The sequence below is a fragment of the Roseateles sp. GW821-FHT02E12 genome (genome assembly GCF_059421665.1).
The window spans coordinates 54329-162951 of the sequence record NZ_JBWKVK010000004.1 but is presented as its reverse complement, the minus strand read 5'-3'; the positions used below and the strand labels follow the sequence as shown (position 1 = coordinate 162951).

The window sequence follows — 108623 nt, the reverse complement described above, 5'->3', positions numbered from 1 at the left end:
TCGCGGTCCTCGGCGTCGGTCTGCTGCTTGGTCCGCATGCTCATGCCGGCGAGCACCCCCTCGATCATGCTCATGCTGCCCTCCGTTCCATCTTCTTGACGCGCTTGGACAGCTCCTGCATCGACGCCATCAGCATGCCGTTCATGCTCACGATGTCGATGGCCTTGCCGCCGGGTGCGACCTTCTCGCCCATGGTCTTGCGCACCTCCTGAGCCATCGGCCCGGTGTGCTTCGCGCCGCCCGAACCAGCGGGGGCGCCCTTGGACTCGTCGTAGCTCCAGCCGTCATCCACCTGGGTGGCGTCAAGCTCGGCCAGCGCCTTCTTGGTGTCGACGGGTTTGCCGGTGTTGGCCTTGATGTTCTCGTCACTGAAGAAGCCGCCGCCCTTGAGGATCGAGGCCTGCATGCCCGCGTCGCCAGTTGCCCACCCGCCGCCTTGGCCGAGTTGCGACAGTGCTGACGTCTGCTGCTTGTCGGCGGCAGAACGGAACCTGTCCGCCATGCCGTAGATGCTGGACTGATTCATCAGGCCGGCCTGAGCGCCGTTGAAGCCCTGCCCCATCAGACCGGCACCAGACTGCGAGACGTTGGCGCCAGCTCCCACAGCGGCTACAGCCTGGCCGCCGCCGTTCTGCGCGATCTGCTGCATGGTGGCCTGGTTGCCGACGATGCCCTTGCCCAGCCCCACCGCGTCCATGTTGCGGGCATAGGCCTCGGCGCTCGCGTCGCGGCGGGCCTTGGTGGCGCCGCCTGCCGAAGCCAGCGCCTGCGCGGTGGTGATCTGCCCTTCCATCGACAGCGCGCGGCCAGAGCCAGGCGTGACGCCGAGGCGGGCTTGCGAACGCGTCGACTGGTCGCGCGCCGACCCGAAGGCCGAGTTCACATCCGTGATCGCCTGGCCTGCGAGCTGCTCGCGCTTGCCCTCGGTGTCGAAGTTCTTCGCGTCCGCGATGATCTTGTCTTCCATCGGGCGGAACACGCTCTTGTTGCGCGCGTCGAGTTCTTCCGCCTGCTTGGTGGCGAACTCCATGCCCCGGTACTGGGCCTCGCCAACGCGGGCGTCCAGGGCCGCAGCGGCATCTCGCTGCGGCGCGGTCCGGTCGTACTCGGCCTTGTACCAATCGAACTGATCGCGGCCGAGCTGGGCGGCGGCATCGCCAGACTCGGCAAGCCTGTTGGCCGTCGACGCGTTGCGGCGGGACTGCTGGTTGCTGGAGTACGCGCCGAGGGCTGCGCTCCCGACCACTGCGACGGCTACAACGCTCATGCTGCTACTCCTAGGGCCGGCTGCTGCTGCACTCGCTCAAGGTAGAGCGCGTAGCTGTCCACCGCGATGCGCTGCTCAAGCACAGCGAAATCGGTTTCGTTGTCGAGGTTCGGGTGAACCGTCGTCCACACCGTGCGCTCATGGGCGTAGCCGATCTTCTTGGTGCCGCCGGGGATGGCGCCCTGCCAGCCGGTGCCGACCCGCTGCACCTTGCCGTCGACCATGAACGTGATGTCACCCTCAAGCACGACGTTGAGGTGCGGGCTCACCTGCACCTTGCCGATCAGTCGGCAGTCGGCCGGGATGACGATCTGGCGCACGTACAGCCCAGGCAGCAAGAACTGGCGAAGCTGGATCTCGGCTTGCTCGTAGCGAGCCATGTCGGCCTGGATCACCTCCAAGATGCCCATCTGGTCGGCGGTCGCAACCGGCCACTGGGCCAGGTCGTCACCGAGGGCGAGCAGCAGCGGCGTCAGGTCGTCAACGATGAGCGCCGAGCCAGGCTGGTCTTGAACTTCTTGCACGGGCATCCTTTCGCCCGCTTGGGGCACTCGGACACCGTATCGGTCGACTTCTGGAAATCAACCGATCCGCCAACTATTTGCGCCGGGCTCCGTTCAGACCAGCGTCGCCTTCTTCCAGGCCTTGCCGTTGCAGTAGTAAAGGTCGTCGCCAACCTGCACGAACGATCCTTGATTGAGAGCCGGCAGCGCGGAGACGATGGGCACCCGCCCGCTGTCTTCCAGCGTGCTCAGCGCCTCCTGCAACGGCGCCAAGCGCTGCACCAGCTCGCGCAGGGTGACGGCCTTCTCGAAGGGGTCGCCGCGGCTGCCAAGCCGAACCTCGATCCACTCGCGGATTGCTTCGATGGCCTTCTGAGGGTCATCGCCACTGCGAAGGGCCTGCAGCGCCGGCAGCTTGGCTGGGGCCTTGGCGTTTGCGCCCTGGGCGGACAGGCGGGGCGCGCTCACAGCAGCCCCTCGGTGGTGTCGGACACCACCATGGATGTGACCCGGTCTGTGCCGATCAACTCGACCTCCCAGGCCCGCGCCATCAGGTCAGGCAGGCGCTCCGGCTCGTTGCTCATGATCGTCGGGGTGGTGTAGGCCAGCACGCCATCGGCATACAGCTTCACCACGCTGCCGGAGCCCATCGAACCGTTCAGCCGCACCCACGCGAACCCGGTCGGCACGCCCGAAGGCGCCTTGACCAACCGGCTGCGCCAGACCGAGCCGGCCAAGCTGCCGCCGTGCATCGGCTTCACGGTCGTCCCGATGCCCACAAAGAGCGTGTCGGTAGACAGGTCCGCGTACAGCGCGTCAGGCGTTGTTCCCGCGCTGCCGTCCGTGCTGATGCGCTTGCTGGCGACGTCGAACTTAAAGATAGCGGGCATCGTCGGCCTCCAATTCCTCGCGCGAGCTGGCCAGGCGCACCGACAGCACGCGCTCCGTGCCGCGAACTTCGATCTGCCACTCCCTGCCGCGGAAGTCCGGGAGGCGCACAGGCTCATCGGACGCGATGGCCTGCGGGAAGGAATCGCCACCGCCGAACACCGTCAGCGTCACCGGATAGGCCGCGGCATCCACGCGCGCCCATGCGAACGACGGCTGCTCGTCCAGCACGAACACCCGGCTCAACCACTGCCCTACGTCTGTAGAGCCGCCTGCCACCGGGCGAACGCCGCCATCCATGTCCAGCACGTACAGCGCATCGGCTGCGAGATTCGAGTGCATCGCGGGCGCCTGCGGCACGAGGACTTGCACCCGCCCGTTTGTGCCCATGCCCGCGCCGATGATGCCGGTGGCGCCTGGCGGCAGTGTTCCCAGCACACGTTCAACCCCGAACCGGTCGCGCTGCTGGCGGTAGCGCAGCTCGCCGCCCTGAAGGTAGAAGAACAGCACGTCCGTGACGCCGGCCAGCACCTGCAGCGGGCGCTTGTCGTCCAGGCACACCATCGGTGACGCGGCCCCGGCGAAGGTCGTTGTCACTTGCGCCGACGCGAGGGAGTCGAACCAGTAGAGCTTGACGACATCGTTCTGTACGAACGCCACCGTGGGGTGCATCAGCTGGTCAAATGCCAACGACAGCTCCGTCACGCCGGCCGCCGAGAAGAGCGCAGTCCTGGGCGACCCCGCCGGGTAGGGTGCGACCCACACGTCGGAGCCATCCACGAACACCCGCCACTGCTGCACCAGCAGGCCCTGAGACGCGTCGCCCAACGCCACCCCGCCCATCTCGAAGTCGACGAGGCGATCCGTGCGCGTGATGTTGTCGGGCACCAGCAGCGCCGAGACGACCGGCGTTGTCGACGCTGCGTCCTGTGGCAAGCTCATGGCGCGCGGGCAAGCGAGAAGGTGAAGTTCAGCTTCAGCGTCTTGGTGTTGTCCTTCGGGATGTTGGAAGCGAATTCCAATTGATAGGCGTGCGACGAATTTCCGCTGGTCCCACCGGTGACATACGCAAGGATGCTCTTGATGCCGCCGCCGATGTTGCCCTGGTTCAGATCCCACTTGTACTCGACATCACGCTGCATGCTGCTGCCGACGTAAGAGGCCACCGTGCAGGCACAGATGCTGAGGGCCGAGCTACCAGACGGCACGCCGCCAGGCGTCGCAGAAATGGCGCCGTCATAGACGAACGTCGCTGACGTTCCGTAGTCTGCGAAGCCGCCGGTCATCAAGTTGTAAGGGCTCCAGCTGCCCGTGCCACCGGCGGCCATATTGGCACCGCGCAAGGTGTAGCCGTATGAGGTCGACGCAAGCGTGATCGAGCCCGTCACGTCGGCTGGCGCATACACGCGCAGCGTGTAGGTCACATCGAGCGTTTCGTCCGACAGCACGGTAATGGTCGTCGGGCTGCCGCCGCCGTCAACGATGAGCGCCCGAGAAAACAGGCTGCCTGTGGCCGCCCAGCCGATCCCCACTTCGGTGAGGTTGCCTGTGGCCGCGCCTGCACTGAAGCGGAAAGTCTTGTAATCCCACTTGTAGGCGGGCGGCCCGGCCACATAGGTGCCGGCGCCGGATGACCAGTCACGCGAATAGCTGGTGTTGTGCCCGATCTTGTTCACCAGGGCCGTCTGTCCCGCCGCTGCCGCCGTTGTGCCAGTACCGACTTGGCAGTACGCCGCTGCAGCATTTCCTCCGCCAGCGAGATAGTTCAGCCCCGCGTCGAGGATCAGGTTATCGAACTCGGCCAGCACCACGCGGCCGCGCTTGCCGCCGTGGACCGTCATTTTGAAGTGACCGGCCAAGCCAATGGTGATGTTGGTGTTCATGTCAAAGATCCTGAGTTAAGCGCAGCGCCGAGCGTCACGTTTTCGGCTGGCCAATTGATGTACTGGATGAGCGCAACCTTCAGCTCGCCAGTGCCAAGGGAAGCGCTGAAGGTCATGTTCTCGGCCGCCCAGTTGGCATAGGTCAGCAAAAGCTGACGCAGTTCGCCGAAGGCCAAGGCCGCACCGAACGTGACGTTCTCCGGATCCACACCGTAGGACTGCAATGCCGGTCGCAAGGCCCCGCCGTTGAGAGATGCACCGAGCGTCGCGCTCTCCGGCGCCATCACATACAGGCCGGTAGCGAGCGCACCGCCGTTCAGCTGGGCACCTAGCGACACCGCCTCGCCGATCTCGACTGGATAGGGCCGGCTGCTGATGACAAACGACGCCTGCGGCAGCGTGAGCGTGCTGATCCGCGCCGTCACCAGATCGAAGCGAATGGCATTCGCCATGGCGATCAGGCCGTGAAGAGATAGTAGGAACCATCGTGGTAGGCGGCCACGGCTGCGGCTGTCACCGTCGCCTGCCAGTCGATCTTGCTGAACGATCCCTGCGTGAGCACGTCCACGCCACCCGCCGAGGCCAAGCACAGCCCGTCCGGGCTCGCATAGACGACACCGCCCTCCACCGTCACGATGGTGCCGGCCGCGATGCAGGCCTGAGGCACCTCGATCTTCTGCGCGCTCATGCTGGCGCTGTCGGCGCCGCTCACGAAGTACGGGAAGCCCTCGGTCAGCACCACGGCGGTCTGGCCGAACACGCCAATGCCGACGATCCGGTATTCAACCGTGAGCTGGAACTCGACCGGCCAGGCGTAGGGCGCGAACGACTCGCTGAAGCACAGCGTCTTGTCGTAGAAGCCCACCATGATCCCGTTGGGCATGCCCACCAAGCCCTTGAGGGCGGCTGGCGGCTCGGCCCAGGTGATCGTCTGGCAGGTCTCCTGCAGCTTCTCGTCGGCCTGACCATCCGAGTAGACGCGGTTGCCGATGGCGAAGCCGAAGAACGTGCCGTTCTTGATGATCGCGCCGGGTACCGTCGCGTCAGTCACCAGCGCCCAGGATGCGCCCGTGCTTGATGTGGCCGAGCGGTACAGCCGCCAACCGACGATGTTGCGGCCAGTGGGCGCGGGCGGCGCGGTGACAGTGATGGCGTCGTTCTGATCCACCGACAGCAGATCGGCCGCAGGCGATGGCGCCGACTCTTCATCCCAGTCGGTCAGGTAGGTGACGATGTAGGTCCGCGTCTGCACGTCGCGCGTGACGACGGCCGACTGGATGGAGCCGAACAACGTGCTCTCGTTGGCCGCCAGCACCGTGCGCAGCTTGGCGTTGATGTCGGCGAAGTAGGCCGTCAGGGCATCCGAGGCGGCAGTCAAGGCCGCGACCTTGGCGGCGACCGTTGCGGACACGGGGGCGACCCGTGCAAGCTCCGCGCGCAGCTCGGCCTGGGCGCTGTTGATGGCCGACACCATGGCGGCCAGGTCGCCCTTGCTCACGTCATAGACGGCGAACAGCAGCGGGGCCAGCAGCGCGACCTGAGGCGCCGACAGCAGCGGCGTGCCGGGTGAAGCCGGGTTATCCACCAGGGCGAGGGCCGACGAGATGGCCGCCTGCGTGGCCGTCAGGCCGTCAGCGCGCCAGCCCTTGAGCGCGACGCCCCAGTAGGTGTGCGACAGGTACTCCAGCTGCGAGCCGGTGAACGGGGGCAGGCGCAGGTAGGCGTCCGCTGGCGCCGTCGTCGTGTAGCTGCCGCCTGTGGCCGTCAGCTCCACCAGATAGGCCGCGTCTCGGGCCGAGTCGGTCGGTGTGCCAGCCGTCACGCCGTGGGCCAGCAGCAGGCCGGTCGGCAACTGCGCAGTCGGGAACGGCACTGTGGGCTTGGTGAAGGCCCCGGTGTAGCGCTGGCCCAGCGTCACGCGTGCCTCGTCCATCTTGCCCCGGAAGTCGCCGCTGCCGTATTGCGAGTGCATCAGGTAAGACGCCTCCAGCCCCAGCGCGTAGGGGATCGAGCCGCACAGCGCCCCGTCGATGTAGCACTCCACCGATGAGCCCGTGCATTGCAGGACGACATGAGCGGGCACGCCGGCCGTGAGCGCTGCGGTGCCGCCCGTGCGCTGGCAGCGGAAATCCTCGTTCGTGCGGCCGGTGTAGGTCGACGCGATCAGCGAGCCCCAGCCGGACGGGCCGTCACCACCCAGCTCGCGCAGGTTGTAGCCGCGGCTCTGGATGGACAAGTAGGTGTAGGTCACGGCGGCCGTGAGGTGGAACTCCACGGTCCACGTTGCGTCCACGTCGTCGCGCCAGCGGCGGATTTCATCGAACACGATGCCGCCCGCCCCGCTGCTCGACGACAGCGCGTAGCCGGCGCCACCGGACGCGCCGAGCGGCCCCAGCGCGTCCGTGACCTGGCTGACGCCGCCGCCCTTCAGCAGCGCCCTCTTCTGTGGGCTCAGGTCGACGAACTGCCCGCCGCTGAGCGCGTCGAACGACACATGCAGCGCCACCTTGGCGTAATCGGGGTCCGTGGTGCCCGGCGATGACCCTGCCGCCGGCACCGCAGCGCCGAGGTAGGCCTGCGAGTCAATCGCGAGGATCGCGTTCACGGTCGCGGTTGCGGCGGCCTCCTGCGCAACGTCTGCGGCCGTCTCGTCGAACTGCGCATTGGCGACGGCCTCGACCGTGGGCTTGGTCGTCGGCGCGGGCACGCCAAGCCGGCGGTACACGCCGCCCTGCCAGGCCTCGGCGTAGGCAGAGCGCCCGGTCAAGTAGACGCGCTCGCTGGCCGCGTCGGGGATCTGGCCGTTGACCCAGTTCGTGCTTGTCGGGCTGTTCAGCCACACACCGCTCGGCGTGCGGAAAATGCTTTTCGTCCCGGCCGGCACGGTGGCCACCGAGGCGCCAAGCCCCTTTGTCGGGCGGAAGTCGCCGAACCGCAGGTCAAGGTTGAGCGCGACCTGCGCGCCCTCTGGCAACAGGTTGCGCGGGTCGACCGAGGGTGCGAGTCCGCCGAAGTTGGTGATCTTGATGGACGCCACGGCTACTCGGCCTTCGTCGCGTCGTTGCGCTCGCGCGGCATCTTGATGCCCACCGACAGCGCGAACGCCCGGTAGTGCATCTCGGAGCGCGCTGCGTTGACGGTCAGCTCGCTGTCCTTCGAGAAGGCCCGATGCAACACGTAGTCCACCGCGGCATTGGCGAACTTGTCGGGCGCCGTGAGGTTGCCATTCACCGTTCCATACCCAACGCCCCCAGGCGTGGGCAGCGCTGGCGGGTACTTGGAGAATTCGACGTCAACCGACGTGTTGGCGATGGCCGGCGGGTACACCTCGAAAAGCAGCGGCGTCTTCGTGTCGTGCATGAAGTGCTTGATCTCGCCCGCCTGGGCAAGCGCGCGCCAGCCAGGCTCAGAAGCGTCCATCTCGGCGCGCTCGGCCTTGCTGATGGGGAGCTTCGTGCCCGCTGCGTTCGAGGGGATGTCGATGAGCCGCGCGCAGGTGGCGGGCAGTTGCTGCTTGTGCCCAGCGGCCAGCGATACCGCCTCAGTCGTGGCGTAGGCGTCGGGGCGGAACACCGCCAGCTCTCGCTCGAAGTCGGTCAGCCACTCGACCAGTTCATCGGCCGGCCAGCGAACGCCCGTCTTGTCCTTCAGGACTGTGGCCGCGCGCTTGATGATGGATTGGGCTGTGGTGGTCATCGCTCTGGTGCTGGGCCTGCCGCTGAGTGGCAAGACACCTTCGCACCGAAAGCGCGGAAATCAACCGATGCGCCCGCCCACTGCCAACGATCCACCTCGGGCACTGGCTGAGCCTGTGGCCTGGGTCGTGGCAGAAGGGGCACATGGCCCTACCCCTTGTTCACGGCCCAGGCGTTCGGTTCCGCGAGGTCGTCTGGCCGTAGTAGTAGCCCACCAGCCCGCCGACGATGGCGCTCATGAGGCTGCCAGCCAGGCCAGCGCGCACGTCATCGCTCCATGTCGCGGAACCGATCATGCCGATCAGCGACAGCACCAGCAGGTACACCAGCGGCAGCAGCAGCCCGGCCATGATGAGGCTCGGGCTCTGCCACCACGAACCACCGCTGCGAGTTTCATCGGCCTTGCGGGCGCCCGCGATGCCATCGCCGCCGGCCTCGCTTAGATCCAGCCAGCGCGCCTCGATGGCCTTGGCTGCCACCGTCACCAGCGCGGGGTCTGACTTCAGCAGCTCGACCGTCTCCTGTGCGTTGCGTGCGCCGATGGCCTCCTGTGCGATGGTCATCGCCAGCTCGGCGGCCTTGACGTTGCGCTCGGCCACTTCCGACCCTGAGCCGAACAACTTGCCCAGCTTGGGGATGGACTCGACCAGCGACGGGAGAAGGGTGGCAAGGATGAGGGGCAGTGGCATGGTGGCCTCCTGGGTGGCGGGTGTTGATGGGGCGAGCGCCGGGCTCGGCGATGCCGTGGGCGATGGGGCGGCGGCAGCCAGCGCAGCCTTTGCGCGCTCCCACCTTGCGAGGCGGTCCTCTTGGCCATTGAGCCCGCCGTTGACCCGCCGGGTGATCGTCTCGAAGTCGCCGACATCTGCCAGGTCGTTCAGCCGGCGCCAGCCCCAATAGTCGGCAGCGCTCAAGGCCGCCCAACGGGGTTGCTCCAGGGCCTCGGGCTCAGCCTCGAAGTCCGGCACGTCAGGCCCCATGCGCGCCCTCAGGCGATTGCGCAGGGCGACGTAGTTGGCGCGGCCCGTGGTCTGCACCAGGCCGCGACCACAGTAGCGCTGGCCGTCGCCGATCTGCACGTTGCCGAGATCCTTGCGGCCCTCGTAGCGAGACTGGGCGGGCGTCGGCCCCCACAACTCGCGCACGTAGCGCAGCGACCCCGACTCATGGCCGATCTGAGCCAGGAACGCAGCCAGGCGCGCGGGCGTGTTGATCGCGTAGGTCGCGCAGGCGTCAGTGAGGTGGTCGGCGTAGCGCGCGGCCACCTCCGGCTTGCAGCCAACTGCGACAGCAAGCTGACCGGGAGTCATGGGGCCTTGCGCTCAATCAAGCGGTCTAGCTTCATTTCCAGCCGCTCAAGCTGCGAGCGCACCTGGCCGAGCGCGTCGGTAGCTTGGCGGTCCTGGCGCTCGTCACGGTCGCGCTGCTGAACCTGCTGCTGCAGGGCCTGGGCCTTCAGGACTTCAACGTCCTTCTTGATGTCCGCCACCACCCATAGGCCGGCGACGCCTTGCATCAGGATCAGGAAGATGATGGAGATAGGCACCTTCTTGTCGAGGTGCCAGCGGTTGTCGTCGTCAACTTTGGTCATGGCGTCTTAGAACCAGCGAGTCGTCGGCCGGCGCCCGCTCTTTGCAAAGCCGCGCTCGACCTGGCGGGCAATCACAGCTTTGGCGTTGATGAACTGGGCGCCGTTGATGCGCGCCGTCGTTGCGTCCGTCCAGGGCTTGTCGGCCATCGACGTGAGCGTGGCCAGCGCGCCCTGGGCGATGGCCTGGCCGAACTGATTGAACAGCGCGTCGGGCAGGGTGGCGGCCATCAGCGTGGGCTTGAGCACCACGGTGGCAACGATGGACGCGCCCACAGGCTGAACGGGTTGCACCGTCAGCGCGATACGGTCGAGCGTGTAGGCCAGGGCTCGCGCTGCGCCGTTGAGCGCCTCGTCGGCTCCGTCCGCCGCGGTGAGGATTTTGGGGTTGCTCTTGTTGCCGAAGGCGTCCGTGATGACGACCGTGAGCAACTTCTCGACCTGTGAGTCGGTGGGCAGCACCATGGGGAACGACGTCAGCACGCCGTCGCCGGCCAGGGCCGCCAGGTCAGCCTGCCATGCCTTCGTGTGCTCGAAGAAGTCGATGGCGGCCATGCGCGCATGCAGCTTCATCAGCGGAAGCGAGCACGTCGTCGCGTAGGGCAGGATCAGCGGGCCGAAGCCTGACCAGTCCACTGGTCATTCCTCTTCAGCGTACTGACGGTTGGTGATGTACCGGAGCTGCATGCGCAACTTCTCGTCGCTCATGGTTTCGCCCTCGCTGCGGGACACGCCGCGGCGATAGGCCAGCTCGCGCAGAGCCTCGCCGGTCAGCTTGTCGGGGTTCTCCCGTTCGGCTGCCGACAAGACGACTGGCGCAGCCTTCGCGGCCTTGCGCGCAGCGGCGGCGGTGAGCGCAGCCTTCGCCGCCGCCACGACATCAGCCGAGGCGGCGGCATTGGTCTTGCCGCTCTGAGCGCGTGCGCCGGCCATGGCTTAGGTCGAAGCGACCATCAGCGTGGCACGGATAATCGTGCCAGCCGCGTAGCCGGCGCCCGTGACCTTCAGGCCCCAGCCCACGGCGTCGTCGGTCTGGTTGCCCACAGCGGCGACAGGCTCGGCCGTCACCGACTTGGTGAGGCGCTTCACGGTGGTGGCGTTCATGTCGCCAGCCGCGATGAAGTCGTTGCCGCAGGTGCGGGCGGTGCCGGTGGTCACGCCGTAGCTGCCGGACAGGTAGCCGAAGTCGCAGGTGGCGCTGGCGCCAGCCGCGGTGTTGTGGATGATGCCGTCCACCACGCGCATGGTCGGGTTGATGCCGCCCATCTCGATCACGTCGTTGACCGAAATGCCGCCCGTGGGGACGACGAACTCGGCCTGGATGGGGACCAGCACGTCCGCACCGCCGATGGCGATGATCGGGTTGCGGGCGGCGACTTGCTTGGATTGATACAGGGCCATGGTGTGCTCCTATGAATTTCGGTGTCGGTGCTTGCGTGCAGCGAGCAAGGAGGCCCGACCGAAGCCGGGCCGCCCTGGTCTTAGACGGCTGCGGTGAAGGCGTGATCCACGGAAATCATCCCGTAGTCCATGCCGTTGAAGTTCGTCTTGTCGGCGCCGAAGATCATTTCGAAGAACAGGATGGCGTCGTGCTTGCGGTCGGCCGTGTCTTCGTCCAGCGCGACGGTCATGCCGTCAGCCATGCCCTTGGTGCCGTGGGCGATGAAGCCGGCGTTCGAGCCCAGGAACAGCGAGCGGGCCGCCGCCACGTTGGCGCCAGCGCCGTAGTCGCTGAACTTGACGCACGTCTCCATCTCGTCGACCAGCACGCCGTTGAACATGCCGGCGCCGCCCTTGAAGATTTCGCTCTCCTTGCCGATGGCCGTGGTGAGCGCCTTCTGAGCCTCGAACCAGCCCTGGGCGCCCGCGTCGTCGCGAATGTCCTGGATGCCTTCGGGGCACACGGCCAGCACGAACACCTTCTTGCCGCCCATGGCGATGGGCGCCATCTTGACGGCCTTGTCGGGCTGGCCGCCGAGCATCTTCTTGGACTTGGTGCGCAGCTTGTTGATGGTGCTCAGGGCGAGCACGTCGCCGACCACCAGCGTGTTCTTCACCTTGTCACCGGCCTTGCCGACGAAGATGTGCGAGGCGTCCGGCGCGCGCAGGGCGTTCGGGTAGCCGGCGTAGTTCGCGTCCAGATGCTGGATCTCGGAGCCCACGCCACGCGCGCCACTCATGGCGCAGGCGATGGTTTCCTCGTACAGCTCCTTGATGTAGTCGGTCAGCTTCTCGCGGCCTTGCTTGCGCAGGTTGTAGCCGACGCGGGTCTGCTCGATGCGGGCACCGACGTTCACGCCGTGGCGGAACTCGTTGATGCGCATGGTGTGCGCAGCGTGCTGCAGCTTGAACTCGCGGCCTTCCAGCTTCTGGCCTTCGGTGACGGGCGCACCGCGCAGCTTGGCGACCAGGGCCGTGACGATTTCGTCAGTGGCGCCCTTCTCGGTGTCGGTCTTCTTGATGATGGCCGAGTAAGAGCCTTCTTCGCCGACAAGGCGGCTGAAGTATTGCTCTTTGGCGCTGTCCTGGGCCACGGTAGCGGACCAAGCCTTGCGCTTGTTCGGGTCGGTCGGGAGGATGGTGGTACGTGCCATGGTTTGCTCCTTGAGGGCACCATGACTCACATCCTGCGAGCCGATGAACGCCAGGCCCTGAGGCCCAGCACTGGGTTTCGACGGGCCTACCCCGCCTTGCGTGCGGGCCGGTGAACGATGACGTTCTTGCCGGCCTTCACGCCAAGACGGACACGCTGCCCGTCTTTCGCGTTGATGGTCACTGAGATTTCCCCGAAGTCAACCGATTCGAGGCGGATTGTTTCCCCGACCTTCACGTCAATGACTTTGAAGCCCGTCGCCTCTTGAATCGGTTGTGTGCTCATGGGCTATCTCAGTCGTTCAGCAGCTCGGCCTTTTGGGCCTGGCTCAGCTTGGCGTAGGCCGCCTCGTAGTCCTGGCCGCTCAGGGTGGCGATCTGTTCCTTCCAGCCGCCGCCACTGTTGGGCGTCTCGGCCGCCGGCACGTTGCGCAGCGTGAGCGGTCCCTTGCCGTTCTCGCGCGCCTTGGCGGCCAGGGCAGCGGCGGCAGCGGCGGTTTCCTCGGCGGTCGGCGCGGCCTTCTTGGTGATGCCGCGGATAGCCAGCACAGCCTTGTGGGCGTCGGCGGCCAGCTCGGCGTACGTCCGCGTCTCACCATCGTCGGCCAGCAATGCCATCGCTGTGTCGAACTGCTTGGCGGCCTTGGCGTCTTTGAGGTAGTCCACCTCGCCGGCCTTCTTGGCGGCCCTGATGATCGTGTCGAGGGCCGTCTCGTGGGCCTGTGCCTCGGTCTGCACGTTGGCCGCGTGCAACGTGCGCTGGACGGCCAGCTCTTCGAGCTTGTCCGCGACCTCGGCCTCGATGGCGCTGTAGGCCTCGGGCTCGATCACGCCGTCCATCAGGTCTTTCAGGGCCTTGGCCTTGATGGCGATCTGCTCGTTTCGCTTGGTCTGCAGCTCCGTCAGGTCGGCGGTCTTGTAGCGCGGGGCGGCGGGCGCTTCGGCAGGCTCGTCGATGGCCGCCACAGCCTCGAGAGCTTCGGCGCTGAGTTCATCGGCGGCCTCTTCTTCGGCCTTGGCAGCCAGGGCTGCAGCTTCCTCGGCAGCGGCGGTTTCGACGGCTTCGGCGGAGCCGGTCTCGTCGCCTTCCTCTTCGGCAACGACGGTAGCGTCCTCGGCCTCGTCGTCGCCATCGTCGCCGAATGGGTCTTTGCCGGCGGCGATCAGTGCTTGCGTGGCAGCCAGGGTCGCTGCTTCAGCGTCCGTCGTGCCGGGGAGGTTGGTCTTCATGGTGGGGTTCCTACTGATTTGGGCTGCGAGGGTGGTGTCGGACACCACTCTCCGGGTTGCTGGGCTACTTGGTCACGGCCAGGTCGGCGACGGCCTTCATCTCGGCCGTCTTCTCCTTGGCGCACCTCTTGGCCGCAGCCAGGCGCTTGGCGTCGCCCATGATTTCCTGGGCGCGCGCCAAGGTCCGCATGTCTTCCTCTGCGCGCCACTTGTCCTCGTCGTACCCGCCGATAGCGGGGTTGGATGCTTTCTTGCTGGCCATGTGGCGCTCCTGAAGTTGCGGGTGGGTCAGTCGCTGACGGCTTCGGTCGCGGCCTTCTTGGTCTGGTAGGGCATCCAGGCGGCGTAGCTCTCGCCCTCGACGTGGTCGTCGCCCTCCTGCAGCAGCCTCACGTTCTGCGGGTAGAGCTTGGCGCCACTCGGGCCGGTGACCTCGAGGTTGACGGTGCGGTCGCCCCACACGTAGGTGATGCCCGCGCCGCACGGCTGCTGAGCGTCGAACACGCTCAGCGAGGCCTGATCCGCCTCGTTGGGGAAGTAGTGGACGCGACGGCCCACGGTCGGCTTGATGATGGTCGGCGCCGCCTCGCTGGTGGCGGCCAGAGCGCCAGCGCCCTCGCCTGTGTTGGTGGTCTTGGCTGCTGCGGTTGCGGCCTTGGTGGCAGTGGCTTTTGTGGACACGTTCATGCTCCGGGTTGAATCACGCCATCCGGCGCGAGGGTTTCAATGCCTGCGGCTTCGCCCTGCCCCATCTCGGGAGCGGGCGCGAGTCCATCGGCGGGTGGTTGTGGCCCCAGGCTGGGGTCCACGGGGGGTGCTTGGTCAACGGGCTGCTGCTGCGGCGCCACGTCAGGCGGGATGACGTCGGCGCCCTGCTCGGCCGAGTCCTTGAAGCCGGCGCTCTTCAGCAGTTCATCGGCCACGGGGATCGCGTCCGGGATCTGCACCAGCGTCTGAGCTGCCTGGGCGCTGATGTAGAGCGCTTCGAGCCGCGACTTCATGGCGTCGGAAACCAGCTTCTCGCCGCGGGCGATGGCTTCCTGAACATCGGCCTGCAGCTGCGCCATGGTCGCGTCGTACTGCGCCTTGGCCTTCGCGGCGTTGTCCGCCATCGCCTGCTGCTGCTCGGGCGTGATCTTGCCGTCCGGGTCAGTCTGGCCGTTCACGGCGCGGATGCGATCGATCAGCGCCTTCTTGCGCGGCAGGTTCGGGTGCATGTCGAACACCAGATCCAGCAGGTTGATGACGACCTGCGGGGCGGCGGCGGCGAGCTGGGTCAGCACCTCCATGAGCGATTGGAATGCGCTCTCGGCATAGCTCTGCTTCCAGGCTTCCTCGCCCACACTGAAGTACGCGCGTCGGGCGGTAATGTCGTTCAGGTAGGAACCATCGGCCTGTGGTTGGTTGATGCGCGTGCGCTCGACCTTCTGGCCCTCACCCTTGTTGCGGATCGTCATGGGAGCGCGGACAAACTGCTCGGCCATGCTCAGCGTCCGCTCGCCTTCCATCTGGCGGCCCAGCAGCAGGTTGTCGAACAGTTCCGCAGTCAGCAGGCCGCCCTGCTCCTGCTTGGCTTTCACTGCGACGCCAGCGGTGACGTTTGTCTTCTCTCCGCGGTTCTCCCCAGTCACGCCGGACGCGGAGGCCATGGTGTTCTTGTCGCGGTCAGCAAGCATCAGTTGCTGCGTGGCCGCGCCGCCACTTGGACGATCACGGACGCGATTGCCTGACAGCGCGCCGGTCTTGAAGATCGCGATGCCATCCGGCGCGTTCAGCTCGGCGCGGATCTCGTCGATGTCCATGGCCTCGCCAATGGCATCTTCCTCAACCAGCATCTGATTGCTGGCCGCCTCCATGATTGCCTTGCTCATGCGGTGGTTCAGCGCCACCTGCGGGCCGAGCATGGGCAGGATGGGGCTGTACGGCAGGCCGGTGCGCCGGTTGATGTAGGCCCACAGCGGGATGAACGGGAACTGGTCGTGGTTGAACGGGCTCCACGACTCGATCAGCGTGTCGTGCTCGGTCATGATCGAGACGCGCATCTTGAACGTCACAGGGTCGCCGAGGCCGTCCTCGCCGGCCGGGCGCCGCTGCGGCTCGCGCGACCAGCACTCCAGCAGCATGACGCGCTTGCGCGGGTTGAACAGGCCGACCGGCTTCGGAGTGATGAAGTCGATTTCGTCGGAGTTGGCGCCGAAGGCATCCAGGCCGCTGATGAGGCCAGAGCCTGACATCCACGACGAGAAGACGCTGAGTTCGTCGCCCTCTTGAACGCAGCGGTCCAGCTGCTCCTTCTTGTCCGGGAAGATGGCCAGGGCCACGTCGTAGTCGACGATCTTGATGCGGAACAGGTACCGCGCGTTGCTCAGGTCGCGCCGGCGGTCGTTGCTGTCCCACAGGATGTTGCGCCAGCTCTCGGCGCCGACGAACAGCGGCACGCCAGAGCGGTCGCCGCGCAAGCCCACCTCAAGCCAGCCCACGCCGGCCTTGAACATATCTTCGGCGGCGTAGCTGCGCTCGAACCCGGCGCGGTTCACATCGTCGAGGTACTTCAGCAGCTTGGTCTTGTTGGTGGCGTCGTCTTCAGCCTCCTGGCCGTCGTCCTCGGCCGTGACATAGAAATCGACGCGGCTGCGGCGCTCGGTGCCGATCATCCAGTCGATGGCCGGCTTGACCTCGTTGTAGACCACGGGGTTCTGGCCGCGGTCCTCCGACTCCTGGGCTTCCTCGCGGGTCCACTGCTCGCTGTCGTAGAAGGCCTCGCAAAGCGCCATGCGGGCGCGGTTCGGCCCCTGCTTGGCGGCCTCGGCGACGAACCAGGCCTTGCGCTGCTCGTGACGCTCCTGGGCCGACATGACCACCTCGCGAGGCTGGGCAGCTTGGCGGGCGGCGGCTGCCGTCTTGGTCGGCGTGGCCTTGGGTTTGCGCACGCGCTCTGCAACGGCACTCATCAGAATTTCTCCTTGAACTCGCCGCGTGGCGCGTGGCTTGATGCGACGGCCTGCGTCGGAAGCGGGCCGCCAACGAGGCGGGCATAGGCGTAGCGCTCGCGCACGGTCAGCGTCCGCTCAACCGATGCGTCGTGCTCGTAGTCCAGCGGCACACCAAATGCCTTCCAACTCCCGTCCTCCTGGCACTGCATGAAGCCGCGCCACTTGTCGCTGAAGGTCGAGCGCTCTCGCAGGTTGAAGTAGTCGTCGTAGCTGATCGTTGCCTTGACGACTTCACGCCCTGGCTCGCGCCTCTGCATCTGGATGGCCTTGCGCAGAACTCCAGGTTCAAGCGCTTGCACGGCGGTATCGACGGCGCTCATACGCTGGCCTCGCTGAGCGTCTTGCCGCTGTTCTTGTTCGTGGCCACCACATCCCACATGGCTTGCCCTCGCATGGCCTTGCGCACCGCCTGGGGAGCCGGCGGCATGCTGACCAGATCGGGTGCGAAGCGGCAAACCGTGTCGATCAGCGCGTTCAGCGCGTGCTTGTCGTTGCGGTCCTTGCCCAGCAGCGGCAGGGCTTGGCGGCACTCGCGGTGGCAGTGCTCGCTGACCGAGCCGGTGCACTTGTCATCGCGGTTGAAGCCGATGAACTCAGTGATGGCCCGCTCGCTGATGACCCACATGCCATCGCTGGTGGTGCCGGCCGTGAACACGTTGGACGCAGGCCAGATCACCATGCACTTGCGCGCCTGGCGGTGGTTGCCCACCCATTCGAGGCTGACGATGTAGCCGCGGTACTCGAAGGTCTTCCAGGCGTGCTCGCCGCCGGCTGACCACATGGGCAGGCCCTCGGGGCTCTGGATGGGGCTTAGTTGCATGGTGTGATCTCCTGGCTCATCGCCATGACTTCTTTCGTTTCTTGAAACCCTTGACCGAGGCGACCACGTCGCTTGAGCCTTGGTAGTCCTGCGCGTACTGCATCCAGGCGTCGGCACCGTGGCTGGCCCAGTTAGGCAGCGGCGTGCGGCTCCACAGGCCCATCTTTTCGTTCCACTCGTACTGGTAGCCGTCCAGGCACTTGATGCCCTCGGCGCACTCCACGCGGTCGAACCAGTTGTCGGTTGGCAGGGCCGAGCGCATCAGGTCGATGCCCGTGCTCTTGAGCGCGACGCGTGGCACCACGTATTCATTGCGCATGCCGGCCGCGACCAAGATGCGGCGCTTCGTCGTGACGCTCTCGCCCAGGATCTCGGTGTCGGCGTCGTGCGGGAGGTGATGCACGCCCCACTGGAACTCGCCGTGGGTGTGGCGGTATTCCTCAAGGGTCCGCCACCACCAGCCCAAGCCCTTGCCGAAGTCGTCGAAATACTTGAACCAGCGGTTCTGCAGGCCGATGCGCTGGTGCAGCCAGATCGGGTTGCGACGGCCGAGGCCGAAGTCCCAAAACGTGTTGACCGGGTAGTTCAGGTCCAGCGGGACGGTCGTGATGCGGCCAGCCTCGCGGATGGTCGTCATCTCTTCGCCGAACACCGCGCCTTCGATGGCCTGCTCAAACGCTTCCTGCGGCGTGCTGGGGTGCTCACGCTTCATCAGGCGCCTCAGCGTCTCTTTCTTCTTCACGTACCACGCGCGCTGGGCTGCGTCGATGGTGAAGTCGTCGCCGTACACCGGCTTCAAGGTCGCCACCAGCTTGTCGAAGTAGGCGTGCTCGGCCTGGCTGACGATCACCAGATCGGGGTCCAGGCGATAGGCCGCCTTCTTGAACCACGGGTAGAAGTGCAGGCGCCAGTCGAGCGGTGTCTCGGGCGCACCCTCAGCCTGGCGCTTCAGGGCCAGGTCGCACAGGTCGAAGAACGGGCCGGCCGCGCCCTCGGCGGTGGACTCCACCACGATGCAGTTGTCAGCCGCCACGGCCTCGAAGCCGCCGGACACGATTTCAGCCGCGCGCTCCGGGTACTTGCGGGCGATCTTGCCCAGCTCGGAGACGTGCAGCAGCTGCACAGTGCCGCCCCGAGGACTGGTGCTGATGTAGATGGCGCTGCCGTGCGCCCATTCCAGGCTGGTCTTGGCGGCGCTGCTCTTGATGGGCAGGGCCTCGCGCAGCGCCTCGGGCAGCTTGGAGAGGGCGAACTCCACCTTGGCGAACAACTTGCCGGCGTTGGGCAGCGTGTCCGAGATGGTCACGCCGTTGTGATCGCTGTTGAACAGGGCCTGGTCGAGCTGCAGGATCTGCATCAGCGTCGAGAAGCCAAGCTGCCGCGCCTTCAGGATCAGGTTGCGCGTCCACAGGTTGCGGATGAAATCGAGCTGTTCGTCGTTGGGCTCGAAGCGAACCCGCTTGCCGTGCTCGTTGACGATCCAGTACAGGTTGCACAGGCGCCATTCAAGGCTCTGCCAGTGTGGGCCGAGCACTTGCTCCAGCGTCGGCACCTGGACGGCAAGCACGGCGCTCAATGCTGCACCTTCGGCTGCGTGGCAGCAGCACGAGGCGCGAACTTCAGCCGGCCGGTGCCCTGCCCGTGCAGCTCAGACACCAACTGCGCCAGTTGCTCAGTGACCTCGGGCCGCTTCTGCTCGTTGTCCTTCTCGTAGGCGCCGAGGATCTTGCCGATGTTGACCAGCGCGGCCATCTTGTCGTGCTGCAGGATCGTCGCGCCGTCCTTGGTCAGCTTCACGCCCGCGTACAGGGCCAGGGCCTCGGGCGACAGCTTGCGGGTGTCAGCGAACCACGGAACGGCCTGGCCCTCGCCCATGCAGTCGGCGCAGTCGGGCTCAGGATCAACCCAGCGGCCCTTGCGCTCATCAGGGTCTGAGGCCCAGCAACTTGAGCAGGCCACGCAGCGAATCTGCGTCAACTCGTTAGGGTCTGCACGCACGATGGCCAGGAATTCGCCGAGCAGCTGGTCCCTCGTCATCTCGTGTTGTTGTGCCAGTCGTTTGCGCTCTGAGGCGATTCGGTCGGCAACCCTGCCTTTCTTCACCAGCTTGTTGGCGTAGGACGCTGCGTGGCTGACTGACGCTCCAGGGTGCGTGAAGATCCACGCTGCTGTCCCGTTCATGCCGTTGCGCAGGTACTCGGTGATGAACGCCTCCTCCATCGGCGTGGTCGCGAGCTGAGGCTGCTCAGGGTCTGCTGCACCAGCTCGGGCAAGCAGTTGGTCGCTGACCTTGGCGGGCGGAGCTGCCTTCGCTGCGGGTGCCGTCGTGATGGGCTTGGGCTTGGCGCTTCCCTTGGGTGCAGGGGCTTCGGCGGCCTGTTCCGCCAGGCGGACTAGCTCGGCCTTCACGCCTGGGTCTTTCAGGAGGCGGCTGCCCGCTTGCTGCGCGGTCTTGGCGCTGTAGCCGGCGCGGATGGCGGCCTTCGTGGCGTTGGGCTCAGCGTGGTACGCGAGGGCGAACGCCTGCTTCTTGACGGACAGGACGCCCCCATCGCCGCTGCTCGCGGCGTTGTTGTCGGGGGTGTTGTTGCCGTCGCTCATGTTGTTGTGGCTGTTGTGGTTTGAGGTGTTGTGCTGTTGTGGTCGTCACCTTCCCATGCGTTCTCTGGAAATCAACCGATGGGCGGAGCGGGCATGAAAAAGCCCGCTCAAGGCGGGCTCAGTGGGGCGCGGGGTGCTCAGGCGGGGTCGCGTGGCGCCAGTGCTGCCGAGATGCTGACGCTGACGGCGCTGTACTGCAGGCCGTCCTGCTCGGTGTTGCCAAACCAACTGATGTAGCCGTTGCCGGACACCGAGATGTCGCGGGTCTCGTCCACGGCAAGGAACTCGATGGCGTTCTTGGCGTTGGCCATCACCAGGGGCTTGTCGGCGGCGTGCGCCGGCTGCTGGCTGACGATCTCGTCGAACTTGGCTTCTACGGCGGCCAGGGCCAGGGCAGCGGATGCGGCGCGGAGGGCGAAGGAATAGCTCATGGGGCTCTCGGTGGGTGAAGGGGCGTTCAGGCTCCCACTGCTTTCGCGGAAATCAACCGATGCGCCGAACTTGCGAAATTGCTCCAAATCGCAAACTGGTGGTTTGTGCTTGACCACAGCACCAAAGAAAAAGCCCGCTCACTGGCGGGCTTCTGGTCACTGGCCCCTGTGGGCCTGGGCGCTCAACTCACACGCTGGCGCACATTCGCCAGCCAGGCTCGACGGTCGGGCGGCGGCGGGCGTCCTGCGTGCGGGCGTAGGTGGTCGACGGGATCATGTGTTGTCGCTCCGCGGCGGTGCCGGTCGGTCGCTTGGTCGCCAGGCTGGGCAGGTGGCTGGCGACCCTCACGACGATGCGCGTGAACACATCGAAGGCCGAGCTGACGCTGGCGGTGACGATGCTGACGGCTTGGGTGATGCAGCCCGCAGCGACCGACAGGCAGACAACCACAGCGGCGGCGAGGATGGAGCTGAAACGCTTGATGCTGGAAAACATGGGTGGTTCCTTGACTGGTGCCGTGGCTGCGGCGACGCCCCTTGCCTTGACGGGGAAGCCCCAGCGTCCCACCGGTTTGGCTGAAGTCAACCGATCAGGCGGAACTCGGCGCCGGCCATGGGCTCGCCCCATTCGATCTCGACGCCCCAAGGGCCGCGCCGCTGCGCGTTGACGTACCGGACGATGTGGCCATGCTTGTCGTCGACGCCGAGCCAGTCAGCGATCTGGTCGCGCACGGCCTTCATTGCGCCGGCTAAGTTGTCATCGTCCAGGCCGTCGCTGGGTGCCACGCGTGTCAGTCGCACGGTGAGCGGAACCGGCGGCTTGGGCTTGCCGGCCAGCATCCATGCGACGGCCTCGCGCTCGGCCTTGACGCGGCGGGCTCGGGCGTGATGGTGCTCGCGAGCGTTCTGTCCCCTGCTGGTGCGGAGTGGGACGGCAATCACTTGGCGCGCCTCGCGATCAGGTCAGTCTTCATGGCAGCATGGATTCGCTTCGCGGCATCAAGGCCGTGGCGCTCTATGTAGAAAGTCTTCACGCGGTCGATGCGCTCGCGGCACATATGCAGGGGCAGCTCTTTCATCATCTTTTGCTCGAACGCGATCAGCTCGGGCAGCTGGTCGGCTGCCTTCCGTGCGGTTCTGGCGTGCGTCATCGCTGCGCTCAAAACGGAATCCCCGGCTGCGCGAACGGCGAGCAGCGCGGCATGCCGTAGTTCTCGTGCAGCTCGCGCTGGATGGCCATGTCTGTCTCGTCGGGGTACATCTCGAAGCGAGGCAGTCGCTCCACTCTCCGGGCTGGGTACCGATGGCCGTTGAGGATGTCTGCCTCACGGCGCGCGATAGCCTCGGTCGGGCAGTCCAAGACCCCGAGCGGCGCGCAGCCTGGCAGGCACCGGGCCACATGCCAGCGGAAGATCACCCGGACGGCGCGGTACTCGCTCACGCTGCCACCTCGTCAGCAGCCCACGCCGGCAGGCTGGCAGGCCACAGGCCCATGCTGCGGATCAGCGCGCGGGTGGCGTCGCCGGCCTCCTTCTCGAAGGCGCGACGGCCTTCCTTGCCGAGCTTGCCCGTGCTGCCGACGAAGTAGTGGCAGCCGGTGTTGCCCATCATGTCGGGGCCGCAGCCAGGCCAGCCCAGCCGGCAATCGGTCTTGAGCTTCTCGCCCTTCCCTTCGTCGGCGTGGCAGAACTGGGTGATGCCCGACACGCCGCAGCGGTAGCACGGCAGCTTGCGAACCGCGGCCATGTAGCCCTTGTGCTGGATCAGGTTCAGCTTGGGCATTCCCACCGCGGCCTGAGCCGGGCCAGCAACGGCCGCAGCGATCTCGCGAGGCCTTGGCGTGTAGCCCTCGATCTGCTTCGCCGGGCGCCGGGGCGGCAGCTTCGACTTGAATCCGCTGCGCTTCATGCGTCACCCGACATAGAAAGGCAGCACCAGAAGACGAACAGGCCGGCGACCAGCCAGCCGTTGGCGAGCAGCCCCATGGCCACAAAGAACAAGCCGACGTTTCTCATTCGTCCCACCAGTTCGCGTTCTTCATCCGACCCGTCAGCCCGCGCTCGATCAACTTGGTGACGCCGTAGTCGTGGCAAACAAGCCTCTTGGCTGGCAGGCCGCTGTTGGGGTCGGGCAGCATCGACAGCCCGAAGTTCGTGCGCTTGAAGTCGTCCAGGAACGCCGGCATGAGGGCTGGGTAGCCGTCTGGGTCCGGGCGCTGCGTGCGTTCCATCACCAGCACGCGACCGTTCGGGCTGATCCAGTGGCATGCCGCGAACCAGCGCGAGGCGTTGGTGTGCTGAACCCGCTGCCAGGTTTCCCACTCCATGATGTTCTGGAAGCGGTGGGCGTCCTTCTCGATCTTGATGACGCAATCCGGCAGCAGGCGGCTGCTGAACACGTCGCGGCTCATGCCGTAGCCGATCCGCTCGTCGCAGAACAGGTTGAAGGCGTCCTCGTGGATGTGGCTGTAGTCGCTCATCGGTCGAAGCTCAGAACGCGCTCGACGTGGGCGCGCAAGTCGGCCTCGTTGAGCTTGGTGTGGTTGAGGATCTTGGACAGGACGGCGTTGATCGTGGCGCTGTAGAACGCCTCGAACTGCTCGTCGTTCATGCGTGCCCAGCTGATGCTGTCGGCCTCGACGCGCAGCTCACCCTTGAGGGTCCAGACCGGGTGAAGCCGGCCGGCCAGGATGGTCAAGTCCTTGCGGAAGCGCTCGAAGTTGGTTTGCACCACCTGGCCGTGGTACTCCACGTCAGGCATGGTTTCGGACCACAGGTCAAAGGCGTACTTGGCCAATGCCCACCACTTGCGGCGGAACTTGGCGTTCGTCTCCTGGGTGACGGTCACGCGAACCGAGGCGCCGGCCTTCAGCTTGGTCAGCTTGGCGGCTTCCTCGTCGCTCTCCGGGGCGAATCCCCCCGGCACTCGGCGGCACAGGACTTCCATCAGTGCACCGCTGCGGCTGCGTCGACTTCGGCCCAGGTCTCGGTGCGCTGCTGCTTGATCTTGGCCATGATCGAGGCGTCCAGCGACTCGGCCATGTGGCGCGGTGCTGCTGCCAGCATCACGCCCAGGGCCGCAGCCAGCGCCTCTGTCAGCGAAGCGGGCTCGATGCCCTCATCCATCAGCTCCCGCACCACCTTCGAAAGCCGCAGCGTTGCCGACAGCGCTTCGGCGTCCAGCTCGTTGTTCGTCTTGATATCCATCTCTGTATTCCTTCACTGAAGAACAGCACTCCGAAACCTTCTTGCTTTGACCCTGAGCGGGGTAGACCCAGCCATTCCTGCGGGGCCTTCACATGACCCCTCACGGTGTGCATGACCCGGTAGCCTTTCGACGCTGGGGCGCTGCCTTCGCCACCCACTTGCCCGTTCCTCCGCGTCTGCTCCCCCGGTCGGGTGTCGTGTCCTGGGCGCCGGGGCAAGTAGCCTCCACCGCAGGGCATCGAGGCCGCGCTACGGCGGCACTGCTTCGGTCGTCACCACCGCCTCGGCGGCCCTGGCGCGCATGACCAGCGCGCACACAGCCATCAAGCCCTCGGCGACATGCAAGTCGTTGGCGTCCTGCCCCACGGTGTCGGGCATGGCCCAGCCCAGGCCGGTAGCGATGGCCGCGCGCTTGCCCTGCTCGCCGGGGTTCTGCAAGGCCTTGATCGGGTCGGTTTGGCTCGGGTCGTGGTCGGCGATCACGTAGCGCCGGCCCGTCGTTTTGGCTGCCACCGCGCGCAGGTTGTGGTCGCTGAAGCACACCAGCACGTTGGCCTTCAGCTTCATCTGGTGGACGGCTGCCTCGATGGACAGGCCGGTCGCGTAGCCCTCGCACAAGATGGACTCCTGCGCCCGCGCGGGCCCAAGCCGCAGGCAGGCCCCACCTGATCGCATGCCGTAGAGGTACTTCTTCTCCCAGCGCAGTTCTTCAGGCAGCCACTTCACGATCTGCGCGCCGATCAGCTCGTTGGTGCGAACGTCCCGCATCGGGATGAACAGCTCGCCATCGGGCAGCACGAGGCCCTGGGCCGTCTTGAAGCCCTTGCGGAACAGGTAGCCGTGCTCGCCCGGCTTGGCGAGTGTCAGCAGCCGCGCAGCCCACTCGGCGGCCTTGCGGTGCAGGATGGCCTGCTCATCGCGCACCGCCTGCCGCTTGCCGTCGCGCTGTGCCTGCTCGGCCTCGGTCAGCGGCCTGGCATTGGGGTCGTTGAACGCGACCGCCCTGCCCTCGCCGTCCCAGGCCCACACCCACCCGCCACGGCCGTCCCACAGGTAGGCGCCGTTCTTCGAACGCGGGTGCTCCGTGGTGCCGCAACGGCGAATCTTCCCGGAGTCGTCCAGCTTGCTGGCGTCGATCTCGACACCATGCGCGCGGGCGAAGGCGATGAAAGCCTGGCTCATCAGATCGTCCCGAGCACCCAGGCCAGAGTGCGCCGCTCGATGCTTTCGAGTTCCGCCTCGTCGTGCTTGGCCTGCACCTCCACGCGGCTGCGCATCTTGGGCGGCGCGTTCGGTGCGATCACCTCGCGCTGTGCCTTCGCCCTTGCGTGGCCGGTGGTGTCCGCGCCTGCGGCCTTCAGCTCGGCGACCTTCTTGCGCTGCACCTCGGGCGGCAGCTTGGCCAGCGCCTTCGCGTGCGTCACGTTGATCTCGCCCGCCTCGACGGCCTCGCGCACGACGGCCGGCGAGTCCAGCAGCGCCAGCGAGTTCTTCACCGTCGCCGCGCCGCACCCGAACAAGATGCCGATGGCCTCATGGCTGCGGCCTCGGTCGACGAAGCGCTGCATCTTGCGAGCCCGGCCCAGCGGCGTGTCGTCCTCGCGCAGCGCGTTCTCGGAGACCATGACGCCAGCCAGGCCGTCAGTGTCCGCGCGCCTCACGACGGCCGGCACCTGCACCGGCTCTTCGCCGCGCTCGCGCAACCGGCGGTTGGCCTCGCGGCTGTTGATGATCCGGCCACGGCCGGCGGCCACCAGCACCTTGCCAGTCTCGGCGTCCTTGGTGATGACGATGGGCTGAATGACGCCCAGCGCCATGATGTTCAGCACCATGGGTTCGCTGAAGGGCCGAAGCGCGCGCTCGTCATAGAGCGGGTGCGTGGGGTCAGTAACCAGCGTCAGCTTGTCCGGGTCGAAGAACAGCACATTGCTCTTGCCCTCGGCGCCATAGGCCTCAATCGAATTCTTTGCCATCTGTGGCTCTCTCGGTCAGTGGTGGATGGGCGGCTTGCGCAAGCGCAGCCGGGACAGAACTTCCTTGCCGTCGCGGCAGATCACCCTGAAGGCCGAGGCGTGAATGCCCGCTTCTTTCAGGCGTCGGGCGCACTCCAGCGCCGCCTGCTTCAGCTCGAAGTTGTCGGTGGCGTAGCTCGTCACCACGCGGAAGCCGATCAGTTGGTCGCGGCTCATGCGGGCACCGGCTCTCTGAGGGTCATGCATGTCTTGCAGACCATTCCCTTGATGCCGCGCAGGGGGCCGCGCTTCACCTTGGTGGGATGGCGCACGGCTACCGTGAGCTGGCACTCGTCGCAGCGGCCGGTGAGCGCCACGCCATCGCCGCGTTGGCTGGCGGTGGACAGGCGGGCCTCAGTCCGGCCCCCGCGGGTGTCGTCGCGCTCGCTCATGCTGCTTGCGCCGTGGCGCGCCAGGCGATCTGCTTCTCTCGGATCTTGTTGAGCACGGGCTTCGAGATGGGCACGTTGTGCGTGCGCTCGTAGCTCAGGCCGTCCGGGAAGTGGCCGACCATGTGCTTGAACAGGTGCGCCGCCCGGCCCTTGGCTGTCTCGGGATTCCCGCAGCCGCGCGTGTAGCTCACCACCTGGGCATACAGGTGCTGGTGGTTGTCGGCCAGCCGGGTCTTGCCGATCATGACCTCGCGCATGTGGCCGGGGATCGCCTCGACGGCCGCCGCCTGCACCACCTCGAACCCGCACGACACGCAGCGCTTGCCCATCGGCTTGAAGCTGCACACCGGGCAAGCCTTCGGCTCGTGGTCCTTGTCGTCCTTGCGAACGGCCTTGTCCAGCTTCTCGCCGGAGTCCAACGACGCCAGGCCGTTGAAGAAGATTTCGGCGTAGTCGTCGGCGAACCGAATGATGTTGCCGCTGTGGTCAAGCAGCAGGCAATCCGTCTTGCCGGTGCCGGGGCTGGAGCGCAGGCCACGGCCCCACATCTGGATGGCCGTGCTCAGGCTCTTGCGCAGCGGCCGGCAGTCCACCACGCAGGACACATCGGGCACGTCGAAGCCCTTGGCCAGCGCCTCCACGCTGATGAGCACGCGCAGCAGCGTGTCAGGCTTCTTGTACTCGGCCAGGATGCCCTTGCGTTCGTCCTCGGTCGTCTCCGAGGTGAACAGCTGAGCCATCACGCCGGCCTCGTTGAACGACTTGCACAGCTCGGCGCAGTGCGCGATGGTGGAGCCGAAGACGATGGTCTTGCGGTTCTCGCCGTGCCGCTTCCACTCGGCCACGACGTCGCCCACGATCTCCATGCCGCGCTCACCGGCTGCGGCGTCCGTCCACTCGCCGCCGGAGGTTGCCGCGCCCTCCATGTTGGCCGCCGTGCAGGACATGACCCGCATCGGCACCAGCACGCCGGAGCGCGTCAACTCGTCCATCGTGGCCGCGTTGACGAGGTTCGTGAACAGCTTGCCCAGGCCGGTGCTGAAGGGCGTAGCGCTCAGGCCAAAGACATAGGCCTCGCACTGCTCGCTCTGGATGTAGTCCACCCAAACCGCGAGCTGGGTGTGCGCCTCGTCGATGATGATGACCTCGGCCTTGGGCCACTCGCGCCGGGCCAGCGTCTGCGCCGAGGCGATCTGGAACGGCATGCTGGGATCAAAGCGCCAGTGGTTCGCCATCAGCACCGCGTGCGCGCTCAGGCCATAGCTGTCGGCCGTCTGGCTCGTCTGGTCGATCAGCGTGCGTCGGTCTGCGATGAACAGCGCACGCTTGCCGCGCACCAAGGCCTCGTGCGCAATGCGCAGTCCGAGATACGTTTTGCCCGAGCCCGTGGGGCTCATCAGCATCTGGCGGCGGTGCCCGGCCTTCGCGCCGTCACGCAGCGCCTGGTGCGCCACGTCCTGAAAGGGCCGAGGCGGCGGGAACGTGGTCGCCGAGTAGTTCGGAGCATCCCGCTCGAACAGTTGGCCGTTCATTACTCGGCCCTCGCCTTGGCTGCCTTCTCGGCCTTCTCTGCCTTCAGGCGCCACGATTTCGCAAGCCGGATCGCCTCGTTCTTCTCGTTCATCAGGCCGTTGACCCTCTCGCGCAAGACGCCCACCTCGGCGCGAAGCTGCTTGCTCTCGGCCAGGGCCGCCGTCAGCTTGTCGTCGGCTTCAAACACGGCCGTCATCGACCTGTTGTCGGCCAGCAGCTCCGTCGCCATCTGCTCAAGCTCGGCGATGCGGTAGACGCTCGGGTGAACGTTGGGGGTGGTGTCGGACACCACTTTCGAGGCCCCAGCCGGGGCGGGCGAACCGGCCTGCGTGGTGTCGGACACCACGTCGCCGCCTTCAGCCTGGGCGCCCTCGTCCGTCTTGGGGGTGGTGTCCGACACCACTTTCTTGGCGGCGCTCGCTACACGGCTGGCGTCATGCTTGGCGGCGGCGTCAGGGCTGCGAATAGCCGCGACCATCGTGTGAGCCACGCCCACATGCTTGGCAATCGCCCGGTCGCTCCAGTCGGAGAAGTCGGCCAGCATGCCCTGCACCGCCTTGCGCTTGTCCTCGTTGGTGCGGCGCAGGCCGTGGCTCTTGTTCGCGCCATAGGCATACAGCCGGGCGTCCAACAGCGTGCCGGTGCGGATGTCGCACTCCATCGTGACGGCGCCAATGGCGCGGTTCGCGTGCAGGCGGTGGAAGCCATCGGCCAGGTGGTAGGCCGCGCCATCGAAGAACACCACGGCCGGCGGCAGCGTCTCGCCCTCGGTCATCGTCTCGGCGTACTCGGTAACCGCCGCCGCATTGATCGCAGCGCGGGCCTGTGTGCCGCCGTCGATGCTGATCTCAGCGATGGGCAGGTGCTTGGTCGTCATGCGGGTTCCTTGATTGCTTCGCTTGCTTTGGCGCTCGCTGCGTCGGCGTCGGCCTGGGCTGCGAAAAACGTAATGAGGTACTTCGGCCGGCACTTGCCCTGACGGCCCATCTGCGCGGCGTGCCGGTCGTCGCAGTCGTTGCAGATATCGAAGGCCGGGTTGAACCGAACCGTCTTGCCGGCCTCAATCAACAGCGGCCCGGGGGTGTGCCCCTCGCGCTGGTCGACAGCGCAGGCCACCACGTACTCCACCCACTGATCCCGCGACGAGAAGCACGGCGGGGCGATGGGCGCCACGGCTGCGGCCAGCGCGGCTCGGTCGTGGTACTTCTTCGACGTCATGCAGTCGGGGTCCATTCAGGGCCAATACCTGCCGCCGCTCGAAGCTGGGTTGAGTGCATCCTTTCGGCTCCCTCCACCCCGTAGAGCCGCACCATGACGATCGAACGCAGCAACTCAGACTCGTTGAGCCCCAAGCCGTGTGCGAGCGCCGTGAACTCGTCCTTGACGCACTCGGGGATCTTGGTTTTGAGCTCGGCCGTGGCCTTCCCCATGCGCGCCGGCAATCCGGTCGAACGCGAGAACGTGATGACCTGGGGCGACGCAGCCGTGGCTTCGCTCTGGATTCGCTGCTCTGCCGCAGTTGCGTCTGAACTGCACGCAATGGCCGACGCGTTGGTCGTGACCATCGTTCAGCCCTCCAGCGCAACCGACTCGGACGGTGCCGGCAAATCCGGCCAGATCAGCCAGTAGTCATCGGGGCGCAGTTCCGCCCGCGTCACCTTAGTGGCCTTCTCGATTGCTAGGCAGTGCTCCAAGGGCACCTGCCGTCCATCCAACTTCCATTGACCAACTGCCGCCTTCGTGACGCCAAGCAACGCAGCGAGCGCCACTTGGGAACCGAGGACTGCGGCGGCCCGGTCAACGGGATGGCTGTTCGTTTCCAGGGAGGTGTCCATGGGTATGCAGTCTAGTTTTCCTAGACATGCAAGTCAAGACTTTCGAGACCCGTATAGTAAAGAGAATCTATACAGTCTCGGCATGGATCTAAAGCAATGGCTTCAAGCTGCCAAAGCTAAGTCTGGAATGACCCTGGAAGAGCTGGGCCTCGCCGTGGGCCGCTCCAAGGCCAATGTTGGGCATTGGATGGCCGGCAAGCACGAGCCGAGCTACCAGCAAGTGCTCACCATTAGCCGGGTCACTGGTCACGCTTTGCCGTCTGATTTGTCCCGTGCACCCTCCGCTGGGGGTGTAGCTCACGATGTGAGCTACCCCAAGATTGACACTCCTCCCATAACGCCCTGGGAGGTTGTAGTGAGCTTGGAAAAGATGCCGGTGATACCGGCCGATTTGATGGTGGAGGTGCCGGACGACGCCCTCGCAGCTCGGGGCATTGCGAAGGGAGAGCACATCTGGTTTAAGGCGGCCAGCTCTGCCGAGCCGCGCAACGTCGTGCTGATCGAGGCCAACGGCCGGCGATACATCCGCCGCTATGCCGAGGACGGTCAAGGCCCATTCGCCCAAGCGCTGGACGACGCCTACCCGAGCTTCCGTGAATTCAAGATCGTGGCCGTCATGCACATGCGGCCCGCCAACAGCATCTGAGCGATCAGCGGGCAGGCGCTATGACCAAAGCAATCGCCCCATTTGCAGCTTTGGCGACCGGCACCGCTCGCGCCGGGTCCGATCAATACTGGAAGACGGCCGCCGACGATGCTGCCGTTTCGTCGGTTTCACTGGGCTCGCTAGCCGTTGGTAGCTGCGCACTCTTTGTGCTGCTCTACGGCCTACTCGCCGCCATCGAATTCTGGCGGGCTCGTGACTCCAAGTACGGCTGGCAGGCGGCCGGCTGCGCAATCGCGCTGATTGCTCTGTTTGACCTCATGAAGTTCGCAGGCTGAAACTTTGACCGCCCAGGGAGGGCCGATGAACCTGAAAATTCTGCTGGTTTGCGCAGCGATGGCTGGCTGCTCCACCTTGAATACAAACAGTCTTGAGCCTGGCATGTCCAAAGCCGAGGTCACTAAGACCCTCGGCCCACCCGAGACGCGATCCTTCAATGGCGACAACGAGGCGTGGCAGTACCACGGCCTCGTCAGCCCAGGGCAATGCAGGTACTCGACCGTCTGGATGACCAAGGGTGTTGTGGTGGCGGTGACAAGCCGCACCGGGTTCAGCCCCGGTCCAGGCTGCGGGCCGGGTGGCCGAGAGGTCGACTGGGGGCAATTGCCCAAGCCCAGCATCGACATCAACGTGAACCAGAAGACGCCACCCAAATAGTTTTCGACACCCCGCCAAGACTGAGCCCGCTATGCGCGGGCTTTTTTGCGTCTTCGCCATCCATCTAGGAATTCAAGACTTTTTCGTCTAGTTTTGCTTGACATCACAGTCTAGGTTTTCTAGACTACTTCCCAAGCCCTAAGACAACGCCGACTCCGGCGGGGGCAAGGAGCAAGGGATGGACGCACTGACACCCGGTGGCCGCGCTGTGCTGGAACTCGATCTGCAGGAAGCCAAGCGCGCCCTGCAAATCGCGCTCGACGAGAAGAACGGCTACACGCACCAGGCTGACGTCTTCAGCGCGCTGGCCGCCGAGGGCAGCAGCTTGCGCCGCACCGCCGAGGCGATCCGGAACCGGCTGCGGGCTGCGGGCATGGGCGCCGAGATCGCCGACCTTCGCGCCAACGTGGCCAGGCTGGAAGGCCTGCTCAATGGCTCCTCTGCCCAAGTTGCGCCCGTCGTGCTGTCGGCCGAGCAGTGCGCTGCCGTTGACGAAACCATCGGGGCGCTCGCTTGAGCCCCGCCCGCATCACCCTGGGCCTGCTGGTGCTGCTGCTGGCCGCCTCCCCTGTCGTCGCCTACTTCGCGTGGCTTGGCCCGCTGCTGGTGGGCGCGGGCTTCCGCCGTCAGGCCGTCCTGTGCCTCGTCGGCTCGGTGGCTTCCTGCGGGCTGGTGCTGCGCTGGCTTCCGGTGCGCGGGAGTGCGTCATGAGCGCCCGCCGCCCCGGCTGCGCTCACCGCGCCCTGCCCCTCGCCCAGCTCCAGCACACGGCCCCACAAGGCCGCCCCGAGCAAGGCTGGCCCGTCCGCCGCTGGTCGCCTGAGCGCTTCCATGACGGGTATCCCGGCTGGCAGCCTGGGATGGCTTGCTACGACCCGGAAGACGACGACCGCCATCGCCAGCCCATGGACGGCTGGAGCGTCGCCGTGTTTCTGGTCCTCTTCATCGTCTCCTGCGCCTTTGCTGCATGGGCGTACTGCGTGTTCGGCGCGCAGATCAAGCCGGTGCTGGTTGCGCTGTTGGGGGTGTCGTGAGCGCCTTCAAGCCCACCCCTGCTCAGGTCCGCCTGCTCTCCAACCTCCGCGACGGTCGACCTGCAGAACACGGCTTCGCGCCGGGCAAGGCCGCCGAGGTCGAGTCCAACTGCATGCGCAACGGGCTGCTTCGCCTGTGGCCCTTCCCTGGGCGCGGGCGGCTGTCCGATGCGGGGCGAAAGGCTCTGGAGGCCGTGCCGCTCGACGACACCGCTAACGAGGCCCTGAGCCTCATCACCGCTGGCGGCGCGCTGCTGGCCTGCTTCTTCTTGGTCGGCTCGCTGGCCGTCCCCTTCGTCCTTCTCTGAGGTATCCACCATGTCCGAAGTCATCGACAACCCTGTGGAGGTGCAGTTCAAGCGGATTGAGCCGCAAGCGCCTCCCGCGGGTTCCGCCCTCGCCCTCATCAACCCCGACGCGCTGTTGCAGATCGCTGTCGAACGCGGCGACAGCATTGAGGTGCTGACGAAGCTCATGGACTTGAAGGACCGCCACGACGCCACCGTGGCGCGCAAAGCCTTCGACACCGCGTTCGCTGCGTTCAAGGCAGAGAACGTGCAGGTGTTCCGCAACAAGCTCATCACGGACGGCCCGCTCAAGGGCAAGAAGCACGCCGAGTTGGCGGACGTTTGCGACGCCGCGACTGAGGCCCTTGCCAGGCACGGCCTGAGCGTGTCGTTTCGCCCGGTGCTGGACGAGCGCGACTGGATCAAGCTGGCTTGCAAGGTGCGGCACTCCGCTGGCTACAGCGAAGAAACCGAGTTCGGCGGCCCCATCGACATGGGCCCAGGGCGGAATGCGATTCAAGCGCGCAAGTCCTCCGTCACGTACCTTGAGCGCATCACCATGCTGCTGGCCCTGGGCATCGCTGAGCGCGACGCGGATGACGACGGCGCGGGCGGTGCGAGCGTTGCCGGCCCTGAGACGGCGCTGATGCATCGCCTGATCGCCGAGGCACAGACCACTACGACCGACGCCGACGCCCTCGCCTTCTGGAAGAAGCACATGGCCGAGCTGCAAGCCTGGCCCTACGCCTTCGAGAAGTTCAAGGCAGCCGTGGCCGAGCACCGCAAGCAGTGGAAGAAGGTGCCGGCATGAACGACCCCACCATCGCCCAAATGCTGGGCCTGCCCGCTGACTGGATCGTCAGCATGGCGCCGCAGGGCACCGAGGAATGGCTCAACGCCCGCCGTGGCGTCATCACCGGCAGCCGCGCCAAGGATGCGTGCGACTTCACCGATGGGCTGACCGACCAGCAGCGCACGTTCGTCAACGCACGCGGGGCGGGCCACACCGAAGAACGGGCACAGGAGTTGGCCGGCTACAAGGCGCCTCCGCGCGCTGAGCTGGTCGCCCAGGCTGTTGCCAAAGTGCTCGCCAAAGAAGAGACCCCGTCAACGCCTTCCTCGGTCGCGCTGACCTACGCCCGCGACACCGCGCTGGGCCGCGAGTGCCCGGACTGGGATCGTGACGTGTTCATCACGTCCGTCATGCGCCAAGGCTCTGAGCAGGAGGCTTTCGCGCGCCGAGCCTACGAGATGCGAACCGGCTACATGGTCGAGGCCGCCGGCTTCGTCTGCACGCCTGACCGCAAGTTCGGCGTGAGCATCGACGGGCTGGTCTATGACGAGCCCGAGCAACGTGGCGGCATCGAGGTGAAGACGCTGCTCGGCAGCAACGTCATCTTTGAAGTGCTGATCCTCGGCGTCATCGTCGAGTACCTGCACCAGTGCCAGCTGAACATTTGGGCATGGAACCTTGACTGGATCGACCTGTGCCTGTGGGCGCCCGATCTGCCCGTCAAGGACGCACGCCTGAAGGTCATCCGCGTCGCCCGCGATCAGGACTTCATCGACGACATGCTGCTGAAGCTGGTCCGCTTCGACAAGCTGGTCGAGTCCTGCGCCCAGTCGCTGCGTGACTACCTCGCCGGCACCACCCCTGACGTGCCCACGCCCGACAGCCCGCCCTGGGTCGAAGTCGCCACCACCGCCGCCCCCGTCAGCCAGCCCGCCGCCGAGCGCGTCGAGCTGTCCGAAGCCTCTTTCTGAAAGTCCAACCATGTCCGAAGTTCTTGACTTCCCCCCCATCGAAGCGCCCCCGCTGGTCGAGGCGCCGAAGCCGCCCGCCGTCGTCGCTGTGGTCGATACCAAGACCGCGCTGGTGCCCGTCAGCATCAAGGCCGCCGTGCTGGCGCAGTTCAAGGAGGCGGAAACCACCGTCCTCGCGCTGGTCGAGAAGTACCGCGAAGTCGCGTTCAACGTGTCCACCACCAAGGGCATGGCCGAGGCCAAGGCTGCACGACTGGAGTTGCGCGAAAAGGGCCGCTTCGCCCTGGCCCGCGCCGAGAAGTCCGTCAAGGCCGACGTCAACGACTTGAAGCGCGTCATGGCCGATGAGGTCGAGCGCATCACCGCCCTCGTCATGCCGGTGGAGGAATCCATCGACGCGCAGATCAAGGCCGAGGAAGAACGCAAGGCCGCCGCGAGGGCTGCGGAAGCCGCTCGCGTGGCTGCCCACGAGGCCGGCATCGCCAAGATTCGTGCCTACCTCACCCGCTGCCAAGCCCCCGGCATGACGGCCGAGCGCATCAACAACGGCATCACCCTGCTGGCCGCTGTGACCTTCGGCCCTGAGTGGCAAGAGTTCGACAAGCAGGCCGTCATCGCGCAGACCGAGACGCTGGCCGCCATGCGCGCGCTGCACGCCAAGACCGTGGAGAGCGAAGCCGCCGCCGCCCAGGCTGAAGCCGAGCGCGTCGAACGTGAGGCCGAGCAGCAGCGCCTGGCCGCCGAGAACGCCCGCAAAGCGGAAGAACTGGCCACCCGCGAGCGTGAGCTGGCAGCGCAGGCCGCCGAGCTGGCCGAACGTGAGCGTGTCGCCAACGTCGAGAAGGATCGCCTGGCCAACTTGCAGGCCCGGGTCGCCGCCATCCATGCGTTGCCGCCCGCTACCAGCGAGACGAGTTCCTGGGCCATCTTCGAGGCCATCGTCACGATGGAGAAGATGGACGTCAGCGAGGCTGCATTCCAGGAGTTCGCACCGATGGCCGCCGACGCCAAGCGCATCGTCCTGGCCGCGCTGCTGCAGGCCAAGGATGCGGCGGTGAAGCGCGAAGCCGCTGCCCCCAAAGCTGCCGAGCCGGCGCGCGTGACCGGCGGCTACTCGCGTCGACCCGCCGCCGCCCCGGTTCCTGTCGCTGCTCCCGCTGATCCGCCGGCTGTCGCGCTGGACGACGCTGACGACGGCGCCCGCATCGTGGCTGACGAGCCCGCCGAAGTGGTGTCCGACACCACCCCGGCCGTCGACCTGTTCGGCGAAGCCCCCGTGGCTGTGATGGCGGCTGTCGATGCCGGTGTCGCGCTGGCCGACTGCCAGGCCGCACTGCGCGAGGCCCTGCTGCTGGTGCAAGACCTCGTGAACAACGTGCCCCAGTCCTCGCCCCTGGCCGACGCTACCCGCGGAATCTTGATCCGCGTCGCCGAGCTGCGCGCCCTGGGCGGCATCTAACCGCCCCTCCCACCTTCCCCACTCCGAAAGCCTTTCTATGCCCATGACCGAACTCTTCACCATTGGCCGTGACGCCGTGGTCCGCTACGCAGGCCAGAACAACACAGCCGTGGTCAATCTCTCCCTTGCCTACACCTACGGCCAGAAGGACCAAGCCACCGGCAAGAAGCCCACGCAATGGGTCGATGCTGCCCTGTGGGGCAAGCGTGCCGAGGCGCTGGCCCAGTACCTCACGCGCGGCACAAAAGTCGTCGTCACGCTCGAAGAGCTGCACATCGAGACGTACACGAAGGACGGCGAAACCGGGTCGAAGCTCGCCGGCAACATCATCGCGATCACCCTGGCCGGGTCTCCGCAGGCTGCCGCACCCCAGGCCGCTCCGCCGCCGGCCCAGCGCCCCGCACCGCGTCCTGCGCCGGCCCCTGCCGCCAAGACCGGATTCGACGACATGGACGACGACATCCCGTTCTGAGTCGGCCATGAGCAACCGCACCGACCAACAGTACCGCGCCATCGCACGGCGCGCGTTCAAGCTCAAGCAGGACGGCATGACCACGCGCCAGATTGCCGCCGCCATCAACCGCCGGCCTGAACAGGTCAAGGGCCTGGTGCTGCTGGGCGAGCGGTTGCTGTCCGAGATCGAGCCGTGTGTCCCCCGGGAGGCCGCATGAAAGAGCGCCCCATCCTCTTCAGCGCGCCGATGGTGCGCGCGGTGCTGACCGGCACGAAGACGCAGACGCGGCGGGTGTTCCACCCTCGCGGCTGGGATCTGCTGAAGCTGCAGGCTTGGCGCTTCCTGCATGTGCTGTCGAACGCAGCTCTGTCCGCGCTCACCTGCAAGCAGCCTGGCGACACGGCCTATGCGGGGTTCATGACCTCGCCTGACTCCGGGTCTGCCACCTACTTCAAGTGCCCCTATGGCCAGCCTGGCGACCGGCTGTGGGTGCGCGAGACGGCTCGCTGCGACTACCGCGGCGAGCACACGCCCCCCGATAGGCCTGCAACCTGCGCCATCGGCGTCACCTATGCGGCCGGCGGCGGAAAGATGCAGCCCTACGCGCAGGCCGAGCGCGACAACTTCCCGTGGTTCCCCAGCCGCAGCACCAATGTGGACATGACGCCCCGCTGGGCGCCGGCCATCCACATGCCCCGCTGGGCCAGCCGCATCCTGCTGGAGATCGTCAGCGTGCGCGTGGAGAAGCTGCAGACGATCAGCGAGGCCGACGCGCTGGCCGAGGGCATCGCGCAGTTGCACGACGGCGGCTTCGGCCTGCCGGCCGGTGAGCACTACCACTTCAGCGACCCGCGGCAGAGCTACTTCAGCCTGTGGGAAGCGATCAACGGCCCGGGCAGCGTCGAGGCTAACTCCTGGGTTTGGGTCGTCGAGTTCAAGCGCGTGGAGGCCACCCATGCGTGACCACAAGAAGCGGCGTGTCACCACGCCGACCGCGACCCTCGATCTGATCGCCGCCGCCAACGGGCAGAAGACTGGCGACCAGCTGCGTCAGGAGGCCTGCGATGCCAGGCGCGCAGAGATTCTCGAAGCCATCGCTGCCGAGCCCGTCGCGCTGAACGCCAGCCAGCGGAGGAACCTGCGCAAAGTCATGGCGAAGGCCGGCAAGGACATCCTCGGTCGGCCGTTGGATGGCGAAGGCGGTGCCGCATGAGCAACTGCGCCTACGTTCGCGACACCTACGGGGTGCCCGCCTGCATCGGCCGTCGCATCACGCTTGACGGTCGGCCCGGCGTCATCGCCGAGGACCGCGGCCACCACATCGGCATCAACTTCGACGACTGCAAGCCTGGCGACGTGCGCCCGGCCCACCCGACGTGGAAGGTCGAGTACCTGGGCATGGGCACCGTCCGGCCGCTGACGCGCAGCCAGGCCCGTTACGAGGCCTTCCTGAACGCCGACAGCGGCCTGCGCTTCGGCGAGTGGCTGAAGTCCCGCAACTACCAAGGAGCACGGCCATGAGCCAAGCCACCATCGAGAAACCCGTCCGCCTGGCCGCCAAGCTCTACGAGATGCGCGACACCGCCAAGCGCCTGATGCGCGACAAGTACGCCGAGCGCATTGCCGAGTTCGGCAAGGTCGTCACCGCGGTTGCCAATAAGGAAGGCATCGACCTGTTGGCGGCTGCCACCGCCATCTGCAAGCACGAAGGCGTGTCGCCGATGGAGGTTCTGATGGTCATGGCCGCGACGGTCGAACTGCTGGAGCCGTCAGCATGAGCGACGACAAACCCACCCGATCTCCCGCCGAGTTGCTGCTGATGGCCGCCATCGCCTGCCCCCACGTCATCGAAGAGAAGCGCATCGTGCTGGACTTCGACGGAGCTAAGCCGGGCAACAACACGCTGAACCAGCTTTCGCTGCGGCTCAAGGCTGTGCTCACCGCCATCCATGCCCAGCCCCGGGCCTGCGCGTGCGGTGAGCCTGGGGCCGCTGGCGTCGTGCATCGGACGGACGGGCCTTGCCATTTGGCCGATCAATCCACAGCAGAGGGGGATGTGGAGAACGGCTCGGTCTTCGCGGAGGCAGCCGCGCTGTTCCTGAAGATCGATGCGCTGCTGAAGCCCCACGGCTGGCCGGCTCAGAAGATGCTGCGCGACTACGTGGAGCTTGTGAAACGAGCCATAGCCGCCGCCAATGTGCAGCCCAAGGGGACGCCAAGCGATGCGCAAATCCTCGCGGCGGCCCGAGCGCTGAACAAGCAGTGCTGCGACGAGTGCGGCACCGACGAGGAGGACTCCTGGAAGCTGTACGGCAACAGCTACATCATCGACGCGGGCCTGGCTCTGCGAGCCGCTATCGGTGTGACCGCACCCCCCTCGCCTGAGCCCGTGGCTGAGGTCAGCGATTGGTGTGCGCCGAACTCCCACAGCAACGAACCTGAGAACGAGGTCTTTTGGCTGAAGCGCGAGCGCCTGCCCGTCGGGACCAAGCTCTATGCCAAAGCCCCCGCGCCTGCACCTGAGCCTACCCGCGTCTTATTGGTTGACGGCGTACCGCGAGACGCCACAGAAGCTCACTCTCAGTTTGGGGTTTGCTGGGGGCGGACGACGCGGGGTGAGATTTTCATCGAGAAGCGGCTGGACGCCCCAGTGGCGACCCTGCATGACGACGGCTGTTTCACCTGGAAGCGTGACGAATTCCGGCTGCGATACGACCGTCAGCACGCCGGCTGGCGGATGGATGTCTATGCACGCCCCGGCCCATCACCCGCAGTAGAGGCTGAAGACGACATGCTGGAGCCACTGATCTACGCGGCGATCATGCACAACGGCACGCCGAAAACGGCGGCCGAGTTTGAGCGAGCTGCGCGCACCGTGGCCGAAATGCTGGAGCGACGGACGCCGGCAAGCGGTGAATGGCGCGGCCTGACAGGCGAAGAGCGAGCCGCCTTCGTCAACGAAATCTGCGATCACGGGACGGGCTTCGTGGCGCCTCTGTTCTCGTTGGCCGAGTCTTTGGAGGATGTCCTCAGGGCCAGAAACAGCGCCTCCCCTGCCGCTCCGGCGCAGGCCGAGGCCGATGCGAAGGACGCGACGCGATACCAAGCGCTTCGCGGAACGCTCGGCGTCAACAGTTTCACGTACGCACCGCGCATCACCGATCCGAGCAACGAGTGGCTCACCTACACGCCGGATGGCCTGGACAAGGTGTGCGACGAGATGGCCGCCGCCCTGGCAGCCAAGAAGCCCGCTTCCCGTCCCCCGGTACAGGACAAGGAAGGCGCGCGATGACGCCCACCAAGCCGACTTTGAACTGCCCCCACTGCGGCGGCCGCAGTGGGTTTCTGACCCGCATCGTGTTCACCGCCAAGCGGCTCTACGCCTGGGACGGGCAGGACGTGGACACCGACAGCTACGAGGTGGCATCAGAGACCGACCCACGTTGCTCTGACTGCGGCAAAGCCGTCCGCGCTCTGTTCAAGCCGGCCGCCGATCCCGTCCCCTCACAGCCCACGGGAGAGCAACCGTGAACGCGCCGATGACTTTGCCTTCCTGCGAGCAGCACGGCCAGATGGCTCTTCAGCCGCCCGGCACGCCCGAGCAGTCCTTCTGCGGCACCTGGTACCGCTGCACGCGGTGCACCAACACCACCCTGCTGGAGAGCCCTGGGCTTCGCGCCCAGCTCAACGCGCAGCGTCCCATCCCCTCACAGGGCACCCAACCATGACGATCAACGCCTACCCCCTGGCCTGGCCCATCGGCTGGAAGCGCTCCGCTGCCCGGCGTGACGCCAACTTCACGAAGTACAAGAAGCGCCTGTCGGTATTCGACGGCGTGGAGCGCGTGCTGCGTGAACTGGAGATGATGGGCCGCAGCCGCAATGACGCCGTCATCTCCACGAACGTGGAGACCCGCCTCGACGGCCTGCCGCGCTCCGACCGCAGCGAGCCCAAAGACCCTGGGGTCGCCGTCTACTGGCAGGACCGCAAGGGCGGCCGGAAGGTGATGGCGATCGACCACTACACCCGCGTCGCCGACAACCTGGCCGCAGTGGCTGCGACCCTCGAAGCTATGCGGGCCATCGAGCGCCACGGCGGCGCCATGGTGCTGGAGCGGGCCTTCACGGGCTTCACGGCCCTGCCAGCGCCTGAGGCTGCGAAGCACTGGCGCGACGTGCTTGGAGTGCCCAACACCGTCCAGACCGAGCAGACGCTGAAGGACGCCTATCGCCGCGCGGCCAGCGCGGCCCACCCCGACAAGGGCGGCAGCGACAAGGCCATGGCCGAGGTCAACGCCGCCTACGAACAGGCCCGGCGCGAGCTGGGCTACGCCTGATTCCATAACCGCCGGTCGCACAAAGGAATGAGCATGCAATACCTGCTGACCCAGCAAGAGTACGAGGCGCTGCACCGCGAGAAGAAGCTGCGCACCGACGACCAGACCGCCGAGCTGCAGAAGCTGTGCACCCTGGCAGCGCAGAACATCCCCATCGTGGTGGAGTGGGCCACCGACAAGACGCCGCGCCCGTGGGGCTGCATCCTGGGACCGCGCGAGAAGAACCCCGGCTACTGCGACCGATGCCCGGCCCGTGAGGTGTGCCCGCACGACGGCAAGGAGTGGTCGAAGTGAGCCGCCTGCAACAGATGAAGTGCACCAGGCACAACCTGGACTTCGCCTTTGACTCCGACCGCGTGCGTGAACTGGGGCAAGAGCCGGCCCTGATGTCCTGCCCGATGTGCACGCGGGCCACCGTCGAGCGCCTTACCGACGAAGCCGACAAGCTGCGCGGCCACCGCGACCTGCTGCTGAAGGCCATCGACCTGAAGGCGCTGCTTGAGCCTGTGGCGCCGGCCTAAATCCCATCCCCCATTGCCACACACACGAGGAGCCCATCATGGGTCGAGAAGTTCGCCGCGTTCCCGCCGACTGGCAGCACCCCAAGCACGCGGTGCCAGACTACCGCACCGGCCTAATGGTCGAGCGATACAAGCCGCTGCTCGGCGGGGACTGGTCGCAGGCTGCTCGCGAGTGGGACACCGAGCGCGAGAAGTGGGAGCGCGGCGAGTTCCCCGATTACGCGAGCGAGGAAGGCCGCAATCTGCCCTACGACCAATGGAACGGACGCCGGCCCTACAGCGAGGACTACATGCCCAACTGGCCCGCCGAGCAGCGCACCCACTTCATGATGTACGAGGACACCAGTGAAGGCACGCCGATCAGCCCGGCCTTTGCCACGCCCGAGGAACTGGCCCGCTGGCTGGTGGACAACAACGCCAGCGCATTTGGCAGCGACACCGCCAGCTACGACGCATGGCTGCGCGTGGCGCGCGGCGGCTGGGCGCCGTCAATGATTGCCAGCGCTGCTGGCGTCGTGAATGGCGTGGAAGCTGCCGCCCAGCTTGCCGACTGAATCTAAGCCCCTGCCGACCACCATGCAAAACACCCTACTTCAAGGCGCCCCGGTCATCGTTGACGGTTGGCAGCGTGATGCTGCCAATGATCCGATGTTTGACGCCGCACAGGAACCGAAGCCGTGACCGACCCGAACAGCATCACGCCCGAATCCGGCTGCGCAGGCATGAACTGCAAGGCGCCTACAGAAGAGCACAGCCCCGAGTGCCATGCGCAGCACGCGGCAGCGGCTGCTGGCGGCGTGTTCGTCAAGCTGGGCATCGACTGGGCTGCGCTGGCGTCGTCGGCCCCGGTTGCCCATCGCACGCGGTATCGAAGCGAGCCCGGCATGATCGGGCACTACCCGTGGGCCTACAGGGACGGGTTCCCGTGGCCGCCGACGATCCGCCCCCAGTTCGAGACCGAGACCCTCTACAACTTCGAGCAGTTCCGCAGCCACGCGGCTTCCGCCGCCGGCTACCTTCTCGCCGCCTCTGGCCAATGGCTGACCAACGACGCCACGCACAAGGCCTTCGGTGAGGCTGAGCGCGCTGCTGGGCGGCTGGAAGCTGAAGCGCCGATCCGGGCAGCCGTGACCGCCTACTACACCGCGCTTGACGCGCGCCAGCATGGCGGGGTCGCTCAAAGCTTTACCTTCAGCGCCATCGAGCGCGCGCTCGGCATGTCGTGGAGCGCGCACCAGGCCGCCAGCAAGGAGGGCGCCAATGGCTGAAGTCACCATCACGATGCCGCTGGGGCTGACGCCCGAGATGATCCGCGCCGTGCGCGACCACGAAACCACCCGCTGCGGCAGCCACGAAGAGTGGCACACCAAGCTGGGTTGGCTGATCTGCGCTTATGACGTGCTGGTGCAGGCGCGCAATCCTGGGGTGATCGTCTGGCAGGAGGGTCGCGCTCCATGACCGGCTTTCCTCCCACTGTCGACGTGGACGGCGCCGCCGACCTGATGAAAGTCCACCCGCAGACCGTGCTGGACAAGATCGCCAGCGGCGAGCTGCGCGCCGGCAAGCTGGGCCGCAGCTACGTCCTGATGACCGCCGACGTGCTGCGCCACATCGAGGAAGCCATCGTGCGCGAGACGGCCGCGCGCATGCGGACCCCGCTCAAGCCCAAGGCCCCCAAACAGCGCCGCCTGACAAGCCCGGCCTGATGGTCACCACAGCCGCGTGGCCAAATCTGACCCGCGCAGGTTGGCGTAGCGCATCAGCATCCGCTGGGACTTGTGGCCAGTGATCTTCATGATCTGCGTCTCGCTCAGCGTCGTGCGCTCAAAAAGCCTGCTGGTGGCCTCGTGCCGCAAGTCGTGGAACGTCAGGTCGCCGAACCCTTCCGTCTCGAAGATGCTGCCGTACAGCTTGCTCAGGAAGTGCGTGGTTCGCTTCAGCGCCCGCTCTGAAGAGTCCCCGCCCCACCACGGGTAGAGCAAGTTGGCGGGCGCCCCAGCGGGCAGCGTCCGCACCTTGAGGTAGGCCTGCAACTCGGCCTTGGCCACGCTGCTCAATGGCACCTGGCGCTTGGTGCCGTTCTTGGTCTTGTCGAGAAAGATCGTCGAGCGGGCAAGGTCAACCTGCGACAGCTCCAGCGTGTACTGCTCGCGCATACGCATGGCCGACTCGACAGCGACGATGTAGTAGCAGCGCAGTGCCGCCTGGAACTCCAGCGGCCTCGGGCGTTGCTTGCGCGGCAGGACGCCCAGCTCGATGCGGGCCAGGGCCTTCTCGAACTCGCCTTCTTCCAGCCGCCTTTCGCGCTCCACGTCAACGCGCTTCACGCCGGCCAGCGCCTCGTCGCTCTTGCTGTACTGCGCATAGCCCTCGGCCAGCGTGCGCAGGGGGTGGTCAGGCATCGTCAGCAGGCCCTTGCGCATGCCCCAGTCCGTGCAGCGGGCCAGCGCCCCGACCTTGGCCCTAATCGATGTCGGCGCGAGTTTGTCGATGCGCTTCAGGTCCGCGATCCAGTCGTCCACCCATTTGGTGGTGATGGCGGCCAGGGGTGTCGTGCCGCTACGCTTGGAGATGACATCCAGTTCCGCGCGATCCTTGTTGCTTGGGTGGGCCTCTGCCTGGAACAGTCTGGCCAGCTGCTCGATGTTCGACACCTTGGCGTCTGCACGGTGCTCAGTCGGCACGATGCCGCGATCCAGCAACGCATCCAGCCGAGCGGCGTAGGCATCGCCTTCCACCTCGCTCGCAAAGGTCAGATAGAGGGGTTTTTCAAGCACGCCCGCGCGCTTGAAAACATACTCGAACTTGCCTGTTCTGGTTTTGCGTTTGCCGGCCATGTCGTGCGCGCCCTATCTCGTGGAGCGACGCACTTTACGGCGGTTTGCCGGCTGGTTGGCGCCTGATTTTGGCTGGTCGAGGCGGCCTGTGGCTGCCTGCCAGGCTGGTTTATACCTGGCGATATACCCAGGAAAATCACAGTAAGTAGTTGATTTTCAATGGGTTTAAGTGGTGGGCGCTGACGGGCTCGAACCGCCGACAATCTCCGTGTAAGGGAGGTGCTCTACCAACTGAGCTAAGCGCCCGGGAATTCCGGGACTGACCTGGGTTTCAGTTCACGGCGTCTTTAAGCGCCTTGCCTGGTTTGAACTTGGGCACCTTGGCCGATTTGATCTTGATCGCCTCATTCGTGCGCGGGTTGCGGCCGGCGCGCGCGGCGCGTTTGGTGACACTGAACGTGCCGAAGCCTACCAGCGAGACCGTGCCGCTCTTCTTCAGCGTCGTCTTGACGCCACCGATCACCGCTTCGAGCGCACGGCCAGCAGCAGCCTTGGAGATGTCGGCCTGCTTGGCGATGTGCTCGATCAATTCGGACTTGTTCACTCGTGCCCCCTCATGACAATTCAGCGGGTTGTTGAGCCCTGCATCCATCAAAGGCTGCAGGACTGCGATGCAGATGTCGATCCCGCGCACTACGCAGCCATGAGAGGCCGCTGAGGCGGCCGTGGCGCGCGCGGGGAAGCGGATTCTAGACGCGCGTCCGGCGGTCGGCGGGGCGGGAAAAGTCCCGATACAACTCGGTGTCCGGGTCGGGTCGCGGCGGCGCGCGGTGGGGTTCAGCGCGCCTTGGCGCGGATCTCCGGCAGGGCCTTCTGCAGGTAATAGACCATGGACCAGATCGTCAGCACGACCGCTGCGTAGATCAGCACGGTACCCCAGAGCCGCGTCGGGATCAGGCCGAAGAGCTGGCCGTCATACAGAAGGAAGGGGATGGCGACCATCTGCACCGTCGTCTTCAGCTTGCCGACCATGTGGACGGCCACGCTGCGCGAGGCACCGATCTGCGCCATCCATTCACGCAGCGCGGAGATCGCGATCTCGCGGCCGACGATGACGAGCGCCACAAAGGCATTCACCCGGCCGAGTTCCAGCAGGATGAGCAGCGCCGAGCAGACGAGGAACTTGTCGGCAACCGGGTCCAGGAACGCACCGAAGGACGAGGTCTGGTTGAGCTTGCGGGCCAGGTAGCCGTCCAGCCAGTCGGTCAGCGCGACGACGATGAAGAGCACCGTCGCGAACAGGTTCTGGTGGGCCGACTTGATGTCCAGGTAATACACGCCGACGATCAGCGGGATGGCCACGATGCGGGCCCACGTCAGCAAAGTTGGCAGTGTCAGGAACATTGCAGGGTCCGCACGGCCGCCCGAAAGGCACTGACGCCCCCTCGGGGGGCAGCGAACAAAGTGAGCGTGGGGGCCAACATGCGTTGCATTGTGCCCAAGCCGGAGTGCTGCCCCAGAACGGGGCTGAGGGACTGTGGCAAGAAGGTATCAGTTGAGGCTGAGCGGCTTGAAGCGCCGGTCCTCCTCAAAGAGGAAGGTCTCGGTGAACTTCCAAGGCTCGGGCATGCGGCGCACATCGCCGAAGGGCGCGGCGCGGTGGATGGCGTCGATGGCCAACTGCAGTGTCTCGGGCGCGAACCTGGGCTTGCGGATCACGTTGACGTGGCGCACGCTGCCGTCGGCCTTCACCTCGACTTCGAGCACGATGACGGTCAGCAGATGCGTCGGCGCCTGCGTCATGAAAGTGCCCTGCGGGTTGGCCATGACGAGGCGCTCTGCCGCCTGACGGCGCAATTCCTCGTGCGTGCGTACCGCGCGCGGCGCGGGCAGGCCGAGTGGCTTGGGTGCGGCCACGACGGCGGGCGACGGCAGCGGCGCAGGCACCGCAACGGGTGGCGGCGGTGGCGCCGGGGCCGGCGCGCGGGGTGCAGCCGTGCAACCGGCCAGCACCGGGCCGATCAGCCAGCGAACGGCGCGCTTGAAGTAGTCGACTGTGGGCACGGTAGGCTTCCTTGGTTTCGCGCTCGATGCAGCGCGCGGTAGATCTTTTCGGTCAGCTCGCGCGTTCTGCACGTCAGTGCAGCGCGCGGTAGATTTCCTCGGCGAGTTCGCGCGAGACGCCCTTCACACTGGCCAGCTCGTCGACGCTGGCGCCCGCCACGCCGCGCACGCCACCAAAGCGCTGCAGCAGTTGCGCACGTTTCTTCGGCCCGACGCCGGGCACATCTTCCAGCCGCGAGCCGCCGGTGCGCGTGGCTGCGCGCTTGGCCCGCATGCCGGTGATGGCGAAGCGGTGGGCCTCGTCGCGGATCTGCGCGATCAACATCAGCGCGGCGGAGTCGCGGCCCAGGTAGACCTTCTCGCGGCCATCGGCAAACACGAGCTCCTCCAACCCGACCTTGCGGCCCTCGCCCTTTTCCACGCCAGCGATCAGCCCCAGGTCCAGCCCCAGCTCCTCGAAGACCTCGCGCGCCATGCTGACCTGGCCGCGGCCGCCGTCCACCAGCACGAGGTCGGGCAGGCGGCCGGTGCCGAGCTGCGCGGCCTCGGCCATCTTGCTGTAGCGCCGTGTCAGCACCTGGCGCATGGCCGCGTAGTCGTCGCCGCCGGTGATGCCCTCGATCGTGTAGCGCCTGTATTGGCTGCTTTGCATCTGATGCCCCTCGAACACGACGCAGCTTGCCATCGTTGCCTCACCTGCGGTGTGGCTGATGTCGAAACATTCGACACGGAACTTGTCGATCTCCGGCGGCGACAGGTCCAGCGCGTCGACGAGGGCGCGGGTGCGCGCCTGCTGCGAGCCTTCCTCGGCCAGCAGCCGGGCCAGTGCCAGCTCGGCGCCCTTGACGCACATCTCCTGCCAGATGCGCCGCTGGCCGCGCGGCTGAGCCTGCACGGTGACACGGCTGCCGGTCTGGACGCCCAGGGCGTCGGCCAGGCCGGGGTCGACGCCCTCGCTGACGACGACAAGGCCGGGCGCCGGCGACGCCAGGTAGTGCTGGGCCATGAAGGCCTCCAGCACCTGGCGTTCGGGCGACAGCGCCTCCTCATCGTCCAGCACGATCGCGGTCGCGTCGTCAACATGCTTGGGGAAGAAGGCGCGGTCACCCAGATGCCGGCCGCCACGCACCATCGCCAGGTTCACGCAGGCGCGGCCGCCCTGCACCTTGACGGCAATGATGTCCACGTCGCGCTCACCGCCGGTTGCGCTGCTCTCCTCGATGACCTGCTGCTGCAGCACTTTGGACAGCGCCTGGATCTGGTTGCGCACCTCGGCCGCCAGTTCGTAGTGCTGGCCTTGCGCGAAATCCATCATCTGTTCCTGCAGCGCGGCCATGACCTCATCGGTTTCGCCGCGCAGAAAGCGCTCGGCACTGGCCACGTTGCGCGCGTAGTCGCCGCCCTGCCCGGCCGGCACGCAGGGGCCGGAGCAGCGCTTGATCTGGTGCAGCAGGCAGGGCCGGCTGCGGTTGTTGAAGACGCTGTCCTCGCAGGTGCGTAGCTTGAACACCTTCTGCATCAGCTGGATGGACTCCTTCACCGCCCAGGCGCTGGGGAAGGGGCCGAAGTACTGGTGCCGCTTGTCCACCGCGCCTCGGTAGTACGCCATGCGCGGGTAGGCGTGCGAGGTGATCTTCAGGTACGGGTAGCTCTTGTCGTCCCGGAACAGGATGTTGAAGCGCGGGTTCAACGTCTTGATCAGGTTGTTTTCCAGCAGCAAGGCCTCGGCCTCGGTGCGCACGACCGTCGTCTCCATCCGCGCGATGCGCGAAACCATCATGCCGATGCGCGTGCCACCGTGGTTCTTCTGGAAATAGCTGCTGACGCGCTTCTTCAGGTCCTTGGCCTTGCCGACGTAGAGCACGTCGCCCTTGGCATCGAAATAACGGTAGACGCCCGGCAGCGCCGGCAACGCATTGACTTCGGCCACCAGCTTCTCGCGCACCTCGCGCGCGGCGGCCGCCATCTCGGCGGCGTGTTTCTTCTCGGCCGCCTCGACGGCTGCGCGCTCGGCGGACCCGTCGGCCTGCTGCGGCTCTTCGGGTTCGGTGTTGGAGGGGGTCGGGGTCGACATGGCGCCGGATTTTGGCCTGGGACAATCGAGGCATGAGCAAGCCGATGCTTTGGGACATCTTTTGCCGCGTCATCGACAACCATGGCGACCTGGGCGTGTGCTGGCGGCTGGCGCGTGATCTTGCTGCGCGCGGGCAGGTAGTGCGGCTCTGGGTCGACGATGCATCCGCGCTGGGCTGGATGGCGCCACAGCGCCCTGTTGGCGTCGACGTGCTCGCCTGGCCTGAGGGTGATGTGGGTGATGTGGGTGATGTGGGTGATGTGGGTGATGTGGGCGATGTGGGCGATGTGGGCGATGTGGGCGATGTGGGCGATGTGGGCGATGTGGGCGATGTGGGCGATGTGGGCGCGCAGCCCGGCGATGTCGTCATCGAGGCCTTCGGCTGCGAACTGCCGCCGGCCTTCGTCGCCCGCATGGCCGCGCGAACGCCAGCGCCGCATTGGATCAACCTCGAATATCTCAGCGCTGAAGACTACGTCGAACGCAGCCACGGCCTCGCGTCGCCGCAGTTCCATGGCCCGGGTGCCGGCCTGACCAAGCATTTCTTCTACCCCGGCTTCACGCCGCGCACCGGCGGCCTGCTGCGCGAGCCAGGGTTGCTGGAGCGCGTCGCCGCCTTCGACAGCGCGGCTTGGCTGGCCGATCACGGCTGGGCGCCGAAGCCGGGGGAGCGGGTCGTCAGCCTGTTCGCTTACGCCAACCCGGCCCTGCCCGCGCTGTTGGACGCATTGGCTGCACAGCCCACGCTGCTGCTCGCCTGCCCGGGGCCGCTGCAGGCCCAGGTCGCCAGCAGGCCAGGCCTTCGCACCATCGCCCTGCCCTATCTGCCGCAAGACGACTATGACCAGTTGCTGTGGGCCTGCGACCTGAATTTCGTGCGCGGCGAGGATTCCTTCGCCCGCGCGCAATGGGCCGGCAAGCCTTTCGTCTGGCAGATCTACCCGCAGCACGACGACGCCCACCACGCCAAGCTGGAGGCCTTCATGACCCGCGCCGCGCTGCCCCAGGGCTGGCGTTCGGTCTGGCGCGGCTGGAACGGCATGGGTGCCTTGCCTGCGTCGCTGAGTGGCCTGAAAGATGCCGCCGCCCACGCACCAGCTTGGCGTGCGCAATTGGCAACCCAGCCCGATCTGCTGACGCAGCTGCGGGGATTCTTAGGGGTTTCCAGCTAGAATATTGGGCTTTGCCGCGCCAAGCCGGAGTTCTGGAGTCTGGTGCGCTATCTGCCCGAGCCTTGACGCCTAAAGGCTCAGGCCATCAATTCGAGATACTCACCATGAAACTCGCTCAAGAAATCCGCGCCGGCAACGTGATCATGCAGGGCAAGGACCCGATGGTCGTCCTGAAGACCGAATACAGCCGTGGTGGCCGTGGTGCCGCCACCGTGCGCATCAAGATGAAGAACCTGCTGAACGGCGCTGGCGCCGAGCTGGTCTTCAAGGCCGACGACAAGATGGAGCAGATCATCCTCGACAAGAAGGAGTGCACCTACACCTACTTCGCCGACCCGATGTATGTCTTCATGGACACCGAGTACAACCAGTACGAAGTCGAGTCCGAGAACATGGGCGATGCCCTGTCCTACCTCGAAGACAGCATGGCCGCGGAAGTGACCTTCTACGACGGCAAGGCCATCTCCATCGAACTGCCCACCAGCGTCGTGCGCGAGATCGAGACCGAGCCGGCCGCCAAGGGCGACACCTCGGGCAAGGTCATGAAGCCCGCTCGCCTGAAGGGCACCGGTTTCGAAATCTCCGTGCCGGCGTTCGTCGAGAACGGCGACAAGATCGAAATCGACACCCGCACTCACGAGTACCGCAAGCGCGTCTAAGCCTCGCAGCGGCTCTCGCAACAAAACGCCCGCTTCAAGCGGGCGTTTTGCTTTATTCGGCGTCCGACAGGTCAGGAATTTCAGGCTCGGCGTCGATCTCGCTGTCGAAATCGGCCGTGCCCTTCACCGGGATCCAGGGCCGGTCCAGCGGGCGATAGACGCGGCGCTGCAGGCGGGACAGCCTGTCAGAGTGCTCGATGGCGTTCATCACCAGCTCGGGCGAGATCAGCATCGCAAACGGGTCGGCCAGATTCGGGGTGGTGGTCAGCATGGTGAGCCTCGGGGTGAGTCGATGGCTTCACTGTAGGCAAGCGTTGCAGGCCGCAACAGTCGGCACAGCGCCCTAGACCTTGTAAGACTTTTCCCTACACGCCCATCCGGGCGAGAACTATTTGGCAGTGCCGGCAGCTTTCGCAGCATCGGCCGCACGCTGGCGCTCCTGGATGACGCGCTTCAGCTCCTTGGCCATCACGTCGCGGCCGCCACGCTCGGCGAAGTCGGCCGCCGTCAGCTCCTGCTCGTTGGCGGCCCGCGGCTCGGCGCCGGCCTTGAGCAGCAGGGGCACCAGGTCGCTGTTGCCGTAGCGCGCGGCCATCATCAGCGGCGTGGTGCCGTTCTCGGAGCGCGCGTTGATCTCGGCGCCCTGCGCGATCAGGAAGGCTGCAACGCCGTTGTCCGGCCCGCTGCAGGCGTAGTGCAGCGGCGTCCAGCCCGCACGGTTGATGGCGGCGCCACGCTTCACCAGGGCCTGCGCGGCCGGCAGCGAGCCTCGGATGGCGGCAATCATCAGCGGCGTCTCGCCTTGGGCGTTGGCGTCGTCGATCTTCGTCAACGGCGACGCGAGCAGGCTGTCCAGCGCGCGCAGGGAATCCTCCTTCGCGGCCACGAAGAGGGCCTTGCGGCCGCGCCCATCCGCCTGGTTGGGATCCACACCCTTGAGCAGCAGGCCGAGCACGGCACGGCCATCGTTCAGTTCAGCGGCAATGACGAGTTCGTCGACGGGCGCGGCCTGCGCGAGAGCAGCGCCACACAACGCAAGGGCAGCAAGCCAGGCCTTCACGCCACCACCTCCGGGAGCTTGAACAGGCGCTTCGTGTTCGCCGTCGCGATGGCCGCCAGTTCGGGCACGGGCAGGCCCACCGCGTCGGCCACGGCCTTGGCCACATGGGCAACATAGGCCGGCGAATTGGTCTTGCCCCGGAACGGCACGGGCGCGAGGTAGGGGCTGTCGGTCTCGATCAGCACGCGGTCCAGCGGTAGCAGCTTGAGCAGGTCACGCAGGTCTTGTGCGTTCTTGAAGCTGACGATGCCGGAGAAGGAGATGTAGTAGCCGCGCTCCACCGCCGCCAGCGCAACCTCCGCCGTCTCGGTGAAGCAGTGGAAGACGCCGCCAGCCGCCTCGCCGCCCTCTTCGTCCAGCACGCGCAGCGTGTCCGCCGCGCTGGAGCGGGTGTGGATGACGAGGGGCTTGCCCGCCTGCCTGGCGGCACGGATGTGGGTGCGGAAGCGCTCGCGCTGCCACTCCATGTCGTCGATGCTGCGGCCGTTCAGGCGGTAGTAGTCCAGCCCCGTCTCGCCAATGGCGACGACACGCGGCAGCGCGGCCAGCCGCACCAGCTCGGCCACGCCAGGCTCACGCATGTCCTCGGTGTCGGGATGCACACCGACGGTTGCCCAGAGCTGGCCGTTTTCGAGAGCCAGCGCATGTACGGCCTCGAACTCTTCCATCTGCGTGCAGATGCAGATGGCCTGATCCACCCGGGCGGCGGCCATGTCGGACAGGATGGCGGGCAGGTTCTGCTTCAGCTCCGGGAAGCTGAGGTGGCAGTGGGAATCAATGAACATAGGGCCTGTTGGCGCTGCGGGAATCGGTGCGAGAGGGTCTGCGCGGGTGCAGGGCTAGGCGTGCGGCGCAGCCTGGGCTCATGCCCAGGCAAGACGCGCAACGACGCCATGTGCCCGCGCAGACCCTCTCCCAAAGGGTTGTCACTCAAAAGCCCGCGCTCGGCCTCGCTGGGGGCCTACCCCAGCTTCGCCTCACGCCTTGCTCGCGGGCTTTTGAGTGGCAACGCATCCGACTCCCGCAGCGCCAACAGGCCCTAGAGCGTTTGCGTGGGCTTGCTCGACGACACCGCCGTGCCCAGGATTTCCTCGATGCGCACGCGGATCAGCCTTGTCTTTTCATCACCGGGGAAGCGCACGCCCACGCCCTGGGTGCGGCCGCCCGAGGCATTCGGTGGCGTCAGCCAGGCGACCTTGCCGGCCACCGGGTAGCGCTGGTTGTCCTCAGGCAAGGCCAGCAGCAGATAGACGTCCTCGCCGAGCTTGTAGTCGCGCGTGGTCGGCACGAAAAGGCCGCCCTCGGAGAAGGCGGGGATGTAGGCGGCGTAAAGCGCCGACTTTTCGCGGAACACGAGCTGGATGACGCTCGGCCGCGCACCGGACGACGCCCCCTGGCCGCCCACCGTGGGCAGCGGCAGGGCACCGCCCATCTGGCTGGGCTGGAATTGCGGGGTCTGGCCGGGCTTGGAGTTGGCGTCGCTCATAAGGCCCGAGTGTATTCAGCGCGCCGCCGCCGACATCGCGGCCTGGGCTTGCGCGACCAGGGCTTCGATCCACAGCCCGGCGTTCAGCGGGTGATCCGCATGGCGGGCTGCACGGCGCAGTTCGGCGTCCCAGGCCAGCAACGGCGCGGCACGCTTGGGAGAAGGCAGGGCCGTGGGCGCAAAGAACTGGCCGGGCTGGCCGTGGGAGCGGCGCACGAGGTCGTGGCACAGGCGCTGCAGCGCGTCGATGACGCGGGGCGGCGCCAAATCCGACAGCGCCGCGACCTCGCCACGGGCAACTCGCTTCGGGATGGCCTGCCAGGCAGCGTCGCTCAAGCCGGCGTTGAACCATTCCAGCGCCTGCTGCGGCCGGCCACCCGTCGCATCCAGCAGGCCACCGGCGTCATTGACGCCCTTGCTCGCCAGCCAGCCCAGCGCGGCCTGGCGCTCGGGTAGCGGCAAGGGCAACGGCTGGCAGCGGCTGCGGATGGTGGGCAGCAGGCCTGCGCTGTCATGGCTGGCCAGCACGAAACGCAGCAGGCCGGCCGGCTCCTCCAGCGTCTTCAGCAGTGCATTGGCCGCAATGCCGTTCAGCGCCTCCGCCGGGAAGATGACAACCACCTTGGCCCGGCCGCGCGCAGACGTGGCCTGCGCAAAGGCAAGCAGGTTGCGCACCGCCTCCACCTTGATCTCGCGGCTGGGCTTGGCCTTGCCGGCCTTGGGTGCGTCGGGCTCTTCGAAGGGCAAACCGAGAGATTCACGCGCCGCGGCGTCCAGCGCTTCGGGCAGCAGCAGTTGGAAGTCGGGATGCGTGCCGCTGGCGAAGAGCTTGCAGCTGGCGCAATGGCCGCAGGCCGGTTCGCCTTCGGCGCGGGCCTCGCACAACCAGCTCTGCGCCAGCTTGACGGCGAGTTCGAGCTGACCGACGCCGGCCGGCCCCTGCACCAGCAGCGCATGCGAGCGCGCCCGCGCCAGCGCGTCGGTGAGCGGCGCCTGCAGCCAGGGGAGATCGGCGATCAGCATGTCGGGTATCGGGCAGCAAGAACCGCCAGCACCTGGGCGCCGACCTGCTCGACCGTGCCGCTGGCGTCGACGCGCACGATGCGCTCCGGTGCCTTCGCCGCACGGGCCGCGTAGCCGGCGCGCACACGCTCGAAGAAGTCCAGGTCCTGCTGCTCGATGCGGTCGGCCTCCCGGGCGCTGGCGCGGCGAGCCGCAGCCTGCGCCGAGGGCAGGTCGAACCACAGCGTCAGCTCCGGCTCGGTGCCTTCCTGCACCCACTCGGCCAGCGGGTCCAGCACGCTCAGCGGCAGGCCCCGGCCGCCACCCTGGTAGGCAAAGCTCGCGTCCGTGAAGCGGTCGCAAAGCAGGGTCTTGCCAGCGGCCAGCGCGGGCTTGATGACCGTCTCGACATGGTCACGCCGGCCGGCAAACATCAGCAGCAGCTCGGTCAGCGAGCCCATGGGCTGGCTCAAAACGATGTCGCGCAGCGTCTCGGCCAGCGGCGTGCCGCCGGGCTCGCGGCTCAGCTGCACATCGGCGCCGCGGGCACGAAACCAATCGGCCACCGCCTGGATGTGGGTGGACTTGCCGGCACCGTCGATGCCTTCGAAAGAGATGAATCGACCGGTCACTTGCCGCCGCGTTGGTATTTGTTGACCGCGCGATTGTGCGCGGCGAGGTCGTCGCTGAATTCGCTGCTGCCGTCGCCCCGAGCGACGAAGTACACCGCCTTGATGGCCGCCGGGTTCAGCGCAGCCTGCAGCGAGGCCGCGCCGGGCATGGCGATGGGCGTCGGCGGCAGGCCGCCACGGGTGTAGGTGTTGAACGGCGTGTCGGCCAGCAGGTCGCGCTTGCGCAGGTTGCCGTCAAAGGCCTCGCCCAGGCCGTAGATGACGGTGGGGTCGGTCTGCAGCGGCATGCCTACGCGCAACCGGTTCACGAAAACGGCCGCGACCTTGCTGCGATCGGCCGCGGTGCCCGTTTCCTTTTCGACGATGGACGCGAGGATCAGCGCTTCGTCAGCGCTCTTCAGCGGCAGGTTGGACGCCCGCTTGCTCCAGGCTGCGGCCAGCCGGCCCTGCATGGCCGCCCGGGCACGCTTGAGCACGGTCAGGTCGCTGACGCCGCGGCTGTAGGCGTAGGTGTCAGGGAAGAAGCGGCCCTCGGGCGCGACGCCGGGCTCACCGAGCGCGGCCATGATGTCGGCGTCGCTCATCTGCGCCGTCTTGGCCTTCAGCGCCGGTGCGGCAGCCAGGGCCGCCCTCACCTGGCGCCAGCTCCAGCCCTCGATGAGGCGCAGCTGCTCCATGACCTGGTCGCCCCGCACCATCTTGTCCAGCAACTCGCGCGGCGTGATGCCGGCGTGGATCTCGTAGCTGCCGGCGCGGATCTGCTTGGCCTGGCCCGACCACTTGAACCACTGGTAGAGGAAGCGCGCATCCGACTGCACACCCGCCGCCACCCAGGCGCGCGCCACCTCGGCCGGGTTGGTGCCCGGCTCGATGGACAGCTCCACCGACGGCGCGGCCAGGCTCAATGGGCTGCGCAGCCACTGCCAGGCAGCATCCACGGCAAGACCCGCGATCAACAACAACGCGAGCAGCGCTCGCAACAACCACTTCATGCCCTGTGAAAAGCCCGGTGAAAAGGGCGCCGATGATAATTCCCGTCATGTCGCAACCCACCGAACTCCCAGCCCAACTTCGCCTCACCGACTGGGGCGTGATCCGCGCCCAGGGCGCCGACGCCGCCAACTTCTTGCATGGCCAGCTGACCCAGGATTTCGCGCTGCTCGACCGCGAGCACGCCCGCCTTGCCGGTTTCTGCACGGCCAAGGGCCGGCTGCTGGCGACGATGGCGGGCTGGCGTGGTGGCGACGAAGAGATCCTGCTGGCCCTGCCGGCCGAGACGCTGGCGGCCACGCTGAAACGCCTGTCCATGTTCGTGATGCGCGCCAAGTGCAAGCTCAGCGATGCGAGCGCCGAGTTCGCGATCTACGGCCTGCTGGGTACACCGGCAGCTGATGCATGGACGCTGCTGCGCGAGGGCGACGCGGTGCAGATCGCCCTGCCCGCTGCATCCGGGCCCGGCCGCGCGCTGCGCATTCAGCCTGCTGAAGCGCCAGCCCCGGCCGGCACCGCGATGACCGCTGACGACTGGGCCTGGGCCGAGGCCGAGGCCGGCATGGCCTGGGTGCGCGGGGCCACCGTCGAGGCCTTCGTGCCGCAGATGATCAATTTCGAGGTACTCGGTGGCGTGAACTTCAAGAAGGGCTGCTACCCCGGCCAGGAGATCGTCGCGCGCAGCCAGTACCGCGGCACGCTCAAGCGGCGGCTGCAGGTGTTCGAGACGGATGCGGCGGCCGCGGTGGGCCAGGAGATCTTCCACAGTGCCGACCCACAGCAGCCGGCCGGCGTCGTTGCCGGCAGCGGCACGCGTGATGGCCGCTCCGTGATCGCCGCCGAGATCAAGCTCGCGGCGCTGGAAGCTGGCAGCCTGCATCTGGGCAGCGCCGGTGGCGCCACATTGCAGCCCCGCGCCCTGCCCTACGAGATTCCGGCGCAGGAATGAGCGTGCAGCTCTACGTCTATTACCGCGTCACGTCGGAGAACGCCGAGGCCGCACTCACCGCCTTCCGCAAGGCGCGCTTCGAAGCGCCCATCGAGCTGCTGCAGCGGCCCGAGCCCGATGCCGAGGGGCGGTGGACGTGGATGGAGATCTATCCCGAGGGCTGGACACACCGCGAGCCGCAGATCGCGGCCGCGATGGCGCAATGGCTCGCGGGAGAGCGCAAGGTCGAGCGGTTCGAGATGCTGGGCTAAAGCGCCCTCACCATCTCGACGTGGCCAATGCCGGCCTCCTCAAAAGGCTGGCCGCGCCGCTGAAACCCGGCGCGCAGATAGAAGTTCTCCGCCGACAGCTGCGCATGCAGCAACACCTCGCGGTATCCCTGCTTCTTCGCCTCGGCCATCAGCGCGTCCAGCACCTGGCGGCCGATCTGCGTGCCGCGCATCTGGCGCAGCACGGCCATGCGGCCGATCTTGGCAACGCCGGGCACATGCTCCAGCAGGCGGCCGGTGGCCAGCGGAATGCCGAAGCGGTTGCGCGCCAGCGCGTGCAGGCAGCTCGTGTCGGCGCTGTCCCACTCCATGTCGGCCGGGATGTGCTGCTCCTCGATGAAGACCTGGCGGCGGATCGCCGTGGCCGCTTCGCCGAGTTCACTCCATTTGCCGAGCGCGACGTCCACGACGGACTGGCCGGCCTCGAAATCGAGGATGACGCGCCGCAACGCATCGGGCAGCCGTGCCGGCGTCTGGGTGCCGGGGTCGGCGAAGACGTAGATCATCTCGGCCTGCACCAGCATCTGGTCGCCGTGGAAGATGGCGCCGTCCACCATCATCGAGCTGTTGCCGAACTCGCGGCAGCGGATGCCGATGTCCAGGCGGTCGTCGTAGCGGGCCGAGCTTCGGTAGTCCAGCGCGGCGCGGCGCACGTAGAGGTCGCCGCCCAGGCTCTTCATCGTGTCGGCGTAGGGAATGGCCAAGGCCCGCCAGTAGCCGCTGATGGCGGTGTCCAGGTAGGTCAGGTAATGCCCGTTGAAGACGATGCCCTGGGCGTCGATCTCGGCCCAGCGCACGCGCAGGGGTTCGAGGTGGCGGAAGTCGGTGCGTTTCATGGTGTCAGATGTTTCTTGAGGGCCTCGGCGCAGGCATTGAGCGCGGTCAATGCCTCGGGAATCTGGCGGCCCATCTTGATGAAGTCGTGCGTCACGCCACGGTAGAGCTCCAGCTGCACGTCGATGCCAGCAGCCCTCAGAGTGTCGGCATAGGCAATGCCCTCGTCGACGAGGGGGTCGCATTCGGCCAGCACGATGCAGGCCGGCGCAAGGCCCGAGTGGTCATCCGCCTCCAGCGGCGCGAAGCGCCAGTCGTGCCGCTGCTCGCGGTCGATGTACTGATCGAAGAACCAGGCGATGCTGGTGGCGTCGAGCAGGAAGCCGTTGGCGAAGAAGCGGTGCGAGGCCGTGCCGGGCTGGCTGGCGGTGCCCGGCGTGATGAGCAGTTGCAGCGCGAGCGGCAGGCCGCGATCGCGCGCGAAGAAAGCGGCGCCAGCCGCCAACGTGCCGCCCGCGCTGTCGCCACCCACGGCGAGGCGGCTGCCGTCCAGCCCGAGGGTGTCGGCCTGGCGATGCAGCCACTCCAGCGCGGCCCAGGCATCGTCCACGGCTGCGGGGAAGCGATGCTCGGGCGCGAGGCGGTAGTCCAGCGCCAGCACGGCCATGCCGCTGCGCAGGCTGAGCTGGCGGCACAGGCTGTCGTGGGTTTCCAGGTCGCCGATGGTGAAGCCGCCGCCGTGCAGATAGAGCATCACGGGCAGACGCTCGGCGCTGGGCGCGTACAGCCGCGCGGGGCGGCCGGCGGCTGCCAGGTCTTCAACGCGGGCAAGCGGCGCGCGAGGCAGGTCGAGGATCTCGGCGCCCATGCGGTAGGCAATGCGCGCCTCGCGTGGCGTGAGGCTGTGGAAGGGTGGGCGGTTGGCGCGGTGGATGCGTTCGAGGAGGCCCGCCATGCGCGGGGTCAGGAGCTGGGTTGGTGGCGTCATCGGGCGCGCATTGTCTGGGACGTCGGCGGCACCCAGGGATCACGCAGCGGCGCCTGGATGGCGGGCTCGTTCGTCGGCGCGACGCTGCCAGGCGCCTGCGGCGTGCCGGCGCGGTCGATGGCGATAACGGGCCTGGCCTGCTGCGCGCGGCGCTCGGGGCCGAGGTCGGCCGTGGCGCGCAGGGCCAGCGTGCTGGCGTAGAAAGCCTTGAGGTCGGCGAGCTGGGCGATGCGGGTGGCGTCGTCGAGATAGCTCATGTGGCCACCGGCGTAGTTGCGGATCTTCACGCGGCTGGCATCGACACGGGCCAGGTCGCTCTCGGTCAGGTGGAAGGGCGTGGCCAAGTCGTGATAACCGCTGACGGCCAGCACGCGCAGGCGGGCGTTCTGCGCCAACGCGGCCGACAGGTCGGGCAGCGTGTCGGGCAACTGGCGGCCAGCGTGACTGAAGTCCCAGAAGTTGATGGCATTGCTCAGCACGACGTAGGTGGAGTTGTTGCGGTAGGTGAGCTGGTCGCGCAGGTGGGTGGCGATGCCGGTGGCGAAGCTGCTGCCGATCCAGGTGCTGGACACATCGCCCTCGGAAGCGAGCTGGCTGCCGATTTCCGCCTTCATGCGGCCGTCGTAGCGGCCGAGCTGCTGACCGGCGATCAACCAGATGCGGAAGTTGTCGGCCGACACATTGAGGCTGGTCTGCCACTGCGCCGCCGGCAGGCCGGTCAGGTCGGCCAGCGGCTGCCAGATGGCGGGCGTAGGCTGGCGGGTGGCGAGCCAGGCCTGCAGGGCCGGTGCATAGACCTGGTCGGCGTAGTTGCGTGCCTGGGTCGTCCAGGCGCCGAGGTCGGTGGGCACGGGCTGGGTCAGGCGATGGAAGGCGCCGACGGCGGCGAAGGTGGGCAGATAGCCGCCGCAGCCCTGGCCGTTCGTGATGCCGCAGTTGCTGTTGTAGTCCATGGCGGGCGACTGCAGCACCAGGCCGTCGAGCATGACGCCGGCCTCCTGCAGCCGGCGCGCGAGCACGGCCGTGCGTGGGCCGCCATAGCTTTCGCCGTAGAGGTATTTGGGCGAGGCGGCGCGGTTGTTGACGGCCAGGTAGCGCTGGATGAAGTCGCGGAACAGCGCCGCGTCGGCATCCACACCCCAGAAGCTGCGGTTGGTGAACGGCGCGATGGCCTGGGAGTAGCCGCTACCCACCGCGTTGATGAAGACGAGGTCGGTCTGGCCCAGCAGGTGCTCGGCGTTGTCCACCATCGGGAAGGGCCGCGCTGCCGTCGTATCGGGTGCGTTGCTGACGAGGCGTTTGGGGCCGAAGCTGCCGAGCTGCAGCCAGACCGAGGCCGAGCCCGGGCCGCCGTTGTAGAAGAAGGTGACGGGGCGGGTCGCCGCGTTGGCACCGGGCAGCGTGTAGGCAACGTAGAAGACCGAGGCCTCGGCGGTGCCCACGGCGTCGCGCGCGATCAGGTGGCCGGCGGTGGCCGTGTAGCTCAGTGTCTGGCCGTTGGCCGTGAGCGTCTGCGTGCTGACGGCGGCGGCCTCGACGGCGCCAGGCAACGAGGCGTCAGCCGCCGAGGAGTAGACGGTCGCATCGGTCAGCCCGGGCTGCGTGTCGACGGGCGGCGTGGGGGTGGGTGATGAGCCCCCTCCCCCGCCACCACCGCCACAGGCTGCGAGGACAAGGGAAAGAACCAGGGTCAGGCTAGTCGCGCGCATGACGGCAAGTCTAGACATGCCGCACTACCATGAGGAAAGACATTGTGGAGAAAGTGCCGTGGCCCAGATCCTCTACCTGACCCGCATCGAGCTCGAGTTCGGCGCCAGCCGCCTGCTGCCGGCCGAGTGCGAGCGCATCGGCATCCGCAAGCCGCTGGTGGTGACCGATGCCGGCGTGCGCGCGGCTGGTGTGCTGGACGAGGCGCTGGCCGCCTTTGACGTGAAGCCGCCCGTCTTCGACCAGACCCCCGCCAACCCGACCGAGGCCGCCGTGCGGCTGGCCGTGCAGATGTGCCAGGAAGCCGGCTGCGACGGTCTCATCGCCATCGGCGGCGGCTCCAGCATGGACCTGGCCAAGGGCGTGGCCATCGCCGCCACGCATGAGGGGCCGCTGAAGCGCTGGGCCACCATCGAGGGCGGCGCCGTCAACATCAGTTCGCGCGTGCTGCCCCTCATCGCCGTGCCGACGACGGCCGGCACCGGCAGCGAGGTGGCGCGCGGCGCCATCATCATCGTGGACGACGGGCGCAAGCTGGGCTTTCACAACTGGGAGCTGCTGCCCAAGGCCGCCATCTGCGACCCGGCGCTGACGCTGAAGCTGCCCCCCGCACTGACGGCCGCGACGGGCATGGACGCCATCGCTCACTGCATCGAGACCTTTCTCGCGCCGGCCTTCAACCCACCGGCCGACGGCATCGCGCTGGAAGGCCTGCGCCGCGGCTGGGGTGCCATCGAACGCGCCACCCGCGACGGCCAGGACCGCGATGCGCGCATGGACATGATGTGCGCCAGCGTGCATGGCGCGATGGCCTTCCAGAAGGGCCTGGGCGCGGTGCATTCGCTGAGCCATGCGCTGGGTGGCCTGAACCCGCGGCTGCACCACGGCACGCTGAACGCGGTCTTCCTGCCGGCCGTCATCCGCTTCAATGCCGAGGCGGACAGCGTCAGGCGTGACCGGCGCGTCGAGCGCCTGGCCCAGGCGATGAACCTGGCCGGCAGCGACGCCGATGCGGTGGCCGACGCGATCAGCGCGATGAACGCGCGGCTGGGCCTGCCGTCAGGTCTTGCCGCCATGGGCGTCGAGCCGGAGCTGGACGAGCGCATCATCGAGCGCGCGCTGGTGGATCACTGCCACAAGACCAATCCGCGCATCGCCAGTCCCGAGGATTACCGTGCGATCCTCGCGGCCTCGAGATGACGACGTTTGCAAGCGCCGCGGCCGGAAGTTGGGCGCGCGTTTAGGCTCAGAGCGTGATCGAAGTCCCTGTTTTGCCGTGATGGGGCCGGTGCCGCGGCACTAGGATTCTTGGCCGCTCGAGGCCCATGAGGCACTTGGGCCATAGCGAGGAGACAACGATGAAGCTTTCAATTGGGAACCGGCTGGCGCTGGGATTTGCGTTGGTCCTCGTGCTGGCGGCCTTCGTCATCGCGCTGGCCTCCTGGCGGCTGTCCTCGACCGCTGCCTCGACGCGACAGATGATGGCCGAGCCGCTGACCAAGGAACGCCTGATCGCGGACTGGAACCGCAACATCAACGCCGGCGTGCGCCGCACGATCGCGATCGCGAAGAGCTCGGACGCCTCGCTCGTACCGCTGTTCGCGGAAGACCAGGCGCAGTCGACCAAGTCCTCCGGCGAGATGCAGGAAAAGCTCAAGGCCCTGGTCCGCTCGCCCGAGGAGCAGGCGCTGTTCGATGCCGTCGGCAAGGCGCGCCAGGTCTACATCGCCTCGCGTGATGAGATCGTCAAGCTGAAGAAGGACGGCCAGGCCGAAGCCGCCGACAAGCTGCTGACCGAAGTCTTCGTGCCTGGCTCCAAGGTGTACCTGGCCAAGATGCAGGACTTCCTGGAGCACCAGCGCAACGCGATCGACAAGACCGCCGCCGACATCGACGCCGCCAACGGCAACGGCCGGCTGCTGCTGCTGGCGCTCGGCGTGGCCATGCTGGCGCTGGGTATCGCCGCGGCCTGGCACATCACGAAGAGCATCACCGCGCCGCTGCTCGCGGCCGTGGACCTGGCCGAGCGCGTGGCCGATGGCAACCTGGTGCCGTCCGGCCAGGGCATGGCCGCGCGCTCCGACGAGATCGGCCGGCTGCAGATGACGCTGCGCCGCATGCGCGAGACGCTGTCGCAGACGATCGGCAGCATCCGTGATTCGGCCGAGTCCATCAGCACGGCATCTGCCGAAATCGCCAGCGGCAATCAGGACTTGAGCGCGCGTACCGAGAAGGCCGCGTCCAGCCTCGAAGAGACCGCCAGCGCGATGGAAGAGCTGACCGGGACGGTGCAGCAATCGGCCGCTTCGGCCAGCCAGGCCAACACGCTCGCGGTGTCCGCCGCCAGCGTGGCTCTGCGCGGCGGCGAGGTCGTGGGCCAGGTGGTGCACACCATGGACGAGATCAATGCCAGCTCACGCAAGATCGCCGACATCATCAGCGTCATCGACGGCATCGCCTTCCAGACCAACATCCTGGCACTGAACGCCGCCGTGGAAGCCGCGCGGGCCGGTGAGCAGGGTCGCGGCTTTGCGGTTGTTGCCAGCGAGGTGCGCTCGCTGGCCGGCCGCTCGGCTGACGCAGCCAAGGAGATCAAGACCCTGATCGGCAGCAGCGTGGAACGCGTGGAAGCCGGTTCGCGGCTGGTGGCTGAAGCCGGCAAGACGATGGACGAGCTCGTCGGCGCCGTGCAGCGCGTCAAGGACATCATGGGCGAGATCACGACGGCGACGGCCGAGCAGTCCGACGGCATCGCGCAAGTCAACATCGCCATCGCCCAGCTGGACCAGGTCACCCAGCAAAACGCTGCGCTGGTGGAAGAGTCCACCGCCGCGGCCGAGAGCTTGCGCGAGCAGGCCACGACGCTGACCGGCGCGGTCGGGACCTTCCAGGTCGCACGCCGCTAGTCGCCCCCTCCGCCGCCGCAGCTCGATCCGCAGCTGCTGCCGCCACCATCCGAGCCACCGTCACAGCTGCCGGCATCCGACCAGCTGCCGCCGCAGCTGCTGCCGCTGTCACTGCTTTGGCGCCGGCGCATTTCCGCCAGCTCCGCCTCGCTGATGAGGCCCAGCGCCAGCAGGCCGCCGCCTGCAATGGCCGCATGCGTGACCACATCCCCGCTGGGCGTGCCGAAACCGTCGATCCGACGGTGCGCGAGCGCTCCTTGCTGATGCCGGTAAGCCCAGCCCGTGGGCAGGCGCAGCAGGCCGTCGAGCGCGAACAGCAGCGGCAGGCGCGGCCCGAGCAGGCTCTGGCCTTCGCTGCGGCAGGCGCCGGCCCAGGTGCGGGCCAGACAGTCGTCCAGCGGTGCGCCGAGTGCGTCGGACTCGCGGTGCTCGACCTCGCGGCCGAAATAGCGCTGCTGCCAGCTTGAAAGGCCGGCCGGGTCGGCCTTGAGCCACACATGCCAGACCGAGTCCGCCGCCTTGCTCGGCAGTGCGCAAGGCCCCTGGTCGCGCTGCAGCCGGCAGGCTTCGAAGAACTGCGCGAGGCCCAGCGAGCAGCGCAGCCAGGCACCGTCGTCAACGGCCAGGCCGGGGAATTCATCGGGCGCGTGATGCGCCCAGGCGGCGCGCACCGCGGGTGGGATCTGCTCAGCCGCCACCGTGGCCGGCGGGCAGCGCTTGCGCAGCGCCACGCGTTGGGTGTTTTCTCGCTTTCGCCCCCACCAGGCACCCAGGCGGGAGGAGAGGCTGAACTTTGTTGTTGTTGTGTTGTTCATGGCGTCAGTCTGTGACCTCAGTATGACGCGCGCATGACAAAAAAAGGCCCGCCGAAGCGGGCCTTGAAAGTCAGGAGTTGACGCTGACTGTGATTAACCGTTCTTGCAGATTTCAGCCGTGCTTGGCGTCGAAGAACTGCTCGTCTTCCGTCGAGCCCTTCAGCGCGGCCGTGGAGGCATTGGCCTCGATGGTCGTGGTGACGGCGTCGAAGTAGCCGGTGCCGACCTCGCGCTGGTGCTTGACCGCGGTGAAGCCCTTCTCGGCAGCGGCGAATTCCTTCTCCTGCAGCTCGACGAAGGCGCTCATCTGGTGGCGGGCGTAGCCGTGGGCCAGTTCGAACATCGAGTAGTTCAGGCTGTGGAAGCCGGCCAGCGTGATGAACTGGAACTTGTAGCCCAGCGCACCCAGCTCGCGCTGGAACTTGGCGATGGTGGCGTCGTCGAGGTTCTTCTTCCAGTTGAACGACGGCGAGCAGTTGTAGGCCAGCAGCTTGCCGGGGAACTTGGCGTGGATGGCATCGGCGAAGGCCTTGGCGAAGGCCAGGTCGGGCTTGCCGGTTTCGCACCAGATCAGGTCGGCATAAGGCGCGTAGGCCAGGCCGCGGCTGATGGCTTGGTCAAGGCCGTTCTTCGTGCGGTAGAAGCCTTCGACCGTGCGCTCGCCGGTGCAGAAGGGCTTGTCGTTCTCGTCGATGTCGGCGGTGACGAGGTCACCGGCTTCGGCGTCGGTGCGGGCGACCAGCAGCGTGGGCGTGCCCATCACGTCGGCAGCCAGACGGGCGGCGACGAGCTTGGCAACGGCTTCACGGGTGGGCACGAGCACCTTGCCGCCCATGTGGCCGCACTTCTTGGCGCTGGCCAGTTGGTCTTCGAAGTGCACGCCTGCGGCGCCGGCTTCGATCATGGCCTTCATCAGCTCGAAGGCGTTCAGCACACCGCCGAAGCCGGCTTCGGCGTCGGCCACGATGGGGGCGAAGAAGTCGATGTCGTCCTTGCCTTCGCTCCACTGGATCTGGTCGGCGCGCTGGAAGGTGGCGTTGATCTTCTTGACGACCTTGGGCACCGAGTCCACCGAGTACAGCGACTGGTCGGGGTACATCTCGCCATTGCTGTTGGCGTCACCGGCGACTTGCCAGCCCGACAGATAGATGGCCTTCAGGCCGGCCTTGACCTGCTGCATGGCCTGGTTGCCCGTCAGCGCGCCCAGCGCGTTGACGAAAGGCTCGGTGTTCACCAGGCCCCAGAGCTTCTCTGCGCCGCGCTTGGCCAGCGTGTGTTCGATCTCGATGGAGCCGCGCAGGCGCACGACGTCGGCGGCGGTGTAACCGCGGGTGATGCCCTTCCAACGGGGGTTCTCGGCCCAGTCTTTTTCCAGGGCGGCGATCTGTTGGTCACGGGTGAGGCGGGTCATGAAAAGCTCCTTGCTGAACATCGAAAACCGATGACGCAAGACTAGGCCTTGAGCCGAGCCCTGTGGTCACCCATGTCTTATATAAGACAAAAAACTTTGTCCAATAAAAACAATGATTTGCATTGTCAATTTCAAATCAAGAAACGCAATTCATCATAATGAGAAATCTTGCGGCGGTGCAGCATGGATGCTTTTCATGATTTGAAAAGTGACTTTCGAATCGTGAGAACGCCCGGCTTCAGAATGCCTCGCCATGACAGTGCTCATCACACCCCGCCTGCGTCTCGAACCGCTGGCCGACCACCACTTCGACGGCCTGTACCGCCTGAACAGCGACCCCGTCGTCATGCAATACATCACCGGCCGGCCCGACACGGCCGAGGACACCCAGTCGATGATCGATCGCGTGAAGGCACGCTGGGCCGAATTTGGCTACTCGTGGTGGGCCTTCATCCGTCAGGACGACGGCGAGCTGATCGGCACCGGCTGCATCCAGCACCTGAACCGCGACCCCACCGGGCCGCTGGAAACCGGCTGGCGGTTGCGCCAGGACGTCTGGGGCCAGGGCTATGCCAGCGAGGCGGCCCGCCACATGGTGGGCTGGGCGTTCCGCACGCTGCAGCCTGAACTGGTGTGCGCTGTTTGCCAGCCGGAGAACGTGGCCTCGTCCGCCGTCATGGAGAAAATCGGCATGCGCTTCGTCGGCCTGGGCCGCTGGTACGACATGGACTGCAAGCGCTACGACGTCACGGCCAGCGAATGGGCGGTCAGTGCCGCGCGTGCGAAGGTCGAGGCTGAGGCATAGTTCAATTTTTCACCAACGCACGGAGGATCCGATGGCGAACACAGAACAGCGCGGCAACAAGATGGCAAAGAAGCCGAAGAAGGACACAGGCCCCGGCAAGGCTGCAGGCTCGGACCGCCCGGTTCCGCCGATGACGGCCGTCTTGCCCAAGGGCAAGGAAGCCAAGCTGAAGGGCAAGTAAACCGCCTGTGCTGGCGGCAAAGCTCAGAGGCCGCCGACGAAGTAGCGCTTCAGCCCCGCCAGCACCATCTCCACCGCGATCGCGGTGAGCACCAGGCCCATCAGCTTCTCGATGGCCGACACCACCGAATCGCCCAGCAGCTTGCGGATGCGGTCGGCCAGCACGAGCACGAGGCCGGACACCAGCATGGCGGCGCTGAGCGCGCCTATCCATTCATAGATGCGGTCTGGCTGGCGGGATGCCAGCAGCAGCACCGTGGCCATGGCCGACGGGCCGGCCAGCAGCGGCACGGCCAGCGGAAAGATCAGCGGTTCCTTGCCGGGCTCCAGGCCATAGGTCGATTCGCCCGAGCTGCCGAAGATCATGCGGATGGCGATGATCACCAGGATGACGCCGCCCGCCACCTCGAGCGAGCGCTCCGACAGGTGCATGACTCGCAGGAACCCTTCGCCCAGGAACATGAAGGCGAACAGCACGCAGAACGCGATGCCCACCTCGCGCATGGCCACGCGCGTGCGGCGCTCTTTCGGCACCGCGCGCATGATGGGAATGAAGATGGGCAGGCTGCCGAGCGGGTCGAGCACCAGCAGCAGCAGGATCAGGGCGGAGAGAAAGCTGTGGTCCATGCGCCCGATTGTCCCCGGCCGCCCCGTCGATCAGACGTGCCCGCGCTCACCGAGCCGGGCACGATGCACGCTTAGAACCGGTAGTAGGCCCGCGCGAAGTAGGACGCGCCGTTCAGGCCGAACTGCACGCTGTCGTAGATGAAGCCGTTGTCGGTCTCGAAGTCGTTCTGCTTGGTCGGCTTCACGTTGAAGACGTTGTTGCCGCCAATGCTGAGCTTGAGCGCCGGCGTGGCCTGCCAGGTCAGGCCCAGGTCCATCGAGGTCTTGGGCTTGTAGTACGCATTGGGCTCGCCACCGGCCGTGCCGGTGAAGGTACCCAGCGTCTGGCTGCCGAAGTGGATGATCTTGGCCTCACCGGTCCAGGCGCCCTGCGCGTACTCGAAGCCCAGCGTGGCCTTGGCGCGCGGGCCGCCCTGCTCGATGAACAGGCGCTCGCGCTCGGACAGCAGCACGTCCTCGAAGCCCTTGAGCGACGCCGGTGCGTTGACGCCGGTGACGGTGGTGCGGCTGACGTTGAGGGCCAGGAAGGTGTTGAGCGTGCCGCCGCCGAGCTTGGCGCGGGTCGACGCGGTCAGGTCCAGGCCGTCAGTCTTGGTGTTGACCGAGTTGACGAAGAACTGCGCCTGACCGACACCCAGGCCTTGCAGGATGGCGCCCAGCGCCGGGTAGTTGTCCTCGTCGAAGCGGCCGGACAGCACGATGCGGTCCTTGATCTTGATCTGGTAGAGGTCGACCGTGAAAGCCGTGTCGGTGCTGGGCTTGACCGTGACGCCCAGCGTGAAGTTCTTGGACTTTTCCTGCCGCAGGTTCGGCACGCCGGCGGCGGTGGTGATCTTGCTGCCGTTGGGTGCCAGCACCACGTCCAGCGGCTTGCCGCTGATGAAGTCGGTGAAGGTGGACGAGAAATAGAGCTGCTGCAGGCTGGGGGCGCGGAAGCCCGTGCTGGCCGCGCCGCGCAGCAGCACCGCGCTGCCGAGCTTGTAGCTGCCGGCCAGCTTGGCGGTCGTGCTGGAGCCGAAGTCGCTGTAGTGCTCGGAGCGGATGGCCGCATCGGCGGTCAGGTTGGGCGTGAGGTTGGCCTCCCAGTCGGCGTAGATGGCCTGGCTGTTGCGGCTCTTGTTGGTGGCATCGGCCGGCTGGAAGCCCGGGAAGCCCTGGCTGCCGGCGTTGCCGCCGAAGCCCACGCCGTCGGCGTCGTTGTAGGAGCCCAGCTCGCCGGCAACGATGTCGTACTTCTCGCGGCGGTATTCGGCGCCGAAGGCGATGTTGCTGCCGCCGAGCAGGTCGGGGAAGAAGCGGCTGACGTCGAAGTTGGTCGTCGCCTGGCTGAAGCCGAAGCCGCCGGCATCGAAGCGCGTTGCGCTGACGCCCTTGCCGCCCGCCAGCAAGTCCTTGTTGGCGATGGACGCGTTGATGGTGTTGCTGATGTTGTAGCGCAGCTTGTTGGAGCCGTAGGTCTGCGACAGGTCGGTGTCCCAACCGGCAAACGTGGACTTCCAGCCAACGATGACATAGCGGTCGGTGATGTCGCCGTTGATGAAGGGCACGAAGCCGTTCGGGTACATCGCGGCCGAGTTGCGCGAGGGGATGTCGTCCGAGCCGATGCCGCCGCGGGCGAAGGCGGCGGAGGACGCGTCACGGTCCTGGGCGCCGGCCGTCACATAGAGCTTGTCGTCGGACGTCAGCGGGAACTCGCCGTTCAGGTAGACCGTCTTGTTGGTGACCTTGGTGTCGCCAATGATGCGGGGGTTGTCGGCCTCGGCGCGGTTGGAGCGGCCGCGGTCCTGCCATTCGCCGGTGATGCCCAGCGTGCCGCCGGCCAGCTTCACGCCGCAGTAGGCGCTGGCGAGGTAGTTCTTGCCGTCACCGGCCGAGTACTGGCCGAAACCGGCCACGGCCTCGCAGCCGGCCTTCTTCTTCATCTGGATGTTGATGACGCCGGCGATGGCGTCCGAGCCGTACTGGGCGGCCGCGCCATCGCGCAGCACCTGCACGTTGTCGATGGCCAGCAGCGGGATGGAGTTCATGTCGGTGCCCGTCGCGCCGCGGTTGCGCGCGCCGAACAGGTTCACCAGCGCCACGGTATGGCGGCGCTTGCCGTTGACCAGCACCAGGGTCTGGTCCGAACCCAGGCCGCGCAGCGCGGCGGAGTCGATCAGGTCGGCGCCGTCCGCGCCGGTCTGGCGGGTGGAGTTGAAGGACGGCGACAGGTACTGCAGCGTCTGCGCCAGGTCGAATTGACCACCGCCCTCTGTGGCCTTGCTCATCGAGTAGATGTCCACGGGCACCAGCGTGTCGGTGCTGGACGCAGCGGGCAGGCTCTTGCGCGAACCGACGACGGTCACGCGTTCAAGGCTGCTGGCCTCCTGAGCGAGGGCCGCAGCGGTGGAAAACAGGCTCAGGGCGGCAAGAGCGGTCGGCAGCAGGCGGGTGGCGTGCATGGGAACTCCGTGATTGATATGTGATGGCGGCGGAGTTTGCCCCTGGCTGAACCCCTCGCGAGGGCCGGTGTTGTGGCCTGCCGACAGGTTTGAAACCAACGAAACGAACGAAGCTTCGGTGCAACCCGAGGCCGGGAAAACGAGAGTCCGCCGCGCTCAGCCCCGCGGATGGTGCTGCGCGTGCAAGGCCTTGAGGCGCTCACGCGCCACATGGGTGTAGATCTGCGTCGTCGACAGGTCGGCGTGCCCCAGAAGCAGCTGCACCGCGCGCAAGTCCGCACCATGATTGAGCAGATGCGTGGCGAAAGCATGCCGCAGGGTGTGCGGCGACAGCGGCACCGTGATGCCAGCCGCCAGCGCGTGTCGCTTGATCAGGGTCCAGAACATCTGCCGCGTCATGCCCGCGCCGCGGGCGGTGACGAAGAGGTCGTCGCTGCGTTGGCCGGCCAGGATCGCGGCGCGGGCTTCGCGCAGATAGCGCGCCATCCAGTCGGCTGCGTGCTCACCGAAGGGCACGAGGCGGGCCTTGGATCCCTTGCCGGTGACGTGCAGCACGGCGTCCTTGAAGGCGACATGCGCGCCCTTGAGCGTGACCAGCTCGGACACGCGCAGGCCGCTGGCATACATCAGCTCCAGCATCGCGCGGTCGCGCAGGCCGAGCGGCGTGTCCACGTCCGGCGCAGCGAGCAGCGCCGAAACCTGCGCCTCGCTGAGCAGCTTGATGTTGCGGTGATCGGCCTTGCCGGCGGACAGCTTGAGCGTCGGATCGGCCGCCAGCCGGCCTTCGCGCAGCGCCCAGCGGAAGTAGCGTTTGATGGCCGACAACCGCCGGTTGGCACTGCTCGTCTTGCCCTTCGCCTTGGCAACGGCCAGCTCCAGCAGATCCTGTTCGGTGCAACTGTCGAGCGGCCGCGGAGCAATCAGCGCCGCCAGCGCGGACAGATCGCGCCGGTAGGCCGCCTGGGTGTTGGTGCTCAGGCCGTCTTCCAGCCAGAGCGCCTCGATGAACGATTCGATGCCTGGGTCAATCAAGCTTGAGTTTCTGCTGGGCGACGACTTTCTTGTAGACCTCGAACTCGGCCGCGATCTGGGCGGCGAACTGCTCGGGCGTGTTGGCCACGATCAGCGAGCCGGTGTCCTCGATGCGCTTCTTCACATCGGGGATCTCCACCGCCTTGCGCACGGCCGCGTTGATCTTGTCGACGATGTCGCGCGGCAGGCCCTTGGGGCCATGGATGCCGTAGTAAGCCATGCGGTTGACCGGCTCCAGGCCAACCTCCTTGAAGGTCGGCACGTTCGGCAGGGCCGCCACCCGCTGCGGCGCGGCAACGACGATGGGAATCAGCCGGCCGTCCTTGATGAAGGGCAAGGCGGAAGGCAGGTTGTCGAAAATCATCGGCACCTGGCCGGCCACCGTGTCGTTCAGCGCCGGGCCGGCGCCGCGGTAGGGGATGTGCAGCACGAAGACGCCGGCGAGTGTCTTGTACAGCTCCATCTGCAGATGGCCGATGCCGCCGGTGCCCGAGGTGGCGTAGCTGTGCTTGGCGGGGTTTTTCTTGAGCTCGGCGACGAAACCCTTGTAGTCGCGCGCCGGGAAGCTCGGGTGCACGGCAATGATGTTGGGCGTCGCCGCGATGTTGATGATGGGCGTGAAGTCGGTCAGCGGGTTGTAGGCGATCTTGGGATTGATCGCCGGGTTGGCCGCCGTGGTCGACACGGTGGCTACGCCCAGCGTGTAGCCGTCCGGCACCATGCGAGCGATCTCGGTTGCGCCGACGACGCCGCCGCCGCCGGCCTTGTTGTCGACCACCATGGTCTGGCCCAGGATGCTGTTCATGCGCTCGGACACGATGCGCGCAATGATGTCGGTGGTGCCGCCGGGCGCGAACGGCACGATCAGGCGCACCGGCTTGCTCGGGTAGGTGTCGGCCCAGGCGAGCTGACCCAGGGGGCTCAGGCCGGTCAGGGCGGCGGCTTGGAGGACGGAACGGCGTTGCATGGGGTCGGTCTCCTTGTTTGGTGGGCCGATGCTAGCCCGGCTGGCCCAGCAGGCCGGTGCGCAGTCGGGAGTCGCTGTTGTTGTCGCCCAGGAAGACCTTCAGGAAGGCGGTGTAGAAGTCCTGCCCCTCGATCGGCTTGCCCCAGACCTTGCCGTTCACGGAAAGGATCGTGCCGCCCTGGGCGGGCAGGTAGTCGACGTACAGCAGGTCGCCTTTCTTCACACGGCCCACCTCGGCTATTGCCGCGTTGAATTCCTTCACTCGCTCGGCCACCGCCGCCTTCTCGGCCTCCGTGGAGTTGCGATTGACGCCCTTGCTGATGGCCTTGACGAACTCCTGGGTCGACACATCCTTCACGAGCGGGATGACGATGCGCATCTCCAGGCGCTTGGGGCCCGCCTGTGCATAGATGGCATCGGGCGCAGTCGCCTTGTGCGGCACGTACAGCGCGGCCAGGTAGAGCGGGTAGATGGCCACCTGGCGCTTGCCGGTGCCGTTCAGCGCCAGCGCGCTGCCGCCGAGCTGCAGCGTGTCGGGGAACTCCTGGCCCTCGTAACGCACGGCCTGGACGGGCATGGACGCCGCAGCGGCCAGTGCGAGCACGGCCAAAGAAGCGAATGGGCGGCGGATGGACGGGGTCATTCAAGGGGCTCCAACGAGGGCGGGCCGGACGATAACGCGCCAGAGGCCTGCGGCGCGGACAAGGCCCAGGCAATGTGCTCCGCCACCAGCGCGTCGGCCCCCTGCCCTGCCTGCAGCAGCGCGGCGCGCAGGCCGGGGTCGTCCCGGTTGCGCAGTGCATTGCCGGCAGCCACCGCCAGGTTGCGCCGCCAGCGCGCAAAACCAATGCGGCGGATGGCCGAGCCCTCGGTGCGGCGCAGGAATTCGGTCTCGTCCCATGCCAGCAGCCCGGCAATCGGCGCGCCCGCCATGCCGGGGCGCACGTCGAAGTCGGCCAGCACCGCGGGTTGGGCGAACTTGTTCCACGGGCAGGCCAGTTGGCAGTCATCGCAACCGTAGATGCGGTTGCCCATCAAGGGGCGCAGCTCCAGGGGAATGGCGCCGTCGTGCTCGATGGTCAGGTAGGAGATGCATCGCCTGGCGTCGACACGGTAGGGCGCGGTGATGGCGGCCGTGGGGCAAACGTCGATGCAGGCACGGCATTCGCCGCAGTGCGCGCTGACGGCTTCGCTGACGGGCAGCGCGAGGTCGATGAAGAGCTCGCCGAGAAAGAACATCGAGCCGGCGTCGCGGTGCAGCGTCAACGTGTGCTTGCCGCGCCAGCCCAGGCCCGAGCGCGCAGCCAGCTCCACCTCCAGCACCGGCGCCGAGTCTGTAAACACGCGGTAGCCCAGCGGGCCGACGTCGGCCTCCAGCCTCTCAGCCAGCTTCTGCAGCCGCTGGCGCAGCACCTTGTGATAGTCCCGGCCGCGGGCATAGATCGAGATCTGCGCCTGCTCGGGCTTGGCCAGACCGGCCCACTCGACGGCCTGCCAGCCCGGCTCGGCGCTGCTAGGCAAGTAGTCCATGCGCGCCGTGATGACGCGCAGAGTGCCCGGCACCAGCTCGGCCGGCCGCGCGCGCTTCATGCCGTGGCTGGCCATGTAGTGCATGCGGCCGTGGTGGCCAGCATCCAGCCAGGCCTGCAGGCCCGGCTCGGCGCTGCTGAGGTCCACGTCGGCCACGGCGATCTGTGAGAATCCCAACTCATGCGCCCAGCCGCGCAAACGGATCAACAGCGCGGCGGTATCGACAGTGGACGGGACCTCTTGCATTTGGCTGCGATTCTAGAAACCGAGTTGCTGTGGACCGACGAGTCTGCGGCCCAAGCCACCGCCGAGCATCTCGCGGCAGCCTTGCTACCGGCCCCCAATGCCCTCATCGAACTGCATGGCCCGCTGGGTGCCGGCAAGACGACCTTCGTGCGCCTGCTGCTGCGCGCCCTTGGTGTTGAAGGTCGCATCAAGAGCCCGAGCTATGCCGTCATGGAGAGCTATGAGCTGCCTGAATCCGCCGGAGGGGCAACCGCCAGCCATTTCGACTTCTACCGCTTCGGCGACCCGCGAGAGTGGGAAGACGCCGGCTTTCGCGATGTCTTCGCCGCACCGGGACTGAAGCTCTGCGAATGGCCGGAGAAGGCCGCCGGCCATCTGCCGCCGGCCGACCTGCAGCTCTTCATCGAGCTGATGCCCGACGACGGCCGCCGCGTACGCGCCGTGGGCACGGCCAGACTCGTCGAGGCCTTGGCATGAAGCGCCGGGAGACCCTCGGTTTTCTCGCCCTGCTGCTGAAGGCGCCCGACACACTCGCTGCCGGCAGCCAGGCCAGCATCGTCGCCGTGCGCGTCTGGCCCGCGGCCGATTACACGCGGGTGACCATCGAGTCGGACCAGGCGCTGGTGGCCAAGCACTTCCTCGTCGACTCGCCGCACCGCCTCGTCATCGACGTCGATGGCCTGACGCTGAGCCCGGGCCTGCGCGAGCTGATCGGCAAGGTCAAGGCCGACGACCCCTACATCGCCGGCGTGCGCGTGGGCCAGAACACGCCCACCGTCGTGCGCATCGTGCTGGACCTGAAGCAGCCCGCCGCGCCGCAGGTCTTCACGCTCGCGCCCGTGGCGGCGTACAAGCACCGCCTGGTGCTCGACCTGCGCCCCAAGGTGGAAGCCGACCCGCTGGTAGCCCTGGTGCAGGAGCACGACAAGCCGTCCGCCGCTGCCCACCGCGCCGAAGCCGCGGCCAGTGCCGTCAACGACGCACTGGAAGAGCTGATCCAGAAAATCGAGCGCCCGGTCGTGCCGCCGCCAAAGGCGGCGCCGCCACCTGTCGTGGCCGCTACGCCCAAGCCCGCGCCGGCTCCGGCGCCGGAAGCCAAGTCGCCCGCCGCGGCTGCGGTGGACAGCCTCATCGTCATTGCGCTGGACCCTGGCCATGGCGGAGAAGACCCCGGCGCCGTCGGCCCCTCGGGCCTGCGCGAGAAGGACGTTGTGCTGGCCGTGGGCAAGAAGCTGCGCGACCGCCTGCAAACCAACCCGAACATCCGCGTGCTGATGACGCGCGACGCCGACTTCTTCGTGCCGCTGCAGGACCGCGTGCACAAGGCGCGGCGCGTGCAGGCTGACCTCTTCGTCTCCATCCACGCCGACGCCTTCTTCACACCCCAGGCCCGCGGCGCCTCGGTCTTCGTCCTCTCAGACGGCGCCGCCACCAGCGCCGCCGCCCGCTGGATGGCCAACCGCGAGAACGCGGCCGACATGGTGGGCGGCGTGAACGTCGGCGCGGCCACCAAGGACGCCAACGTGCTGCGAGCGCTGCTCGACATGAGCACCACGGCCCAGATCAAGGACAGCCTCAGGCTCGGCGGCGAGGTGCTGGGCCAGATCGGCAAGATCGGCAAGCTGCACAAGGCCAAGGTCGAACAGGCCGGCTTTGCCGTGCTGAAGGCGCCGGACATCCCGAGCATCCTGGTCGAGACGGCCTTCATCTCCAACCCGGAAGAAGAAAAGAAGCTGCGCGACCCGGACTACCAGGATCAACTGGTGGACGCGCTGGCCTCGGGCATCGCCAGGTATTTTGCGAAGAACCCGCCGATGGCGAGGAAGCGCAGCACGACGCTATGAGTCTCGCGCTTCAGCGGCAGGGACCGAACCTCAACACGCTCATGAAGTCCTGTGCGTATTCATGCCAGGTCGCCGGCGCCGCAGGGTAAAACGGCGCAACGGCCGATTCGATGACCGCGTAAACCGCCCACAGCAGTACCGGAAACAGCATTCGCCGCGGCAGAGCCTTCAACCAGCGGCCCGGCAACACCACGGCAACCAAGGTGAGCGTCCCTGCCCCGTAGTGAAAAGCATCTGTCTTCCAGACGTAGTTGCCGCAAGACGAGAGGCCGAAGTAACAGGCGCCTATGACGACCCAGCTACAGGCCAGGCCTGCAATCAGATCGCCGTAGCGGGACCGCCACCCCTGAAGCGCATGCATGGGTGGCATGCTAGATGGCCCAATGCCAGCGCAGGCCGTGCAGCAACGCCGGCGGGCCGAACAGGAAGTGCAGCACCCGCCTGTGACCATGAGCCGACGCCTTTGACGACGCGTGCAACACCAGTGGTCGCATCAGCAACCCATCCCCTGCCAGGGCATCCACCGAGACCTCGCCGACGCGCTCGCGCCATTGCAGCACACCGGCATCATCGAGCACTCCGCCTCTGTGCGAGCCCGGCACAAAACGCAGCCCGCCATCGGCTTCAGTCGCGTCGTCCAGATGCACCCTTAGCGCCACCATCTGCGCCAGCACCTCAACAGGCGCAAGCACGAAATGGCGGCCACCCTTGACCGACCAGCCGCTCAGTGCCGGGTGCTCGACACGTTCCGCAACGGGAATCGCAAGGTCCTGATGCGGCGTGACCAGCCAGTTGCGCTCGGGCGACTTCTCGAACAGCGTGCACTGCACCGCGACGGCATCGCCCGGCAGCACGGCGCGCAACTGCGGCAAGTCCAGCAGCCACCGCGCCAGCGCCTGGCACCAGCCCTGCTCCAGCAGCTCGCGCTGCCCCGCCGCGCCGGTTCGCAGCGTGGCGAGTTGGGCAATGACAGCCTGCCGCCGCTCGGGCGCCAGCAGGCCAGGGAGAAGGCGAAAGCCTTCAGGCAAGGCGTTGTCGTTCAGAACCGGCATGGCCGGCCTTATACCGCTCAGTCAGCAGCACTTCCCGACACGCGCGCTGTAGCGCGCCGCCTGCCTCTCCCTGAAGAACTCCTCGTAGCTCATGGCTGGCCGCTCCGGATGCGTTGCCTGGTGGTGGGCCAGGTAGGTGCCGTAATCCGGCACACCCACCATCAGGCGCAGGCCCTGGGTGAGGTAGCGCCCCGCGCGAGCGAGGTCGCCACGCTCAAGCACGTTGGCTCGCCGGCAGCAGCACGAAGGCGGTTTCGGTCGTCGTGACCTTGGCCGTGTTGCGCGCGGCCAGGATGGTCTTGACGCTGTAGATCAGCACGCTGATGACGACGCCCATGAAGAGCACGCAAAGCGCCGCGTCCAGCCGGTCATTGAAGACGACGCGCTCCATCGCCGCCAGCGTCTTGGCCGGTGCCAGCACCTTGCCCTCGGCAATCGCCGTGGCGTACTTGTCGGCGTGGGCCAGGAAGCCGAGCTTGGGATCGGCCGAGAAGATCTTCAGCCAGCCGGCCGTCATCGTGCACACCAGCAGCCAGGCGGCCGGCACGATGGTGACCCAGGCGTAGCGATCCTTCTTCATCTTGAAGATGACGACGGTGCCGAGCATCAGCGCGACGGCGGCCAGCATCTGGTTGCCGATGCCGAACAGCGGCCACAGCGTGTTGATGCCGCCCAGCGGGTCGACGACGCCCTGGTAGAGGAAGTAGCCCCAGGTGGCCACGCACAGGCCCGTGGCGATGAAGTTGGCAACCCAGCTCTCGGTGCGCTTCATGGACGGCACGAAGCTGCCCAGCAAGTCCTGCAGCATGAAGCGGCCGGCGCGCGTGCCGGCGTCCACGGCGGTGAGGATGAAGAGCGCCTCGAACAGGATGGCGAAGTGGTACCAGAAGGCCATCAGCGCCTTGCCGCCCACCACCTGGTGCAGGATCTCGGCCATGCCCACGGCCAGCGTCGGTGCGCCGCCGGCACGGGCCAGGATGGTTTTCTCGCCGACGTCGGCCGCGGCCTGCGTCAGCATCTCGGGGGTGACGACGAAGCCCCAGGTCGACAGCGTCTGCGCCACCGTGGCGGCGTCCTTCCCGACGACGGCAGCCGGGCTGTTCATCGCGAAGTAGACGCCCGGCTCGATGCACGAGGCCGCCACCAGCGCCATCACCGCGACGAAGCTCTCGGCCAGCATGCCGCCGTAGCCGATGTAGCGGGCGTGGGTCTCGTTCTCCAGCAGCTTGGGCGTGGTGCCCGACGAGATCAGCGCATGGAAGCCCGACACCGCGCCGCAGGCGATGGTGATGAACAGGAAGGGGAACAGGTTGCCCGCCCAGACCGGCCCGCCACCGGCGGCGAACTGCGTCAGCGCCGGCATCTTCAGCGGCGGCGCCACGACGACGATGCCGATGGCCAACGCGATGATGGTGCCGATCTTCAGGAAGGTGCTGAGGTAGTCGCGCGGCGCCAGCAGCAGCCAGACCGGGATGCAGGCGGCGACGAAGCCGTAGCCGATCAGCAGCCAGACCAGCGTGGTGGGCGCGAGCGTGAACAGGGGCGCCAGCGTGGCGCTCTCGCTGACCGCCTGGCCGCCGAAGATGGCCGCCATCAGCAGCACGAAGCCGATGACCGACACCTCGCCGATGCGACCCGGGCGGATGAAGCGCAGGTAGACGCCCATGAACAGCGCGACGGGAATCGTCGCCGCGACCGTGAACAGGCCCCAGGGCGAATCGGCCAGCGCCTTCACGACGATCAGCGCCAGCACCGCGAGGATGATGATCATGATCATGAACGCGCCGAACAGCGCGATCAGCCCCGGCACCGTGCCCATCTCCTGCTTGACGAGGTCGCCCAGCGACCGGCCATCGCGGCGCGTGGAGATGAACAGCACGATGAAGTCCTGCACCGCACCGGCGAAGACGACGCCGGCCAGGATCCACAGCAGGCCTGGCAGATAGCCCATCTGCGCCGCCAGCACGGGGCCCACCAGCGGGCCGGCGCCGGCAATCGCGGCGAAGTGGTGGCCGTAGAGCACGTGCTTGTTGGTGGGCACGTAGTCCAGCCCGTCGTTGTACTTCCACGCCGGCGTTTGCCGCTTGGCGTCCAGCCCCAGCACCTTGTCGGCGATGAACAGGCTGTAGTAGCGGTAGGCGATGAGGTAGGTGCACAGCGCGGCAGCCACGACCCATAGCGCGCTGATCGTCTCGCCACGGCTCAAGGCCACAGTGGCAAGCGATACAGCACCCAGGATCGCGACACCCGCCCAGGCGAGGTGACGACGCAGATTCGACATGGTTTGTCTCCGTTGCGGTGCACACCTCGACGCGCGGCGCGACCGTGGTGCAAGTCTCGGAAAACATGCACCACATGGCATCGGTCAAGCCACGCGGCCCGGCCGCGCGGCAACACCTAAGGGTCAACCCGGAATGAGCACGCGCACTACGGTAGCCATACCGTAGTCGCCGCCCGCCCGTACCGTAGTACGCCGACTGCGGCATTTCCGGCTGGGCAACCAGACTGGCTCCATCCCCAAGGAGCCGTCCATGACCCTCGCCGCCGCCCTTCCCCGCTTCATCCTCCAGTTCGGCCTCCCGCGGTCCACGCGCCCGCAACCTGCCGGCCTCGTGATGCAGCCGGACCAGCGCACCCTGCCGCACAACGCCATGCTGACGCTGGAGAACCGGCGGCTGTGGCTTCACGTGCTGCGCGGCTGCGTCTGGATCACCCGCGATGGCTGCACGGCCGACCTGGTGTTGAACCCGGGCGACGTCTTCGAGCAAAGCCCCGGCGCCCCCGTGCTGGTGCAGGCGCTGGAAGAAAGCGAACTTCTGATTGCCGACCCGGTGGCGAGCGCGCAAGATGCATGAATCGTCGCCGTCTCAGGGTCAGCCAGTGGAACCTAGCCAGGATCTGCGCTTCTGCGTGACCCCAGACCGTGTGACCCTCGCCTGCGCCCTCACGGGCAGCGGCCCCAAGCTCGTGCGGGCCGGCACCTGGGTCAGCCACCTCGAGTGCGAGCTGCGGGAGCCGGACACCTGGTCCACGCTGGAAGCCCTGGGGCGCCACCACACCCTCGTTCGTTACGACCCGCGCGGCTGCGGGCTCTCCACACGCGAGGTGCCGCCGTTCGACTTCAACACCCTGCTTGCCGACTTCGAGACGGTCATGGACGCCATGGCGCCTGAACCCGTGGCGCTGCTGGGCATCTCCTGCGGTGCGCCGCTGGCCATTGCCTACGCCGCCAGGCACCCGGAGCGCGTGACGGCGCTGGTGCTCGTCAACGGCTTTGCGCGGGCCTATTTCAGCGCGCCCAGCACGCCGCCGCACCTGATGGAAGAGGCCAAGCTGCTGCTGGCCACCGCGCGCCAGGGCTGGGCGCAGGAGCGATCGCCTTTCCGGCAGATCTTCCTGACGCAACTGATGGGCGGGGCCGCGGCCGACGCGGCCGCGCGGCATCTCGTCAGCGAGCGCATGCGCCTTTCCATGACGCCCGACCTCGCCGAGCGCCACCTGCGCTCCAACTACGGCATCGACGTGAAGGCGGAGTGCGCGCTGGTGCAATGCCCCACACTGGTGTTCCATGCGCGCGACGACCAGATGGTCACACTGGAGCAGGGCCGCAAGCTGGTGGCCTGGATACCGGGTGCGCGCTTTGTGGTGCTGGACAGCGACAGCCACATCCTCCCGGCCGGCCAGAACGCCGGCCGCACCTTCATTGCCGAGACCGTGGAGTTCCTGGGCGGCGGCCGCCCCGACAAGCCGCGCCTGAGCCGGCGCCAGACCCAGATCCTGGGTCTCGTGGCCCACGGCATGACGGACAAGCAGGTCGCCCGCGAACTCGGCCTGAGCCCACGCACCGTCGAAATGCACGTGGCGCTGGCACTCCGCGCGCTGAACTGTGCCAACCGCGCCGAAGCAGTCCACCGGGCCGGGCAGGAAGGCTTGCTGGACGAGGCGATGTAGGCCGCCGCTGAGGCGCCGCGCATCAACACCCGCTTACGAATAGCCGGCTCTGATCGTCAACGGCGGCGTCTGCCGGGCGTTGTTCAGTCATCGCAGGCCGGCTATTCCGGTCTCGTAGGAGGTCCAAATGCTTCGTCCCATCCTTGCCGCCGTCGTCACCACCGCCACGCTGCTCGGCGCCAGCGCCGCCCAGGCCGGCACGCACTGGTCCATCGGCATCAACCTGCCGCTGCCAGTCGTCGTTGACGCACCCCGCTATTACGTGCAGGAGCCGGCACCGGTTTACTACGCCCCGCCGCCCGTGGTTTACGCGCCGGCACCCCGTTACGTGCAGCGCGACGTCTACTACGCCCCGCCGCCGCGGGTGGTGTACGAAGCGTCCTACCGCGACCGCCGCTGGGACGGCCGCGACGACCGCTGGGATTCGCGCCGCGGGCATGAACGCCATGAGCGCCACGACCGCTGGGATGGCGATCGCGGTGATCGCGGCGACTACGGCCCCCACCGCGGTCGTTGAGAACCTTCTGGCGCCTTCGGGCGCCAGTTACTTTTTCAGCTGCGCCCTCACCTCGCCCACCAGGATCTGCAGGTCCTGCAGCTGGAAGGGCTTGAGCAGCGCGCGCACGTTCGGCCCAAAGTCCGACAGATCCGAGCCCATCGGATAGCCCGAGGAAAAGAACACCCAAGCCTCGGGCGTGCTGCGCAGGATGGCGCGGGCCAGGTCCACGCCCGACATGCGCGGCAGGCTGACGTCGGTCACGACGAGGTCGAACTTACCCGGCGCGTAAACCTGCAGCGCCTCTTCGGCGGTGGCGCAAGCGACGAGTTCCAGCCGCTCCTCTTCGAGCAAGTAGCCGATCTGCTCGCGCAGTTCCGCGTTGTCCTCGACAAATAGCGTGCGCAGCAACGGCGCCGCCTCGACCGGTGGCGCAGCGGCAGGCTGGCGGGCCAGTGCGAGCTCGGCGACGGTGCGGGCCAGCAGGCGCGGCGACACCGCCTTGGGCAGGCAACGCTGAAAGCCGGCGTCGAGCGCCGCGTCGCGGTCAGCGGCGCGCACGTAGGCCGTGACGGCGGCGGCGGGCAGCACGTCCGGACCGAGCTGAAGCTCCTGGCGCAGGTGGCGGATCAGGTCATAGCCGTCCATGCCCGGCATACCGAGATCGCTCAACAGCACATCGAAGCGCTGCTCACGCAGCAGGCCGATGGCGGCTTCGGCCGATTCGGCCGTGACGACTTCGGCGCCGCGTTCCGAGAGCAGGCGCGCGTGCGCTTCCAGCACATCGGCGTGATCGTCCACGAGCAGCACCCGCAGGCCCTCGATGGCCGGCTCGGCGCCTTCGGCGTCGCCAGGGGCCAGGCCGTGCTCCGCGTGGCCGGCAAGCGGCAGGCGCACGCTGAACACCGAGCCGCGCCCCGGCCCGGCGCTGTGGGCCGACACCTCTCCACCATGCATCTCGACCAGGTTCTTCACGATGGACAAGCCCAGCCCCAGGCCTCCATGCATGCTGGAGGCGCCATCGTCGGCCTGCGTGAAGCGGTCGAAGAGGCGCGGCAGGAACTGGGGCTCGATACCCTGGCCGGTGTCGCTCACATCCAGCTCCACAACCTCGCCACGCACCGCGGTTGCCAGCGTGACGCTGCCGCCCGCGGACGTGAACTTCATCGCGTTGGTGACGAGGTTCATGACCACCTGCGTGAGCCGGCGCGCATCGCCGAACACCTCGGCCGCTTCGGGCGTGAGGTGCAGCACGATCTCCAGCTGCCGGGATTGAGCCGTCGGGCGGGCGTTGTCCGCGGCACCGGTGACGATGCCGTTCAGGTCCACGCGCTCGACGTTCATCAGCTGCTTGCCGGCAATGATGCGGCTCATCTCCAGCAGGTCGTCGACGAGAACGGCCTGGGCCTGGGCATTGCGCGCGATGGCCTGGATGCCGCGTTGCTGCATGCCCGGCTGCACACCCGGATGCGTCAGCACATTGACCCAGCCGAGGATGGCGGCCAGCGGCGTGCGCAGCTCGTGGCTGATGGCGGCGACGAATTCCTCCTTGGCGCGGGCCGCATGGTCGGCGGCACCGCGCGCGGCCTGCTCGGCGGCCAGCAGTTGCTCGCGGCGCAGCTGCAGCTCACGGCGGTCGGTGATGTCGTGGAAGTACACGGACAGGCCGTCGTGGGAGGGATAGCAATGCCACTGCAGCCAGCGCTCGGGCATGCCGGGCGCCATGGCCTCGAAGGACACGGCCTGGCCTTTGGCGACGGCACTCTCGAAGCCGGTCTCGAATTCGGCGCCGAACACCTCGGCGCGTTGCCGGCCGGTCAGCTCGTCGGCGCGGCGGCCCAGCAAGCGCGCGCCCTGCTCGTTGACATAGCCGATGCGCCCGTCGCGCTCGACGAGGAGCAGCCCGTCGGTGATGCTGCTCATCACGGCCCGCAGGCGGCGGTCGGCGTTCTGGAAGGCCTCGGTCCGCTCGGTAACGCGGCGCTCCAGCGTCTCGTTGAGCTCGCGCAGCAGCTCCTCGGCGCGGCGGCGCTCCTCCACCTCGGCGCGCAGCGCCAGGTTGGCGCGCTTGATCTCGCGGGTCTTGCGGTCCAGCTCGGCGAACACGGCCACTTTGGATCGCAGCACGGACGGATTCACCGGCTTGTGCAGATAGTCGACGGCGCCCGAGCCATAGCCCTGCAGGCGGTGCTGGTCCTGATCGAAATACGCGGTCAGGAAGATGATGGGCAGGTGGGCGTTGCGCTTGCGCTCCTTGATCATCTGCGCCAGCTCGATGCCGTTCATGTCGGGCAGCTGGATGTCCAGCACCATGACGGCGAACTCATGGTTCATCAGCGCCAGCAGCGCCTGGTCGGCGGACAGCGCACGCACGATGCGATAGCCCGGGTCGGCGAGCACGCTCTCCAGCACCAGCAGGTTGGCAGGCTCGTCGTCGACGATCAGGATGTTGGTGAGCTCATCCGCGCCCGTTGCCTGCTGCAGAACCTCGGTCGTGGGCATCGCCATCACCGGTAGAGCCACACGCGCATCAGCGACAGCAGCTGCGCTGTGTTGACAGGCTTGGAGATGTAGTCGCTGGCGCCGGCCTCCAGGCATTTCTCGCGGTCACCCTTCATGGCCTTGGCCGTCAGCGCCAGGATGGGCAGGTTGCGGAACTCGGCGTGGGAGCGGATCTCGCGCATGGTCTCGTAGCCGTCCATGTCCGGCATCATGATGTCCATCAGCACGAGGTCGAGATCGGGCGTGTGCCGGATGATCTCGATGGCGGTGCGGCCGCTGGTGGCCGTCAGCACCTGCATCTCCTGGTTCTCCAGCAGCGTGGTCAGCGCAAAGATGTTGCGGGCGTCGTCGTCCACCACCAGCACGCGGCGCCCGTGCAGCATCTCGGCGGCGCCGTGCAGGCGCTGCAGGATCTCCTGCTTGTCCTGCGGCAGCTCGGTCACCACGCGGTGCAGGAAGAGCGCCGTCTCGTCCAGCAGCCGCTCGGGGCTTTGCACATCCTTCAGCACCACGCTCTTGGCCAGTGCGCGCAGCTGCTTCTGCTCGGCACCGGAAAGGTCCTTGCCGGTGAAGACGACGACCGGTACGGCAGCCAGCGCCGGGTCGGCGTGCAGCTTCTCCAGCAGCCCGAAGCCACTGACGTCGGGCAGGCGCAAGTCCAGCACGATGCAGTCGACGGCCTGCTCGCGCAGCACCTGCAGCGCCTCGCCGCCGGTGCCCACGGCCTGCATCTCGATGTCGTCGTGGCCCAGCAGCTCGACGATGGCCTGGCGCTCGATCTCGTTGTCCTCGATGACGAGCAGCCGCTTGGTGCGCGGCACGGTGAAGTCGCGGATGCGGTCCAGCGCCGCCTCCATCTCCTCGCTGGTGGACGACTTCACGACGTAGCTGAACGCGCCGTGCGCCAGGCCGTGGTTGCGGTCCTCCTCGGCGACGCTGAAGATCTGCACGGGGATGTGGCGGGTCAGCGGGTCGAGCTTGAGCTGGTTCAGCACCGTCCAGCCCAGCATGTCGGGCAGGAAGATGTCCAGCGACACGGCCGTGGGCCTGAAGCGCCTTGCCAGCTCCAGCCCCTGGGCGCCCTTGAGCGCCACCAGGCCCTTGAAGCCGCGGTCGCGCGCCAGGCCCAGCACGATGCGGGCGAAGTGGGGGTCGTCCTCGATGATGAGCAACACCGACTCGCCGTCGACGATGTTCTCGCGGTCATCGGGCACCTGGGTCTCGCGCACCAGCGGCAGCGTGCCGCGCGGCGGGGCGGCAGGCAGGCGGGCGTGTTCGGGCAGCTGCGGCGCCATGCGGGCGCTGTCCGCACCGGCGAACTGCAGCGGCAGGAAGAGCGTGAAGGTGCTGCCATGGCCGTGCACGCTGGACAGCCGGATCTCGCCGCCCAGCAGCGCCGCCAGCTCGCGGCTGATGGCCAGGCCCAGGCCCGTGCCGCCGTACTTGCGCGAGGTGCCGGCGTCTGCCTGCTGGAAGGCCTCGAAGATCAGGCGCTGCTTCTCGGGTGCCACGCCGATGCCGGTGTCCTCCACCGCAAAGGCCAGCACCTGCTGGGCCTTGGTCAGCACCGGGTGCTCCGTGCTCCAGCCCTCGTTGGCGAGGCTGACGCGCAGCTCCACATGGCCATGCGCCGTGAACTTGACGGCGTTGGACAGCAGGTTCTTCAGGATCTGCTGCAGGCGCTTGGCGTCGCTCTCCATGCTGCGCGGTAGGTCGTCGGCAAACATCAGCCGCAGCGGCAGGTTCTTGGCCTCGGCCACCTGGCGGAAGTTGCGCTCGATGTTGTCGCGCAGCGAGGCAAACGAGATGTCCTCGATCTCCACCGTGACCGTGCCCGACTCGATCTTCGACAAGTCCAGGATGTCGTTGATCAGGTGCAGCAGGTCGGAGCCCGACGAGTTGATGTTGCGCGAGAACTCGACCTGCTTGGTCGACAGGTTGCCGTCGTTGTTGCCGGCCAGCTGCTGGCTCAGGATCAGGATGGAGTTCAGCGGCGTGCGCAGCTCGTGCGACATGTTGGCCAGGAACTCGGACTTGTACTTGGACGTCAGCGCCAGCTCGGCCGCCTTGTCTTCCAGCGCATGGCGGGCCTGCTCGACCTCGGCGTTCTTGCGCTCCACTTCCTCGTTCTGCTCGGCCAGCAGGCGGGCCTTGGTGCCGAGCTGCTCGTTGGTTTCCTGCAATTCGCTCTGGCGCGACTGCAGCTCCACCGTCAGCTGCTGCGACTGCGACAGCAGCGACTCGGTGCGCATCGTCGCCTCGATGGTGTTGAACACCGCACCGATGCTCTGCGTCAACAGCTCCAGGAAGGCCAGCGAAGCGCTGCTGAAGGGCTGCAGCGTGGCCAGCTCGATGACCGCCTTGGTCTGGCCCTCGAACAGCACCGGCAGCACGATGACGCTGACGCGCGGCGCGTAGCCGAGGCTGGAGGAGATGGCCACGAAGTCGGACGCGATGTCGGCCAGCAGGGTGCTGCGCTTCTCCAGTGCGCACTGGCCCACCAGGCCTTCGCCCAGTTCGATGCTTTGCGCCAGCCGCACGGCGCCAGACTGGGCGTAGCTCGCCAGCAGGTGCAGCTGCTGGCGGTTGCCACCCTGCGCACCAGCCACGTGATAGATCGTGCCCTGGTGGGCCTGCACCAGCGGCGCCAGCTCGGTCAGCAGCATCTGGCTGACGGTCTGCAGCTCGCGTTGGCCCTGCAGCATGCCGGTGAACTTGGCGAGGTTGGTCTTCAACCAGTCCTGCTCGCGATTGCGCTCGGTCGTCTCGCGCAGGTTGGAAATCATCGTGTTGATGTTGTCCTTGAGCTCGGATACCTCGCCCTTGGCCTCCACCTGGATGGCGCGTGTCAGGTCGCCCTTGGTCACGGCCGTGGCCACCTCGGCGATGGCGCGCACCTGCGTCGTCAGGTTGGCGGCCAGCAGGTTCACGTTACCGGTCAGGTCCTTCCAGGTACCGGAGGCGCCCGGCACGTGGGCCTGGCCGCCCAGGCGCCCGTCCACGCCCACTTCGCGGGCCACATTGGTCACCTGCTCGGCGAAGGTGGCCAGCGTGTCGGTCATGTTGTTGATGGTGTCGGCCAGCGCCGCCACCTCGCCCTTGGCCTGCACGGTCAGGCGCTGCGTCAGGTTGCCGTTGGCCACCGCCGTCACGACCTTCACGATGCCGCGCACCTGCTCGGTCAGGTTGGAGGCCATGAAGTTGACGTTGTCGGTCAGGTCCTTCCACGTGCCGCCCACGCCGGCCACGGTGGCCTGGCCGCCGAGCTTGCCCTCGGTACCCACCTCGCGGGCCACGCGGGTCACTTCCCCGGCGAAGGCGTTGAGCTGGTCCACCATCGTGTTGATGGTGTTCTTCAGCTCCAGGATTTCGCCGCTGACGTCCACCGTGATCTTGCGGTTCAGGTCGCCGCGCGCCACGGCCGTCGTCACCTCGGCGATGTTGCGCACCTGGGCGGTCAGGTTGGCGCCCATGGTGTTGACCGAGTCGGTCAGGTCCTTCCAGGTGCCGGCCACGCCCGGCACGACGGCCTGCACACCCAGCCGCCCTTCGGTGCCCACCTCGCGGGCCACGCGCGTCACTTCCGAAGCGAAGGAGCGCAACTGCTCCACCATCGTGTTGATGGTTTCCTTGAGCTGCAGGATCTCGCCGCGCACGTCCACGGTGATCTTCTTGGACAGGTCGCCGTTGGCCACCGCGATGGTCACCTCGGCGATGTTGCGCACCTGGTTGGTCAGGTTGCTCGCCATCGAGTTGACGTTGTCGGTCAGGTCCTTCCAGGTACCGGCCACGCCCGGCACCTGGGCCTGGCCACCGAGCTTGCCTTCGGTACCCACCTCGCGGGCCACGCGGCTCACTTCGGACGCGAAGGCACCGAGCTGCTCGACCATGGTGTTCATGGTTTCTTTCAGCTGCAGGATCTCGCCGCGCACGTCCACGGTGATCTTGCGGCTGAGGTCGCCACGCGCGATGGCGGTCGCGACGTCGGCGATGTTGCGCACCTGGCCCGTCAGGTTGGAGGCCATGGAGTTGACGTTGTCCGTCAGGTCCTTCCAGGTGCCGGCCACGCCGGGCACGACGGCCTGGCCGCCGAGCTTGCCGTCCGTGCCCACCTCGCGCGCCACCCGCGTCACCTCGGAGGCGAAACCGTTGAGCTGGTCCACCATCGTGTTGATGGTGTTCTTCAACTCGAGGATTTCGCCGCGCACGTCCACCGTGATCTTGCGCGACAGGTCGCCGCGCGCGACGGCCGTCGTCACCTCGGCGATGTTGCGCACCTGGCCCGTCAGGTTGGAGGCCATGAAGTTGACGTTGTCGGTCAGGTCCTTCCAGGTGCCGGCCACGCCGGGCACCGCGGCCTGGCCGCCGAGCTTGCCGTCCGTGCCCACCTCGCGCGCCACGCGGCTCACCTCGGAGGCGAAGCCGTTGAGCTGGTCCACCATCGTGTTCAAGGTGTTCTTCAGCTCCAGGATCTCGCCCTTCACGTCCACCGTGATCTTCTTGGACAGGTCGCCGCCGGCCACCGCCGTCGCCACGTCCGCGATGTTTCGCACCTGGCCGGTCAGGTTGGACGCCATCGAGTTGACGTTGTCGGTCAGGTCCTTCCACGTGCCGGCCACGCCGGGCACGGCGGCCTGGCCGCCGAGCTTGCCTTCCGTGCCCACCTCGCGCGCCACACGGCTCACCTCGCCGGCAAAGCCGTTGAGCTGGTCCACCATCGTGTTGATGGTGTTCTTCAGCTCCAGGATCTCGCCGCGCACGTCCACGGTGATCTTCTTGGACAGGTCGCCGTTGGCCACGGCCGTCGTCACGTCGGCGATGTTGCGCACCTGGGCCGTCAGGTTGGTCGCCATCGCGTTGACGGAGTCGGTCAGGTCCTTCCAGATGCCGGCCACGCCGCGGCCCTGGGCCTGGCCGCCGAGCTTGCCGTCCGTGCCCACCTCGCGGGCCACGCGCGTCACTTCGGACGCGAAGCCACTCAGCTGGTCCACCATCGTGTTGATGGTGTTCTTCAACTCCGAGATCTCGCCGCGCACGTCCACGGTGATCTTCTTGGACAGGTCGCCGTTGGCCACGGCGGTGGTCACCTCGGCGATGTTGCGCACCTGGCCGGTCAGGTTGGACGCCATGAAGTTGACGTTGTCGGTCAGGTCCTTCCAGGTGCCGGCCACACCGGGCACCTGGGCTTGGCCGCCCAGCTTGCCGTCCGTGCCCACCTCGCGCGCCACGCGGCTCACCTCGCCGGCAAAGCCGTTGAGCTGGTCCACCATCGTGTTCATCGTGTTCTTCAGCGCCAGGATCTCGCCCTTGACCTCCACGGTGATCTTTTTGGAGAGGTCGCCGCTGGCCACGGCCGTCGCCACGTCGGCGATGTTGCGCACCTGGTTGGTCAGATTGCTTGCCATCGAGTTGACGTTGTCGGTCAGGTCCTTCCAGGTGCCGGCCACGCCGGGCACCGCGGCCTGGCCGCCGAGCTTGCCTTCGGTGCCCACCTCACGCGCCACGCGGGTCACTTCGGACGAGAAGCCGTTGAGCTGGTCCACCATCGTGTTGATGGTTTCCTTCAGCTCCAGGATCTCGCCCTTCACGTCCACCGTGATCTTGCGGCTCAAGTCGCCACGCGCGACGGCCGTCGTCACGGTGGCGATGTTGCGCACCTGGGCCGTCAGGTTGGTGGCCATCGCGTTGACCGAGTCGGTCAGGTCCTTCCAGGTGCCCGCCACACCGGGCACGACGGCCTGGCCACCCAGTCGCCCGTCGGTGCCCACCTCGCGGGCCACGCGAGTCACTTCGGAGGCAAACGAGCGCAGCTGATCCACCATCGTGTTGGTGGCTTCCTTCAGCTGGAGGATCTCACCGCGTACGTCCACGGTGATCTTCTTGGACAGGTCGCCGTTGGCCACGGCGATGGTCACGTCCGCGATGTTGCGAACCTGGGCCGTCAGGTTGCCGGCCATCTGGTTGACCGAGTCCGTCAGATCCTTCCAGACGCCCGACACACCCTTCACCTGCGCCTGGCCGCCCAGCTTGCCCTCGGTGCCCACTTCACGCGCGACGCGAGTCACTTCACTCGTGAAAACCGACAGCTGCTCGATCATGGTGTTGACGAGGCGGGCCGAGCGCAGGAACTCGCCCTTCAACTCGCGGCCGTCCACCTCCAGCTCCATCGCCTGGCCGAGGTCCCCCTTGGCCACGGCGCCGATCGTGCGCGCGATCTCGGCGGTAGGCCGCACGAGGTCATCCATCAGCGCGTTGATCGACTCCACCTTCGTAGCCCAACCGCCCAGCGAGCCCGGCAGCGACATGCGGTGCTTGAGCCGCCCTTCCTTGCCGACGGTTGCGGAGAGCCGCGCCACCTCGGTGGCGATGCGTGCCTCTTGCGCGGTGATCTGGTTGAAGGCGGACGCGATCTGGCCGTCGACACCGTCCCAGCTGTTGGGCAGGCGCACGGAGAAATCGCCATCGCGCAGCGCGGACAGTGCCGCCAGAACCTGGCGCGAACGCAGCGCACTCAGCTCAGGCCCGGCCTCCGTCGCATCGGCCTGCGCCGCCTTGGGGCTCACGCGCTTTTTCCGAGGTTGCTGCGCAATGTCGACACTCATGAGCCCGCCCGATCCAGAAACTAGGAGTGAGTTTCGCCCCCTGCGCACGGGTCATTTCAAACCATTGATCCGGCGGGCGAAAAAGTGCCCGCTTCTAGCATGCCAACCTAGGGGGATCAAGCCCATTTTTCGGGCCGCTCGCGTTCGACTGCGCGAGTCATTTCAATCAGGTTTCGCGAGCGTGCTCCACCGCATAACGGATCAACTCCGCCTGCCCGTCCAGCTCCAGCTTGCGCTTGATGCTCTGGCGGTGAGCCTCGACGGTGCGCACCGACAAGTCCAGTTCGCGGGCGATCTGCTTGCTTGACGCACCCTGCCCCAGCTTGCCGAGGATCTCGCTCTCGCGCGGCGTCAGCACGGGCTTAGGCGCCTGGCCGCGGAACAGCCGGCCCGACACATCCGCGCTCAGGAAGGTGCCACCCGCCGCCACCGCGTCGATGGCCGACACGATCTCGGTCGCCGGCGCGTCCTTCAGCACATAACCGCGCGCACCGGCGGTCAGCGCGCGCTGCACGTACTCGGGGTTGTCGTACATGCTGAACATCAGCAGCTTGATGGACGGCCTCGCAGCCAGCATCTCCGCACCCAGCGTGATGCCGTTGCCGTCCTTCAAGCCGACGTCCATCAGCACCACGTCCGGTGCCGTGCGCACCAGCTGCTCCAGCGCCTCGGCCCGGCTGCCGGCTTCACCGACGACTGCGAAGCGCGGCACCGCCGCCAGGCGTGCGACGAGGCCCTCGCGCACCATCGGGTGGTCGTCGACGAGCAGGATGCGGATGGGGGCTGTGGTCATGCGGCGGCACGGGCAAGGTCGGCAGCCGCTAGTGTGACCTTGAGCCGGCTGCCCAGGCCTGGCGAGGTGATCAGGCTCAGCCGCGCACCCAGTGCCACCGCCCGCTCGCGCATGCTGCGCAGGCCCAGGCCCTGGTCCGCCACGGCCTGCGCCGCCTCGGCATCGAAGCCCTGGCCGTCGTCGTTGATTTCCAGTGCCAGGCCGCCGTTGCGCTCGAAGCGCAGCACGACGGCCACGGTCGTCGCGTGGGCATGGCGGGCGGCGTTGTTCAACGCCTCCTGCGCGATGCGGAACAGCGCCGTGTTCACAGCCTCTGGCAAGCCGACCTCCTCGCCCTCCACGCTCGCGTGGAAATGCGTGCCACCGCCCACGTCGAACTCGCCCGCCAGATGCTGCAGCGCTGCCGGCAGGCCCAGGGTGTCCAGCAGCGCGGGCCGCAGCGCGTGGGACAGGTGGCGCACCTCGGACAGCGTGCTGTTCAGGCGCTTGAGCGCCAGCTCCTGCAGCCGCGTGGCCGCGGCGGGTTCGGACTGCGCCGACTCGATCAGCAGCTTGGTGGCCACCAACGCCTGGCTGACGCCGTCGTGCAGTTCGCGGGCCAGCCGCGCGCGCTCGTCCTCCTGGCTCTGCACCACCTCGCGCGCCAATGCGCGCAGCTTGGCCTCGGCGCTGCGGTGCTCGCTGAGGTTGAGTGCCAGGGCGCCGGCGCTGATGAGGGCCACACCGAAGACGGCGACGGCACCGACCCACAGCATGGTGGCCGTGATGTTCTGGCGCGCGCCGCGCTCCAGCTCGGCCATCGTTGCCTCGATGCCGTCCAGGTACAGCCCCGTGCCCAGCATCCAGTCCCACTCCGGCACCGCAACCACGTAGCCGAGCTTGGGCGCCAGCAGGCTGCTGGACGGCTTGCGCCAGAGGTACTCGACGTAGCCGCCACCGGCCTTGGCCTGGGCAATGAGCTGCTGGATGGTTGGCCGGCCCTTCGGATCTCGCAGACCCCACAGGTTCTGGCCGACGAGCTCGGCTTGGCGCGAGTGCATCAGCACGCGGCCATCCAGCGAGTAGACGAAGAAATAGCCGTCGGGGCCGTAGTCCAGCGAGGACAGGATGGCCAGCGCCCTCTCCCGCCCGCCCGGCTGGCCCAGCAGGGGCTTGATGGTGCTGACGGCGAGGTCAACGTAATGCCTGAGCTCGGTGCGCCGCGCGTCCATGTAGCTGGCGCGCACCAGGGCATGCTCGCGCGCCGCCAGTTCGCTTTCCTGCTGGCGCACGGCCAGCGCGATCAGCGCGAGCGATGCCAGCAGTGGCAGCAGGGCCAAAAGAAAAAGGCGCCCCCGCAGAGACAGGGACGCCCAGGCCTTCACGATCAGCGCCCCAGAGCTGCCGCTGCTGGTGCCGCCTTGCGCTGGATGGGCTTCCAGCCTTCCAGGCGCTTCAGCACATCGGCAATCGCCGCGTCGAGCTGGGTGTCGTCACCGCGGTTGACGGCGGCCGGGTCGAGTTCGACGTCGATGTCCGGCGACACGCCCTCGTTCTCGATGCGCCATTCGCCTTCCGGCGTGTAGAAGCGGAAGAACGGCACGGTCAGGAAGCCACCATCGGTCAGCGGCGGGTTGGCCGAGATGCCGATCAGGCCACCCCAAGTGCGCTTGCCGATCAGCGGCCCCAGGCCCACGCGCTTGAAGGCGTAGGGCATGAAGTCGCCACCCGAGCCGGCGTCCTGGTCGATCAGCATGGCCTTCGGGCCGTAGATGGCGCCGCCCGGCGTGTCGAAGACCAGGCCGTCACGGTCCTTCCAGCTGCCCAGGTAGGGCCGCGACAGCAGCTCCGTCACGTAGTTGGCCGCCTGGCCGCCGCCATTCTTGCGGTCGTCGACGATCAACGCCTGCTTGTCGATCTGCGCGAAGAACATGCGGTTGAAGTGCTCGAAGCCCTGGCCCGCGGTGTCAGGCATGTAGACGTAGGCGATCTTGCCGCCACTCTTCTGCTCCACCTTCTTGCGGTTGCCGTCGATCCAGGCCCAGCGGCGCAGCAGGCTCTCGTTGGCGATGGGCTCGACCGTGATGTCGCGGCGGCCCTTGCCGGCTGCGTCGTGGGCGACGCTCAGCACCACCTGCTTGCCGACGGTGTTCTCCAGCAACGCATAGAGGTTGGCTTTGTCGTCCAGCTCATGGCCGCCGATGGCGAGGATGAAGTCGCCTTCCTTCACGCCCAGGCCGGCCACGGTCAGCGGCGAGCGCAGGCTGGGGCTGAGGCGGTCGCCGGCGTAGAGCTTGGCGATCTTGTAGCGGCCCTGCTCCACGGCGAAGTCCGCGCCCAGCAGGCCCACGGCAACGGGCGCCTCCTGGTGCACGTCGCCACCGCCGGTGCGGTTGTGGCCTACCTGCAGCTCGCCAATCATCTGCACCAGCAGGTCGTTCAGGTCTTCGCGGCGCTGCACATGGGCCAGCTGCGGCAGGTAGCGGTCGTAGACGGCCTGCCAGTTCAGCCCGTGCATGGCGGGGTCGTAGAAGAACTCCTTCTCCATCCACCAGGCCTCGTCGAAGATCTGCTTCCACTCGGCCTTGGGGTCGACGCGGGCGCGCAGGCCCGACAGGTCCACGGGCTTGCCTTCGTACTTGTCGGTCGCGTCGCCGATTTCCAGCTTGCCGCCGGCCACGGTCAGCAGCAGCTTCTTGTGGTCTTCGCTGGCCGAGAACTCGGCCACGCCGGACTTCAGCAGCTTGGGCTTGCGCTCCTCGAAGTCGAAACGGTACAGCTCGGCCGTCGCCCGGCGCTCGGCCTGAGGCAGCTCGTTGCTGGCACCCGGTTGCGGGCGCTGCAGGTAGAACAGTGCGCCATCGCTGCCCACCACGAGGTTGTCGTAGTTGCGCTCCGCCACCGGCAGGGCGACGACGCGGTCGGCCAGGCCGTCCAGGTCGACCTTGATCGGCTTGACGGGCTCGGGCTTCTTTTCATCCTTCTTCGCGTCAGCTTTCTTGTCGTCCTTCTTGTCGTCGGCCTTCTTGTCGTCTTTCTTCTCGTCCTTTTTGGGCTCGTCCTTCTTGTCGTCCTTCTTGCCCTCCTCATCACCCGCCTTCGGCGCGAGCGGCGACTTGCCGTCAGCGGCCAGCACCACGGCGTAGAGGCCTGCGCGGCGCGGGCGCTCCTGGGTGGACAGATCCAGCCCAACCTGGCTCGGCCCGGAGTTGATGGAGGCCGTGAAGTAGAGGTAGTCGCCCTTGGCGGAGAACGTCGGGTTGCCGGCGTGGGCCAGGCCGTCGGTCACGGCATGGTTGCGGCCGGTCGCCAGCTCGTGCAGCACGATGCGGCCGAAGTAGTTGTCGCCCGAGGTCGTGTAGGCCAGCCAGCGGCTGTCCGGCGAGAAGGACACGGCATAGCCGTCTGCGCCGAAGCGGCGCACGTCGGTGGCGATCTTGACGAGCTGGCCGCGTTGAGCGCCCGCCGCCAGGCTCAGCCGGTACAAGTTGAGGTGGTTGTCCTGCAGCACGAGCTGGTTGCCGTCCGGCGCCCAGTCCATCAGCGCGAAATAGCCGTCCTTGGGCAGCAGGAAGCGTTCCTTGGCGCCCAGGCCGGTCTGGGCCTGCAGCACGAGTTCATGGCGCATGCCCGGTGCGTCGGACAGGTAGGCCACGCGCTGGCCGTCGGGGCTCCACAGCGCATCCTTCTCGCGCACGCCGGGGGTCTCGGTCAGGTTGCGCACGCTGCCGTCCTTGACCGGCACGGTGAACACCTCGCCACGCGCGCTCACCACCACGCGCTTGCCGGTGCTGGAGAGCTGCGCATGCGTGAGCGTCCTGCCGGCGTCCTTCCACTGCGGGCGGGCCTGGGGCGCGATGCTGGCGAGCTGGATGTCGAGCACGCGTGGCTCGCCACCGGCCAGCTCGATCTGCTTGATGCGCCCACCCGCCTCGTAGACCAGCGTCGTGCCCACGGCGTCGACGCCGCGCACGTCCCACTGCGTTTCGCGCGTCAGCTGGCGCAGCTGCTTGGTGGCCGGGTTGAAGGCAAACAGGTTGGCCGCGCCGTCCGCGCGGTCGGAGATGAACACCACCTCATTGCCGGCCCAGACGGGTGCCGAGTCGCTCGCGTTGACGTGAGGGATCTCCTGCCAGCGCTGGGAGGCCATGTCCATGACCCAGACCGGCGGCGTCGAGCCACCGCGGCTCTGGCGCCAGCCGCTCACGCCGGCATAGGCGGCGTTGTAGGGGCGGTAGGCCAGCTGCTTGCCGTCGGCCGACCAGGCTCCCTCCCAGGCCACAGCCTTCATGACCTGGCGCTCGTAGCCGCCATCCACGCTGACCTCGTAGAGCTGGTTGCTGCGGTTGTTCAGCACCTCGCGCGGCGAGGCGAACAACACGCGCTTTCCGTCGGGGCTCCAGCCGCTGACGACGTCTGCGCTCGGATGCCAGGTCAGGCGCTTAGGGGCGCTGCCGTCCAGTCCGATGACGTAGACGTCGGTATTGCCGTCGTAGCTGGCCGAGAAGGCGATGCTCTTGCCGTCGGGCGAAAAGCGCGGCGCGAACTCACTGGCCGCGTGGCTGGTCAGGCGGCGGGCGTTGGCACCGGAGCGGTCGGCCAGCCACAGGTCACCGGCGTAGACGAAGGCCAGGTGGTCCTTGGAAGCAGCAGGTTGACGCAGCATGAGCGTCGGTTCGGCCGCCAAAGCCAGGCCGGAGGTCATCCAGGCGCAGGCCAATGCAAGGGCAGTACGGGGCAGGAACATCGGGATCTCCGACAGAGTCGCAAAACCCGCGACTCTAGGCGCTCCCGAGTGCCCGCCCGAAAGTCAGCCCGGCTGGCGCTTGAAGCGGCTCTTGATGCCGCCGCCGATGACCACCAGGCCGGGGATGAGGATCATGGCCCAGATGATCTTGTCCAGATTGGCCTTCACCCAGGGCACGTTGCCGAACAGATAGCCGATGACGGTGATGCCGCAGACCCACAGCGCGCCGCCGGTCACGTCGTAGAAGGTGAACTTGCGCCGCGTCATCTGCGCCACGCCGGCCACGAACGGCGCAAAGGTGCGCAAAAAGGGCATGAAGCGCGCCGCGATCAGCGTGAGGCCGCCGTATTTCTCGTAGAAGGCATGCGCCTTGTCGAACGCCGCCTTGTTGAAGAACCGCGAGCTTTCCCACTGGAACACGCGTGGCCCGAAGTGCCGGCCGATGGTGTAGTTGCACTGGTTGCCCAGGATGGCCGCGGCCGTCAGCAGCGCCATGGACAGGCCCAGGTCCATCAGCCCCACGCCGCACATCGCGCCGACGACGAAGAGCAGCGAGTCGCCCGGCAGGAAGGGCATCACGACGACGCCGGTCTCCACGAAGATGATCACGAAGAGCAGCGCGTAGACCCAGGCACCGTAGGCCATGACGAAGTCGGCCAGATGCCGGTCGACGTGCAGGATGAAGTCGATGAGGAAGTGAAGCAGGTCCATGGCGGTGCATTATCCCGACGCCTCGATGACATCCAGGGGACGCCGATAATCCGGCTGATGGATTCGCCTCTCCCTTCCTCACCCGAGGTCCCCGCCCCCCGCGCCATCCGCGAACTGCCCGACGAGCTGATCAGCCAGATCGCTGCCGGCGAGGTCGTCGAGCGCCCGGCTTCGGTGGTGCGCGAGCTGGTGGACAACGCGATGGACGCCGGCGCCCGCAACGTGCTCGTCAAGCTGATGGCCGGCGGCGTGCGCGGCATCGTCGTCGAGGACGATGGCTGCGGCATCCCCGTCGCCCAGCTGCCGCTGGCGCTCAAGCGCCACGCCACCAGCAAGATCGCCTCGCTGAACGAACTGGAATCGGTCGCGACCATGGGCTTCCGTGGCGAGGCCTTGGCGGCGATAGCTTCCGTCTCGGAGATGTCCATCGCCAGCCGCACGGCCGATGCCGCCCACGCCCACCGGCTGGACGCCCGCAGCGGCGAGCTGTCGGCCGCCGCCCGTTCGCGCGGCACCAGCGTCGAGGTGCGCGAGCTGTTCTTCGCCACGCCCGCCCGCCGCAAGTTCCTGAAGACCGACGCCACCGAGCTGGCCCACTGCGTGGAAGCGGTGCGCCGCCATGCGCTGGCGCGGCCCGACGTGGGCTTTGCGATCTGGCACGAGGGCAAGCTCGTCGACCAATGGCGAGCGGCCTCCGCCGAGCAGCGCATCAGCGACGCGCTGGGCGCGGACTTCGTCGCCGAGAGCCGCCCCTTCGAGCACAGCTTCGGCCCGATGGCCCTCACCGGCCGCGCCGGCCTGCCCGAAGCCGCACGCTCGCGGGCCGACCAGCAATACGTGTGGGTCAACGGCCGCCATGTGCGCGACAAGCTCATCAGCCACGCCATCCGCTCGGCGTACGAAGACGTGCTGCACGGCCAGCGCCAGCCCAGCTACGTGCTCTTCATCGAGATCGCGCCCGAGCTCGTCGACGTGAACGTGCACCCGACCAAGATCGAGGTGCGCTTCCGCGACGGCCGCGCCATCCACCAAAGCGTGCGCCGCACCTTCATCGACGCGCTGGCCCAGTCCCGCGCGGACGCCGCCGGCGTCGAGTCAGCCATGGCGCCGCTGGCCTTCGAGCCGACGATGCCGGCCACGCTCTACGTCGCCGAGCCGCGCCCGGCCTATCAGCCCTTTGTGGCACCGGTGCCGCCGACGGCCGAGCAGGTCCGGCTGTCCCTGGTGCAGCACGAGGCGTTGTGGGAGCCCAGCGAGGCACCCGCGCCTTCGGCAGCCGCGCCGGTGATGCCCATCCTCAAGCTGCCCGACGAAGACTGGCCGCTGGGCCGCGCCATCGCGCAGATCCAGGGCGTCTACATCCTGGCCGAGAACCGCCAGGGCCTGGTGATCGTCGACATGCACGCGGCCCACGAGCGCGTCGTCTACGAGCGCCTGAAGGCCAGGCTCGGTGCGACGCAGATCGAGAGCCAGCCGCTGCTGATCCCGATCAGCTTTGCCGCCACGGCCGAGGAAGTCGCTGCCGCCGAGCAGCATGCGGAAACGCTGGCCAAGCTCGGGCTGGACGTCGCGCCGCTGTCCGCCCGCACGCTGGCCGTGCGCTCCCGCCCCGCCCTGCTCGCCGCCAGCGACCTCGTCGCGCTGACCCGCGAGCTGCTGGCCGAGATGGCGCAGTTCGACGCCAGCTCGGTGCTCGAGCGTGCCCAACACGAAATCCTGGCCACCATGGCCTGCCACGGCGCCGTGCGCGCCAACCGCCAGCTCAATATCGACGAGATGAACGCCCTGCTGCGCGACATGGAAGCCACCGAGCGGGCCGACCAGTGCAACCACGGCCGCCCCACCTGGCGCCAGCTCGACATGCGCGAGCTGGACGCCCTTTTCCTGCGCGGACGCTGAAAGAACCCGATGGCCACCATCACCCTCAAGGGCAAACCCAAGCCCGCCGCCAAGACCCGCAACGCCGAGGGCGAGAAGCGCGCGCCGGTGCGAGGCAAAGGCGTCTCCAAACCCCGCCCCTCGCTGGCCAAGGCGCAAGCCGAACGGGCCGAGCGCGAGGCCGCTTTCCAGCAGGCCCAGCAACAACGCAACGAGCGGCCCGCGCCCCAACGCGACGGCCAGCGTGATGAGCGCCCGGCCCGCCCGAAGCCGACCGGCTTCAAGCCCGACCGCCCGCAGCCGCCGCGCGGTGATGCGCCGCAACGCCCTGAGCGTGGCCCACGCGCACGGCCGGACGAGCGCCCACCGCAGTACCGTGGCGACGCGCCACAGCGCCCGGAACGTGGCCCGCGTGCCCGACCCGATGAGCGTGGGCCACAGCAGCGCGGCGATGCACCGCAACGCCCGGAGCGCGGTCCGCGCGCCAGGCCGGACGAACGCCCCCCCACGGACCGACCGCCCCGCGTCGACCAACGCCGCGTTGCCAACCGCGGCCCCAATTTCGAGCCGCCGAGCCGGCCGCAGCAGCGCCACAACCCGGCCCGCGAGGTGGCACCGGAGGACGGCGAGCGCCTGTCCAAGCGCATGGGCGAGCTCAAGCTCGCGTCGCGCCGCGAAGCCGATGAATGGATCGCCGCCGGCTGGGTGCGCGTCAATGGCAAGGTCGCCGTGCTGGGCCAGCGCGTCGGCCCCGACGTGCAGATCGACATCGACCCCGCCGCCCGCAACCAGCAGGCCCAGCTCGTCACCGTGCTGCTGCACAAGCCCATCGGCTACGTGTCGGGCCAGGCCGAGGACGGCTACGAGCCGGCGGTCGTGCTCTTCCAGCCTGAGAACCGCTGGACGGACGACGCCTCCGGCATCAAGCCCAACGCCGGCCACCACCGCAACCTGGCACCCGCTGGCCGGCTGGACATCGACTCGACGGGCCTGCTCGTGCTGACGCAGGACGGCCGCATCGCCCGCGTGTTGATCGGCGATGACTCCGACGTGGAGAAGGAATACCTGGTGCGCGTCGAGTTCATCGGGCTGCCCGGCGCCGACCCGGTGCCCGAAGGCACGCTGCCCAACGAGGCGCTGTCCAACAACAAGCTGGCGCTGCTCAACCACGGCCTGGAGCTGGATGGCGAGGAGCTGAAGCCCGCCAAGGTCAGCTGGCAGAACGAGCATCAGCTGCGCTTTGTGCTGCGCGAGGGCAAGAAGCGCCAAATCCGCCGCATGTGCGAGCTGGTCGGCCTCAAGGTCGTTGGCCTGAAGCGCGTGCGCATCGGCCGCATTCCTCTCGGCCATCTGCCGGTGGGGCAATGGCGCTACCTGGCGCCGTGGGAAAAATTCTGAACACTCCGGTCTGCTTGGCCGGCCCGACTGGTTGCGGCAAGACGGCAGCGGCTCTCGCCATCGCCGAGGTGCTGCCGGTCGAGATCATCAGCGTCGACTCGGCGCTGGTCTACCGCGGCATGGACATCGGCACCGCCAAACCCACGGCGGCCGAGCTGGCAGCGGCGCCGCACCACCTGATCGACATCCTCGACCCGCTGGACAGCTACTCGGCCGCCGAGTTCGTGCGCGACGCCAAGCGGCTGGCCGCGGAGATCACCGCGCGCGGCCGGCTGCCGCTGCTGGTGGGCGGCACGATGCTGTACTTCAGGGCCCTGTTCGACGGCCTCTCGACGCTGCCGCAGGCCGATGCCGAGCTGCGCGCGGCCATAGACGCCGAGGCCGCCGAGCGCGGCTGGCCGGCCATGCATGCCGAACTCACGCGGCTGGACCCCGAGACCGGTGCCCGCCTTGCGCCCAACGACAGCCAGCGCATCCAGCGCGCGCTGGAGGTCATCCGGCTGACAGGCCAACGCTTGAGCGCACTGCACGCCGCGTCGCGCGACGAAGGCGTGGACTGGCCCCTGTTCTCGCTGGAACCCACCGACCGCGCCTGGCTGCACGAGCGGCTGGCGCAGCGCTTCGACGCGATGCTGGCCCACGGCCTCGTCGACGAGGTCAAGACACTGCGCGCCCGCGGCGACCTGAGCCTCGCGCTGCCCTCGATGCGCTGCGTTGGGTACCGCCAGGCCTGGGAGGCGCTGGACGCCGACAACTTCTCCGACCTGCGAGAGCGCGGCATCGCCGCCACCCGCCAGCTGGCCAAGCGCCAGATCACCTGGCTGCGCGCCATGCCCCAGCGCCGCGTCATCACCTGCGATGGGCCGCAACCCATTGCCGAGCTGCTGGCCGGCCTGCAGCGCCTTTTGGCCTGAGCCTGCAATCTCCGCTTGCATTGCCTCGGTTGCCTCGCTAAAGTGATATCACTTTGATTCACTTTTGAAACAGGTCTCACCATGCTCAACCACTCCCCGTCGCGCACCATCGTGACCGAGCGACCGGCCCGCGCAAGCAATGGCTATCTGATGGCCGCCGTGGGCCTGGCGCTGGGTGGCCTGGGCGTGTTCGCGCTGACCCGAGGCCTGCCGGCTTACGGCATTCCCATGGCCCTGGCGGGCCTGTTCACGATGGCCGGGCTCTACATGCTCAATCCCAACCAGGCCGCCGCGCTGACGCTGTTCGGCGCCTACATCGGCAGCGACCGCGGCGCCGGCCTGCGCTGGGCCAACCCGCTGTCGCTGAAGAAGCGCATCTCCCTGCGCGACCGCAACCTCAACGCACCGGTGCTCAAGGTCAACGACCAGCGCGGCAACCCCATCGAGATCGCCGCCGTCGTCGTCTGGCGGGTGCGCGACACCGCGCAGGCCCTGTTCCAGGTGGACGACTACGAGGCCTATGTGCGCGTGCAGGCCGAGGCCGCCATCCGCCACCTGGCCGCCTGCTACGCCTATGACGAGTCCGACGACGTCGGCACCGGCCGCGTGACGCTGCGCGGCGGCCAGGACGCCGTGGCGCAGGCCCTGCGCACCGAGCTGCAGGCCCGCTTCGACGATGCCGGCGTCGATGTGCTGGACGCCAAGATCAGCCACCTCGCCTATGCCCCCGAGATCGCCCAGGTGATGCTGCGCCGCCAGCAGGCCGAGGCCATCATCGGCGCACGCAGCAAGATCGTGCAGGGCGCCGTCACGATGGTGGAGACGGCACTGCAAGGCCTGAGCGAGCGCCAGATCGTCGTGCTGGACGACGAGCGCAAGGCGGCCATGGTGAGCAACCTGCTCGTCGTGCTGTGCTCGGACCGTGAAACGCAACCGGTGGTCAACACCGGCACGCTCTATACCTGACGGCGGCGCCGACCTGCCAGCATGGCCAGCCCCGACAAGAAGTCCTTTCCGCTGCGCGTCGACCCCGCGCTGTGGGCCGAGGTCGAGCGGCTCGCGGCGATGGAGCTGCGCAGTGCCAACGCGCAGGCCGAGTTGCTGCTGCGCGAGGCGCTGGGCCGGCGCGGCGTCAAACTCGCCCCACCCAAGGGGCGCGCCACGGCGCCCCGCAACGACCCGGAGCCTTCCCCATGAGCGTGCTCAGCGCGCGCAAGCTGTCCAAGTCCTTCGGCGATGTGGCCGTCTTCGCGGGGGTCGACATCGACCTCGCACCGGGTGAAATCGTCGCGCTGCTGGGCGAATCCGGCAGCGGCAAATCCACGCTGCTGAATTGCCTGGCCGGCCTGGACGAGGCCGACGCCGGCGGCATCACGCTCGACGGCCAGGACCTGCGCGCCATGGACGACGACGCCCGCTCGGCCTTGCGCCGCCAGGCGCTGGGCTTTGTCTTCCAGGCTTTTCACCTGCTGCCGCACCTGAGCGTGGCGGACAACGTCGCGCTGCCGTTGCGGCTGCTGGGCCAGCCGGACGACGCACGAGTGCAGCAGATGCTGGCCGCGGTGGACCTGGCACCGCTTGCGGCCCGCATGCCGCGGCAGCTCTCCGGCGGCCAGTTGCAACGTGTCGCCATCGCACGAGCGCTGGTGCATCGGCCAAGGCTGGTGCTCGCCGACGAGCCCACGGGCAACCTCGACCCCCGGCATGCGGGCGAAGTGCTGGAGCTGCTGCAACGCTGCACGCACGAGGCCGGAGCCGCGTGCTTGCTGGTGACGCACTCGGAGGTCGCTGCGCGCGCGGCTGACCGACGGCTGCGCCTGGATGCGAACGGGCTGCATGCTGAGTAGCACTGGGGTCACGGCCAGTCCCACCGACCTGCGCCTGTGGCGCCACCTCTGCTGGCCCGCCTGGCGCGACCAACCCGGCCGCATCCTGCTGGCCATCGTGGCCGTCATGCTGGGCGTGGCACTGGCCTTCGGCGTGCACCTGCTCAACGGCGCGGCGCTCACCGAGTTCGCCCGCGCCGCACGCGGCGTCAACGGGCAACCCGACCTGATCCTGCGCGCCCGCTCCGGCCCGCTGGCCGACGCCGACCTCGCCGAGGTGCTGAACCGCCCCGAGGTCGCCGCCGCCAGCCCCGTCGTCGAGGCGCAGGCGCTGTGGCCGGGCCACACCGGCCCGGATGGCCGCGGCCTGTCCGTCCACCTCATCGGGCTGGACCCGCTCGCCCTGCTGGCCTCCGCCGCCAACGGCCACCCGCTGGCGCCGGAGCTGACGCCCCAGATCGAAGGCGGCCCGGCCCAGGCGCTGGCCGCCAACACCGTGCACCTGAACGCCGCCGCCCGCGCCCGCTTGGCCGAAGGGGCGACGAGCCTGACGCTGCGCCTGCCCCAGCCCGGTGGCGGCGCGCCGCGCGACATCGAGCTGGCCATCGGCGGCCGCGTTGCCGCCGGCACCACCCCGCTGGGCGTGCTGGACATTGCCGACGCGCAAGCGCTGTTCGGCCGCCTGGGCGCGCTGGACCGCATCGACGTACAGCTCGCGCCCGGCGTGGACGCCGCCGCCTGGTCCGCCCGCCTGCCCACACGCTGGAAGGCCACGCCGCCCGACGACGAAGGCGCCCGGCTGTCCGACCTGACGCGCGCCTACCGCGTGAACCTCGGCCTGCTGTCGCTGATGGCGTTGTTCACCGGCAGCTTCCTCGTCTACGCGGTGCTGTCCCTCGCCACCGCCCAGCGGCTGCCGCAATGGGCGCTGGTGGGCGTGCTCGGCGTGTCGGCGCGCATGCGCTGGCGGCTGATCCTGATGGAGGGGCTGGTCGTCGGCGCCGCTGGCACGCTGCTGGGCCTGGCCCTGGGCGCCGGCCTGGCCGCCGGGGCGCTGAAACTGCTTGGCAGCGACCTCGGCCTGCATGGCGCCAGCGACTCGTCGGCCGAGCTGCTGTGGCGCCAGCCGCTGCTGCTGCCAGCGCTGGTCTACGCGGCCCTGGGCCTGGCTGCGGCCCTGGTCGCAGCGCTCGCGCCGGCGCTGACGGTGCGGCGCATCGCGCCCGCCCTCGTGCTGAAGGGCCTCGGCCTGCCGGCGAGCCGCACGCTGCCGGCCTGGGTCGGCGGCGGGCTGCTGGCGCTGGGCGGCGCACTGGCCTGGCTGCCGCCGGTGTGGGGCGACACGCCCGTGGCGGCCTACCTGTCCATGCTCTGCCTGCTGATGGGTGGCCTGGCCCTGGTGCCGGCCCTGGTGCGTGGCATGACGGCAGCGCTCGCCACTCTGCCGGCCAGCGCGCTGCTGTTGCTGGCCCGCGAACGCAGCCGCGATCAAGCCACCGAGGCGCGCCGGTCACTGGCTGGCGTGCTCGTCGCCCTGGCACTGGCCGTGGCGATGACGGTGATGATCGGCAGCTTCCGCGAGTCGCTGATGCGCTGGCTGGACCATGCGCTGCCAGCCGACCTCTACGTTCGCAGCGCGCTGCGTGGCGGCAACGGCATGCCCGTACCGCTGCCGCAGGCCCTGCTGGATGCCCTGCCCCGCCAGCCCGAGATTGCCCGCACCGCGCCGCAGCGCTCGGCCCGGCTGCGCCTGGCGCCAGGCACCGACGCAGTGGCGCTGACGGCGCGAGATGTGGACACCGGCAGCCTGCCCCTCGTCGAGCGCTGGAGCGGCCACGTGGCGGCCGATGCCCTGCCCGTTTGGGCCAATGAGGCCGCACGCGACCGCGACGGGCTGGTGCCGGGCCACGTCTTCTCGGCCGAGTTCGTGGACGGCGGACGCGCCGTCAAGCTGCAGGTGCACGGCATCTGGCGCGACTACTCGCGCCAGAGCACGGCGCTGTGGATGGCCCTGCCCGACTACCGCCGCGCCAGTGGCGACGCTACATCCACCGAAGTGGCGCTGTGGCTGCCGCCCGGCCAGACACTGGACGCCACGCGCGCCGCCATTCGCAAGCTGGCCGGCGAGGACGTCGAGATGGCCGCCGCCGGCGAGCTGCGCACGTTGTCGCTCAAGCTCTTCGACCGCAGCTTTGCCATCACCGTCTGGCTGCAGGCCGTGGCGCTGGCCGTGGGCCTGTTCGGCGTCATCGCCAGCCAGTCGGCCCAGGCGCTGGCGCGCCGGCGCGAGTTCGGGCTGCTGCGGCATCTGGGCCTGTCGCGGCGCCAGCTGATGCGGCTGCTGCTCATCGAGGCCAGCCTCACGGGCGGTGCCGGCGCGCTGGCCGGGCTGGCGCTGGGCCTGGGGCTGAGCGTTGTGCTGGTCTATGTCGTCAACCCGCAGAGTTTTCACTGGAGCATGGAGATGCATCTGCCGCTCGCACGCCTCGCGGCGCTGGTGGGCCTGGCCTTTGCGGCGGCCGTCGGCGCGTCCGTCATCGCCGGGCGTCGAGCACTGGGCGCCGACGCCGTGCGCGCCGTGAGGGAAGACGCATGAAGCGCCGCGCTTTGTTGCTTGCCGCCCTGCCCCTGCAGGCCCGTGCCGCGCTGAACTTTCCCAGCGACTTCGGCGCCCACCCCGACCAGGCCATCGAGTGGTGGTACCTCACCGGCCTGCTCGGCGACCGCGACGGCGCGCCACCCCGATACGGCTACCAGCTGACCTTCTTCCGCCTGCCTGGCCCCGCCGCGGCCGACCACCCCAGCGGCTTGGCGGCCAAGCAGTTGCTGCTTGGCCACGTGGCCTTGTCCGACCTGGGCGCCAAGAAGCAGCGCCACGGCCAGCGCCTGCTGCGCGCCCTGCCCGGCGCCGTGCACGCCATGGTGGACGACTGCGACGTCAAGCTGCGCGACTGGACGCTCAAGCGCGAGGGCGACGGCCACCGCGCCATCTTCGGCGGGCCTGGTTTTGCGCTGGAGCTGGAGCTGTCATCGCCCGACGCGCCGCTGCTGCAGGGCGACGGCGGCCTTTCCCGCAAAGGCCCCAATCCCGCGCAGTTCAGCCACTACTACTCGCGCCCCCAACTCGCCACCCAGGCCGCGCTGATGCTGGACGGCCAGCGCCACAGCCTCGCCGGCCGCGCCTGGCTGGACCATGAATGGAGCAACAGCGTGCTGGGCGACTCGGTGGGTTGGGACTGGCTGGGCATCAACCTGCACGACGGCCGCGCGCTGACGCTCTTCCAACTGCGCCGCAAGGACGGCAAGCGGGACTGGGCCGGCGGCAGCTTGCGCACGCCCGGCCAGCCCGACCGCAGCTTCAGCCCTGAGGAAGTCCAGATGACCCCGACCCGCCACTGGGCCAGCCCGGCCACGGGCGCACGCTGGCCAGTTGAATGGCGGCTGAAGAGCCCCGCCGGCGAGATGCTGCTGAGCGCCGCCTTCGACGCCCAGGAGATCGACGCGCGGCACAGCAGCGGCCTCGTCTATTGGGAAGGTGCCGCCCAGCTGTTCGACAGCCAAAAGCGGCCACTGGGCGCCGGCTACCTGGAATTGACCGGCTACGCGGGCAGGCCGCCACTCCTGTAGCCCACAATGCGCGCCGAATGCCAAGCCAGCCACGCCAACCCACCCGCCCGACCTTCGGCTGGGACAACCTCTCGGGAGAGCGCGCCGCCGGCCTGCCCGCCGTCGACGACCTGCCCCACACCCGGCTGCTGACCAGCGGCCGTGCGGCGCTGTTCGCCGCGATGAAGGCCCTGGGCGTGAAAGCCGGCGACAGCGTGCTGGCCCCGAGCTACCACTGCCCGACGCTGGTTGCGCCGCTGCGCGCGGCCGGTGCGGCGGTGCAGTTCTATCCGCTCGGGCCTGACGGCCTGCCGGCGCTGGATGCAATCACGCCGGCTTCGGGCACACGCGCCCTCGTCGTGGCCCAGCTCTTCGGCCTGCCACGCTCGCTCGCGGCCGTGCGCGCCTGGTGCGACGCCCGCAGCATCGCGCTGGTGGAAGACTGCGCTCACAGCTTCTTCGGCCAGGCCGGCGAGCGGCCCATCGGGCAATGGGGCGACCTGGCAACGGCCAGCGTGTCCAAGTTCTTCCCGGTGTCCGAGGGTGGCCTGCTCGCCTCCGCGCGGCCGCTGCCCGCGCAGGCCCTGCAACCGGCCGGCGCCAAACAACAGCTCAAGGCCTGGATCGACCTGCTGGAGCGCGCCAGCGAGCAGCGCCGCCTGACCGGGCTGAACCTGCCGCTGCGCGCGCTCTTCCGCCTGAAGAACGGCCCGCCACGCACGCCGTCCACGGGCGGCACGCCCCGTGAGATGAACGAGGCCGAGATGCTGGCCGACTGCGACCTGGCTCGCAGCGAGCAGGCGCCACCGGCGCTGACGCACCGGCTGTTCGACTTGCCGCGCGCCCGCATCGTTGCGCGCCGCCGCGCCCATTTCGACACCCTGTACCGGTTGACGCAGAACCTGCCCGGCGCCCGCCCGCTGCTTGGCCCGCTGCCCGCCCAGGCCGCGCCCTATGTCATGCCGCTGTGGGTGGACGAACCCGAGCCCGTCTATGCCGCACTGCGCGCCGCTGGCTGCGCGGTGTTCCGCTGGGACCGCGTCTGGCCCGGCGTGCCGGTCTTCCACGACGACCACGGCGCGCGCTGGCGCACCCATGTGTTGCAGCTGCTCTGCCACCAGGACCTTGACGACGCGATGCTGGCCCGCACCTGCGCCGTATTGACGGACACACTGACCCGATGAGTTCCACCACCGACCGCCCCGCCTCCAAACAGGCCCGCTCGCTGAGCGGCCTGGCGCCCTTCCTGCGCCCCTACCGCGGCCGCATCGCGCTGGCCTTCGCGGCCCTGCTGCTCTCGGCGCTGGCCACGCTGGCCTTCCCGCTGGCGCTGCGCGGCCTCATCGACGCCGGCTTCGAGGCCGGCAACCCCGGCGAGCGGCTGATGGCGCTGCGCGAGCATTTCCTGGCCATGTTCGCCGTGGGCGCCGCCCTGGGCGTGTTCTCGGCGTCGCGCTTCTACATGGTCACCTGGCTGGGCGAACGCGTGACGGCCGACCTGCGCAACGCCGTCTACACCCACGTGCTGCGCCAGAGCCCCGAATTCTTCGAGACGACGCAGACCGGCGAGGTGCTGAGCCGCATCACGACCGACACCACCGTCGTGCAGACCGTCGTCGGCTCCAGCCTCTCCATGGGCCTGCGCAACATGGTCATGGGCGCCGGCGCGCTGGTCATGCTCATCGTCACCAACCCCTATGTGATGGGCCAGGTGCTGGGCATCCTCTTGCTGATCGTGGCGCCGGCCCTGTACTTCGGCCGCCGCGTGCGCAAGCTGTCGCGCGCCAGCCAGGACCGCGTGGCCGACACCTCGGCCATCGCCGCCGAGGTGCTGAACGCCGTCACCGTCGTGCAGAGCTACACCCAGGAGGGGGCGGAGGCCAAGCGCTTCGCGACCGCCAGCGAGGCCGCCTTCGACACCGCACGCAAGCGCACGCGCATCCGCAGCTTCATGGTCGCCTTCATCATCACGGCCGTCTTCGGCGCGATGCTGTGGGGCCTGTACCAGGGCACCCAGGCCGTCATCGCCGGCAAGATCTCGGCCGGCCACCTAGGGCAGACGGTGGTGTACGTGACGTTGCTGGTCAGCAGTGTGGCCGTGCTGGCCGAGGTCTGGGGCGATGTGCTGCGCGCGGCCGGCGCCACGGAGCGACTCATCGAGCTGATGGAAGCGCGCTCCCCGGTGGCCGACCCGGCCGTGCCCAAACCGCTGACGATGGCTCAGGGCGGCAGCCGCGTCGACTTCGACGCCATCACTTTCAACTACCCGTCCCGGCCGCAGACGGCGGCGCTGGATGCACTGTCGCTGACCGTGCAGCCGGGCGAAACGGTGGCCCTTGTTGGCCCGAGCGGCGCCGGCAAGACGACGGTGTTCCAGCTGCTGCTGCGCTTTTATGACCCGCAGCACGGCCAGATCCGCCTGAACGGCGTGCCGACGCAGCAGCTGAGCCTGGCCGACCTGCGCGCCAACGTCGGCCTAGTGCCGCAGGACAGCGTCATCTTCTCGACGACGGCGATGGAAAACATCCGCTACGGCCGGCCCAGCGCAACGGACGAGGAGGTCATCGCCGCGGCCAAGGCCGCCTTTGCCGACGACTTCATCCGCGCTCTGCCCGAGGGCTATGCCAGCTTCCTGGGCGAGCGCGGCGTGCGTCTGTCTGGCGGCCAGCGCCAGCGCATCAGCATCGCCCGCGCCATGCTGAAGAACCCGCCGCTGCTGCTGCTGGACGAAGCCACCAGCGCGCTGGATGCCGAGAGCGAGCGCGTCGTGCAGGCCGCGCTGGAAGCCGCGATGCAGCATCGCACGACGCTGGTCATCGCGCACCGGTTGGCCACCATCCAGAAGGCCGACCGGATCGTCGTGCTGGACGCAGGGCGCATCGTGGACATCGGGCGGCATGACGAGCTGGTCGCTCGCGGCGGGCTCTACGCCAAGCTGGCTGCCATGCAGTTCGGCCTCGTACACGCATGAGGGTGCGCGCCCTGCTCGGCGCGCTGGCTTGGCTGGCTTCAAGCGTCTGGGCGCAGGCCGAGACGCCAGCGCCGTTGTCCGTCCAGGATGCGACGCGGGCGCCGCTGGTGGTGCAGGCGGCGATCTCGCCCGACGGCCGCCATGTCATCGCGCTGATGAACAGGCGCTTCGGCACCGGCGTGATGCTGGTGAACACCGACGACGCCTCGCACAAGGACATCATCTTCGGCCAGTGGGAGCGCGACGCCGGCTACCTGTTCGCGCGCTATCCGCGCCGGCTGAGCTGGATCACGTCGAGCATCTTCGCCGTCGACTACGGCGCCGTCGCTTCAACGCATGACCTCACCGGCAAGCGGCTGGCGGACATCGGTGTGCGCATGCTGGCCAAGGCCGTGCCGGGCGACCCGCAGTCCACAGCGGTGCTGAGCTATGACGATTTCAAGCTCCGCAAGCTGGCGATGTTTGACGCCCGCAACGGACGCAGCCGGTCGCTGTCGTACCCGATGTCCGGCGATCCGATGGACTGGGCGCTGGACGCAGAGGGCCGGCTGCGCATGCTGACGCTGGCCAACTCCGAGTTCTGGAACGACCGCACGCTGTTGTCGCAGTGGTACCGCGGCCCGAAATCGGATGAATGGCTCAAGCTCGATGAGTTCAAGGTCACCGAGGAGCGCTGGCAGCCCCTCGTCGCATCGGCGTCATCGGACGAATTGACCGTGCTGTCGCGCGAAGGCCGCGACACCTGGGCGATCTTCCGCTACGACCCGATGACCAAGCAGCGCGGCGACATGCTGGCTGGTGACGACCAGGTCGACATCACCTATGCCGACGGCGACGAAGGTGATGGCAGCTACCGGCGCTTCTACAAGGGCGGCCTGAAGCCGGCGGCGCAGTGGCTGGAGCCGCGCTGGGCCGCGCTGCAGAAGGCGGTCGACGCGGCGCTGCCGGGCAAGGTCAACCGGCTGTCCGGCACCGATCCCAAGGGCCGCGTGCTGGTGCAGTCCTACAGCGACGTGGACCCCGGCGTCTGGTATCTGCTGGACGCATCGACGATGAAGATGCGCCTGCTGCTGGAGGCCCGGCCCGATATCGACCCGGCGCAGATGCGGCCCATGGAAACCATCTCCTACGCCGCGCCCGATGGC

General features: G+C 67.7%; 126 protein-coding genes and 1 tRNA gene (2 of these 127 running past the window's edge). 50 read left to right on the top strand and 77 right to left on the bottom strand.

Annotated elements, in window-relative coordinates; translation table 11 throughout:
* The 43 genes from AC07V5_RS23790 to AC07V5_RS23580 form a co-directional block, all read right to left on the bottom strand.
* Positions 1-74 carry the 5' portion of a hypothetical protein gene (locus AC07V5_RS23790; RefSeq protein ID WP_495118202.1) on the bottom strand. The gene continues 1489 nt to the left of window position 1, outside the view, so the window shows 74 of its 1563 coding nt (coding positions 1-74); the start codon lies at positions 72-74; the stop codon falls past the left edge of the window.
* Positions 71-1267, bottom strand: coding sequence for a tail fiber domain-containing protein (locus tag AC07V5_RS23785; RefSeq protein ID WP_495118201.1), 1197 nt, complete (start codon positions 1265-1267; stop codon positions 71-73). Before AC07V5_RS23785 ends, AC07V5_RS23790 begins: the two co-directional genes overlap by 4 nt.
* Positions 1264-1791 (bottom strand): hypothetical protein, encoded by a 528-nt coding sequence (locus tag AC07V5_RS23780; protein WP_495118200.1) that lies wholly within the window; start codon positions 1789-1791, stop codon positions 1264-1266. Before AC07V5_RS23780 ends, AC07V5_RS23785 begins: the two co-directional genes overlap by 4 nt.
* 93 nt (positions 1792-1884) lie before the next feature.
* A complete protein-coding gene (locus tag AC07V5_RS23775) occupies positions 1885-2238 on the bottom strand; it encodes a hypothetical protein (RefSeq protein WP_495118199.1) in 354 nt (117 codons plus the stop codon).
* On the bottom strand, positions 2235-2660 hold the full coding sequence (locus tag AC07V5_RS23770) for a hypothetical protein (RefSeq protein WP_495118198.1): 426 nt from the start codon (positions 2658-2660) through the stop codon (positions 2235-2237). The genes AC07V5_RS23775 and AC07V5_RS23770 overlap by 4 nt, the downstream gene beginning before the upstream one ends.
* Entirely contained in the window at positions 2644-3600 is a 957-nt protein-coding gene (locus tag AC07V5_RS23765; RefSeq protein WP_495118197.1) for a hypothetical protein, read from the bottom strand. The genes AC07V5_RS23770 and AC07V5_RS23765 overlap by 17 nt, the downstream gene beginning before the upstream one ends.
* Complete coding sequence (locus AC07V5_RS23760) at positions 3597-4541, bottom strand: hypothetical protein (RefSeq protein WP_495118196.1); 945 nt, start codon at positions 4539-4541, stop codon at positions 3597-3599. Before AC07V5_RS23760 ends, AC07V5_RS23765 begins: the two co-directional genes overlap by 4 nt.
* Positions 4538-4993 (bottom strand): hypothetical protein, encoded by a 456-nt coding sequence (locus AC07V5_RS23755; RefSeq protein ID WP_495118195.1) that lies wholly within the window; start codon positions 4991-4993, stop codon positions 4538-4540. The genes AC07V5_RS23760 and AC07V5_RS23755 overlap by 4 nt, the downstream gene beginning before the upstream one ends.
* 5 nt (positions 4994-4998) lie before the next feature.
* A complete protein-coding gene (locus AC07V5_RS23750; protein WP_495118194.1) occupies positions 4999-7578 on the bottom strand; it encodes a hypothetical protein in 2580 nt (859 codons plus the stop codon).
* 2 nt (positions 7579-7580) lie between these two features.
* Complete coding sequence (locus AC07V5_RS23745; RefSeq protein WP_495118193.1) at positions 7581-8237, bottom strand: phage adaptor protein; 657 nt, start codon at positions 8235-8237, stop codon at positions 7581-7583.
* A gap of 160 nt (positions 8238-8397) precedes the next feature.
* Positions 8398-9546 carry a glycoside hydrolase family 19 protein gene (locus AC07V5_RS23740; protein ID WP_495118192.1) on the bottom strand — a complete coding sequence of 383 codons (1149 nt, stop codon included), beginning with the start codon at positions 9544-9546 and terminating at the stop codon, positions 8398-8400.
* Entirely contained in the window at positions 9543-9827 is a 285-nt protein-coding gene (locus AC07V5_RS23735) for a hypothetical protein (RefSeq protein ID WP_495118191.1), read from the bottom strand. The genes AC07V5_RS23740 and AC07V5_RS23735 overlap by 4 nt, the downstream gene beginning before the upstream one ends.
* Before the next feature lie 6 nt (positions 9828-9833).
* Positions 9834-10460 (bottom strand): hypothetical protein, encoded by a 627-nt coding sequence (locus tag AC07V5_RS23730; protein ID WP_495118190.1) that lies wholly within the window; start codon positions 10458-10460, stop codon positions 9834-9836.
* Positions 10461-10463: 3 nt separating this feature from the next.
* Positions 10464-10757 (bottom strand): hypothetical protein, encoded by a 294-nt coding sequence (locus AC07V5_RS23725; RefSeq protein WP_495118189.1) that lies wholly within the window; start codon positions 10755-10757, stop codon positions 10464-10466.
* A gap of 3 nt (positions 10758-10760) precedes the next feature.
* Positions 10761-11225: a hypothetical protein gene (locus AC07V5_RS23720; protein WP_495118188.1), complete on the bottom strand. Its 465-nt coding sequence runs from the start codon at positions 11223-11225 to the stop codon at positions 10761-10763.
* Positions 11226-11305: 80 nt separating this feature from the next.
* Positions 11306-12418: a N4-gp56 family major capsid protein gene (locus tag AC07V5_RS23715; protein WP_495118187.1), complete on the bottom strand. Its 1113-nt coding sequence runs from the start codon at positions 12416-12418 to the stop codon at positions 11306-11308.
* Positions 12419-12504: 86 nt separating this feature from the next.
* Positions 12505-12702 (bottom strand): hypothetical protein, encoded by a 198-nt coding sequence (locus AC07V5_RS23710; RefSeq protein ID WP_495118186.1) that lies wholly within the window; start codon positions 12700-12702, stop codon positions 12505-12507.
* 8 nt (positions 12703-12710) lie between these two features.
* Positions 12711-13646, bottom strand: a complete 936-nt coding sequence (locus AC07V5_RS23705; protein WP_495118185.1) for a hypothetical protein — start codon at positions 13644-13646, stop codon at positions 12711-12713.
* Between the two features lie 64 nt (positions 13647-13710).
* Entirely contained in the window at positions 13711-13908 is a 198-nt protein-coding gene (locus AC07V5_RS23700) for a hypothetical protein (RefSeq protein ID WP_495118184.1), read from the bottom strand.
* Positions 13909-13934: 26 nt separating this feature from the next.
* Entirely contained in the window at positions 13935-14327 is a 393-nt protein-coding gene (locus tag AC07V5_RS23695; RefSeq protein ID WP_495118183.1) for a hypothetical protein, read from the bottom strand.
* Positions 14328-14329: 2 nt separating this feature from the next.
* Positions 14330-16597: a portal protein gene (locus AC07V5_RS23690; RefSeq protein ID WP_495118182.1), complete on the bottom strand. Its 2268-nt coding sequence runs from the start codon at positions 16595-16597 to the stop codon at positions 14330-14332.
* Positions 16597-16959: a hypothetical protein gene (locus tag AC07V5_RS23685; RefSeq protein ID WP_495118181.1), complete on the bottom strand. Its 363-nt coding sequence runs from the start codon at positions 16957-16959 to the stop codon at positions 16597-16599. The genes AC07V5_RS23690 and AC07V5_RS23685 overlap by 1 nt, the downstream gene beginning before the upstream one ends.
* Positions 16956-17459: a hypothetical protein gene (locus AC07V5_RS23680; RefSeq protein ID WP_495118180.1), complete on the bottom strand. Its 504-nt coding sequence runs from the start codon at positions 17457-17459 to the stop codon at positions 16956-16958. Before AC07V5_RS23680 ends, AC07V5_RS23685 begins: the two co-directional genes overlap by 4 nt.
* Positions 17460-17475: 16 nt before the next feature.
* Positions 17476-19035: a hypothetical protein gene (locus tag AC07V5_RS23675; RefSeq protein ID WP_495118179.1), complete on the bottom strand. Its 1560-nt coding sequence runs from the start codon at positions 19033-19035 to the stop codon at positions 17476-17478.
* Positions 19032-20060, bottom strand: coding sequence for a terminase small subunit (locus AC07V5_RS23670; protein WP_495118178.1), 1029 nt, complete (start codon positions 20058-20060; stop codon positions 19032-19034). Before AC07V5_RS23670 ends, AC07V5_RS23675 begins: the two co-directional genes overlap by 4 nt.
* Before the next feature lie 137 nt (positions 20061-20197).
* Entirely contained in the window at positions 20198-20491 is a 294-nt protein-coding gene (locus tag AC07V5_RS23665; RefSeq protein WP_495118177.1) for a hypothetical protein, read from the bottom strand.
* 187 nt (positions 20492-20678) lie between these two features.
* Entirely contained in the window at positions 20679-20987 is a 309-nt protein-coding gene (locus AC07V5_RS23660; RefSeq protein WP_495118176.1) for a hypothetical protein, read from the bottom strand.
* A gap of 86 nt (positions 20988-21073) precedes the next feature.
* A complete protein-coding gene (locus tag AC07V5_RS23655; RefSeq protein ID WP_495118175.1) occupies positions 21074-21433 on the bottom strand; it encodes a hypothetical protein in 360 nt (119 codons plus the stop codon).
* On the bottom strand, positions 21430-21642 hold the full coding sequence (locus tag AC07V5_RS23650; protein WP_495118174.1) for a hypothetical protein: 213 nt from the start codon (positions 21640-21642) through the stop codon (positions 21430-21432). Before AC07V5_RS23650 ends, AC07V5_RS23655 begins: the two co-directional genes overlap by 4 nt.
* Positions 21643-21650: 8 nt before the next feature.
* Positions 21651-21776, bottom strand: coding sequence for a hypothetical protein (locus AC07V5_RS23645; RefSeq protein WP_495118173.1), 126 nt, complete (start codon positions 21774-21776; stop codon positions 21651-21653).
* A gap of 152 nt (positions 21777-21928) precedes the next feature.
* Positions 21929-22399, bottom strand: coding sequence for a hypothetical protein (locus AC07V5_RS23640; RefSeq protein ID WP_495118172.1), 471 nt, complete (start codon positions 22397-22399; stop codon positions 21929-21931).
* A 103-nt stretch (positions 22400-22502) separates the two neighbouring features.
* A complete protein-coding gene (locus tag AC07V5_RS23635; RefSeq protein ID WP_495118171.1) occupies positions 22503-22970 on the bottom strand; it encodes a hypothetical protein in 468 nt (155 codons plus the stop codon).
* Positions 22967-23437 (bottom strand): DUF1367 family protein, encoded by a 471-nt coding sequence (locus AC07V5_RS23630; RefSeq protein ID WP_495118170.1) that lies wholly within the window; start codon positions 23435-23437, stop codon positions 22967-22969. Before AC07V5_RS23630 ends, AC07V5_RS23635 begins: the two co-directional genes overlap by 4 nt.
* Positions 23437-23697: a hypothetical protein gene (locus tag AC07V5_RS23625; RefSeq protein WP_495118169.1), complete on the bottom strand. Its 261-nt coding sequence runs from the start codon at positions 23695-23697 to the stop codon at positions 23437-23439. The genes AC07V5_RS23630 and AC07V5_RS23625 overlap by 1 nt, the downstream gene beginning before the upstream one ends.
* 249 nt (positions 23698-23946) lie before the next feature.
* On the bottom strand, positions 23947-24879 hold the full coding sequence (locus tag AC07V5_RS23620) for a toprim domain-containing protein (protein ID WP_495118168.1): 933 nt from the start codon (positions 24877-24879) through the stop codon (positions 23947-23949).
* Positions 24879-25670, bottom strand: a complete 792-nt coding sequence (locus AC07V5_RS23615) for a ParB/RepB/Spo0J family partition protein (RefSeq protein WP_495118167.1) — start codon at positions 25668-25670, stop codon at positions 24879-24881. The genes AC07V5_RS23620 and AC07V5_RS23615 overlap by 1 nt, the downstream gene beginning before the upstream one ends.
* Before the next feature lie 15 nt (positions 25671-25685).
* Positions 25686-25886, bottom strand: coding sequence for a hypothetical protein (locus AC07V5_RS23610; protein WP_495118166.1), 201 nt, complete (start codon positions 25884-25886; stop codon positions 25686-25688).
* On the bottom strand, positions 25883-26101 hold the full coding sequence (locus tag AC07V5_RS23605) for a hypothetical protein (RefSeq protein WP_495118165.1): 219 nt from the start codon (positions 26099-26101) through the stop codon (positions 25883-25885). Before AC07V5_RS23605 ends, AC07V5_RS23610 begins: the two co-directional genes overlap by 4 nt.
* Positions 26098-27633: a DEAD/DEAH box helicase gene (locus tag AC07V5_RS23600; protein ID WP_495118164.1), complete on the bottom strand. Its 1536-nt coding sequence runs from the start codon at positions 27631-27633 to the stop codon at positions 26098-26100. The genes AC07V5_RS23605 and AC07V5_RS23600 overlap by 4 nt, the downstream gene beginning before the upstream one ends.
* Positions 27633-28511 (bottom strand): ParB N-terminal domain-containing protein, encoded by an 879-nt coding sequence (locus tag AC07V5_RS23595; protein ID WP_495118163.1) that lies wholly within the window; start codon positions 28509-28511, stop codon positions 27633-27635. Before AC07V5_RS23595 ends, AC07V5_RS23600 begins: the two co-directional genes overlap by 1 nt.
* Complete coding sequence (locus tag AC07V5_RS23590; RefSeq protein ID WP_495118162.1) at positions 28508-28852, bottom strand: hypothetical protein; 345 nt, start codon at positions 28850-28852, stop codon at positions 28508-28510. Before AC07V5_RS23590 ends, AC07V5_RS23595 begins: the two co-directional genes overlap by 4 nt.
* Complete coding sequence (locus AC07V5_RS23585; RefSeq protein WP_495118161.1) at positions 28849-29199, bottom strand: hypothetical protein; 351 nt, start codon at positions 29197-29199, stop codon at positions 28849-28851. The genes AC07V5_RS23590 and AC07V5_RS23585 overlap by 4 nt, the downstream gene beginning before the upstream one ends.
* 3 nt (positions 29200-29202) lie before the next feature.
* Positions 29203-29469, bottom strand: a complete 267-nt coding sequence (locus AC07V5_RS23580; protein ID WP_495118160.1) for a transcriptional regulator — start codon at positions 29467-29469, stop codon at positions 29203-29205.
* 82 nt (positions 29470-29551) lie between these two features.
* Here AC07V5_RS23580 and AC07V5_RS23575 point away from each other — a divergent pair, with 82 nt between their 5' ends.
* From AC07V5_RS23575 to AC07V5_RS23450, 26 genes are all read left to right on the top strand, one after another.
* Complete coding sequence (locus AC07V5_RS23575) at positions 29552-30115, top strand: helix-turn-helix transcriptional regulator (protein WP_495118159.1); 564 nt, start codon at positions 29552-29554, stop codon at positions 30113-30115.
* A gap of 20 nt (positions 30116-30135) precedes the next feature.
* Entirely contained in the window at positions 30136-30411 is a 276-nt protein-coding gene (locus AC07V5_RS23570) for a hypothetical protein (protein ID WP_495118158.1), read from the top strand.
* 25 nt (positions 30412-30436) lie between these two features.
* Positions 30437-30790 carry an outer membrane protein assembly factor BamE domain-containing protein gene (gene bamE / locus AC07V5_RS23565; protein ID WP_495118157.1) on the top strand — a complete coding sequence of 118 codons (354 nt, stop codon included), beginning with the start codon at positions 30437-30439 and terminating at the stop codon, positions 30788-30790.
* Positions 30791-30968: 178 nt separating this feature from the next.
* On the top strand, positions 30969-31307 hold the full coding sequence (locus AC07V5_RS23560; protein ID WP_495118156.1) for a hypothetical protein: 339 nt from the start codon (positions 30969-30971) through the stop codon (positions 31305-31307).
* Positions 31304-31501, top strand: coding sequence for a hypothetical protein (locus AC07V5_RS23555; protein WP_495118155.1), 198 nt, complete (start codon positions 31304-31306; stop codon positions 31499-31501). Before AC07V5_RS23560 ends, AC07V5_RS23555 begins: the two co-directional genes overlap by 4 nt.
* Positions 31498-31824 (top strand): hypothetical protein, encoded by a 327-nt coding sequence (locus AC07V5_RS23550; RefSeq protein WP_495118154.1) that lies wholly within the window; start codon positions 31498-31500, stop codon positions 31822-31824. The genes AC07V5_RS23555 and AC07V5_RS23550 overlap by 4 nt, the downstream gene beginning before the upstream one ends.
* Complete coding sequence (locus tag AC07V5_RS23545; RefSeq protein ID WP_495118153.1) at positions 31821-32132, top strand: hypothetical protein; 312 nt, start codon at positions 31821-31823, stop codon at positions 32130-32132. The genes AC07V5_RS23550 and AC07V5_RS23545 overlap by 4 nt, the downstream gene beginning before the upstream one ends.
* Before the next feature lie 10 nt (positions 32133-32142).
* A complete protein-coding gene (locus AC07V5_RS23540) occupies positions 32143-32922 on the top strand; it encodes an ERF family protein (RefSeq protein ID WP_495118152.1) in 780 nt (259 codons plus the stop codon).
* Positions 32919-33875, top strand: coding sequence for a YqaJ viral recombinase family protein (locus AC07V5_RS23535; protein WP_495118151.1), 957 nt, complete (start codon positions 32919-32921; stop codon positions 33873-33875). The genes AC07V5_RS23540 and AC07V5_RS23535 overlap by 4 nt, the downstream gene beginning before the upstream one ends.
* Before the next feature lie 10 nt (positions 33876-33885).
* Positions 33886-35334 (top strand): hypothetical protein, encoded by a 1449-nt coding sequence (locus AC07V5_RS23530; RefSeq protein WP_495118150.1) that lies wholly within the window; start codon positions 33886-33888, stop codon positions 35332-35334.
* A 43-nt stretch (positions 35335-35377) separates the two neighbouring features.
* Positions 35378-35806, top strand: coding sequence for a single-stranded DNA-binding protein (locus AC07V5_RS23525; protein WP_495118149.1), 429 nt, complete (start codon positions 35378-35380; stop codon positions 35804-35806).
* A 7-nt stretch (positions 35807-35813) separates the two neighbouring features.
* Complete coding sequence (locus tag AC07V5_RS23520; RefSeq protein ID WP_495118148.1) at positions 35814-36005, top strand: hypothetical protein; 192 nt, start codon at positions 35814-35816, stop codon at positions 36003-36005.
* Complete coding sequence (locus tag AC07V5_RS23515; RefSeq protein ID WP_495118147.1) at positions 36002-36751, top strand: hypothetical protein; 750 nt, start codon at positions 36002-36004, stop codon at positions 36749-36751. The genes AC07V5_RS23520 and AC07V5_RS23515 overlap by 4 nt, the downstream gene beginning before the upstream one ends.
* Positions 36744-37001, top strand: a complete 258-nt coding sequence (locus AC07V5_RS23510) for a hypothetical protein (protein WP_495118146.1) — start codon at positions 36744-36746, stop codon at positions 36999-37001. Before AC07V5_RS23515 ends, AC07V5_RS23510 begins: the two co-directional genes overlap by 8 nt.
* Positions 36998-37309, top strand: coding sequence for a hypothetical protein (locus AC07V5_RS23505; RefSeq protein ID WP_495118145.1), 312 nt, complete (start codon positions 36998-37000; stop codon positions 37307-37309). The genes AC07V5_RS23510 and AC07V5_RS23505 overlap by 4 nt, the downstream gene beginning before the upstream one ends.
* Positions 37306-37566: a hypothetical protein gene (locus tag AC07V5_RS23500; RefSeq protein WP_495118144.1), complete on the top strand. Its 261-nt coding sequence runs from the start codon at positions 37306-37308 to the stop codon at positions 37564-37566. The genes AC07V5_RS23505 and AC07V5_RS23500 overlap by 4 nt, the downstream gene beginning before the upstream one ends.
* On the top strand, positions 37563-39080 hold the full coding sequence (locus AC07V5_RS23495; protein ID WP_495118143.1) for a hypothetical protein: 1518 nt from the start codon (positions 37563-37565) through the stop codon (positions 39078-39080). Before AC07V5_RS23500 ends, AC07V5_RS23495 begins: the two co-directional genes overlap by 4 nt.
* Positions 39077-39319 (top strand): hypothetical protein, encoded by a 243-nt coding sequence (locus tag AC07V5_RS23490; protein WP_495118142.1) that lies wholly within the window; start codon positions 39077-39079, stop codon positions 39317-39319. Before AC07V5_RS23495 ends, AC07V5_RS23490 begins: the two co-directional genes overlap by 4 nt.
* 8 nt (positions 39320-39327) lie before the next feature.
* A complete protein-coding gene (locus tag AC07V5_RS23485; RefSeq protein ID WP_495118141.1) occupies positions 39328-39516 on the top strand; it encodes a hypothetical protein in 189 nt (62 codons plus the stop codon).
* Complete coding sequence (locus AC07V5_RS23480; RefSeq protein ID WP_495118140.1) at positions 39513-40124, top strand: J domain-containing protein; 612 nt, start codon at positions 39513-39515, stop codon at positions 40122-40124. The genes AC07V5_RS23485 and AC07V5_RS23480 overlap by 4 nt, the downstream gene beginning before the upstream one ends.
* A 33-nt stretch (positions 40125-40157) precedes the next feature.
* Positions 40158-40418, top strand: coding sequence for a hypothetical protein (locus AC07V5_RS23475; protein WP_495118139.1), 261 nt, complete (start codon positions 40158-40160; stop codon positions 40416-40418).
* Complete coding sequence (locus AC07V5_RS23470) at positions 40415-40645, top strand: hypothetical protein (RefSeq protein ID WP_495118138.1); 231 nt, start codon at positions 40415-40417, stop codon at positions 40643-40645. Before AC07V5_RS23475 ends, AC07V5_RS23470 begins: the two co-directional genes overlap by 4 nt.
* A 38-nt stretch (positions 40646-40683) precedes the next feature.
* Complete coding sequence (locus AC07V5_RS23465) at positions 40684-41199, top strand: hypothetical protein (protein ID WP_495118137.1); 516 nt, start codon at positions 40684-40686, stop codon at positions 41197-41199.
* 123 nt (positions 41200-41322) lie between these two features.
* Positions 41323-41913, top strand: a complete 591-nt coding sequence (locus AC07V5_RS23460) for a hypothetical protein (protein ID WP_495118136.1) — start codon at positions 41323-41325, stop codon at positions 41911-41913.
* Positions 41906-42103, top strand: coding sequence for a hypothetical protein (locus AC07V5_RS23455; protein ID WP_495118135.1), 198 nt, complete (start codon positions 41906-41908; stop codon positions 42101-42103). The genes AC07V5_RS23460 and AC07V5_RS23455 overlap by 8 nt, the downstream gene beginning before the upstream one ends.
* Positions 42100-42351, top strand: coding sequence for a helix-turn-helix domain-containing protein (locus tag AC07V5_RS23450; protein ID WP_495118134.1), 252 nt, complete (start codon positions 42100-42102; stop codon positions 42349-42351). The genes AC07V5_RS23455 and AC07V5_RS23450 overlap by 4 nt, the downstream gene beginning before the upstream one ends.
* Positions 42352-42354: 3 nt before the next feature.
* Here AC07V5_RS23450 and AC07V5_RS23445 read toward each other — a convergent pair whose 3' ends face one another.
* The 6 genes from AC07V5_RS23445 to uvrC all read right to left on the bottom strand — a co-directional run bounded on the left by AC07V5_RS23445 (position 42355) and on the right by uvrC (position 47560).
* Positions 42355-43422: a tyrosine-type recombinase/integrase gene (locus tag AC07V5_RS23445; RefSeq protein ID WP_495118133.1), complete on the bottom strand. Its 1068-nt coding sequence runs from the start codon at positions 43420-43422 to the stop codon at positions 42355-42357.
* Between the two features lie 230 nt (positions 43423-43652).
* Positions 43653-43728: transfer RNA gene (locus tag AC07V5_RS23440), tRNA-Val, on the bottom strand.
* Between the two features lie 25 nt (positions 43729-43753).
* Positions 43754-44026 carry an HU family DNA-binding protein gene (locus tag AC07V5_RS23435; protein ID WP_495118789.1) on the bottom strand — a complete coding sequence of 91 codons (273 nt, stop codon included), beginning with the start codon at positions 44024-44026 and terminating at the stop codon, positions 43754-43756.
* Between the two features lie 233 nt (positions 44027-44259).
* The gene (gene pgsA / locus AC07V5_RS23430) at positions 44260-44826 is read right to left on the bottom strand and encodes a CDP-diacylglycerol--glycerol-3-phosphate 3-phosphatidyltransferase (RefSeq protein WP_495118132.1); all 567 of its coding nucleotides are present in this window, start codon (positions 44824-44826) and stop codon (positions 44260-44262) included.
* Positions 44827-44973: 147 nt separating this feature from the next.
* Positions 44974-45486 carry a hypothetical protein gene (locus AC07V5_RS23425; RefSeq protein ID WP_495118131.1) on the bottom strand — a complete coding sequence of 171 codons (513 nt, stop codon included), beginning with the start codon at positions 45484-45486 and terminating at the stop codon, positions 44974-44976.
* A gap of 73 nt (positions 45487-45559) precedes the next feature.
* Complete coding sequence (uvrC, locus tag AC07V5_RS23420; RefSeq protein ID WP_495118130.1) at positions 45560-47560, bottom strand: excinuclease ABC subunit UvrC; 2001 nt, start codon at positions 47558-47560, stop codon at positions 45560-45562.
* A gap of 32 nt (positions 47561-47592) precedes the next feature.
* On the opposite strand from uvrC, the gene AC07V5_RS23415 reads away from it, so the two are divergent.
* Together AC07V5_RS23415 and efp are read left to right on the top strand one after the other, a co-directional pair.
* The gene (locus AC07V5_RS23415; RefSeq protein ID WP_495118129.1) at positions 47593-48732 is read left to right on the top strand and encodes an elongation factor P maturation arginine rhamnosyltransferase EarP; all 1140 of its coding nucleotides are present in this window, start codon (positions 47593-47595) and stop codon (positions 48730-48732) included.
* Positions 48733-48836: 104 nt separating this feature from the next.
* Positions 48837-49391 carry an elongation factor P gene (gene efp / locus AC07V5_RS23410; RefSeq protein ID WP_056201666.1) on the top strand — a complete coding sequence of 185 codons (555 nt, stop codon included), beginning with the start codon at positions 48837-48839 and terminating at the stop codon, positions 49389-49391.
* Positions 49392-49443: 52 nt separating this feature from the next.
* Here efp and AC07V5_RS23405 read toward each other — a convergent pair whose 3' ends face one another.
* The 7 genes from AC07V5_RS23405 to mltG all read right to left on the bottom strand — a co-directional run bounded on the left by AC07V5_RS23405 (position 49444) and on the right by mltG (position 54563).
* Positions 49444-49662, bottom strand: a complete 219-nt coding sequence (locus tag AC07V5_RS23405; protein ID WP_495118128.1) for a hypothetical protein — start codon at positions 49660-49662, stop codon at positions 49444-49446.
* 117 nt (positions 49663-49779) lie between these two features.
* Positions 49780-50451: an ankyrin repeat domain-containing protein gene (locus AC07V5_RS23400; protein ID WP_495118127.1), complete on the bottom strand. Its 672-nt coding sequence runs from the start codon at positions 50449-50451 to the stop codon at positions 49780-49782.
* Positions 50448-51236, bottom strand: a complete 789-nt coding sequence (locus AC07V5_RS23395) for a TatD family hydrolase (protein WP_495118126.1) — start codon at positions 51234-51236, stop codon at positions 50448-50450. The genes AC07V5_RS23400 and AC07V5_RS23395 overlap by 4 nt, the downstream gene beginning before the upstream one ends.
* 254 nt (positions 51237-51490) lie before the next feature.
* Positions 51491-51883: a PilZ domain-containing protein gene (locus AC07V5_RS23390; RefSeq protein WP_495118788.1), complete on the bottom strand. Its 393-nt coding sequence runs from the start codon at positions 51881-51883 to the stop codon at positions 51491-51493.
* A 69-nt stretch (positions 51884-51952) separates the two neighbouring features.
* Positions 51953-52960 carry a DNA polymerase III delta subunit-related protein gene (locus AC07V5_RS23385; RefSeq protein WP_495118125.1) on the bottom strand — a complete coding sequence of 336 codons (1008 nt, stop codon included), beginning with the start codon at positions 52958-52960 and terminating at the stop codon, positions 51953-51955.
* Positions 52954-53589, bottom strand: a complete 636-nt coding sequence (gene tmk / locus AC07V5_RS23380; protein WP_495118787.1) for a dTMP kinase — start codon at positions 53587-53589, stop codon at positions 52954-52956. Before tmk ends, AC07V5_RS23385 begins: the two co-directional genes overlap by 7 nt.
* Positions 53568-54563: an endolytic transglycosylase MltG gene (gene mltG, locus AC07V5_RS23375; RefSeq protein ID WP_495118124.1), complete on the bottom strand. Its 996-nt coding sequence runs from the start codon at positions 54561-54563 to the stop codon at positions 53568-53570. The genes tmk and mltG overlap by 22 nt, the downstream gene beginning before the upstream one ends.
* A gap of 47 nt (positions 54564-54610) precedes the next feature.
* On the opposite strand from mltG, the gene ygfZ reads away from it, so the two are divergent.
* Positions 54611-55510: a CAF17-like 4Fe-4S cluster assembly/insertion protein YgfZ gene (ygfZ, locus tag AC07V5_RS23370; RefSeq protein ID WP_495118123.1), complete on the top strand. Its 900-nt coding sequence runs from the start codon at positions 54611-54613 to the stop codon at positions 55508-55510.
* On the top strand, positions 55507-55761 hold the full coding sequence (locus AC07V5_RS23365; RefSeq protein ID WP_495118122.1) for a DUF4936 family protein: 255 nt from the start codon (positions 55507-55509) through the stop codon (positions 55759-55761). The genes ygfZ and AC07V5_RS23365 overlap by 4 nt, the downstream gene beginning before the upstream one ends.
* Here the strand turns inward: AC07V5_RS23365 and AC07V5_RS23360 are convergent.
* Genes AC07V5_RS23360 through AC07V5_RS23350 form a run of 3 tightly spaced genes read right to left on the bottom strand, consistent with a single transcriptional unit; the run spans position 55758 to position 59250 of the window.
* Positions 55758-56615, bottom strand: coding sequence for a YbgC/FadM family acyl-CoA thioesterase (locus AC07V5_RS23360; RefSeq protein WP_495118121.1), 858 nt, complete (start codon positions 56613-56615; stop codon positions 55758-55760). The two genes, AC07V5_RS23365 and AC07V5_RS23360, sit on opposite strands and share 4 nt — an antisense overlap.
* Positions 56612-57541: an alpha/beta hydrolase gene (locus tag AC07V5_RS23355; protein WP_495118120.1), complete on the bottom strand. Its 930-nt coding sequence runs from the start codon at positions 57539-57541 to the stop codon at positions 56612-56614. Before AC07V5_RS23355 ends, AC07V5_RS23360 begins: the two co-directional genes overlap by 4 nt.
* Positions 57538-59250 (bottom strand): S10 family peptidase, encoded by a 1713-nt coding sequence (locus tag AC07V5_RS23350; protein ID WP_495118119.1) that lies wholly within the window; start codon positions 59248-59250, stop codon positions 57538-57540. Before AC07V5_RS23350 ends, AC07V5_RS23355 begins: the two co-directional genes overlap by 4 nt.
* Before the next feature lie 58 nt (positions 59251-59308).
* Between AC07V5_RS23350 and gbd the strand changes: the two genes are divergently transcribed.
* The gene (gene gbd / locus AC07V5_RS23345; protein ID WP_495118118.1) at positions 59309-60448 is read left to right on the top strand and encodes a 4-hydroxybutyrate dehydrogenase; all 1140 of its coding nucleotides are present in this window, start codon (positions 59309-59311) and stop codon (positions 60446-60448) included.
* Positions 60449-60606: 158 nt separating this feature from the next.
* Positions 60607-62154, top strand: coding sequence for a methyl-accepting chemotaxis protein (locus AC07V5_RS23340; protein ID WP_495118117.1), 1548 nt, complete (start codon positions 60607-60609; stop codon positions 62152-62154).
* On the opposite strand, the gene AC07V5_RS23335 is transcribed toward AC07V5_RS23340, so the two are convergent.
* Both AC07V5_RS23335 and aceA read right to left on the bottom strand, forming a co-directional pair.
* A complete protein-coding gene (locus AC07V5_RS23335) occupies positions 62151-62969 on the bottom strand; it encodes a UCP032817 domain-containing protein (protein WP_495118116.1) in 819 nt (272 codons plus the stop codon). The genes AC07V5_RS23340 and AC07V5_RS23335 overlap by 4 nt on opposite strands.
* Positions 62970-63081: 112 nt before the next feature.
* A complete protein-coding gene (aceA, locus tag AC07V5_RS23330) occupies positions 63082-64380 on the bottom strand; it encodes an isocitrate lyase (protein ID WP_495118115.1) in 1299 nt (432 codons plus the stop codon).
* A 253-nt stretch (positions 64381-64633) separates the two neighbouring features.
* On the opposite strand from aceA, the gene AC07V5_RS23325 reads away from it, so the two are divergent.
* Together AC07V5_RS23325 and AC07V5_RS23320 are read left to right on the top strand one after the other, a co-directional pair.
* On the top strand, positions 64634-65185 hold the full coding sequence (locus tag AC07V5_RS23325; protein WP_495118114.1) for a GNAT family N-acetyltransferase: 552 nt from the start codon (positions 64634-64636) through the stop codon (positions 65183-65185).
* Positions 65186-65216: 31 nt separating this feature from the next.
* Entirely contained in the window at positions 65217-65366 is a 150-nt protein-coding gene (locus AC07V5_RS23320; protein WP_495118113.1) for a hypothetical protein, read from the top strand.
* A 23-nt stretch (positions 65367-65389) separates the two neighbouring features.
* On the opposite strand, the gene AC07V5_RS23315 is transcribed toward AC07V5_RS23320, so the two are convergent.
* The 6 genes from AC07V5_RS23315 to queG form a co-directional block, all read right to left on the bottom strand.
* Complete coding sequence (locus tag AC07V5_RS23315; RefSeq protein WP_495118112.1) at positions 65390-65992, bottom strand: MarC family protein; 603 nt, start codon at positions 65990-65992, stop codon at positions 65390-65392.
* Between the two features lie 71 nt (positions 65993-66063).
* Positions 66064-68433, bottom strand: coding sequence for a TonB-dependent receptor plug domain-containing protein (locus tag AC07V5_RS23310; protein ID WP_495118111.1), 2370 nt, complete (start codon positions 68431-68433; stop codon positions 66064-66066).
* A gap of 156 nt (positions 68434-68589) precedes the next feature.
* The gene (xerD, locus tag AC07V5_RS23305) at positions 68590-69465 is read right to left on the bottom strand and encodes a site-specific tyrosine recombinase XerD (protein WP_495118110.1); all 876 of its coding nucleotides are present in this window, start codon (positions 69463-69465) and stop codon (positions 68590-68592) included.
* The gene (locus AC07V5_RS23300; RefSeq protein WP_495118109.1) at positions 69458-70432 is read right to left on the bottom strand and encodes a tripartite tricarboxylate transporter substrate binding protein BugE; all 975 of its coding nucleotides are present in this window, start codon (positions 70430-70432) and stop codon (positions 69458-69460) included. The genes xerD and AC07V5_RS23300 overlap by 8 nt, the downstream gene beginning before the upstream one ends.
* A gap of 31 nt (positions 70433-70463) precedes the next feature.
* A complete protein-coding gene (locus AC07V5_RS23295) occupies positions 70464-71075 on the bottom strand; it encodes a chalcone isomerase family protein (RefSeq protein ID WP_495118108.1) in 612 nt (203 codons plus the stop codon).
* Positions 71072-72208 (bottom strand): tRNA epoxyqueuosine(34) reductase QueG, encoded by a 1137-nt coding sequence (queG, locus tag AC07V5_RS23290; RefSeq protein ID WP_495118107.1) that lies wholly within the window; start codon positions 72206-72208, stop codon positions 71072-71074. The genes AC07V5_RS23295 and queG overlap by 4 nt, the downstream gene beginning before the upstream one ends.
* On the opposite strand from queG, the gene tsaE reads away from it, so the two are divergent.
* Positions 72209-72685 carry a tRNA (adenosine(37)-N6)-threonylcarbamoyltransferase complex ATPase subunit type 1 TsaE gene (gene tsaE, locus AC07V5_RS23285; RefSeq protein ID WP_495118106.1) on the top strand — a complete coding sequence of 159 codons (477 nt, stop codon included), beginning with the start codon at positions 72209-72211 and terminating at the stop codon, positions 72683-72685. It begins immediately after the preceding gene.
* On the top strand, positions 72682-74052 hold the full coding sequence (locus tag AC07V5_RS23280) for an N-acetylmuramoyl-L-alanine amidase (RefSeq protein ID WP_495118105.1): 1371 nt from the start codon (positions 72682-72684) through the stop codon (positions 74050-74052). The genes tsaE and AC07V5_RS23280 overlap by 4 nt, the downstream gene beginning before the upstream one ends.
* Positions 74053-74062: 10 nt before the next feature.
* On the opposite strand, the gene AC07V5_RS23275 is transcribed toward AC07V5_RS23280, so the two are convergent.
* From AC07V5_RS23275 to AC07V5_RS23260, 4 genes are read right to left on the bottom strand one after another with little or no spacing between them, the layout of a single operon-like run.
* Complete coding sequence (locus tag AC07V5_RS23275) at positions 74063-74413, bottom strand: hypothetical protein (protein WP_495118104.1); 351 nt, start codon at positions 74411-74413, stop codon at positions 74063-74065.
* Between the two features lie 10 nt (positions 74414-74423).
* Positions 74424-75104, bottom strand: a complete 681-nt coding sequence (locus AC07V5_RS23270) for a phytanoyl-CoA dioxygenase family protein (RefSeq protein ID WP_495118103.1) — start codon at positions 75102-75104, stop codon at positions 74424-74426.
* 21 nt (positions 75105-75125) lie between these two features.
* The gene (locus AC07V5_RS23265; protein WP_495118102.1) at positions 75126-75326 is read right to left on the bottom strand and encodes a YbdD/YjiX family protein; all 201 of its coding nucleotides are present in this window, start codon (positions 75324-75326) and stop codon (positions 75126-75128) included.
* Positions 75319-77385, bottom strand: coding sequence for a carbon starvation CstA family protein (locus AC07V5_RS23260; protein WP_495118101.1), 2067 nt, complete (start codon positions 77383-77385; stop codon positions 75319-75321). The genes AC07V5_RS23265 and AC07V5_RS23260 overlap by 8 nt, the downstream gene beginning before the upstream one ends.
* 250 nt (positions 77386-77635) lie before the next feature.
* Between AC07V5_RS23260 and AC07V5_RS23255 the strand changes: the two genes are divergently transcribed.
* The 3 genes from AC07V5_RS23255 to AC07V5_RS23245 all read left to right on the top strand — a co-directional run bounded on the left by AC07V5_RS23255 (position 77636) and on the right by AC07V5_RS23245 (position 79572).
* Positions 77636-77959, top strand: coding sequence for a DUF2917 domain-containing protein (locus AC07V5_RS23255; RefSeq protein ID WP_495118100.1), 324 nt, complete (start codon positions 77636-77638; stop codon positions 77957-77959).
* A gap of 55 nt (positions 77960-78014) precedes the next feature.
* Positions 78015-79055, top strand: coding sequence for an alpha/beta fold hydrolase (locus AC07V5_RS23250; RefSeq protein WP_495118099.1), 1041 nt, complete (start codon positions 78015-78017; stop codon positions 79053-79055).
* Positions 79056-79182: 127 nt separating this feature from the next.
* Positions 79183-79572 (top strand): hypothetical protein, encoded by a 390-nt coding sequence (locus AC07V5_RS23245; protein WP_495118098.1) that lies wholly within the window; start codon positions 79183-79185, stop codon positions 79570-79572.
* Between the two features lie 27 nt (positions 79573-79599).
* Here AC07V5_RS23245 and AC07V5_RS23240 read toward each other — a convergent pair whose 3' ends face one another.
* From AC07V5_RS23240 to AC07V5_RS23215, 6 genes are all read right to left on the bottom strand, one after another.
* Positions 79600-82053, bottom strand: coding sequence for a response regulator (locus tag AC07V5_RS23240; protein WP_495118097.1), 2454 nt, complete (start codon positions 82051-82053; stop codon positions 79600-79602).
* A 5-nt stretch (positions 82054-82058) separates the two neighbouring features.
* Complete coding sequence (locus tag AC07V5_RS23235) at positions 82059-88358, bottom strand: HAMP domain-containing protein (RefSeq protein ID WP_495118786.1); 6300 nt, start codon at positions 88356-88358, stop codon at positions 82059-82061.
* Positions 88359-88821: 463 nt separating this feature from the next.
* Positions 88822-89448 carry a response regulator transcription factor gene (locus AC07V5_RS23230; RefSeq protein ID WP_495118096.1) on the bottom strand — a complete coding sequence of 209 codons (627 nt, stop codon included), beginning with the start codon at positions 89446-89448 and terminating at the stop codon, positions 88822-88824.
* Entirely contained in the window at positions 89445-90767 is a 1323-nt protein-coding gene (locus AC07V5_RS23225; protein ID WP_495118095.1) for a cache domain-containing protein, read from the bottom strand. The genes AC07V5_RS23230 and AC07V5_RS23225 overlap by 4 nt, the downstream gene beginning before the upstream one ends.
* A 47-nt stretch (positions 90768-90814) precedes the next feature.
* The gene (locus AC07V5_RS23220) at positions 90815-94174 is read right to left on the bottom strand and encodes a S41 family peptidase (protein ID WP_495118094.1); all 3360 of its coding nucleotides are present in this window, start codon (positions 94172-94174) and stop codon (positions 90815-90817) included.
* Positions 94175-94237: 63 nt separating this feature from the next.
* On the bottom strand, positions 94238-94885 hold the full coding sequence (locus AC07V5_RS23215; protein ID WP_495118093.1) for a DedA family protein: 648 nt from the start codon (positions 94883-94885) through the stop codon (positions 94238-94240).
* 57 nt (positions 94886-94942) lie between these two features.
* Between AC07V5_RS23215 and mutL the strand changes: the two genes are divergently transcribed.
* From mutL to AC07V5_RS23160, 11 genes are all read left to right on the top strand, one after another.
* Positions 94943-96784, top strand: coding sequence for a DNA mismatch repair endonuclease MutL (mutL, locus tag AC07V5_RS23210; RefSeq protein ID WP_495118092.1), 1842 nt, complete (start codon positions 94943-94945; stop codon positions 96782-96784).
* 9 nt (positions 96785-96793) lie between these two features.
* Positions 96794-98161, top strand: a complete 1368-nt coding sequence (locus AC07V5_RS23205) for a pseudouridine synthase (protein WP_495118091.1) — start codon at positions 96794-96796, stop codon at positions 98159-98161.
* On the top strand, positions 98128-99075 hold the full coding sequence (gene miaA, locus AC07V5_RS23200; RefSeq protein WP_495118090.1) for a tRNA (adenosine(37)-N6)-dimethylallyltransferase MiaA: 948 nt from the start codon (positions 98128-98130) through the stop codon (positions 99073-99075). The genes AC07V5_RS23205 and miaA overlap by 34 nt, the downstream gene beginning before the upstream one ends.
* Before the next feature lie 81 nt (positions 99076-99156).
* Positions 99157-100041 (top strand): SPFH domain-containing protein, encoded by an 885-nt coding sequence (locus AC07V5_RS23195; protein ID WP_495118089.1) that lies wholly within the window; start codon positions 99157-99159, stop codon positions 100039-100041.
* A gap of 21 nt (positions 100042-100062) precedes the next feature.
* Positions 100063-100272: a type II toxin-antitoxin system antitoxin gene (locus AC07V5_RS23190; protein ID WP_495118088.1), complete on the top strand. Its 210-nt coding sequence runs from the start codon at positions 100063-100065 to the stop codon at positions 100270-100272.
* A complete protein-coding gene (locus tag AC07V5_RS23185; RefSeq protein ID WP_495118087.1) occupies positions 100269-100922 on the top strand; it encodes an ABC transporter ATP-binding protein in 654 nt (217 codons plus the stop codon). The genes AC07V5_RS23190 and AC07V5_RS23185 overlap by 4 nt, the downstream gene beginning before the upstream one ends.
* The gene (locus AC07V5_RS23180) at positions 100912-103497 is read left to right on the top strand and encodes an ABC transporter permease (RefSeq protein WP_495118086.1); all 2586 of its coding nucleotides are present in this window, start codon (positions 100912-100914) and stop codon (positions 103495-103497) included. Before AC07V5_RS23185 ends, AC07V5_RS23180 begins: the two co-directional genes overlap by 11 nt.
* Entirely contained in the window at positions 103494-104528 is a 1035-nt protein-coding gene (locus AC07V5_RS23175; protein ID WP_495118085.1) for a lipocalin-like domain-containing protein, read from the top strand. Before AC07V5_RS23180 ends, AC07V5_RS23175 begins: the two co-directional genes overlap by 4 nt.
* 17 nt (positions 104529-104545) lie before the next feature.
* Positions 104546-105691, top strand: coding sequence for a DegT/DnrJ/EryC1/StrS family aminotransferase (locus AC07V5_RS23170; protein WP_495118084.1), 1146 nt, complete (start codon positions 104546-104548; stop codon positions 105689-105691).
* Positions 105688-107478, top strand: a complete 1791-nt coding sequence (locus AC07V5_RS23165; protein WP_495118083.1) for an ABC transporter transmembrane domain-containing protein — start codon at positions 105688-105690, stop codon at positions 107476-107478. Before AC07V5_RS23170 ends, AC07V5_RS23165 begins: the two co-directional genes overlap by 4 nt.
* A protein-coding gene (locus AC07V5_RS23160; RefSeq protein ID WP_495118082.1) for an alpha/beta hydrolase family protein crosses the window boundary here: on the top strand, positions 107475-108623 show its 5' portion. The gene runs 765 nt beyond the window's last position; 1149 of the gene's 1914 nt are visible here — the first part of the coding sequence; it begins with the start codon at positions 107475-107477; its stop codon lies beyond the right edge, outside the window. Before AC07V5_RS23165 ends, AC07V5_RS23160 begins: the two co-directional genes overlap by 4 nt.

Bases quoted from the DNA above. Each gene is read 5' to 3' on its own strand.
- efp (WP_056201666.1), top strand. From the start codon at position 48,837: ATGAAACTCGCTCAAGAAATCCGCGCCGGCAACGTGATCATGCAGGGC.
- AC07V5_RS23295 (WP_495118108.1), bottom strand. From the start codon at position 71,075: ATGACCCCGTCCATCCGCCGCCCATTCGCTTCTTTGGCCGTGCTCGCA.
- AC07V5_RS23635 (WP_495118171.1), bottom strand. From the start codon at position 22,970: ATGAGCGACTACAGCCACATCCACGAGGACGCCTTCAACCTGTTCTGC.
- AC07V5_RS23570 (WP_495118158.1), top strand. From the start codon at position 30,136: ATGACCAAAGCAATCGCCCCATTTGCAGCTTTGGCGACCGGCACCGCT.
- AC07V5_RS23735 (WP_495118191.1), bottom strand. From the start codon at position 9,827: ATGACCAAAGTTGACGACGACAACCGCTGGCACCTCGACAAGAAGGTG.
- AC07V5_RS23260 (WP_495118101.1), bottom strand. From the start codon at position 77,385: ATGTCGAATCTGCGTCGTCACCTCGCCTGGGCGGGTGTCGCGATCCTG.
- AC07V5_RS23680 (WP_495118180.1), bottom strand. From the start codon at position 17,459: ATGCAACTAAGCCCCATCCAGAGCCCCGAGGGCCTGCCCATGTGGTCA.
- AC07V5_RS23255 (WP_495118100.1), top strand. From the start codon at position 77,636: ATGACCCTCGCCGCCGCCCTTCCCCGCTTCATCCTCCAGTTCGGCCTC.
- AC07V5_RS23350 (WP_495118119.1), bottom strand. From the start codon at position 59,250: ATGCGCGCGACTAGCCTGACCCTGGTTCTTTCCCTTGTCCTCGCAGCC.
- AC07V5_RS23505 (WP_495118145.1), top strand. From the start codon at position 36,998: ATGAGCAACTGCGCCTACGTTCGCGACACCTACGGGGTGCCCGCCTGC.
- AC07V5_RS23765 (WP_495118197.1), bottom strand. From the start codon at position 3,600: ATGAGCTTGCCACAGGACGCAGCGTCGACAACGCCGGTCGTCTCGGCG.
- AC07V5_RS23385 (WP_495118125.1), bottom strand. From the start codon at position 52,960: ATGCTGATCGCCGATCTCCCCTGGCTGCAGGCGCCGCTCACCGACGCG.
- AC07V5_RS23650 (WP_495118174.1), bottom strand. From the start codon at position 21,642: ATGACGCACGCCAGAACCGCACGGAAGGCAGCCGACCAGCTGCCCGAG.
- AC07V5_RS23610 (WP_495118166.1), bottom strand. From the start codon at position 25,886: ATGAGCCGCGACCAACTGATCGGCTTCCGCGTGGTGACGAGCTACGCC.
- AC07V5_RS23785 (WP_495118201.1), bottom strand. From the start codon at position 1,267: ATGAGCGTTGTAGCCGTCGCAGTGGTCGGGAGCGCAGCCCTCGGCGCG.
- AC07V5_RS23490 (WP_495118142.1), top strand. From the start codon at position 39,077: ATGACGCCCACCAAGCCGACTTTGAACTGCCCCCACTGCGGCGGCCGC.
- AC07V5_RS23540 (WP_495118152.1), top strand. From the start codon at position 32,143: ATGTCCGAAGTCATCGACAACCCTGTGGAGGTGCAGTTCAAGCGGATT.
- AC07V5_RS23660 (WP_495118176.1), bottom strand. From the start codon at position 20,987: ATGTTTTCCAGCATCAAGCGTTTCAGCTCCATCCTCGCCGCCGCTGTG.
- AC07V5_RS23550 (WP_495118154.1), top strand. From the start codon at position 31,498: ATGAGCGCCCGCCGCCCCGGCTGCGCTCACCGCGCCCTGCCCCTCGCC.
- AC07V5_RS23230 (WP_495118096.1), bottom strand. From the start codon at position 89,448: ATGACCACAGCCCCCATCCGCATCCTGCTCGTCGACGACCACCCGATG.
- AC07V5_RS23455 (WP_495118135.1), top strand. From the start codon at position 41,906: ATGGCTGAAGTCACCATCACGATGCCGCTGGGGCTGACGCCCGAGATG.
- AC07V5_RS23205 (WP_495118091.1), top strand. From the start codon at position 96,794: ATGGCCACCATCACCCTCAAGGGCAAACCCAAGCCCGCCGCCAAGACC.
- AC07V5_RS23480 (WP_495118140.1), top strand. From the start codon at position 39,513: ATGACGATCAACGCCTACCCCCTGGCCTGGCCCATCGGCTGGAAGCGC.
- pgsA (WP_495118132.1), bottom strand. From the start codon at position 44,826: ATGTTCCTGACACTGCCAACTTTGCTGACGTGGGCCCGCATCGTGGCC.
- AC07V5_RS23360 (WP_495118121.1), bottom strand. From the start codon at position 56,615: ATGAAACGCACCGACTTCCGCCACCTCGAACCCCTGCGCGTGCGCTGG.
- AC07V5_RS23715 (WP_495118187.1), bottom strand. From the start codon at position 12,418: ATGGCACGTACCACCATCCTCCCGACCGACCCGAACAAGCGCAAGGCT.
- AC07V5_RS23640 (WP_495118172.1), bottom strand. From the start codon at position 22,399: ATGAAGCGCAGCGGATTCAAGTCGAAGCTGCCGCCCCGGCGCCCGGCG.
- AC07V5_RS23300 (WP_495118109.1), bottom strand. From the start codon at position 70,432: ATGCAACGCCGTTCCGTCCTCCAAGCCGCCGCCCTGACCGGCCTGAGC.
- AC07V5_RS23170 (WP_495118084.1), top strand. From the start codon at position 104,546: ATGCCAAGCCAGCCACGCCAACCCACCCGCCCGACCTTCGGCTGGGAC.
- AC07V5_RS23415 (WP_495118129.1), top strand. From the start codon at position 47,593: ATGAGCAAGCCGATGCTTTGGGACATCTTTTGCCGCGTCATCGACAAC.
- AC07V5_RS23705 (WP_495118185.1), bottom strand. From the start codon at position 13,646: ATGAAGACCAACCTCCCCGGCACGACGGACGCTGAAGCAGCGACCCTG.
- AC07V5_RS23195 (WP_495118089.1), top strand. From the start codon at position 99,157: ATGCTCAACCACTCCCCGTCGCGCACCATCGTGACCGAGCGACCGGCC.
- miaA (WP_495118090.1), top strand. From the start codon at position 98,128: ATGGCGCTACCTGGCGCCGTGGGAAAAATTCTGAACACTCCGGTCTGC.
- AC07V5_RS23620 (WP_495118168.1), bottom strand. From the start codon at position 24,879: ATGAGCCAGGCTTTCATCGCCTTCGCCCGCGCGCATGGTGTCGAGATC.
- AC07V5_RS23535 (WP_495118151.1), top strand. From the start codon at position 32,919: ATGAACGACCCCACCATCGCCCAAATGCTGGGCCTGCCCGCTGACTGG.
- uvrC (WP_495118130.1), bottom strand. From the start codon at position 47,560: ATGTCGACCCCGACCCCCTCCAACACCGAACCCGAAGAGCCGCAGCAG.
- AC07V5_RS23625 (WP_495118169.1), bottom strand. From the start codon at position 23,697: ATGGATATCAAGACGAACAACGAGCTGGACGCCGAAGCGCTGTCGGCA.
- aceA (WP_495118115.1), bottom strand. From the start codon at position 64,380: ATGACCCGCCTCACCCGTGACCAACAGATCGCCGCCCTGGAAAAAGAC.
- AC07V5_RS23510 (WP_495118146.1), top strand. From the start codon at position 36,744: ATGCGTGACCACAAGAAGCGGCGTGTCACCACGCCGACCGCGACCCTC.
- AC07V5_RS23685 (WP_495118181.1), bottom strand. From the start codon at position 16,959: ATGAGCGCCGTCGATACCGCCGTGCAAGCGCTTGAACCTGGAGTTCTG.
- AC07V5_RS23590 (WP_495118162.1), bottom strand. From the start codon at position 28,852: ATGACGTCGAAGAAGTACCACGACCGAGCCGCGCTGGCCGCAGCCGTG.
- AC07V5_RS23770 (WP_495118198.1), bottom strand. From the start codon at position 2,660: ATGCCCGCTATCTTTAAGTTCGACGTCGCCAGCAAGCGCATCAGCACG.
- AC07V5_RS23630 (WP_495118170.1), bottom strand. From the start codon at position 23,437: ATGGAAGTCCTGTGCCGCCGAGTGCCGGGGGGATTCGCCCCGGAGAGC.
- AC07V5_RS23665 (WP_495118177.1), bottom strand. From the start codon at position 20,491: ATGAGCTATTCCTTCGCCCTCCGCGCCGCATCCGCTGCCCTGGCCCTG.
- AC07V5_RS23335 (WP_495118116.1), bottom strand. From the start codon at position 62,969: ATGAACAACACAACAACAACAAAGTTCAGCCTCTCCTCCCGCCTGGGT.
- AC07V5_RS23270 (WP_495118103.1), bottom strand. From the start codon at position 75,104: ATGCCGGTTCTGAACGACAACGCCTTGCCTGAAGGCTTTCGCCTTCTC.
- AC07V5_RS23755 (WP_495118195.1), bottom strand. From the start codon at position 4,993: ATGGCGAATGCCATTCGCTTCGATCTGGTGACGGCGCGGATCAGCACG.
- AC07V5_RS23390 (WP_495118788.1), bottom strand. From the start codon at position 51,883: ATGGGCGGTGCCCTGCCGCTGCCCACGGTGGGCGGCCAGGGGGCGTCG.
- AC07V5_RS23670 (WP_495118178.1), bottom strand. From the start codon at position 20,060: ATGAGCGACGGCAACAACACCCCCGACAACAACGCCGCGAGCAGCGGC.
- AC07V5_RS23585 (WP_495118161.1), bottom strand. From the start codon at position 29,199: ATGGTCACGACCAACGCGTCGGCCATTGCGTGCAGTTCAGACGCAACT.
- AC07V5_RS23365 (WP_495118122.1), top strand. From the start codon at position 55,507: ATGAGCGTGCAGCTCTACGTCTATTACCGCGTCACGTCGGAGAACGCC.
- AC07V5_RS23575 (WP_495118159.1), top strand. From the start codon at position 29,552: ATGGATCTAAAGCAATGGCTTCAAGCTGCCAAAGCTAAGTCTGGAATG.
- mltG (WP_495118124.1), bottom strand. From the start codon at position 54,563: ATGAAGTGGTTGTTGCGAGCGCTGCTCGCGTTGTTGTTGATCGCGGGT.
- ygfZ (WP_495118123.1), top strand. From the start codon at position 54,611: ATGTCGCAACCCACCGAACTCCCAGCCCAACTTCGCCTCACCGACTGG.
- AC07V5_RS23720 (WP_495118188.1), bottom strand. From the start codon at position 11,225: ATGGCCCTGTATCAATCCAAGCAAGTCGCCGCCCGCAACCCGATCATC.
- queG (WP_495118107.1), bottom strand. From the start codon at position 72,208: ATGCAAGAGGTCCCGTCCACTGTCGATACCGCCGCGCTGTTGATCCGT.
- AC07V5_RS23235 (WP_495118786.1), bottom strand. From the start codon at position 88,358: ATGTCGCTGCCGGGCTCGCTGGGCGGTTGGGCTACGAAGGTGGAGTCG.
- AC07V5_RS23500 (WP_495118144.1), top strand. From the start codon at position 37,306: ATGAGCCAAGCCACCATCGAGAAACCCGTCCGCCTGGCCGCCAAGCTC.
- AC07V5_RS23325 (WP_495118114.1), top strand. From the start codon at position 64,634: ATGACAGTGCTCATCACACCCCGCCTGCGTCTCGAACCGCTGGCCGAC.
- AC07V5_RS23395 (WP_495118126.1), bottom strand. From the start codon at position 51,236: ATGTTCATTGATTCCCACTGCCACCTCAGCTTCCCGGAGCTGAAGCAG.
- AC07V5_RS23495 (WP_495118143.1), top strand. From the start codon at position 37,563: ATGAGCGACGACAAACCCACCCGATCTCCCGCCGAGTTGCTGCTGATG.
- AC07V5_RS23475 (WP_495118139.1), top strand. From the start codon at position 40,158: ATGCAATACCTGCTGACCCAGCAAGAGTACGAGGCGCTGCACCGCGAG.
- AC07V5_RS23240 (WP_495118097.1), bottom strand. From the start codon at position 82,053: ATGCCCACGACCGAGGTTCTGCAGCAGGCAACGGGCGCGGATGAGCTC.
- AC07V5_RS23320 (WP_495118113.1), top strand. From the start codon at position 65,217: ATGGCGAACACAGAACAGCGCGGCAACAAGATGGCAAAGAAGCCGAAG.
- AC07V5_RS23615 (WP_495118167.1), bottom strand. From the start codon at position 25,670: ATGGCAAAGAATTCGATTGAGGCCTATGGCGCCGAGGGCAAGAGCAAT.
- AC07V5_RS23450 (WP_495118134.1), top strand. From the start codon at position 42,100: ATGACCGGCTTTCCTCCCACTGTCGACGTGGACGGCGCCGCCGACCTG.
- AC07V5_RS23355 (WP_495118120.1), bottom strand. From the start codon at position 57,541: ATGACGCCACCAACCCAGCTCCTGACCCCGCGCATGGCGGGCCTCCTC.
- AC07V5_RS23180 (WP_495118086.1), top strand. From the start codon at position 100,912: ATGCTGAGTAGCACTGGGGTCACGGCCAGTCCCACCGACCTGCGCCTG.
- AC07V5_RS23220 (WP_495118094.1), bottom strand. From the start codon at position 94,174: ATGTTCCTGCCCCGTACTGCCCTTGCATTGGCCTGCGCCTGGATGACC.
- AC07V5_RS23175 (WP_495118085.1), top strand. From the start codon at position 103,494: ATGAAGCGCCGCGCTTTGTTGCTTGCCGCCCTGCCCCTGCAGGCCCGT.
- AC07V5_RS23525 (WP_495118149.1), top strand. From the start codon at position 35,378: ATGACCGAACTCTTCACCATTGGCCGTGACGCCGTGGTCCGCTACGCA.
- AC07V5_RS23605 (WP_495118165.1), bottom strand. From the start codon at position 26,101: ATGAGCGAGCGCGACGACACCCGCGGGGGCCGGACTGAGGCCCGCCTG.
- AC07V5_RS23700 (WP_495118184.1), bottom strand. From the start codon at position 13,908: ATGGCCAGCAAGAAAGCATCCAACCCCGCTATCGGCGGGTACGACGAG.
- AC07V5_RS23485 (WP_495118141.1), top strand. From the start codon at position 39,328: ATGACTTTGCCTTCCTGCGAGCAGCACGGCCAGATGGCTCTTCAGCCG.
- AC07V5_RS23760 (WP_495118196.1), bottom strand. From the start codon at position 4,541: ATGAACACCAACATCACCATTGGCTTGGCCGGTCACTTCAAAATGACG.
- AC07V5_RS23560 (WP_495118156.1), top strand. From the start codon at position 30,969: ATGGACGCACTGACACCCGGTGGCCGCGCTGTGCTGGAACTCGATCTG.
- AC07V5_RS23310 (WP_495118111.1), bottom strand. From the start codon at position 68,433: ATGCACGCCACCCGCCTGCTGCCGACCGCTCTTGCCGCCCTGAGCCTG.
- AC07V5_RS23690 (WP_495118182.1), bottom strand. From the start codon at position 16,597: ATGAGTGCCGTTGCAGAGCGCGTGCGCAAACCCAAGGCCACGCCGACC.
- mutL (WP_495118092.1), top strand. From the start codon at position 94,943: ATGGATTCGCCTCTCCCTTCCTCACCCGAGGTCCCCGCCCCCCGCGCC.
- AC07V5_RS23710 (WP_495118186.1), bottom strand. From the start codon at position 12,702: ATGAGCACACAACCGATTCAAGAGGCGACGGGCTTCAAAGTCATTGAC.
- bamE (WP_495118157.1), top strand. From the start codon at position 30,437: ATGAACCTGAAAATTCTGCTGGTTTGCGCAGCGATGGCTGGCTGCTCC.
- AC07V5_RS23745 (WP_495118193.1), bottom strand. From the start codon at position 8,237: ATGACCACCACAGCCCAATCCATCATCAAGCGCGCGGCCACAGTCCTG.
- AC07V5_RS23315 (WP_495118112.1), bottom strand. From the start codon at position 65,992: ATGGACCACAGCTTTCTCTCCGCCCTGATCCTGCTGCTGCTGGTGCTC.
- AC07V5_RS23515 (WP_495118147.1), top strand. From the start codon at position 36,002: ATGAAAGAGCGCCCCATCCTCTTCAGCGCGCCGATGGTGCGCGCGGTG.
- AC07V5_RS23530 (WP_495118150.1), top strand. From the start codon at position 33,886: ATGTCCGAAGTTCTTGACTTCCCCCCCATCGAAGCGCCCCCGCTGGTC.
- AC07V5_RS23520 (WP_495118148.1), top strand. From the start codon at position 35,814: ATGAGCAACCGCACCGACCAACAGTACCGCGCCATCGCACGGCGCGCG.
- AC07V5_RS23340 (WP_495118117.1), top strand. From the start codon at position 60,607: ATGAAGCTTTCAATTGGGAACCGGCTGGCGCTGGGATTTGCGTTGGTC.
- AC07V5_RS23190 (WP_495118088.1), top strand. From the start codon at position 100,063: ATGGCCAGCCCCGACAAGAAGTCCTTTCCGCTGCGCGTCGACCCCGCG.
- AC07V5_RS23405 (WP_495118128.1), bottom strand. From the start codon at position 49,662: ATGCTGACCACCACCCCGAATCTGGCCGACCCGTTTGCGATGCTGATC.
- AC07V5_RS23215 (WP_495118093.1), bottom strand. From the start codon at position 94,885: ATGGACCTGCTTCACTTCCTCATCGACTTCATCCTGCACGTCGACCGG.
- AC07V5_RS23185 (WP_495118087.1), top strand. From the start codon at position 100,269: ATGAGCGTGCTCAGCGCGCGCAAGCTGTCCAAGTCCTTCGGCGATGTG.
- AC07V5_RS23245 (WP_495118098.1), top strand. From the start codon at position 79,183: ATGCTTCGTCCCATCCTTGCCGCCGTCGTCACCACCGCCACGCTGCTC.
- AC07V5_RS23595 (WP_495118163.1), bottom strand. From the start codon at position 28,511: ATGACGACCAAGCACCTGCCCATCGCTGAGATCAGCATCGACGGCGGC.
- AC07V5_RS23740 (WP_495118192.1), bottom strand. From the start codon at position 9,546: ATGACTCCCGGTCAGCTTGCTGTCGCAGTTGGCTGCAAGCCGGAGGTG.
- AC07V5_RS23725 (WP_495118189.1), bottom strand. From the start codon at position 10,757: ATGGCCGGCGCACGCGCTCAGAGCGGCAAGACCAATGCCGCCGCCTCG.
- AC07V5_RS23280 (WP_495118105.1), top strand. From the start codon at position 72,682: ATGAAGCGCCGGGAGACCCTCGGTTTTCTCGCCCTGCTGCTGAAGGCG.
- AC07V5_RS23600 (WP_495118164.1), bottom strand. From the start codon at position 27,633: ATGAACGGCCAACTGTTCGAGCGGGATGCTCCGAACTACTCGGCGACC.
- AC07V5_RS23275 (WP_495118104.1), bottom strand. From the start codon at position 74,413: ATGCATGCGCTTCAGGGGTGGCGGTCCCGCTACGGCGATCTGATTGCA.
- AC07V5_RS23580 (WP_495118160.1), bottom strand. From the start codon at position 29,469: ATGGACACCTCCCTGGAAACGAACAGCCATCCCGTTGACCGGGCCGCC.
- AC07V5_RS23165 (WP_495118083.1), top strand. From the start codon at position 105,688: ATGAGTTCCACCACCGACCGCCCCGCCTCCAAACAGGCCCGCTCGCTG.
- AC07V5_RS23465 (WP_495118137.1), top strand. From the start codon at position 40,684: ATGGGTCGAGAAGTTCGCCGCGTTCCCGCCGACTGGCAGCACCCCAAG.